This window comes from Bartonella sp. HY038 (assembly GCF_014117425.1).
Classification (GTDB): domain Bacteria; phylum Pseudomonadota; class Alphaproteobacteria; order Rhizobiales; family Rhizobiaceae; genus HY038.
On record NZ_CP059725.1, the window covers coordinates 1,787,814 to 1,903,156 of the forward strand.

Annotated in this window: 113 protein-coding genes and 1 tRNA gene (1 of these 114 only partly in view); 67 read left to right on the top strand and 47 right to left on the bottom strand. The window is 41.9% G+C overall.

The window, feature by feature from the left end:
- The first annotated feature begins 334 nt into the window (after positions 1-334).
- The 3 genes from dxs to H3299_RS07640 are packed head-to-tail and all read left to right on the top strand — an operon-like array spanning position 335 to position 4,296.
- Positions 335-2,254, top strand: a complete 1,920-nt coding sequence (gene dxs, locus H3299_RS07630; RefSeq protein ID WP_182417107.1) for a 1-deoxy-D-xylulose-5-phosphate synthase — start codon at positions 335-337, stop codon at positions 2,252-2,254.
- Between the two features lie 6 nt (positions 2,255-2,260).
- Positions 2,261-3,046, top strand: coding sequence for a TlyA family RNA methyltransferase (locus H3299_RS07635; protein ID WP_246708040.1), 786 nt, complete (start codon positions 2,261-2,263; stop codon positions 3,044-3,046).
- Positions 3,043-4,296 (top strand): class I SAM-dependent RNA methyltransferase, encoded by a 1,254-nt coding sequence (locus H3299_RS07640; protein ID WP_182417108.1) that lies wholly within the window; start codon positions 3,043-3,045, stop codon positions 4,294-4,296. The genes H3299_RS07635 and H3299_RS07640 overlap by 4 nt, the downstream gene beginning before the upstream one ends.
- 105 nt (positions 4,297-4,401) lie before the next feature.
- Here H3299_RS07640 and H3299_RS07645 read toward each other — a convergent pair whose 3' ends face one another.
- From H3299_RS07645 to ilvA, 10 genes are all read right to left on the bottom strand, one after another.
- Complete coding sequence (locus tag H3299_RS07645; protein WP_182417109.1) at positions 4,402-5,049, bottom strand: hypothetical protein; 648 nt, start codon at positions 5,047-5,049, stop codon at positions 4,402-4,404.
- 459 nt (positions 5,050-5,508) lie between these two features.
- The gene (rplQ, locus tag H3299_RS07650) at positions 5,509-5,937 is read right to left on the bottom strand and encodes a 50S ribosomal protein L17 (RefSeq protein WP_182417110.1); all 429 of its coding nucleotides are present in this window, start codon (positions 5,935-5,937) and stop codon (positions 5,509-5,511) included.
- Positions 5,938-5,961: 24 nt separating this feature from the next.
- A complete protein-coding gene (locus H3299_RS07655; RefSeq protein WP_182417111.1) occupies positions 5,962-6,975 on the bottom strand; it encodes a DNA-directed RNA polymerase subunit alpha in 1,014 nt (337 codons plus the stop codon).
- A gap of 93 nt (positions 6,976-7,068) precedes the next feature.
- Positions 7,069-7,458, bottom strand: a complete 390-nt coding sequence (rpsK, locus tag H3299_RS07660; RefSeq protein ID WP_182417112.1) for a 30S ribosomal protein S11 — start codon at positions 7,456-7,458, stop codon at positions 7,069-7,071.
- Positions 7,459-7,601: 143 nt separating this feature from the next.
- The gene (gene rpsM, locus H3299_RS07665) at positions 7,602-7,970 is read right to left on the bottom strand and encodes a 30S ribosomal protein S13 (protein WP_182417113.1); all 369 of its coding nucleotides are present in this window, start codon (positions 7,968-7,970) and stop codon (positions 7,602-7,604) included.
- A gap of 177 nt (positions 7,971-8,147) precedes the next feature.
- On the bottom strand, positions 8,148-8,726 hold the full coding sequence (locus H3299_RS07670; protein WP_182417114.1) for an adenylate kinase: 579 nt from the start codon (positions 8,724-8,726) through the stop codon (positions 8,148-8,150).
- On the bottom strand, positions 8,723-10,054 hold the full coding sequence (secY, locus tag H3299_RS07675; RefSeq protein WP_182417115.1) for a preprotein translocase subunit SecY: 1,332 nt from the start codon (positions 10,052-10,054) through the stop codon (positions 8,723-8,725). Before secY ends, H3299_RS07670 begins: the two co-directional genes overlap by 4 nt.
- A 511-nt stretch (positions 10,055-10,565) precedes the next feature.
- Positions 10,566-12,116, bottom strand: coding sequence for a DEAD/DEAH box helicase (locus tag H3299_RS07680; RefSeq protein ID WP_246708041.1), 1,551 nt, complete (start codon positions 12,114-12,116; stop codon positions 10,566-10,568).
- 517 nt (positions 12,117-12,633) lie between these two features.
- Positions 12,634-13,164, bottom strand: a complete 531-nt coding sequence (locus H3299_RS07685) for a hypothetical protein (RefSeq protein WP_182417116.1) — start codon at positions 13,162-13,164, stop codon at positions 12,634-12,636.
- Between the two features lie 220 nt (positions 13,165-13,384).
- Positions 13,385-14,641 (bottom strand): threonine ammonia-lyase IlvA, encoded by a 1,257-nt coding sequence (gene ilvA, locus H3299_RS07690; RefSeq protein WP_182417117.1) that lies wholly within the window; start codon positions 14,639-14,641, stop codon positions 13,385-13,387.
- 411 nt (positions 14,642-15,052) lie between these two features.
- On the opposite strand from ilvA, the gene H3299_RS07695 reads away from it, so the two are divergent.
- Positions 15,053-15,139, top strand: a tRNA-Leu gene (locus tag H3299_RS07695).
- 99 nt (positions 15,140-15,238) lie between these two features.
- Positions 15,239-16,621 carry a tyrosine-type recombinase/integrase gene (locus H3299_RS07700; RefSeq protein WP_182417118.1) on the top strand — a complete coding sequence of 461 codons (1,383 nt, stop codon included), beginning with the start codon at positions 15,239-15,241 and terminating at the stop codon, positions 16,619-16,621.
- Here the strand turns inward: H3299_RS07700 and H3299_RS07705 are convergent.
- The 7 genes from H3299_RS07705 to H3299_RS07735 all read right to left on the bottom strand — a co-directional run bounded on the left by H3299_RS07705 (position 16,581) and on the right by H3299_RS07735 (position 20,918).
- Complete coding sequence (locus H3299_RS07705; RefSeq protein WP_182417119.1) at positions 16,581-16,835, bottom strand: hypothetical protein; 255 nt, start codon at positions 16,833-16,835, stop codon at positions 16,581-16,583. The genes H3299_RS07700 and H3299_RS07705 overlap by 41 nt on opposite strands.
- Before the next feature lie 20 nt (positions 16,836-16,855).
- Complete coding sequence (locus H3299_RS07710; RefSeq protein ID WP_182417120.1) at positions 16,856-17,293, bottom strand: hypothetical protein; 438 nt, start codon at positions 17,291-17,293, stop codon at positions 16,856-16,858.
- Between the two features lie 34 nt (positions 17,294-17,327).
- Entirely contained in the window at positions 17,328-17,549 is a 222-nt protein-coding gene (locus H3299_RS07715) for a hypothetical protein (protein WP_182417121.1), read from the bottom strand.
- A 4-nt stretch (positions 17,550-17,553) separates the two neighbouring features.
- On the bottom strand, positions 17,554-18,078 hold the full coding sequence (locus H3299_RS07720; RefSeq protein ID WP_182417122.1) for a hypothetical protein: 525 nt from the start codon (positions 18,076-18,078) through the stop codon (positions 17,554-17,556).
- Between the two features lie 125 nt (positions 18,079-18,203).
- Positions 18,204-19,208: a hypothetical protein gene (locus H3299_RS07725; protein WP_182417123.1), complete on the bottom strand. Its 1,005-nt coding sequence runs from the start codon at positions 19,206-19,208 to the stop codon at positions 18,204-18,206.
- A gap of 26 nt (positions 19,209-19,234) precedes the next feature.
- Positions 19,235-20,197 carry a DUF2971 domain-containing protein gene (locus tag H3299_RS07730; protein ID WP_182417124.1) on the bottom strand — a complete coding sequence of 321 codons (963 nt, stop codon included), beginning with the start codon at positions 20,195-20,197 and terminating at the stop codon, positions 19,235-19,237.
- A 7-nt stretch (positions 20,198-20,204) separates the two neighbouring features.
- On the bottom strand, positions 20,205-20,918 hold the full coding sequence (locus H3299_RS07735; protein ID WP_182417125.1) for an XRE family transcriptional regulator: 714 nt from the start codon (positions 20,916-20,918) through the stop codon (positions 20,205-20,207).
- Between the two features lie 80 nt (positions 20,919-20,998).
- Between H3299_RS07735 and H3299_RS07740 the strand changes: the two genes are divergently transcribed.
- The 6 genes from H3299_RS07740 to H3299_RS07765 all read left to right on the top strand — a co-directional run bounded on the left by H3299_RS07740 (position 20,999) and on the right by H3299_RS07765 (position 23,373).
- Positions 20,999-21,274: a hypothetical protein gene (locus tag H3299_RS07740; RefSeq protein ID WP_246708042.1), complete on the top strand. Its 276-nt coding sequence runs from the start codon at positions 20,999-21,001 to the stop codon at positions 21,272-21,274.
- Positions 21,275-21,542: 268 nt separating this feature from the next.
- Positions 21,543-22,031, top strand: coding sequence for a phage regulatory CII family protein (locus H3299_RS07745; RefSeq protein ID WP_182417126.1), 489 nt, complete (start codon positions 21,543-21,545; stop codon positions 22,029-22,031).
- Entirely contained in the window at positions 22,031-22,507 is a 477-nt protein-coding gene (locus H3299_RS07750; protein ID WP_182417127.1) for a hypothetical protein, read from the top strand. The genes H3299_RS07745 and H3299_RS07750 overlap by 1 nt, the downstream gene beginning before the upstream one ends.
- The gene (locus H3299_RS07755; RefSeq protein WP_182417128.1) at positions 22,504-22,824 is read left to right on the top strand and encodes a helix-turn-helix transcriptional regulator; all 321 of its coding nucleotides are present in this window, start codon (positions 22,504-22,506) and stop codon (positions 22,822-22,824) included. Before H3299_RS07750 ends, H3299_RS07755 begins: the two co-directional genes overlap by 4 nt.
- Positions 22,821-23,027, top strand: a complete 207-nt coding sequence (locus H3299_RS07760) for a hypothetical protein (RefSeq protein ID WP_182417129.1) — start codon at positions 22,821-22,823, stop codon at positions 23,025-23,027. Before H3299_RS07755 ends, H3299_RS07760 begins: the two co-directional genes overlap by 4 nt.
- 1 nt (position 23,028) lies before the next feature.
- Positions 23,029-23,373 carry a dATP/dGTP diphosphohydrolase domain-containing protein gene (locus H3299_RS07765; RefSeq protein ID WP_182417130.1) on the top strand — a complete coding sequence of 115 codons (345 nt, stop codon included), beginning with the start codon at positions 23,029-23,031 and terminating at the stop codon, positions 23,371-23,373.
- A gap of 8 nt (positions 23,374-23,381) precedes the next feature.
- On the opposite strand, the gene H3299_RS07770 is transcribed toward H3299_RS07765, so the two are convergent.
- The gene (locus tag H3299_RS07770; RefSeq protein ID WP_182417131.1) at positions 23,382-24,434 is read right to left on the bottom strand and encodes a hypothetical protein; all 1,053 of its coding nucleotides are present in this window, start codon (positions 24,432-24,434) and stop codon (positions 23,382-23,384) included.
- 38 nt (positions 24,435-24,472) lie between these two features.
- On the opposite strand from H3299_RS07770, the gene H3299_RS07775 reads away from it, so the two are divergent.
- From H3299_RS07775 to H3299_RS07935, 33 genes are all read left to right on the top strand, one after another.
- Complete coding sequence (locus tag H3299_RS07775) at positions 24,473-25,723, top strand: primase-helicase zinc-binding domain-containing protein (protein WP_182417132.1); 1,251 nt, start codon at positions 24,473-24,475, stop codon at positions 25,721-25,723.
- The gene (locus tag H3299_RS07780; RefSeq protein ID WP_182417133.1) at positions 25,713-27,518 is read left to right on the top strand and encodes a phage/plasmid primase, P4 family; all 1,806 of its coding nucleotides are present in this window, start codon (positions 25,713-25,715) and stop codon (positions 27,516-27,518) included. Before H3299_RS07775 ends, H3299_RS07780 begins: the two co-directional genes overlap by 11 nt.
- 413 nt (positions 27,519-27,931) lie before the next feature.
- Positions 27,932-28,723: a hypothetical protein gene (locus H3299_RS07785; protein ID WP_182417134.1), complete on the top strand. Its 792-nt coding sequence runs from the start codon at positions 27,932-27,934 to the stop codon at positions 28,721-28,723.
- Positions 28,724-28,864: 141 nt separating this feature from the next.
- A complete protein-coding gene (locus H3299_RS07790; RefSeq protein ID WP_182417135.1) occupies positions 28,865-29,434 on the top strand; it encodes a hypothetical protein in 570 nt (189 codons plus the stop codon).
- 179 nt (positions 29,435-29,613) lie between these two features.
- Complete coding sequence (locus H3299_RS07795; protein WP_182417136.1) at positions 29,614-30,177, top strand: hypothetical protein; 564 nt, start codon at positions 29,614-29,616, stop codon at positions 30,175-30,177.
- Positions 30,149-32,263 carry a terminase gpA endonuclease subunit gene (locus tag H3299_RS07800; RefSeq protein WP_182417137.1) on the top strand — a complete coding sequence of 705 codons (2,115 nt, stop codon included), beginning with the start codon at positions 30,149-30,151 and terminating at the stop codon, positions 32,261-32,263. Before H3299_RS07795 ends, H3299_RS07800 begins: the two co-directional genes overlap by 29 nt.
- Positions 32,264-32,275: 12 nt before the next feature.
- Entirely contained in the window at positions 32,276-33,856 is a 1,581-nt protein-coding gene (locus H3299_RS07805; RefSeq protein ID WP_182417138.1) for a phage portal protein, read from the top strand.
- A gap of 3 nt (positions 33,857-33,859) precedes the next feature.
- Positions 33,860-34,114: a gpW family head-tail joining protein gene (gene gpW / locus H3299_RS07810; protein WP_182417139.1), complete on the top strand. Its 255-nt coding sequence runs from the start codon at positions 33,860-33,862 to the stop codon at positions 34,112-34,114.
- 9 nt (positions 34,115-34,123) lie between these two features.
- Positions 34,124-35,443 (top strand): S49 family peptidase, encoded by a 1,320-nt coding sequence (locus tag H3299_RS07815; protein WP_182417140.1) that lies wholly within the window; start codon positions 34,124-34,126, stop codon positions 35,441-35,443.
- Entirely contained in the window at positions 35,436-35,786 is a 351-nt protein-coding gene (locus tag H3299_RS07820; protein WP_182417141.1) for a hypothetical protein, read from the top strand. The genes H3299_RS07815 and H3299_RS07820 overlap by 8 nt, the downstream gene beginning before the upstream one ends.
- Positions 35,787-35,797: 11 nt before the next feature.
- Positions 35,798-36,850, top strand: coding sequence for a major capsid protein (locus H3299_RS07825; RefSeq protein WP_182417142.1), 1,053 nt, complete (start codon positions 35,798-35,800; stop codon positions 36,848-36,850).
- 27 nt (positions 36,851-36,877) lie between these two features.
- Entirely contained in the window at positions 36,878-37,093 is a 216-nt protein-coding gene (locus tag H3299_RS07830) for a hypothetical protein (protein ID WP_182417143.1), read from the top strand.
- A gap of 23 nt (positions 37,094-37,116) precedes the next feature.
- Complete coding sequence (locus H3299_RS07835; RefSeq protein ID WP_182417144.1) at positions 37,117-37,485, top strand: hypothetical protein; 369 nt, start codon at positions 37,117-37,119, stop codon at positions 37,483-37,485.
- Complete coding sequence (locus H3299_RS07840) at positions 37,482-38,192, top strand: hypothetical protein (RefSeq protein WP_182417145.1); 711 nt, start codon at positions 37,482-37,484, stop codon at positions 38,190-38,192. Before H3299_RS07835 ends, H3299_RS07840 begins: the two co-directional genes overlap by 4 nt.
- Positions 38,193-38,202: 10 nt before the next feature.
- Positions 38,203-38,832, top strand: a complete 630-nt coding sequence (locus tag H3299_RS07845) for a phage baseplate assembly protein V (protein WP_182417146.1) — start codon at positions 38,203-38,205, stop codon at positions 38,830-38,832.
- Positions 38,833-38,856: 24 nt separating this feature from the next.
- The gene (locus H3299_RS07850) at positions 38,857-39,039 is read left to right on the top strand and encodes a hypothetical protein (protein WP_182417147.1); all 183 of its coding nucleotides are present in this window, start codon (positions 38,857-38,859) and stop codon (positions 39,037-39,039) included.
- A 3-nt stretch (positions 39,040-39,042) separates the two neighbouring features.
- The gene (locus H3299_RS07855; protein ID WP_182417148.1) at positions 39,043-39,423 is read left to right on the top strand and encodes a GPW/gp25 family protein; all 381 of its coding nucleotides are present in this window, start codon (positions 39,043-39,045) and stop codon (positions 39,421-39,423) included.
- Positions 39,420-40,478: a baseplate J/gp47 family protein gene (locus H3299_RS07860; protein ID WP_182417149.1), complete on the top strand. Its 1,059-nt coding sequence runs from the start codon at positions 39,420-39,422 to the stop codon at positions 40,476-40,478. The genes H3299_RS07855 and H3299_RS07860 overlap by 4 nt, the downstream gene beginning before the upstream one ends.
- Entirely contained in the window at positions 40,468-41,127 is a 660-nt protein-coding gene (locus tag H3299_RS07865) for a phage tail protein I (protein ID WP_182417150.1), read from the top strand. Before H3299_RS07860 ends, H3299_RS07865 begins: the two co-directional genes overlap by 11 nt.
- A 16-nt stretch (positions 41,128-41,143) precedes the next feature.
- Positions 41,144-42,844, top strand: coding sequence for a phage tail protein (locus tag H3299_RS07870; protein ID WP_182417151.1), 1,701 nt, complete (start codon positions 41,144-41,146; stop codon positions 42,842-42,844).
- Between the two features lie 8 nt (positions 42,845-42,852).
- Entirely contained in the window at positions 42,853-43,425 is a 573-nt protein-coding gene (locus H3299_RS07875) for a hypothetical protein (RefSeq protein WP_182417152.1), read from the top strand.
- Positions 43,426-43,503: 78 nt separating this feature from the next.
- On the top strand, positions 43,504-44,937 hold the full coding sequence (locus H3299_RS07880; protein ID WP_182417153.1) for a phage tail sheath subtilisin-like domain-containing protein: 1,434 nt from the start codon (positions 43,504-43,506) through the stop codon (positions 44,935-44,937).
- Positions 44,938-44,980: 43 nt separating this feature from the next.
- Positions 44,981-45,487, top strand: a complete 507-nt coding sequence (locus H3299_RS07885; RefSeq protein ID WP_182417154.1) for a phage major tail tube protein — start codon at positions 44,981-44,983, stop codon at positions 45,485-45,487.
- 54 nt (positions 45,488-45,541) lie between these two features.
- Entirely contained in the window at positions 45,542-45,880 is a 339-nt protein-coding gene (locus H3299_RS07890; protein WP_182417155.1) for a phage tail assembly protein, read from the top strand.
- Between the two features lie 120 nt (positions 45,881-46,000).
- On the top strand, positions 46,001-48,892 hold the full coding sequence (locus H3299_RS07895) for a phage tail tape measure protein (RefSeq protein ID WP_182417156.1): 2,892 nt from the start codon (positions 46,001-46,003) through the stop codon (positions 48,890-48,892).
- On the top strand, positions 48,893-49,318 hold the full coding sequence (locus H3299_RS07900) for a phage tail protein (protein WP_182417157.1): 426 nt from the start codon (positions 48,893-48,895) through the stop codon (positions 49,316-49,318).
- Between the two features lie 18 nt (positions 49,319-49,336).
- Complete coding sequence (locus H3299_RS07905; RefSeq protein WP_182417158.1) at positions 49,337-49,543, top strand: tail protein X; 207 nt, start codon at positions 49,337-49,339, stop codon at positions 49,541-49,543.
- A gap of 3 nt (positions 49,544-49,546) precedes the next feature.
- Positions 49,547-50,659, top strand: coding sequence for a phage late control D family protein (locus H3299_RS07910; protein ID WP_182417159.1), 1,113 nt, complete (start codon positions 49,547-49,549; stop codon positions 50,657-50,659).
- Between the two features lie 39 nt (positions 50,660-50,698).
- Positions 50,699-51,403, top strand: a complete 705-nt coding sequence (locus tag H3299_RS07915; protein WP_182417160.1) for a hypothetical protein — start codon at positions 50,699-50,701, stop codon at positions 51,401-51,403.
- A gap of 79 nt (positions 51,404-51,482) precedes the next feature.
- On the top strand, positions 51,483-52,424 hold the full coding sequence (locus H3299_RS07920) for a glycoside hydrolase family 19 protein (RefSeq protein ID WP_182417161.1): 942 nt from the start codon (positions 51,483-51,485) through the stop codon (positions 52,422-52,424).
- A gap of 761 nt (positions 52,425-53,185) precedes the next feature.
- On the top strand, positions 53,186-53,341 hold the full coding sequence (locus H3299_RS07925; RefSeq protein WP_182417162.1) for a hypothetical protein: 156 nt from the start codon (positions 53,186-53,188) through the stop codon (positions 53,339-53,341).
- 138 nt (positions 53,342-53,479) lie between these two features.
- Positions 53,480-53,782, top strand: coding sequence for a hypothetical protein (locus H3299_RS07930; RefSeq protein ID WP_182417163.1), 303 nt, complete (start codon positions 53,480-53,482; stop codon positions 53,780-53,782).
- Entirely contained in the window at positions 53,779-54,255 is a 477-nt protein-coding gene (locus H3299_RS07935) for a hypothetical protein (protein ID WP_182417164.1), read from the top strand. The genes H3299_RS07930 and H3299_RS07935 overlap by 4 nt, the downstream gene beginning before the upstream one ends.
- Here H3299_RS07935 and H3299_RS07940 read toward each other — a convergent pair.
- Positions 54,249-54,824 (bottom strand): WYL domain-containing protein, encoded by a 576-nt coding sequence (locus tag H3299_RS07940; protein WP_182417165.1) that lies wholly within the window; start codon positions 54,822-54,824, stop codon positions 54,249-54,251. The two genes, H3299_RS07935 and H3299_RS07940, sit on opposite strands and share 7 nt — an antisense overlap.
- Positions 54,825-55,156: 332 nt before the next feature.
- On the opposite strand from H3299_RS07940, the gene H3299_RS07945 reads away from it, so the two are divergent.
- From H3299_RS07945 to H3299_RS07965, 5 genes are all read left to right on the top strand, one after another.
- Positions 55,157-55,507, top strand: coding sequence for a hypothetical protein (locus tag H3299_RS07945; protein WP_182419792.1), 351 nt, complete (start codon positions 55,157-55,159; stop codon positions 55,505-55,507).
- Positions 55,504-56,247, top strand: a complete 744-nt coding sequence (locus H3299_RS07950) for a Bro-N domain-containing protein (RefSeq protein WP_182417166.1) — start codon at positions 55,504-55,506, stop codon at positions 56,245-56,247. Before H3299_RS07945 ends, H3299_RS07950 begins: the two co-directional genes overlap by 4 nt.
- Before the next feature lie 77 nt (positions 56,248-56,324).
- Positions 56,325-56,612, top strand: coding sequence for a hypothetical protein (locus H3299_RS07955; RefSeq protein ID WP_182417167.1), 288 nt, complete (start codon positions 56,325-56,327; stop codon positions 56,610-56,612).
- Positions 56,613-56,669: 57 nt separating this feature from the next.
- Positions 56,670-57,938, top strand: coding sequence for a type VI secretion protein ImpB (locus H3299_RS07960; protein WP_182417168.1), 1,269 nt, complete (start codon positions 56,670-56,672; stop codon positions 57,936-57,938).
- Between the two features lie 5 nt (positions 57,939-57,943).
- On the top strand, positions 57,944-58,195 hold the full coding sequence (locus H3299_RS07965) for a hypothetical protein (protein WP_182417169.1): 252 nt from the start codon (positions 57,944-57,946) through the stop codon (positions 58,193-58,195).
- An 85-nt stretch (positions 58,196-58,280) separates the two neighbouring features.
- On the opposite strand, the gene H3299_RS07970 is transcribed toward H3299_RS07965, so the two are convergent.
- A complete protein-coding gene (locus H3299_RS07970) occupies positions 58,281-58,466 on the bottom strand; it encodes a hypothetical protein (RefSeq protein ID WP_182417170.1) in 186 nt (61 codons plus the stop codon).
- Between the two features lie 494 nt (positions 58,467-58,960).
- Between H3299_RS07970 and bla the strand changes: the two genes are divergently transcribed.
- Positions 58,961-59,839 carry a class A beta-lactamase gene (gene bla / locus H3299_RS07975; protein ID WP_182417171.1) on the top strand — a complete coding sequence of 293 codons (879 nt, stop codon included), beginning with the start codon at positions 58,961-58,963 and terminating at the stop codon, positions 59,837-59,839.
- A gap of 62 nt (positions 59,840-59,901) precedes the next feature.
- Here the strand turns inward: bla and H3299_RS07980 are convergent, their stop codons facing one another.
- Complete coding sequence (locus H3299_RS07980; RefSeq protein ID WP_182417172.1) at positions 59,902-60,924, bottom strand: hypothetical protein; 1,023 nt, start codon at positions 60,922-60,924, stop codon at positions 59,902-59,904.
- On the opposite strand from H3299_RS07980, the gene H3299_RS07985 reads away from it, so the two are divergent.
- Positions 60,924-61,172 (top strand): hypothetical protein, encoded by a 249-nt coding sequence (locus H3299_RS07985; RefSeq protein ID WP_182417173.1) that lies wholly within the window; start codon positions 60,924-60,926, stop codon positions 61,170-61,172. The two genes, H3299_RS07980 and H3299_RS07985, sit on opposite strands and share 1 nt — an antisense overlap.
- Before the next feature lie 857 nt (positions 61,173-62,029).
- On the opposite strand, the gene H3299_RS07990 is transcribed toward H3299_RS07985, so the two are convergent.
- Together H3299_RS07990 and H3299_RS07995 are read right to left on the bottom strand one after the other, a co-directional pair.
- Positions 62,030-62,341: a hypothetical protein gene (locus tag H3299_RS07990; RefSeq protein ID WP_182417174.1), complete on the bottom strand. Its 312-nt coding sequence runs from the start codon at positions 62,339-62,341 to the stop codon at positions 62,030-62,032.
- On the bottom strand, positions 62,338-64,896 hold the full coding sequence (locus H3299_RS07995) for a mechanosensitive ion channel family protein (protein WP_182417175.1): 2,559 nt from the start codon (positions 64,894-64,896) through the stop codon (positions 62,338-62,340). The genes H3299_RS07990 and H3299_RS07995 overlap by 4 nt, the downstream gene beginning before the upstream one ends.
- A gap of 509 nt (positions 64,897-65,405) precedes the next feature.
- On the opposite strand from H3299_RS07995, the gene H3299_RS08000 reads away from it, so the two are divergent.
- From H3299_RS08000 to H3299_RS08015, 4 genes are all read left to right on the top strand, one after another.
- The gene (locus tag H3299_RS08000; RefSeq protein WP_182417176.1) at positions 65,406-65,837 is read left to right on the top strand and encodes a hypothetical protein; all 432 of its coding nucleotides are present in this window, start codon (positions 65,406-65,408) and stop codon (positions 65,835-65,837) included.
- Positions 65,838-66,139: 302 nt separating this feature from the next.
- Positions 66,140-68,677 (top strand): protein translocase subunit SecD, encoded by a 2,538-nt coding sequence (secD, locus tag H3299_RS08005; RefSeq protein WP_182417177.1) that lies wholly within the window; start codon positions 66,140-66,142, stop codon positions 68,675-68,677.
- Positions 68,678-68,958: 281 nt separating this feature from the next.
- Complete coding sequence (ybaL, locus tag H3299_RS08010; protein WP_182417178.1) at positions 68,959-70,731, top strand: YbaL family putative K(+) efflux transporter; 1,773 nt, start codon at positions 68,959-68,961, stop codon at positions 70,729-70,731.
- A 2-nt stretch (positions 70,732-70,733) separates the two neighbouring features.
- Entirely contained in the window at positions 70,734-71,720 is a 987-nt protein-coding gene (locus tag H3299_RS08015) for a YbhN family protein (RefSeq protein ID WP_371739372.1), read from the top strand.
- Between the two features lie 187 nt (positions 71,721-71,907).
- Here the strand turns inward: H3299_RS08015 and H3299_RS08020 are convergent, their stop codons facing one another.
- The 7 genes from H3299_RS08020 to H3299_RS08050 form a co-directional block, all read right to left on the bottom strand.
- A complete protein-coding gene (locus H3299_RS08020) occupies positions 71,908-72,951 on the bottom strand; it encodes a dihydroneopterin aldolase (protein WP_182417180.1) in 1,044 nt (347 codons plus the stop codon).
- 108 nt (positions 72,952-73,059) lie between these two features.
- Positions 73,060-74,475, bottom strand: coding sequence for an MFS transporter (locus H3299_RS08025; protein ID WP_182417181.1), 1,416 nt, complete (start codon positions 74,473-74,475; stop codon positions 73,060-73,062).
- Between the two features lie 317 nt (positions 74,476-74,792).
- Positions 74,793-75,305 (bottom strand): MerR family transcriptional regulator, encoded by a 513-nt coding sequence (locus H3299_RS08030; protein ID WP_182417182.1) that lies wholly within the window; start codon positions 75,303-75,305, stop codon positions 74,793-74,795.
- Between the two features lie 291 nt (positions 75,306-75,596).
- Positions 75,597-75,905, bottom strand: a complete 309-nt coding sequence (locus H3299_RS08035) for an integration host factor subunit alpha (RefSeq protein WP_182417183.1) — start codon at positions 75,903-75,905, stop codon at positions 75,597-75,599.
- A 104-nt stretch (positions 75,906-76,009) separates the two neighbouring features.
- Positions 76,010-76,981 (bottom strand): beta-ketoacyl-ACP synthase III, encoded by a 972-nt coding sequence (locus tag H3299_RS08040; RefSeq protein ID WP_182417184.1) that lies wholly within the window; start codon positions 76,979-76,981, stop codon positions 76,010-76,012.
- A gap of 57 nt (positions 76,982-77,038) precedes the next feature.
- Positions 77,039-78,094 carry a phosphate acyltransferase PlsX gene (gene plsX, locus H3299_RS08045; RefSeq protein WP_182417185.1) on the bottom strand — a complete coding sequence of 352 codons (1,056 nt, stop codon included), beginning with the start codon at positions 78,092-78,094 and terminating at the stop codon, positions 77,039-77,041.
- 125 nt (positions 78,095-78,219) lie between these two features.
- Positions 78,220-78,789 carry a DUF177 domain-containing protein gene (locus H3299_RS08050; protein WP_182417186.1) on the bottom strand — a complete coding sequence of 190 codons (570 nt, stop codon included), beginning with the start codon at positions 78,787-78,789 and terminating at the stop codon, positions 78,220-78,222.
- A 425-nt stretch (positions 78,790-79,214) separates the two neighbouring features.
- On the opposite strand from H3299_RS08050, the gene H3299_RS08055 reads away from it, so the two are divergent.
- A complete protein-coding gene (locus H3299_RS08055; protein WP_182417187.1) occupies positions 79,215-79,724 on the top strand; it encodes an outer membrane protein assembly factor BamE in 510 nt (169 codons plus the stop codon).
- 187 nt (positions 79,725-79,911) lie between these two features.
- Here the strand turns inward: H3299_RS08055 and H3299_RS08060 are convergent, their stop codons facing one another.
- A complete protein-coding gene (locus H3299_RS08060) occupies positions 79,912-80,226 on the bottom strand; it encodes an AzlD domain-containing protein (protein ID WP_182417188.1) in 315 nt (104 codons plus the stop codon).
- Entirely contained in the window at positions 80,216-80,980 is a 765-nt protein-coding gene (locus H3299_RS08065; RefSeq protein WP_182417189.1) for an AzlC family ABC transporter permease, read from the bottom strand. Before H3299_RS08065 ends, H3299_RS08060 begins: the two co-directional genes overlap by 11 nt.
- 279 nt (positions 80,981-81,259) lie before the next feature.
- Here H3299_RS08065 and H3299_RS08070 point away from each other — a divergent pair, with 279 nt between their 5' ends.
- The gene (locus tag H3299_RS08070) at positions 81,260-81,553 is read left to right on the top strand and encodes a succinate dehydrogenase assembly factor 2 (RefSeq protein ID WP_182417190.1); all 294 of its coding nucleotides are present in this window, start codon (positions 81,260-81,262) and stop codon (positions 81,551-81,553) included.
- Between the two features lie 261 nt (positions 81,554-81,814).
- A complete protein-coding gene (gene mfd, locus H3299_RS08075) occupies positions 81,815-85,309 on the top strand; it encodes a transcription-repair coupling factor (protein WP_182417191.1) in 3,495 nt (1,164 codons plus the stop codon).
- A 72-nt stretch (positions 85,310-85,381) separates the two neighbouring features.
- Here the strand turns inward: mfd and H3299_RS08080 are convergent, their stop codons facing one another.
- On the bottom strand, positions 85,382-86,662 hold the full coding sequence (locus H3299_RS08080) for an MFS transporter (RefSeq protein ID WP_182417192.1): 1,281 nt from the start codon (positions 86,660-86,662) through the stop codon (positions 85,382-85,384).
- A 188-nt stretch (positions 86,663-86,850) separates the two neighbouring features.
- Entirely contained in the window at positions 86,851-87,450 is a 600-nt protein-coding gene (locus tag H3299_RS08085; RefSeq protein ID WP_182417193.1) for an invasion associated locus B family protein, read from the bottom strand.
- Positions 87,451-88,260: 810 nt separating this feature from the next.
- Between H3299_RS08085 and mgtE the strand changes: the two genes are divergently transcribed.
- Together mgtE and H3299_RS15725 are read left to right on the top strand one after the other, a co-directional pair.
- Complete coding sequence (mgtE, locus tag H3299_RS08090; protein WP_182417194.1) at positions 88,261-89,673, top strand: magnesium transporter; 1,413 nt, start codon at positions 88,261-88,263, stop codon at positions 89,671-89,673.
- Positions 89,674-89,722: 49 nt separating this feature from the next.
- Positions 89,723-90,112: a MerR family transcriptional regulator gene (locus tag H3299_RS15725; protein ID WP_182417195.1), complete on the top strand. Its 390-nt coding sequence runs from the start codon at positions 89,723-89,725 to the stop codon at positions 90,110-90,112.
- Between the two features lie 32 nt (positions 90,113-90,144).
- On the opposite strand, the gene H3299_RS08100 is transcribed toward H3299_RS15725, so the two are convergent.
- Positions 90,145-91,143, bottom strand: coding sequence for a DUF1624 domain-containing protein (locus tag H3299_RS08100; protein WP_182417196.1), 999 nt, complete (start codon positions 91,141-91,143; stop codon positions 90,145-90,147).
- 577 nt (positions 91,144-91,720) lie between these two features.
- Between H3299_RS08100 and H3299_RS08105 the strand changes: the two genes are divergently transcribed.
- Together H3299_RS08105 and H3299_RS08110 are read left to right on the top strand one after the other, a co-directional pair.
- The gene (locus H3299_RS08105) at positions 91,721-92,317 is read left to right on the top strand and encodes a superoxide dismutase (RefSeq protein ID WP_182417197.1); all 597 of its coding nucleotides are present in this window, start codon (positions 91,721-91,723) and stop codon (positions 92,315-92,317) included.
- Between the two features lie 503 nt (positions 92,318-92,820).
- Positions 92,821-93,168 carry a hypothetical protein gene (locus H3299_RS08110; protein ID WP_182417198.1) on the top strand — a complete coding sequence of 116 codons (348 nt, stop codon included), beginning with the start codon at positions 92,821-92,823 and terminating at the stop codon, positions 93,166-93,168.
- Positions 93,169-93,338: 170 nt separating this feature from the next.
- On the opposite strand, the gene H3299_RS08115 is transcribed toward H3299_RS08110, so the two are convergent.
- The 5 genes from H3299_RS08115 to H3299_RS08135 form a co-directional block, all read right to left on the bottom strand.
- Positions 93,339-96,062 (bottom strand): valine--tRNA ligase, encoded by a 2,724-nt coding sequence (locus H3299_RS08115; protein ID WP_182417199.1) that lies wholly within the window; start codon positions 96,060-96,062, stop codon positions 93,339-93,341.
- 91 nt (positions 96,063-96,153) lie between these two features.
- The gene (gene pssA, locus H3299_RS08120; protein WP_182417200.1) at positions 96,154-96,993 is read right to left on the bottom strand and encodes a CDP-diacylglycerol--serine O-phosphatidyltransferase; all 840 of its coding nucleotides are present in this window, start codon (positions 96,991-96,993) and stop codon (positions 96,154-96,156) included.
- A 4-nt stretch (positions 96,994-96,997) separates the two neighbouring features.
- A complete protein-coding gene (locus H3299_RS08125) occupies positions 96,998-97,696 on the bottom strand; it encodes a phosphatidylserine decarboxylase (RefSeq protein WP_182417201.1) in 699 nt (232 codons plus the stop codon).
- A 294-nt stretch (positions 97,697-97,990) separates the two neighbouring features.
- Positions 97,991-99,898 carry an ABC transporter ATP-binding protein/permease gene (locus H3299_RS08130; protein WP_182417202.1) on the bottom strand — a complete coding sequence of 636 codons (1,908 nt, stop codon included), beginning with the start codon at positions 99,896-99,898 and terminating at the stop codon, positions 97,991-97,993.
- A 36-nt stretch (positions 99,899-99,934) separates the two neighbouring features.
- Positions 99,935-100,813 (bottom strand): LysM peptidoglycan-binding domain-containing protein, encoded by an 879-nt coding sequence (locus H3299_RS08135; protein ID WP_182417203.1) that lies wholly within the window; start codon positions 100,811-100,813, stop codon positions 99,935-99,937.
- Between the two features lie 452 nt (positions 100,814-101,265).
- Here H3299_RS08135 and H3299_RS08140 point away from each other — a divergent pair, with 452 nt between their 5' ends.
- Together H3299_RS08140 and H3299_RS08145 are read left to right on the top strand one after the other, a co-directional pair.
- On the top strand, positions 101,266-101,826 hold the full coding sequence (locus H3299_RS08140) for a TIGR00730 family Rossman fold protein (RefSeq protein ID WP_182417204.1): 561 nt from the start codon (positions 101,266-101,268) through the stop codon (positions 101,824-101,826).
- Between the two features lie 73 nt (positions 101,827-101,899).
- Positions 101,900-102,577 (top strand): DUF421 domain-containing protein, encoded by a 678-nt coding sequence (locus tag H3299_RS08145; protein WP_182417205.1) that lies wholly within the window; start codon positions 101,900-101,902, stop codon positions 102,575-102,577.
- Positions 102,578-102,754: 177 nt separating this feature from the next.
- Here H3299_RS08145 and fabF read toward each other — a convergent pair whose 3' ends face one another.
- The 6 genes from fabF to H3299_RS08175 form a co-directional block, all read right to left on the bottom strand.
- Positions 102,755-104,017, bottom strand: a complete 1,263-nt coding sequence (gene fabF, locus H3299_RS08150; protein WP_182419706.1) for a beta-ketoacyl-ACP synthase II — start codon at positions 104,015-104,017, stop codon at positions 102,755-102,757.
- A 223-nt stretch (positions 104,018-104,240) separates the two neighbouring features.
- Positions 104,241-104,477 (bottom strand): acyl carrier protein, encoded by a 237-nt coding sequence (locus tag H3299_RS08155; protein WP_182417206.1) that lies wholly within the window; start codon positions 104,475-104,477, stop codon positions 104,241-104,243.
- Positions 104,478-104,953: 476 nt separating this feature from the next.
- Entirely contained in the window at positions 104,954-105,691 is a 738-nt protein-coding gene (gene fabG, locus H3299_RS08160; RefSeq protein ID WP_182417207.1) for a 3-oxoacyl-[acyl-carrier-protein] reductase, read from the bottom strand.
- A gap of 115 nt (positions 105,692-105,806) precedes the next feature.
- Positions 105,807-106,751 carry an ACP S-malonyltransferase gene (fabD, locus tag H3299_RS08165; protein ID WP_182417208.1) on the bottom strand — a complete coding sequence of 315 codons (945 nt, stop codon included), beginning with the start codon at positions 106,749-106,751 and terminating at the stop codon, positions 105,807-105,809.
- A 99-nt stretch (positions 106,752-106,850) separates the two neighbouring features.
- Positions 106,851-109,523, bottom strand: a complete 2,673-nt coding sequence (alaS, locus tag H3299_RS08170) for an alanine--tRNA ligase (protein WP_182417209.1) — start codon at positions 109,521-109,523, stop codon at positions 106,851-106,853.
- Positions 109,524-109,795: 272 nt separating this feature from the next.
- Entirely contained in the window at positions 109,796-111,130 is a 1,335-nt protein-coding gene (locus H3299_RS08175; RefSeq protein WP_182417210.1) for a dihydroorotase, read from the bottom strand.
- Between the two features lie 65 nt (positions 111,131-111,195).
- Here H3299_RS08175 and H3299_RS08180 point away from each other — a divergent pair, with 65 nt between their 5' ends.
- The 3 genes from H3299_RS08180 (at position 111,196) to H3299_RS08190 (ending at position 113,815) form a co-directional block, all read left to right on the top strand.
- The gene (locus H3299_RS08180) at positions 111,196-112,092 is read left to right on the top strand and encodes a folate-binding protein YgfZ (RefSeq protein ID WP_246708043.1); all 897 of its coding nucleotides are present in this window, start codon (positions 111,196-111,198) and stop codon (positions 112,090-112,092) included.
- 180 nt (positions 112,093-112,272) lie between these two features.
- Positions 112,273-112,902 carry an HD family hydrolase gene (locus tag H3299_RS08185; protein WP_182417212.1) on the top strand — a complete coding sequence of 210 codons (630 nt, stop codon included), beginning with the start codon at positions 112,273-112,275 and terminating at the stop codon, positions 112,900-112,902.
- A 331-nt stretch (positions 112,903-113,233) separates the two neighbouring features.
- Positions 113,234-113,815, top strand: coding sequence for a tyrosine phosphatase family protein (locus tag H3299_RS08190; RefSeq protein WP_182417213.1), 582 nt, complete (start codon positions 113,234-113,236; stop codon positions 113,813-113,815).
- Positions 113,816-114,030: 215 nt separating this feature from the next.
- On the opposite strand, the gene H3299_RS08195 is transcribed toward H3299_RS08190, so the two are convergent.
- Positions 114,031-115,343, bottom strand: the 3' end of a protein-coding gene (locus H3299_RS08195) for an autotransporter outer membrane beta-barrel domain-containing protein (RefSeq protein ID WP_210276089.1). It continues 2,362 nt past the right edge of the window; only the last 1,313 of its 3,675 coding nucleotides appear in the window; its start codon lies beyond the right edge, outside the window — the gene reads right to left on this strand; its stop codon occupies positions 114,031-114,033.

Sequence of the window (115,343 nt, forward strand, 5' to 3'; positions counted from 1 at the left end):
ATTAACATCGTCAAAAAAAGACAATACCATGCGATTTTCATGCTTTTAGCTATTTTTTAAATTAAAACAAATTTAATAGCTGTTATTGAAAAAAGACTATTTTTTAGCATATTATAAGAGTAAAGTGACTTTGTTTAAGAGCCATTTTGCTTTGCTCAAGTGCTTAAATTATTCACACTATGAGCAATTTTTACAAACCATCATAAATGATGAAGCGAAATCCCTTAGGATATTAAAATAAATTATATCATTTTTCTGTAATTTGCGTTAAGGCAGCTATTTTAGAAAAATAGAAATATTTTAAAAGACCAAGTTGCAGCAACGGAGTTTTATATTGTCACGTCCTACGACACCGCTACTAGATAAGGTTCAATTCCCAGCTGATATGCGCAAAATGTCAGAAGCTGACTTGCCGCAATTGGCTGAAGAACTACGTAGCGAAACGATTGATGCAGTTTCGGTCACGGGCGGTCATTTGGGTGCGGGACTTGGTGTTGTTGAACTAACCGTTGCGCTGCATTATGTTTTTGACACACCCCACGACCGCATTATTTGGGACGTAGGCCATCAAGCTTACCCACATAAAATCTTAACTGGACGACGCGATACTATCCGAACATTGCGCCAAGAAAATGGGCTTTCAGGTTTTACCAAACGTAGCGAAAGTGATTATGATGCTTTTGGTGCGGGGCATTCTTCAACCTCGATCTCAGCAGGCCTCGGCATGGCCGTTGCCGCCGAACTTAATGATGAAAAGCGCAATGTGATTGCCGTTATTGGTGATGGATCAATGTCAGCCGGCATGGCTTATGAAGCAATGAATAATGCAGGCGCTATGGATGCCCGCCTCATTATCATTTTAAACGATAATGATATGTCCATTGCGCCATCGACAGGGTCAATGAGCGCTTATCTTGCACGCCTTGTTTCTAATCCCGGCTTTAGAACTTTGCGCGAACGCGCCAAAGAACTTACAAAAAAATTGCCAAAATTCTTTTGGGATAGAATGCGCCGCTCTGAAGGCTATGCACGCGGCATGTTAACCGGCGGCACATTGTTTGAAGAGTTGGGTCTTTATTATGTTGGCCCAATTGATGGCCATAATCTCGACCATCTATTACCTGTGCTAAAAAATGTTCGTGAAAATCCCTTTGGTCCTGTCCTCATTCATGTGGTCACCAAAAAAGGTAAAGGTTATCCACCAGCAGAGGCCGCAAGCGACAAATATCACGGCGTTAACAAATTTGACGTTATCACTGGTAAGCAAGCAAAAGCACCAAGCAATACGCCAAGCTATACCAAGGTTTTCTCATCAAGCCTTATTGAAGAAGCGCGCCATGATGATAAAATTGTGGCCATTACAGCCGCAATGCCAGGTGGCACTGGACTTGACCAATTCGGGCTTGAATTTCCAAAGCGCATCTTTGACGTAGGTATTGCCGAGCAACATGCTGTAACCTTTGCAGCCGGACTTGCGGCTGAAGGTTTCAAACCGTTTACTGCCATTTATTCAACCTTTTTACAACGTGGCTATGATCAAATTGTCCATGATGTATCGATACAAAATTTGCCTGTTCGTTTTGCCATTGACCGCGCTGGCTTTGTTGGCGCCGATGGCGCAACCCATGCAGGTAGCTTTGACACAGGATTTTTAACCGCCCTACCGGGTTTTGTAGTTATGGCACCGTCGGATAATCTTGAATTGATGCATATGGTGCGCACTGCTGCAGCTTATGACCAAGGGCCTATTTCCTTCCGTTATCCACGTGGTGAAGGCGCCGGCCTTGAATTACCGCAACGCGGTGAAATCATTGAAATTGGCAAGGGCAGAATTATACGTGAAGGCACAAAAATAGCGCTTTTATCCTTTGGCACGCGCCTTGGTGAAGCTATGCTGGCTGCAGATGAGCTAGCTGCCGCAGGTCTTTCGACCACTGTTGCAGATGCGCGTTTTGCAAAGCCGCTAGACGAAGACTTAATCGCACGCCTTGCTAAAGAGCATGAAGTGTTAATAACCATTGAAGAAGGCGCAATGAACGGCTTTGGCGCACAGGTATTACAACTTTTGGCGCAAAAAGGCCTACTTGAACATGGCTTAAAAATCCGCACACTGACACTACCTGACAGCTACCTTGCCCATGGCAATCAAGATAAAGTACTTGCACGTATTGGCCTTGGTCATGACGGTATTGTTGAAGCAGTATTTAATGCGCTTGGACGAGATCTCGCCAAGCAGCCACAAATTAGGGCTTAAAATAAAGTGCCAAAAGAGGATGATCAACAGCCTGATCAAATAGGTGTTAACACACGGCTACGACTTGACCAATTATTGGTTGAACGCAAGTTTTTTTCATCGAGATCAAGGGCACGCGATGCAATTGAACGCGGTACAGTTAAAGTTGGCAATACAGTAATAACCAAAGCTGGCGCTTTAACGCCTTTTGACGCAAATATTGAGGTTGACGATCCTGCCAAGGCCTATGTGTCACGCGCAGCTCTAAAGTTGATTGGTGCGCTTGATCATTTTAAGATTGATGTAAAGAATAGTCATTGCATAGATGTTGGCGCTTCCACTGGTGGCTTTAGCCAAGTACTTTTAGAACGTGGTGCAAGCCATGTAACTGCTATTGATGTTGGGCATGGGCAATTTCACCCATCTTTGCAAGGTGATCCGCGAATTACCCTGCATGAAGGTTTGAATGCCCGTAATTTACAAAAAATACACCTTGGCGGTGAAAGGCTAAGTCTTGTGGTTTCAGATGTTAGTTTTATATCTCTAACCCTTGCACTGCCACCAGCACTCGAACTTGCTGATAATAATGCTAAAGCGATTTTATTGCTAAAGCCTCAATTCGAAGTTGGGCGTGAAGCCATTGGCAAAGGCGGTCTTGTTAAAGACAAAAAGGCAGTAGAACGCGTTAAGGCATCGCTTTTTGAGTGGTTGGATAATTTACCACAATGGCGCGCTATTGATCTTATTGCCTCGCCCATTGAAGGCGGAGATGGCAATCAGGAATTCTTACTTTATGGAGTGAAAGACAAGTGACGAAAGATGTTATAATAAGCGCCGTTGGAGCTGGTGGCGATGGTATTGCCAAAGGCTCATCGGGCAATATTTACGTCCCTTTCACCCTGCCAGGCGAAAAGGCTAATGTTGCAACCGAGAGTGATAAAGGCACGCTCATTGCGCTTACAAGCAAATCTAATGAGCGTATTGAACCTACTTGCGTCTATTTTGAAGATTGCGGTGGTTGCTCGTTACAACATTGGAACCGTGAAAATTATGAAGCTTGGAAACGTGACCTTGTTGTTCATGCATTAGAAGCGCGTGGTTTGAAGACTGAAGTTGCACCACTCATTTCCTGTGAGCCACAAACGAGACGGCGTATCGTCTTAACCGCTAAAGCAACACCAAAAGGTTTAGTACTTGGATTTAACCGCTACCAAAGCAACGAAATTGTTGAGATTCATGAATGTCCTGTTACCGTTGAGGCTATAACATCACGCTTTGATGATATTCATGCCATTGCAGCAGTTTTGCAAGATAATGCCCGTAGTTTTCATGTGACGGTGACGGCTGCTAATAACGGTCTAGACATCATGATTTCTGGTGTTGAAAATATCGAAGATCGCCACCGCCAGCGTCTTACAACCCTTGCTATCAAACTAAACATCGCAAGAATTGCCATTGACGATGAAATCATTATTGAAGTTGCAAAACCCTTAATTGATTTTGATGGCGTCGAAGTTATCCTGCCACCGGGTGGTTTTTTACAAGCTACCAAGGAAGCAGAAATTGCAATGACGGGCACTGCAGTTAATTGGCTAAAAAAGACAAAAAATGCAGTTGATCTGTTTTCAGGATCAGGCACATTTACTTTCCCAATGGCAAAAAAAATGAACGTCAAAGCCGTTGAGAATACTTCAGCTGCATTACAAGCCTTGGATCGCGCTAGTCGTTACGCAACGGGGTTAAAGACAGTTGTCCACGAGGAACGCGATTTGTTCCGCCGACCATTAAACGCCAAGGAACTTGCACAATTTGATGGCCTTGTTTTTGATCCACCGCGCGCCGGCGCTGAAGAACAAGCTAAGGAAATAGCCAATGCTATTATTAGCCGCGTGGTTGCTGTTTCATGTAATCCTGTGACATTGGCACGTGATTTATCAATCCTTGTTAAAGGCGGTTATAAGCTTGAAAAAGTGATACCAGTTGACCAGTTCTTATGGTCACCCCATGTGGAGGCTGTCGCCCTTTTAAGCAAAAGAAATCCAAAACCTGGTTGGAAGCTGTAAAGTTGAAAAGATCCTGTTTTCTTTACATTAAGTGATATAAATAATTAGCAATAACTCACGCAATATTCAAATCATGTATAGCAGCTGTTGATTAATATCCGGATATTAATCAACAGTAATAACATAATGATTATCTTGAGAAAATTCGTCTTTAGTACCAAAATTTAATTTATATTCTCCAGGCACAGAAAATTTCAATAGAACCCAATAACCATCTGATGCATAGATATAGCTATCATTTGGTATTTTGAAACAACTTTTTGTTGAAACACGTGTAATTTGGTTTTTAGATAATGAACTATCACTCAGATCAACATAGATCCCACTGGCAGTATCCATTATATCCTTAACCTCGCGGCTTACTTCGCTACAAATAGCAGACCGAGGGTTTTCGCCAATAATAAAATTAACTACTGGAAAAAAAATATATTTATGTTTTGGTATATTACAATGCCTAGTGACTGGCATGCCATCATAAGTACCTGCTAAAAACCAAACATGATCCTTATTGCCCAAATAGCATAGATGGCCATCCTCATCATCAATAGGATCATCCGATGTATTTTCAAAGCTACTAGCCCACATCCACCATTGCTTAGATAATTCTTCTAGAGTCGTCCCATCTTCTAATTGCAATGAAATTTCATAGCCATCTTTGGCATTAACCTGAGTTGTTAATAACAACGATATTATCCATAACAAAAATAATCTAGAAACTAATTTATAGTTAAAGTTGGACGCTATAAATTGCATAAATCTTCCCTCAATAAAAATTATAATTAAAAAGTAGTTCAGCAATATTAGGCTCAATTTTTAAATTTTAAAATGCAGCAAAATATAAAATATAGCCGAAGTTGCTGGGTCAAAATTAAGCAACAGCTTCATGAACTGACTATGGAGTCCCCATCTCATTGCAAACTAATAATTTCTTATCGAATTTTTTTTGAACTGATAAAGACAATTTTCATCTGCTTTTAAAATACTATTATATCAACAAACAATAATGTTCATAGCTTTTTGGCAAAATAAAAAACACTTGTATTTTGCTAATGCGCAAAGATGCAAAAATTACAGCTGCTATTGCTTCTAAAGCATTTGAGCATACCTTAAATACATCCCATACCTTTCATATATTATATGATGATTATAGAAACAAAAAAGCCCGCTTTGTTTCCAAAGCGGGCTTTTTCAATACTAAACGGGCTTAAATAATTAAGCAGCGCTTGCTTCTTCTTTTGCAGCAGCTTCAGTGCGAGCACGATCAGCTGCGCCTTTTGCATTAACATCGCGTTCAACAAACTCGATTACAGCTAAAGGTGCATTATCACCAGCACGGAAACCGGCTTTCATAATACGCAAGTAGCCACCATTACGAGTAGCATAACGAGGTGCAAGTGTATCAAACAACTTAGCAACAAGTTTGGCATCGCGAATAGCTGAAATGGCTTGACGACGAGCGTGTAAACCGCCGCGCTTACCTAGAGTTACTAGCTTTTCTACGATTGGACGAATTTCTTTAGCTTTTGGCAGCGTAGTCACGATCTGCTCGTGTTCGATTAACGATGCCGCCATATTGGCGAACATTGCTTTACGATGACTTGCAGTCCGGTTCAGCTTGCGGCCTGAATTACCATGGCGCATGAGCTTTCTCCTTCAATTAATGGCTCAATATTGATCTTCATAGCGCTTTGCAAGATCATCGATATTCTCTGGCGGCCAAGCTGGTATTTCCATACCAAGATGTAGACCCATGCCAGCGAGAACTTCTTTAATCTCGTTAAGCGATTTACGGCCAAAATTCGGTGTCCGCAACATTTCGGATTCCGTCTTCTGGATAAGGTCGCCAATATAAACGATATTATCGTTTTTAAGGCAATTGGCTGAACGAACAGAAAGCTCCAGCTCGTCCACTTTCTTAAGAAGTGCAGGATTGAATGCAAGTTCAGAAACTTGCTCTTGCGGAGCTTCTTTTTGTGGTTCTTCAAAATTAACAAAAACAGAAAGTTGGTCTTGCAAGATACGAGCTGCAAAAGCCACTGCATCTTCACCACTAACTGCACCATTGGTTTCAATGGTTAAAGTCAACTTATCATAATCAAGAACTTGTCCTTCACGGGTATTTTCTACCTTGTAGGATACTTTGCGAACCGGTGAGAAAAGGCTATCAACTGGAATAAGACCAATTGGTGCATCTTCAGCGCGATTACGATCGGAAGGCACATAGCCTTTACCATTATTAACGGTAAACTCCATGCGGATTTCCGCACCTTCATCAAGTGTACAAATAACAAGATCAGGATTGAGAATTTCACTATCGCCAACGGTTTGAATATCACCAGCGGTAACAACACCAGGTCCTTCTTTACGAACAACCATGCGCTTTGGACCATCACCATCCATACGGATAGCAATTTCCTTGATATTCAAAATAATATCCGTCACATCTTCGCGAACACCTGGGATTGATGAGAATTCATGAAGAACACCATCAATCTGCACAGCAGTAACAGCCGCACCACGAAGAGATGAAAGAAGAACGCGTCTTAGCGCGTTACCGATAGTCAAACCAAAACCACGTTCAAGAGGCTCAGCTACCAAAGTGGCTTTCGTAAAAGAAGCATCACTTTGAAACTCAACCTTACTAGGCTTGATTAGTTCCTGCCAGTTTTTTTGGATCATGATTAAATTCCTGTCCTTAGCTTTTGTCACCATCCATTCGTGACAATGAGCATGAACGCTAAAGGGGCCCCTTTAGCTAATAAAACAGCCAAATTAAACGCGGCGCTTTTTACGTGGACGACAGCCATTATGTGGAATTGGCGTCACATCGCGAATAGAAGTAATCACAAAACCAGCAGCTTGCAACGCACGAAGTGCAGATTCACGGCCAGAACCTGGACCGCAAACTTCAACTTCCAATGAGCGCATGCCATGCTCTTGAGCTTTTTTCGCACAATCTTCTGCGGCAACCTGTGCTGCAAATGGAGTGGATTTACGTGAACCCTTGAACCCCTGCGCACCGGCTGAAGACCATGCAATTGCATTGCCTTGAGCATCGGTAATTGTAATCATTGTGTTGTTGAATGTTGAATTAACATGCGCAACACCTGATGAAATATTTTTACGTTCGCGCCGGCGAACACGTGTGGCTTCCTTTGCCATATTCTACCTTTCAATCGATCTCTACACTGCCGTAACTTCAGCAGCTCCACCCATTCCTATTTTTGACTTATCAATTTAACAAGCCGCAAGAAAGGGACAGCAAATCTTAAAATAGACACCCAGAGCAATCTGGCTAGCTATGATTATTTCTTTTTACCAGCAATTGCCTTTGCAGGGCCCTTACGAGTACGCGCATTAGTATGTGTACGTTGACCACGAACAGGCAATGAACGACGATGACGAAGACCGCGATAGCAACCAAGATCCATCAAACGCTTGATGTTCATGGAAACTTCACGACGAAGATCACCTTCAACCTGATAGTCACGATCAATAGTTTCGCGAATCTGCAAAACTTCAGCATCAGTGAGCTGATTAACGCGACGTTCAGCAGGAATACCTACTTTTTCGCAGATCTCTTGAGCAAATTTTGGTCCAATCCCGTGAATATACTGAAGCGCAATTACTACGCGCTTATTAGTCGGGATGTTGACGCCAGCAATACGAGCCACGCCTTTTCTCCTTGGTTCTGGTTAACAACTGCAAATACCGCATATATTTACAGTGAAAAAATAGCCCTTAACAGAAAACCATCAGGGCTATAACATTTTAAAAATGAATTTGCTGTCTTAATCCTATTTTAACGAAAAAGTCAAGCAAATTTATATAGAACTGAAATAATACCTAGTTTATTGTAATAGGCTTTGAATTTCAGCTGTTACGGCATGAACTTGCGCCATACCATCAACCTCTTTTAACTGGCCATTCTGTCGATAAAAATCCGACAATGGCGCAGTTTTTTCTCTATATTCTACTAAACGCTTGGCAAATGTTTCTGGATTGTCATCCGAACGAATACTACCACCAGCTTCCTGCGTTTCTCTTATCCGACTTTCGAGTCGGCTAATCAAAGCATTCTCATCAACCTTCAGCTCAATGACGGCGTCAAGATGCGTATTGCGAGCTTTAAGAATTTCTTCAAGAGCTGTAGCTTGAGCTGCAGTTCGAGGATAACCGTCAAGAATAAAGCCGTTTACGCAATCAGCCTCACTAATTCTGTCAGCAACGATTTGATTGACTATCTCATCAGAAACGAATTGACCAGCTGCCATAACTTCCTTAGCGCGCTTACCAACTTCAGTTTCAGCAGCAACAGCTGCACGTAACATATCACCAGTTGATAGTTGTGGAATATTATATTTTTCAGTCAAAATCTTAGCCTGAGTGCCTTTTCCAGCACCGGGTGGTCCTAATAAAATAAGTTTCATCGTGTTTTCTTACCTCCCCTAAGTTTCGACTTTTTAATTAGGCCTTCATATTGATGCGCAACGAGATGACCTTGAACCTGTGAAATTGTATCGAGTGTTACCGTTACGATAATAAGAAGCGATGTACCGCCAAGCTGCATACCAATTCCGGTCGACGAAATAAAGAATTCTGGCAACATACAAACACCAACAATATAAATCGCACCAAGGACAGTGATACGCGTCAATACATAATCAATATATTCCGCTGTACGTTCACCAGGACGGTAACCTGGGATGAAGCCGCCATGTTTTTTTAATTGATCTGCAGTTTCCTTGGGGTTGAATACGATTGCAGTATAGAAAAAGCAGAAGAACACCATCAAAGCAGCGTATAGCGCCATATATACAGGATGACCATGTTGAAGCACAACTATAATTGGTTGAGCCCAACTTGGTGGATTTTGCGTAAATGCACCGAGCGTAGATGGCATCAATAATAAAGAAGACGCAAAGATAGGCGGAATAACGCCAGCTGTATTGATCTTCAATGGAAGGTTTGAAGTATCACCTTCAAACATGCGATTACCGACTTGTCGCTTAGGATAACGCACCATTAACCGGCGCTGCGCACGTTCAACAAAAACAACAACAGCAATAAGTGCAATAACAAGAACGATAACAGCAAAAACAATAAATGCAGAAAGCTGACCATCTCTATTAAGCTGTAGCATTTGAGCAACAGCACCAGGTAACGTTGCAACGATACCTACATAGATGATCAATGAAATACCATTACCCACGCCGCGTGATGTAATCTGCTCACCAAGCCACATCATAAACATAGTACCACCAACTAGGGTAATAACTGCAGACAGACGGAAAGCCCAACCCGGATCAACCACAAGATTACTTGCTTCAAGCCCTATAGCAATACCATAAGCCTGAACAATAGCCAAAAGCACAGTACCATAGCGTGTATATTGGCTAATAATCTTACGCCCAGACTCGCCCTCTTTCTTCAAAGCTTCAAGAGAAGGAATAACTGCAGTCATCAATTGGATGATAATAGATGCCGAAATATAAGGCATAATACCCAATGCAAAGATAGCCATACGGCTAACAGCACCACCGGAAAACATATTAAACAAACCAAGAACACCGCCAGCATGATTGGTAAATGCATCTTCCAAAGCTTGTGTATCTATGCCAGGCATAGCAATATAGGTCCCTAATCGGTAAACCAATAAAGCAGCCAATGTAAACCATATACGTTGTTTTAATTCGCTAGCGCGCGAAAATGCTGAAAAATTCAGATTTGACGCCAATTGTTCTGCGGCTGAAGCCATATATTTTCTCCGGTATGTCGCCAATCGGGTACTACCCGGAACTGACACTGAAAAAACAGTAATCAATCCAAATTTAGAATCAGTTACTAATAGCAACCAACTACTATCATAAGCCATAAGTTAAGGATGTTTTTACAAAAAACACCGTAACTAATTATTTTTATTAATTAATTATGAAGGCAACAAAGCACCCTCAATGATACATCTTTAATGATACCTTTAATTATTAAAGGCAATCAATAGCAAACGCATAATAAGTGTCGCAACGATACACATTAATGCAGCTTGCTCAAGCATTTTTTGTCAAAACCATCAATATTATTCAATTAGCGCATGTAATTTGATAATCGGTTCACACAAATTTTGTCCCACACAATAATGGGCCAATATTGTATTAATACTTTAACCAAAATAAAGGCCCATCAAATGACGGGCCTTTATCTATGATACTAAGGGATATACCCTATAAGAACCATCCTGCCGCAATGATAATTTGCACCAGAAAAATTAATTAGGCTGCATAAGACTCGCGATTTGGGCGACGTGAACCACGCCCACCTTGGAAACCGCTTTTCTTTTTCGCTGAAGCATTAGCATTTGAGCCACGTCTTTCACCTTGCCCGCCATTACGCTTTTTGCCCTCGTAGCTTTGGCGTTCGCCAGCTGATGAACGCTCTTTACGATCACCATCAAAAGAAGAATCTTCACGTTTACGGCCGGCACCTTGGAATGACCTATCATTACGACCGCCTGAACGGCTGCCTCTTGAACCTGTATCTTCTCCGCCACGTTTACGTTCGGCACGCCCCTTGGCAAAACGCGAAGTATTTGGCTTGCCTTTACCATTACGACCACGTGAAGGACGCTCGTCCTCCTCTGGAGGTAATTCAACTGGCACAGGCTTGCGCTTCATTACTTCATCGCTTAACGGCTCAACTGCAAATTTTTTGCGCGTTACACGCTGCACACCGCGCAATCTTACTGTTTCAGTCTCTGCATCAAACAAGGTGATTGCCTCGCCCGAAGCACCATTACGACCGGTACGACCAATACGATGGACATAGCTTTCAGCTTCATCAGGCAAATCATAATTGATAACATGACTGATACCAGGCACATCAATACCGCGTGCCACAATATCGGTTGCGACAAGAACCCGTAAAGCACCACTACGGAAACCATTCAATGCTTTTTGACGCGCATTTTGGGTTTTATTACCATGAATAACGCCAGATAAAACACCAGCACGATCAAGATCACGCTTAATCGCATCCGCACCATGCTTGGTGCGAGAGAAAACAATAACAGAACGCAAAGCGTCATCTGCCAATAGACCTAAAAGACCATCTTTTTTATTGCGGCGATGAACACCATAAACAATCTGATTAATATCAGCTGCTGTCGTGCCTTGTGGAGCTGTCTCAACTCTTACCGGATCATTCAACAAGCTTGCAGCAAGCGCGCTAATTTCCTTTGGCATCGTTGCAGAGAACAATGCGGTCTGACGATCTTTACGCAATAATGACGCAATTTTACGCACATCGTTAATAAAGCCCATATCAAGCATACGATCTGCTTCATCAAGCACTAAATATTGGGTTTGTGATAGATCAATTTCCTTATCACGAACGAGATCCATCAAGCGACCGGGAGTTGCAATCAAAATATCGACACCCGGCCCCACACGCTTGATTTGCTTTAAGCGCGACACACCGCCTAGGACAAGACCTAATGACAAATGCATATCTTTCGTCATTGCGCTGATAGCATCAAGAATTTGCTGCGCAAGTTCACGTGTTGGCGCAAGAATAAGCGCGCGTGCGCTTTTGGGGCGGCGCTTATCACCTTTTTTGATAATTTGGGCAATAATCGGCAAACTGAAAGCCAAGGTTTTACCAGAACCTGTCTGAGCAATACCTAAAAGATCTTTTCCATCGAGCATAACAGGCAAAGCTTCTTCTTGAATAGGCTTTGGTGATACCATACCGGCGCGATCTAAATTTTTAAGCAATAGCTCAGGCAATCCGAAATCAGCGAAGCCGGATGAATTAGAATTTGTCAATTTAAAATACTTTCTTAAGTTCAAAAATTTTGGGACAGTCTATGTTTCATTTATGTTTAAAACATTCCGTGCCTTCTTCGAAATATGAAGACCGCGTGTCCCTAAATGTATAAAACAATGTTAAAAACCCAAATATGCAGCTAATAACTGCCTTGCAATGGGCACAGCCTTCAAAAGCTGTTAAATTCCGTTGGATTTTATGTCATCGGAAAATACAAAGTTGGCATTTAAAATGCCATACTTAACTTTAATATTATATCAGTTCTCAAATGATAAACAAATAATGTTGCACAATTTTTATCATGCACTTTTTAGCAATGGATTGCTTGGTGCTCTATAAGCCTATTTTAGTCAAAAAGCAATATGCTTTTACTATTTAAATTTCAGCACTTCAAAACATATATCTTGATATTATGACTGGATCGGGAATGATCTATCGTAACTTAAAATAAAAGCAAGGCATCGAAAAACCCCGCCGTCGTTCTAAGCAAAAGTCACCCAGTTGTCCATAACAACATTATTTAGCAATAGCTTTACCAACTGGAACACTTACATTTTGAAAAGAAGGGTAGATTTCTAAGAAAACTGGATTTTGTACAGTTTTTTGCCCCCCCAAAACAATATGCCATTTAGTATTATCAAAAATAGCCAAGGTTTGCGACTCAATTACCGCCTGTGACGTTTCGAAACGCGTTGGAATCAGAGCATAGAATGTGCCATCGGCTGTTTCCTTATATTCTATTTTATCACCATCTAGCTGATAACCACCTTCAATGGCATTGCTAAATTGTTGCGTAATTTGCTTTTTAAAATCTTCACGCAATACAACCTCGGTTGTATACATTTTAATCGCCATTTCTTTATAAAGGCGCTCAGGCATTGAGTTGACAAGAATTGAAAAATCTTTTTTTTCTACCGCGTCATTAATATTTTTTACTAATAAAACCAATTCGCGTTGTTCAAGTCCGCTAGGCTGACGAGCATTGGCATTTATAGCCAAGGCTAAAAGCATGAATACACCAATAATAATGCTTGATATTTTCGCCATAATTATTTTCCAATTCCTATCACTTTAAATTCAACTTAAAGCCTTTTACTCAAATAGCAAATTAGATAATTGCTATAATACATAAACTTTATAGATATTTTGCATAAAATATTTTTTACGATCATAAGACCAATATTGGCAGCCGATGCTTATCCTAGCAATTATCCAATTACTTGACCTAGCCTTATACAGTCCGCCAACATTATTATCCATACTTAAGTTAAATAACAAAATCGAATAGAACCGGATCAAGAGTTACATCACTATAGGCCCAACCAGATTCATCAAATTTTTTATTAAGCAAAACAAAATTTTCTTTATGCTTGGTTTCAATAGCAATCAAAACCGAGCCGAAATTACGCGCAGATTTTTTCAAATACTCAAAACGCGCCACATCATCATCAGGCCCTAACAAATCGAGAAAGGCGCGCAATGCACCAGGGCGCTGTGGAAAGCGGAAGATATAATATTTTTTCAAACCTTCAAACCGCAATGCGCGTTCCTTAACGTCAGGCAGCCGTTCAAAATCAAAATTACCACCCGATACAACAAGAACAATGCGCTTGCCACGCAATTCATTAGCTCCCATATCTTTTAGAGCATCAATAGCCAAAGCACCTGCCGGCTCGACCACAATACCTTCGATATTAAGCATTTCAATCATAGTTGCACATAGACGATTTTCGGGGATGCGAATAACATCACGCGGCGCAAAGCGTTTTAATATATCAAAATTCATCCCACCGATAAGCGCAACAGCAGCACCATCAACAAATGTATCCATTTTATCGAGTTTAACGCGCTCGCCAGCTTGTAAAGTTTTAAATAAACTAGAAGCACCTTCTGGCTCGGCAAACCGCATTGCGGTAGCCCAGCCACTATCTTTTACAAAGGTTGAAACGCCGCTAGCAAGCCCCCCACCACCGACGGGTACTACAATCAAATCTGGCGGAGTTTCATACATCCATTGCTGTGAAATTTCATAAGCAACAGTAGCTTGCCCTGTTATAATCCCCATATCATCAAACGGAGGAGCCATGACACCGCCGCCATTAGCCACAAAATCTTGCGCAGCCGCATAACATTGATCAAAAGTATCACCGATCAAGCGAATCTCTACAAATTCACGCCCAAATGCGCGCGTTTTGTCAATTTTTTGTTGTGGCGTTGTCACCGGCATAAAAATTACGGCGTTGCGGCCAAAATATTGACAAACAAACGCAAGCCCTTGCGCATGATTGCCTGCCGAAGCACAAACAAATGCTTGAGCGGGTGAAACTTGATCTAACATCGAGGAAACAAAATTAAAGGCGCCGCGAATCTTATAGGAACGCACCGGCGTCAAATCTTCACGCTTTAAATAAATTTCCGCTCCATAACGCTCTGACAAAAATTCATTTTTTTGTAATGGCGTTTCTGGGAACAATCCCCTCAATGTTTCAGCTGCATGCTGAACATTTTCCAAAAAAGCAGTCATTTTATTGTCCTTATTATTTTAACAGCAAGAAAACCTGACAATTATCACCTACTATAACAATGAGAGATTGAAAACCTTTTGTCGCAATTGTGATAAGATATGCACTGAGGATTGTATATTTACAAACTAATCCTTTTAAACAACCACATTTGTTATATTTGGGTAAAAATATTACGAAAAAACGCCAGTGACCATCGATTAAGACTAGGGCGTTTTGAACAAAAATATTCTTTTCCTTATAAAAATTCAAAAAACTCAACTCTAAGAAATATATTTTACAAAAATACAAGATTTTGTTTTCATTGGACTATTCTATAAAATTTCAAAAGTTATCCCAAGATCAAAAAAAAAATGAAAAAATTTAAAATTTTCGCTTCACATTGGCGAATTGTTTGCATATAAGAACCTTGCGCGGACGTGGCGGAATTGGTAGACGCAAGGGACTTAAAATCCCTCGATCCAACGATCGTGCGGGTTCGATTCCCGCCGTCCGCACCACACAAAAATCATAACCCTTTGATTTTATTGGTGTTTTAATTTTTTAAATTTTCCTATCTTGATATTTACTCTGTTTTGCCACACATTATGACATACTAAATGTCACACAATATGTTTGAAAAGAGTATGACCGTGGGGGCAAAGGCTACAAATCAAGATCGTTATCTCATGCTGCGCAATGGCAATTATGTCTATAAAAGACGGGTGCCAAAAACCATTATTGATCTAGATAAACGCAGCCCAATTATCCAAACAGCGCTTCATACCAGGGACCTTATTATTGCCCGCGCCAAGCGTGATATTCATGAAAAAGCTGACAATGCTTTATGGGCAGCCTTAATGCTTGGCACCGATAACCTGCAAGCAATGGAACAATATAACGTGGCCGTAAGACAGGCTGAGGCTTTTGGCTTCGCTTATAAAACAGCTGGTGATCTTGCCAAGGCATCATTGGAAGAAATTATTAGCCGTTTTTCAGCTTTAACTGAAAAGCCAATGCCTACACAAATTGCACAAAGTTTGCTTGGCAAATACGCAGCGCCGCAAAATTCGCTGCAAGCAGCTGAAAAATTATATTTTTCAGATATCGTCCCCCATACATTGACTGGCAAAAGCCAAGGGCAAAAAGAGCGTTGGCTAAAAGAGCGCCGCGCCACCCTTCGCTTATTCCGCGATGCAATTGGTGATAAAGAAATCAGCCAGGTCACACGCGACGATGCTTTATTATTTTATAGAAAACTTTCAGAATCAGTAGTGCCTAAAGATCGCAAACCATCGCACTCTGCATCCTGGGGCAACCGGCAAATTGGCAATGCCCGCGTTTTTTTAAGCTCATATTTTTCTCATCTTGGCCAACAAGACTATAATAACCCCTTGGCTAACCTATCCTTTAAAGAAGTAAAAAAATCACGCCCACCTTTTTCAATTAATTGGATTAAAAGCAAGATTTACCAACCAAGTGCATTGGCAAAGCTAAATGACGAAGCACGTCATGTGGTTTTTATTTTAGCAGATACTGGTGCGCGCCTTGGCGAGATTTGCAATCTTGGCTCGCAAAATATCCACCTTGATGGTGAAGTACCCTTTATTGCTATAGCACCGCGAATAGACCCCGCAGATCCACGCGAGATAAAAACAAGCTCCAGCGTTAGGCGCATTCCGCTTATTGGCGTGGCTTTAGAGGCTATAAGACTGCATCGTAACGGCTTTAAACGATATCGCGACAAGGAAACAACCTTATCCAACACGCTTAATAAGTTTTTCAGGGAAAATGGCCTATTTGAAAATGAGAATCAAGTGATCTACTCATTTAGGCATGCTTTTGAAGATAGAATGAAAGAGGCCGATGTCGATCATGAATTGCGTATGGCATTGATGGGGCACGCTAATAGCCGCCCACGTTATGGTTCTGGTGGCGGTTTATTGTGGCAGTGGGAACAGCTCAATCGGATTGCCTTGCCGTTTGATCCTTCGATTCTTTAATCTTGGGTTGTTGTGCTTTTAACTTATTAGCCCGGGCATAAACAGCCGCAAGCCGCTTTTCACGATTTTTTAAAATTTCAATTTCGGCCTCTAAGCGTTCATAAATTGGCAAGCACTCATCAAATTCTGGCGCATGCTCCACCATTAGGTTGGCAAGATAATCCAAATAGGATTCGAGCAAGGCAACAGTAATAGGTGGAATGCGCGCGGCCATAACCTTAACCTCGTTACACTTTAAAACTTGTCTACAATTTGCGTTTGATATTCTTGTGGAAGAAGCCGCACAGTGCCGCCCATATTGGCGGCTTTTTTATAAGCTACCGCTAGTCTTGTATATAAGTCAGCTTGTACGGCAAGGTGGCCTTCAAATTGCGCAGGATTAGCAATAAACTCAACTGCTTTTTCTTGGCTATCGAAAGCAACATAAACTCCTTTTTCTAACCCCTGCCCCTGTTTTGGCGGGTCTTTTATAAAACCGCATTGCTCGGTAAAAATATCAAGGGCAAGGTTAAGCGCTTTTAGCCATTCATCATGGTCAAAAACATTGGCAAAACCTGCCTTTAAGCTTTCAACGCCTGCTTTAATAGCTTTTTGTCGTGCTTCATCTTGGGTCATTGTAGAAACCTTGTTAAAAGACAATAGAACTCCACTGCAAACGCTGTCGCGTTGCATGAGGTACTCCTAAAAATGTGGGTTGGGTTATGGCTTAGTTGGCCAAAGGTGCTTTGGCTTTTCTACCTTCTTCTTCCGCTTCAATAATGCGGATAAAAGCAATGATTATTTCGTCTTTGCTCATATTAAGCGTATTGCAAACCGCCTTAAAGGTCATTGCTAAGACTTGTTGTGCCAATTCGTCATTATCTATTGGTAAAATATCAACAATCTTGGCAATAGTTTCAATGGCTTGTGGTGCGATGGGTTTTTGCATGAGCCTACACCTTTTGACAAAGAGGAATGGCCCGCAAATGCGCTTCCACTTGGCGGATAATGGCGGCGCGGCTTGCTTGGCCAATGTTAACCGCCGCTAAATATTGCGCAAGCATGGCAATGCAGCGCTCACGCAAGGGGTGCCATGGGTGCAGTTTAAACGCAGCAACACAAGCGCAATAATTGCGCCAAAGGTTGGCTAGCTTGTCATTATTGATGATATTATCAAATTGCGGTGGCGTAGCTTCACTTGCCGCAATGATAAGCGGTATTTGCGGCAAGCTCTGCTTGGGTTTGCACACCGCTTTAACCGCAAAGCTTTGTGCAAGGCTTACGGCCTTATTGCCATAGGTGGCAATTTCATCATCACCAAAGCCAGCATTTTTTAAATCAGCAACATCGACATTGCCCTTTGCTGCCGCAATATCTTGCATGGCAAGCATCATAGCATGGCAGCGTGTGGGAATTGGGCTCGGTGAAAAATTGTTGGAAGCAGCAGCACTGCGCTGCAAAGTCATGGAATGTGGCATAATGCCCTCCTAATCATAGTGATTAGAAGCAATATAACGCGGAATTTTGACCGCGTCAATACATTAAGGACATTTGACCGCATAAATGTGAATATTTATATTAGTAATCAAAAATTTCTATTCACCTAATCCTTTTTTGTACAAACTTTTAATGTAGGTATAATTGCATTTATTGCTTTAATATTTTCTGAAAAACCTTTTAAATCAAATAGTGTCAAATATTCAAAACAATCAGCATTTGCACTTCGACTAAGTAGGTCAATATCTTTTAATAAATTAATAACATCGCCATAAGCTTTTTTATTATATTCTATTTCTGCTAAAAGCCTTTTTCGATTTTCATATAAAATTTTCTTCAACTGATATATATTTGTATTAAAGCATTCAAATATATATTCTAAGCTTTCATTTTGAATACTTATAAAGTCAATATGTTCAGAATGATAATAAAGGGGTCTGTATCCTCTAGGGTAATTTTTGTATTTTATATTGGCCTCTGCTATATCCAACGCTTGCATAATATTTTCGCCATCAATATTTTTATCTAAAAATCTTTTTGGGCGCTTCCCTCTTAGTGGATAAATTTTAACTTGGACATTTAAACAATCCAATTTACCTACCAAATACTTTATATTTGTGAGCTTTAATTTTATGAGTTCACTTACTTCCTTTTTCTTAATATCCCTATATTGTGCATCTAAAATTTTTGTTTGCGCCTCTGTGGCTTCAATTTGTTTTTCCATTAAAATTTGGGTTTCGTTCATCTCTTCACGCTGCTCGCGCAATTCAAGCTGTTGACTGCGCAATTGATTGGATTGCACATAAACCGCCGCCGCAAGCCATAGGAACGCTAAGGGAGCAAACAACCCAGCCAAAGCATCCCCTAAGCCATTTAAGCCTAAACTGCCAAGACTTTGAATCGAATTCCAAACTTTACTGAAATAATTATCTACGTCATTACTATTACCGACAATAGGAGCATCAACTGCAAAAGGCATAAAAAAAGCGAAATAAATCAATACGTATACTATGGAAAATCTCCGAATCCATTTTACAAGACGTTTACTTCGTTCATAAGGTTCATCAATTTCGGCATTGGTTACCTTTTGCTTTGAACACTCGTTCTTCATTCCACCTCACAATTTTTATTTCTCGATTAATCTTTACGAAGCGGGATACCCGAAATCCTAATTTGATTATCATCTAGTTTTAAGCCGCATTCGTTAGCCTTTGCTAATATCGCTTCTTTGGCTATGGCAGGATTATCGCAAGGACCGATTATTATGTGATCAAGAGAGCTTTCTAAATTACCTGCGACTTGACTAGGAAATAAGTAATTTAATGGTTGATCAAGAATGATTTGTGGCACACCATTTTTCACAATAGTCTTTTTATTCTGTAAAGATAAATTAACCAACCTCCACTCGTTTTCCTCATGAAAACCGGGGTGCTTAACAAGAAAAGACTTGAAGAATAACGCATGGAAAAAGTCTCCTATGAAATTTTCTAAAATTCTAGGGCTCTCCTTCAAATATATCTCTTCAAGAAGATCCCATTCACTTAAAATTTCTTCAAGCAAATTATTTAAGTATTTAAAAGCAAAATCTATCTCTAAATATTCCACCTTGAATAATGGAGGGCGCCTTAACTGCGAAGAGTGACCTTTAAAGACAATTGCAACCCCATAGCTTCCCTTGCCATAAGCTCTCCACATAGATAATCTACCTAAATCACCCTCTTTATGTTCAGTAAAGCAAGTAATAAACGTAGATTTAATGGCATATCTATTGTTTTGATCTTCCATAATAGCGAGAAAGCGCCAAACAGGTATAGGATTGCCACTTCTGTCGTTAATTTTTTGGCATATCTTTTCAAGCTTTTCCATGATCAATGGATTACGGATTGCATCAACTAGCGCTTGATTGGCATAGCTAAACTCTGATGCGTCGTTCATAAGTTTTATATTACGCATCCACATTGACTTATTGGTTATAATACTAAAAAGTGTTTCTGTATTTGTGTAATATGCAAATTTAATGTGAGGATCTGAGCGCAAAATGTCGCTTGATTTTTCGAGATCACTAGCAAATATCGCCCGCCTAAGAGGATTATCAAACATAACCGAATTACACTCCCAACAAATCATTTAAACTTAAAATACGATGAATTGCGATCACGTTATCTGCGTCAAAATTGAGAATATTTTGCGGATTTAGCTTTTCAATTTCAATTTTTGAACCGCTACGCTTATGCAATATGCCGATGATCGCTTCTTGATAGTCTGTCTCACCGCGTTTGAATTGCACCACAACTGAATCGCCAATGCGTGGTGGGCGATGCGGGTGGGCAATAATGAGATCGCCTGCATAATAGCGCGGCTCCATTGAATCACCCTCAACATAAACAGCATAAGCATCTTTTACAGCCTCCACCCCCGGTGGGCGGCGGACATATTCAATAATATTGGCTTCAAGAGACAAAACACCATTTGTGTGGCTTCCCGCTGCTGTACCAAGCACCGGTAAATCCTTATGCATGTTAGATTGACTTGGAACAGATATACTAGCAGGAGCCACTTCGAGATTATGAGATTGCTCAGCCTGAGCAACCTTTCTCTTAATTTTTGCCTCAGGCAAATCTGCTTCAGCAAGAAGATCTTCTACTGTTAATTCTAACGCACTCGCAATTTTTGCCATTGTATCAACCCGCGGCGAAGCACCACGATCAAAAAGCCTGCGGAGGTAACTGCGGTCAAGCCCAGCCTTTTTGGACACAGCCTCTGGCGCCATACCCAATTCTTCCATTCTTAGTTTGATTCGATCTAACACTGTTGTTTTCATTTGCGGATTATCGCCCTCATTATTATTTTTGTTAAGGCGGTCAATTTGTACTTGACAATGAGGTATAATGACCGCATTTTATGTTTATGAATTTACGCGAGCAACTCATCACTGTTTCTGATCTTTACGGCAAGGCGCGTGGCATTGGTCGCATGCGTGTATCAACGATCGTGCTTAACCAAGGTTCCAAATTAGATGCAATTGCTTGCGGTAAATCTGATGTAACCACCAAGACTTTTGAAAAAGCCATGGTGTTTTATTCACAAAACTGGCCGGACGGGGTTGTGTGGCCAGAAGGTATTTTGCGCCCTGCTATTATAAGCGGTTTGCAAGATGCCGATGTTGAAAAGGTTTAAGGATTTGGAGCACCACGAAGATTCTGCGCTTTTGACACCCCCCTCGCCCAAAAGCGCAATATTTGAAGCCCGCAACTTGTGTGACAGCGTATTTGCAAACAGTGGTTTTAAAATTTGTTTCATCAAATGTGCCTTTCGCCTTTGGTGCGGTTTTAAGTGTCTTTGGTAGCGCTATTAAAACCATAAAAAATCTATTCCCACTATGGGAAAGTTTTGCGGAATTTCCCGCCACGGGAAAGCTTTGCTTAAATTTAAGGGGTTGTTTAAAATGGCAATAGTTAACGAAGCTTGGTTCCACCGCTTAAAGGCGGCGCAGCGCGATTTAATCAAGACATGCGGCGGCATTGAGCGCTGTGTTGAGATTACCTCGCTTTCTAAAAGTCAGGTTGGCCGTTGGAACAATGCCACCGACCCCGATTTAATGCCCACCAATGCTATTTACATGTTGGAAAATGAGTGCGGCTTGCCGCTTGTGACCACTGCCCTTGCCGCGCTTAATGGCTACCGCCTGATTGCCCCTGATGAAGAGGGTAAAAGCATGGGCTCAGTCTTAGCCAAGTTTTCAGACCTTGTGGCAGCATCGGGCGATGTGATGGCAACAGGCAGCCGCGCCTTTGCTGATGGCAAGCTAACCCCTGCCGAGGCTGCCGACATTGACCGCGCATGCAGTGCCATGGAAATTAAAATGCTTGAGCTGCGCCAGCAATTAGCCCGCGCCAAGGTTTCCACCCTGCATGTGGTTGGTGGAGATTACTAATGAGCAGCACCGCCCCTTTAAAAGCCTTTTGGACAAAAGAGCGCTTGGCAGAAGCTGCTTTTATGTGGAAGCGCGGCAAAAGCGGCGGTGAGATTGCACATGCCTTGGGCTGCAAGCCACAGCGCGTCCATGAAGCGATTTACAACCATTATCCGCAGCATTTCCCGCGCCGTGTCAAATCGCAAATGTTGCTTAATTTGCAAAAGCAGCGTGAAGGCACATGGGAGCAGCCCCATAAACCCAATTTAGGCGTCAACTTTAAGCAATTACGGCAACAACCCTTCATTGTGGTGCCAATGAGTTATGAGCGCGCCTTGCGTGAAGACCGCTGTTTGTTTTTTGCAGCAAGCCCAATGAGTGAGGCAGGGCCATTAATGCCTGTTTGTGGTTGCAAACGCGCTAGCAAACATGGCCGCCCCTACTGCGCCCACCATTTACGCGCGAGCCTTAGCCAAAATGAAAATGAGGGCGAATGATGATGTGTACAATTACCCAACATAGCAAGCAAGTTAAAACGTCAAGTTTAAAGACACAGCGCGCCCAATTGATTGATTGGGGTGTTTTTGGCCTGATGATAGAGCGGCGGCGCGTTTTTATAAACCTTAGCCAACAACAGCTTGCGCAAAAAATTGGTTTGCCACACCCAAGCATTGTTGCGGCAGAAAAAGGCACGCCCTTATGCACAAATAGCTTTTTAAAACTATGCGCTTGGTACGGCATAGAGCCAAAGATGTTTCATGCTGCCGCGCTGCAAATAAAACGCGCTGCTTTCATGCAAAGCGAGGCCGTATGATGCCGCCCTTTGGATTTGAAAATTGTGTTGATGTAAAACGGCTGCGCTTTATGCCGCTAGTGGAGCAAAAGCAGGGCATTTTGCTGCTGCAGCAAATGGGCTTTAACAAGCGCAAAATCATGCAAATGACATGGCTATATAGCGAAGAATATGATGCCGCGCTAAATGCCCCGCCTTTTGCCCTTAGCTATAGGGATTATTAAGATGATAGAAACGCAAGCCAATAGTGCAACAAAGCATGATAGCGGTAAACCACGCCTTGACCTGTTGCCTGTGGAGCCTTTGCTGCAAATAGCTAAGGTTTTAGCCTTTGGTGCGCAAAAATATGGCGACCATAATTGGCGCAGCCAAACAGATGGTGGGCTTGTTTGGGGGCGGCTTTACGCTGCCACCCTGCGGCATCTATTTGCTTTTTGGAATGGTGAGAATTTGGACGCGGAATCCGGTCTGCCCCACCTTGCCCACGCCGCCTGCAATATCATCTTTTTGCTTGAGTTTATGAACAATAGCGGCGGCGTTGATGACCGTGTGAAAAAGGGGAGCGTGTGATGGTGGGGTTAGGTTGTTTGCGGGCCAACTTTCAGCCGTTCTTCTGCTGTGAGGCTGCTGAGAGGCTTGATGTGATAGTGCATAAGTTCACCCCTAATGCGACTATCGATTATAAATTCATCATTATAATAACACGTCTCATCAGCTTGGGGAGGCGCAGCACTCCAAATATTATCAGCATGTTGAAATGTTGTATCAGATTTACTTCCATTGTCGAAAACACAATGACTAATTCTCGACGCCATATCCGTAGTGGCTTTATAAACCCCATCAGGGTCAAAATGCTCATCATCAACGCTTTCAAAGTCGGGATATGCACTCAAACGATAAGGGCTATCAATTCTACAATAATTAAAACTACAAGATCGAACAGACAGCGAAGCTACATTTTTGTTAAAGTCAATATTTTCAAAATTAAATCCCTTATATGTAATGTGCTCAATATTAAGCCACAAAACATCACTTTTTCTACCATACCCCCATTCAATGATGCAGCCATAGACTGGGAAAAAATCATCAATAGACTCATAAAAAGAATTCAAAACACCCAAAGCTTGAAAGAAAACTTTATCCGTACCCACAATAATTCCGTGAGGTTTTTTAGCAACAGTTTCTGTTACTATAGTCCCAAGTACTGCTGCAGCTTGTTTATTAAATTTGCTTTGCCCTTCAATGATATTAGCCAAACAAGCTATGCCAGCTATTTTTTCAGCTTCAGATGTACGATCTCCAAGCAATTTAGCACCTTCAAGCAACATTTGCTGAGTATCTCGATCGTCATCGTTTTGTGGTTGAGCACGTTCATCTTGAATGTCTGTATTCTTGTTAAAAAATTTTTCTTTCCAAGTAATCCACGCTGTAGGTATACCAAAAATCATAGCTATACTGGTTATTATTATTCCGCCATTCCAAGGCAGCGGCTCCTCCAACTTGAGAAGCTCCGAAGCATATACTCGGCAAGTATAATACACCCACAAAAACAGAATGCAGATCAAAAAACACCCGGCATAGATAAAAATAAATTTGTACCATTTTTTTATTGGTTTGATGTCACAGCGCATGCTTATCCCTCGCGTTTCACACAAGGGAGATTGTTAGCATGAGTGGTTCAATAATCAATCTTTTTATTGATGAAGCAGGTAGTGTAAAAATTGCCGATTGTGTGGCTGATCTTGGTTTGCCTACAATTTCCCGCAATGGTGAATATGCTGGCCCCTGCCCGCAATGTGGTGGCAAGGATCGCTTTTCTTACAATATTCGTAAAGATGTTTGGAATTGCCGTGGCTGCTCCAAGGGTGGGCATCATGCCTTATCGCTTGCTGCCCATGTTTTGGGGCTGGATTTGCATGTGCGAGCGGATTTAATCAAAGCTTCTGAAACCGTGCTTGGCCGCGCTGCGCCGCAAAATGAAATGAGCGAGGAAGAGCGTTTAAAAGCCAAGTGGCTTTTTGAGCAAAGGCAAAAAAAGGCATCGGCGTCACGGGCGAAAGCGGATGCGGCAGCCCGATTTTACCGCGAAAAAGAGCAAAAAGCGGCAAAGCAAAAGTGGCAAGCGGGGCGGTTGCTGCAAGACAGCCCCTTTAATGCCTATTTAGCAAAGCGCTGCGGCGGGGCGATTTCTAGCTTTCCACTGCGTTTACTATCGAACGAGCCTTATTATTTTAACAATGGTGGCAGCTCTAAGATCATTTATAGAGGGCCAGCCATGGTTGCGCCTTTTATCAATGTTGATGGGCTGATTATTGGCTGCCATTTAACTTGGCTTGATTTGAATAACCCGCTGAAATATCGCCCCTTAATCACCGAGCCACAATCGGGTGAGGTTTTGCCAACCAAGAAAATGCGCGGCAGTAAAAAAGGCGGGCTCATTCCGCTAAGCGGTTTTGTGTTTAATCGGGATGGCTATTTCAAGCCGCGTTTTGAATGCAAGCGCATGGTGGTGGGTGAAGGCATTGAAACTGTGCTTGCTTTACGCCTTGCGGAAGGCTTGCGCAATGACACAATCTATGCAGCTGCAGGCGACCTTGGCAATTTATGCGGCCCTGCTGATCCTGCAAGCCGCTTTACCCACCCAAGCCAAACCATGACCGACAGTAAGGGGCGTGAGCGGCGTGTTTTTGTAGCAGGTGACAAGCCATTAATGAGCGATGCGGCAAATTGCATTTTTGTGCCTGATTGGATTAGCGAACTGGTTTTAATTGCTGATGGTGATAGCGAGCGGGTAATGACTGCCGCCGCCATGACCCGCGCCAAGGTGCGCTTTAGCAAGCCTAACCGCCGCATCATTGTGGTGTGGCCGCCACGGGGGCGCGATGTGGCAGATATGATGGCGGTTGAAGATGAGCGATAAAGAAAACAAAAACAATAATATACCAGAATCTGTCAAAGCAATGCTTGATGCTGCCAATGCGCAAGAGGCGGCAGCCCTTGGACAAAGCACGCCCACGCAAAACCCACACCCTTTAGCGAGGGATAACACCGCAAGCGTTGAAAGCAACCCACAAGAATTATTATCCGATTGCATGGGTGAGCCTGAGACGGACATCGGTAATGGGCGGCGTTTTTTGCACCGTTATGGCGATACGGTTTTGCATGTGGCGCGTATTGGTTGGCATGGTTTTGACGGCAAACGCTGGAAAGAAGATGATGATGGCTCAGTTGTGCGGCCATTGGCGCAAAACACGGCGGAACTTATCGACAATGAAGCACATCTATTAACCGCAACGGAAGATGAGCAAAAGATACTAGACGAAGGCCGCGCCGCCAAGATTGAACAAAAGAAAATGGGCTATCCCAAAAAAGACTGGGATAGTGACAAGCTTGGTCGCTATATGGAATTGGACGATATTTTAGAAAAGGCGGAAGACACCAAAAAGCTAGTCAATGGCCGCAAATCATCACGCCACCGCCATGCCAAAAGCTCGGCTGGTACCAGCAAATTAAACAATATGCTCACCGAAGCCCTGCCCCATGTGGCTAAGGTCGTCACCGACATGAATGCCGACCTTTATGCTTTCAACACGAGTAGCGGCACGTTGCGTTTTTATCGCGAAGATATTGGCACTGACAATGAGCCAAAGCATTATTGGAATTATCGCCTTGACCCGCACCGCCCTGAAGATCTCATATCCAAACTTGCGCCAACCCAATTTGAAAAAGACTGTGAAGCGCCAAATTTCCTTAAGTTTTTAACCACGGTTTTGCCTGATGCTGACATTCGGCTCTTTTTACAGCGCTTTATGGGCTATTGTCTGCTTGGGTCAACGGCAGAGCAATGTTTGTTGTTTTTCTATGGTGCTGGGCGCAACGGTAAATCCACCTTTATAGATGCTTTATCACATGTGATTGGTGATTATGCGGTGACTTTATCAATCGACTCTTTTGCCGGTGACACAAGGCGCGGCGGTGCGGAAGCAACGCCCGACCTTGCGCGGTTACCCGGTGCGCGGCTTGTTGCGGCGAGCGAGCCTGAAATGGGCGTTAAACTAAAAGACGCTTTGATCAAGACCTTAACCGGCGGCGAAGTTATCCCAGTGCGGCGCTTGCATGAAGATTTTTTTGAAGTGCACCCGCAATTTAAGATTATCCTTTCAGGCAACCATAAGCCGCGCATTGACGACACATCTGACGGTATTTGGCGGCGTGTATTCTTAGTACCGTGGGAGGTTCAAATCCCCAAAGAAGATGTTGACCGTGCTTTGCCTGATAAGTTGCGCCATGAAGCATCAGGCATATTTGCATGGATGGTAAGTGGGGCATTGGACTATTTAAACTATGGCCTTAACCCGCCTGAAAAGGTGCTGCTTGCCACTAATGAATATCGCGAGGAAAGCGACCCGATTGGTGCATTTATCCGTGCGGCCTGCATTGTGACCGGCAAGGAAGAGGACACATCGTCCCCCGGTGACCTTTATATTGGCTATTGCAATTTTGCTAGCAAAGAGGGCGCGGCGGAATTTAAGCAAAACACCTTTTCGCGCCGCTTTCCTGATTATACACGCCTTAGCTTTAAAGCGCCTGATGGTCAAATGCGACAATTTTGGAAGGCAAAAAGCGGCACCACGGTTTACAAGGGCATTCGCGTTAAAGACAGTTTTGTAACGCCTGATAATGGGCGCGAGAGTTTTGCAGAAATGAGAGGCTAAATGATGTGTATTTTTACAAAACCCTGTCCCCTTTTTTACGTTGCGCCGTTTGCCGCTGTTTTGCCCTTTATTCGCATTTTGGCTTGGCATAGCCGCTTATTTTTTAAAATTCGGGTGGCTAGGGGCGCAAATTTTCATAATGCAAGGCTTGCACCCCTAAAAAGGGTTCGGGAAATCAAAGGCTTATGACGCTAGGGGCGCAAGGGGCGATAAATTTTGCGTCACACATGAATAAAGACCATTGTTTTAAAAGTTTTATTTTTCTTCATGTAGTGGCGGTGATTTTGCTGCCCTTGCGCCCCTTTCCACCCTGTTCTTATGTTTTTTCTTTTAAAAACAATCGAATAGAAAAATATAAAATGGGCAGCAAAATTTAAATCTGGGTAGCAACAGCAATTTAAGGGACGATAGACATGAAAACGCTTAATTTACAAAAATTATTGCATTGGGCATTTGTTGATGAATTGGTCAAAGGCGGTGGTGAAGATGGCTTAAATAGCCCTCTATCAGCTTGGGGTGCGTTTGATGCCATTGCGCAGCTTGGCGTTAGGATTGATCGCGATCGTGGCTCTTGCGATTTGCCCATGCAATTAGAGCAAGGTGAGCCCCACGCTGATGCGGTATTGGTTGCGCAAGCGGTGCGCAATGTTACAGCCATTGCCTATAAGATTGCTCCTTTGGACGAGTTGTTAAGCGATTGGCCAGTGGCTGAGCGTTGGCTTGCCACCCCGTTTTATGAGGAAGTGATCAAACGCTTGCAAAGCCGCACACAAAAGCAAATCGCCCAATCGGTTATTGCGCAAATTGTAACCCATGCAGTTTTATGCAAAACGCCATGCTTTAGCGCCCCCGTGCCAAAGGTTGATTTTGTCAAACAAAACGGCAAACCCTTATGGTTTATCAAGCAAACGGTGCTTAACGAGCTTGGCCGCGAGGTTGAAATGGAAATGGACGGTTATAATAAAAAATCTGGCCGCCCATTTACCAGCGCATACCGCAAATATGTTTTAAGTGATAATCCGCAAAGTGATATCATGGCACGCATTGAATATCAGTTTTGGGTAACGGCTTTAAACCACATTTTTTTAACATTAAACGGCAATATGCAAGATCACCGTTTAAGCCCGTTTTCGGTTAAATTAACGCCTTGGCTGCAAAAAAATTTCACGAATAAAAACAAAATGATAGATGCTATTTCAGCATGATTTTAAAAATTAATTTTGACCTACGGCAGTCACTTGACGTATAAAAGAAGAATGAAAAAAGGTTTATTACCCCGTGCAGCAATGTAGCGGGGTTTTTTATTGGCTAACTACGAGGTTCGCATATGTAAAGGGAACATAAAAATGGCAGGCGTCTTATCCATTGGTTGGTCTAATAAAGATGCCATAAAGAAGTTTGCAGGTGCAGTTCATGCCGTTGGCGACAAATTGCCAATAGCCGCAATGCGTGCCGCAAATCACACTGGGCAAAAAGCCAAGACAAAAGTTGTAAGGGCATTATCCCTGCAAGCGGGGCTAAAACGCAAAACAATTGTTAAAGCAGTTAAGCCCTATAAGGCTAACCCCACCCACATGATGTATGAAATGCATGCCAAGGGTGGCGATATTGCTTTAAAATATTTTGCGCCAAAAGAGACAAGAGCAGGTGTATCAGCCAATCCCTTTGGCAAACGGCAAGTCTTTGCGGGTAAGTTTATTAAAGGTGGGCGTTTCCCTAACCGATCAAACCCTATTGCTGGCGGTCATGTCTTTGCTCGCCAAGGTAGCGAGAGATTGCCGATTGATAAAATCAAATCCGGCGTCATCATCCCTGACGAAATGATTAAGGGTGAAACGAAAGAAGCTTTTGAGAGCACTGTGCGACAAGAGCTTGCACCACGTCTCTATCATGAGCTCAAGCGCTTGATGCCATAGGCACACTGGCCGCACCAAGCATTGCATAAACATATGCTTGCTAAAATAAATTTTAGGTACCTTACTGCAAATATCTTTTTGGCTACGGGCGCGATGCTCCTGAAATTTCACTAGTAGATGGGTTTGAAAGCGGTGCACGGATGCACGAATAAAAACGTGCATTGCACGGATGGGCAAAAATGGAAGAATGGCTTTCAATTTCAGATGCCGCACGGCGCTTAACCGATGCTGGCGATAGTGTAACGCGCTCTAGCCTTTCTCGCTATTTAGACCAACATGCTGAAGCATTAGCTACAAAAATTGACGGCAAGAAACGCTTGGTTGAGTATGGCCAGCTTTTAAACCACCGCCGTGAAAATATTCGCATTATCGCGCAGCCTGCTGCAAAACAAGCCAAGCAATTAACTGGAACTCAAGCTGATGGCGCAGCGCGCAAAGTGCAAGCAGAGGCGACCATTCGTGAATTGGACTTGGCAGAGCGGTTAAAACTTATAACCCGCACAACAGAAGTTGATCGCGCTGGCCGCGATGCCGTTGCCCTTATGCGATCAAGCTTTGAGCGCTTGCTAGAACCGCAGGCCGCTGATCTATCAATAAAATATGGATGGGATGAACGCACTGTACGACTGGCACTTAAGTCTTTTGCCCATGCGGGAGTTGATATTTTTAACTCTATTATGCTTGAGCATTTAGATGCATTGCGGGGTGAAAAGAATGGAGATAGCTCACCAATTGAGCCCTAGCTTGTTTTTAAATGATTTGAATTTGCGTAATGGCAGAGAAGTTTTATTTTCTGCCTTTGAAGCTGCAAGCCGAAAGGTTGAAGACCTATCCATTTCGGAATATTCTGACCGCTATCGCATGGTAAGCGCCGAATCTGGTTCACCGTGGCCAGGTAAATTCAAAACAGCGCGCGTGCCGTATTTGCGCGAGCCACAAGATTGCTTGCATCCAGACCACCCTGCACGGCGCGTAACCGCCCGAATGGCTGCGCAGCTTGGCAAGTCAACGGTGATTGAAAACTGGTTTTGCTATATTGTTGATAGAGCCCCCGGCTCCATGATGATTGTTTTACCAACATTGGATGAAAGCACCAAATTTAACCGTGTTAAATTGGGACCGACCATTGATGCAACACCGCAGATTGCCCATAAGGTATTGCCAGTTAATAGCCGCGATGAGCAAGGTTCGACAACAGCGTTTAAACGTTATGCTGGTGGCTTTTGCCAAATAGTCAATGCGGGTTCTTCCAAGGGCTTGCAGATGGTGTCTATTAAATATTTAGCGATGGACGAGGTTACCGGCTATCCTTTAGATGTTGATGGACGTGGTAGCCCACGCGATCAAGCAAGAGCGCGCCAAAAGATGTACGGCGATATGGCAAAGGAATGGGAAGGTTCAACACCCGGCATTGTTGGCGAATGTGCCATTTCTGATGATTTTGAAAAAGGCGACCAACGCTTTTACTATGTGCCTTGTCCGCATTGTCAATGTTATCAAGCCTTAGAATTTGACCAATTGCAAGCGCCAGATGATAAAACACCTGCGCATTTTTTATGCAGCAACTGCAACGAAAAGATATTGGATGGACATAAGGGTGACCTCTTGGCCAATGGCCGTTGGATAGCAAGGCGCGTTACTGAAGGGCAAAAGCCAATACCACGCCTTATCACATCGAAAGATATTGAAAAATATAGCTGCCCACCGTGTGAAGGGCGCTGCAGACGCTGGCAACCAAGCTACCACCTTTGGGCAGCCTATGCACCGCGTGAAAAATTTAACGATATTTGGGCAAGATGGGAAGCCGCACAAGAAAACACGCAAAAAATGCGCGTGTTTTACCAACAGGACTTAGCCCTGCCTTATGATCCTGGTGGTGCGGCTGTTGAATGGGAAAAAATTGTTGAAGCTGCACAGCGCAGTGATATTCCCTCTCGCGTCATACCTTTAAATGCTGGACTGCTTGTATCAGCCGCAGATATTCAAGGCTATGGCATTAAATGGGCGGTTTATGCAATTGGCCCACGCGGTCAAAGATGGCTAATTGATCGCGAGGTCTTTGAAGGATCACCTGAGCAATCCGATGATCCGTGGATAGAATTAAGTGACGCACAAGCCCGCCAATACCCAACAGCAAGCGGCTTGATGAAAGGCATTGATCTATCAGGCATTGACTCAGGCTTTGCCACTGACCGCGTTTATCGCTATTGCGCAAGCCGCGCCAATGTTTATGCCCTTGATGGACGCGCTCCCAAAGGTCTGCCTTGGCTTGGCACACCCGTAAAGCGTGATGTGAGAGATCATAATCGGCGGCTCATTGCCAAAGTCCAGCTTTATCCTGTTGGCAATTATGACGTTAAAACGGAAGTTGTCGCATCGCTGGCAAATTTTATGCAAGGACAGGATAGCAAAGGCGCATGGCCACGCAATGTGCTGCATTTGCCGCCAGACCTATGTGATGAAGGCTTTGCGCAGGAAATTACCGCTGAACGCTTGGTGGATCCTGATGAAGAAGCGCGTGCATCAGTCAATCGCTGCTCACGTAAATTGATAAGCTCGCGCGCGCCGCGAGAATGGAAAAAGATTGTCGGGCGCAAAAATGACTGGTTTGACATAACTGTTTACGGCTTTGCCCTTGGTTGGCATTTAGAGCATAAATTGCGCCTTACGCAAGAACGCTGGGCAGATTTGCTATTGCAAGTGCATGGCAAGCCTGCAGAGCCCGATTTATTCAATAAACCGATTGATGGGCCATTTGCCAAACAAGGTATGAAGAAAAAGAAACAACGCAGTTCTTGGGCTGAAAAATCTGCAGCTTTAAACAAATAGTTAGTGGGTAAAATGCAACAAGAAAAGCCAAGAATCCGTGTTAAAGCAGGCTCACAAAAGCTTGACTTAGAAAAAAGAAACACGCCAAAGGCGGGCTATTTGCGCGGTGAACCCGGCTTTGCCCAGTCAATTGGTTTATTTAAAGGCACACCTGCCTTGCGTGATCGCGCTGATGATATTTCAGTTGCTTGGTATGCAGCCAATGCACGCGCTAATGATGCGACAATGAATAGCGGCTGGATTGCTGGTGTTGTGGAACAAATCGTTACATCAATGATTGGCTCCGGCTTGCGCTTAAATGCCAAGCCAGACCTTACATTTTTAAAATGGAACGAAAAAGAAGCGTCTGACTGGGCACGACTTGTTGAAACCAGATGGGAAATATGGGCTTCGCAACCTTATGAGTGTGACCTTGCTGGCCGCTATACCATGGCGCAGTTGGAAGCCGCTGCTATCAGGCAGTGGATCGCCACGGGTGAAATATTAGCCCAAGTCAAAGAAGTAAACCGCGAAGGCGCGCAAAGCCTCACCAAAGTACGACTTATGCCAAGCCATTGGCTATCGCAAAAAAATAGTGCCAGTCAAGACTTACAAGATGGTGTTTATACAAACAAAGACGGCCTGCCCATTGCCTATGCTTTTAAAGTAAAAGATGGCTATGGCGTGGAGCGTGAGGAACGTCGTGAAGCGCGTGATCAATATGGCCGCCCGCGCATTATCCATATTTTTGATGGTTCTGCAGGGCAGTTACGCGGTATTACACCATTGGCGCCAGCCTTAAAGATTGTTCGCCAATATGACCAACTGGCTGATGCAACCTTAACCGCCGCCATGATCCATGCAATTTTTGCCGCAACAATTGAAAGTGATTATCCCACCAATGAAGTCATGCAGGCACTGCAAGGCGAAAGTGAAATTATAGAGGGCGGCGAAGATGCTTTAGACGTGCTGCTTGATAAAAAAATGGCGTGGTATCAAAATGTTAATATTGATCTAGGCCGCCACGGCAAGATTGCTCATCTTTTAACTGGTGAAAAATTAAAGCTGCATGCAAGTGAACATCCAAACTCAACCTATGAAGCTTTTTCAAATTTTCTATTGCGTGAAGTTGCAGCTTGCCTTGGTGTTATGCCGTCCGATTTAACTGGTGACTTTCGTGGTGACACCTATTCATCGGTGCGCATGGGTATCGCCAAAAAATGGCCGTTAATGGAATATCGCCGCCGCCATTTACCTGGTCGTTTTGCACAAACCGTTTATAGCGCATGGCTAGAGGAAGAAATTGACGCAGGGCGCATTCCATTGCCGGGCGGCATTGATACATTTGTTAAAAACCGCACCGCTTTAACACGCAGCGATTGGCGCGGCCCACCAAAGCCGCAAGCCGATGATTATAAGGCCGCCCGTGCCCATGAGACTTGGTACAAAATGGGCGTTATCAGCCAAGAAATGATTTGTAATGATCTTGGGGTGGACCATGAAGATGTGCATGAGCAACTGGCACGCGAAAAAGCAAGCCGTATCAATAAGGGCTTAAGTGAGCCTTTAGCCAACAATACAGCGCCAAGCTTAGTTGACGAAATAGAGGATTAAAATATGGCATCACTTTTTGATGGCATTGATATGTCTGACCCCTGCTCAGTTTGGCCAAAAATGCAAAATGCGCTTGACCGCTTACTGGTTGGTGAAAAAGTCGTACGCAGCCGCTTTGGTGAAGATGAAGTGCAATTTACGGCGATTAATATCGCTTCCCTCAAAGCGCGGATCGCTGAGCTAAAAGCAGAATGTATGGCAAAGCAAACACGCCGCCCACGTCGTCATGCTATTAGCACCGGTTGGCGCTCTTATTAGGATTGTTTGATGACACAATTTTTACATATTGCTGAGCGCATTTTAAATCGACCGCTATTGCTCACCCCAGATAAAGCGCAAGTTATTTTATCAGTAATAACAAATCGATCAAGCCTACCTGTAGCAAGCAGATTTGACGGAGAGCCAATTGCGCGTGACGAGGAAGGGGGCGTCATTGGTAAACCCTATAGCGTTACGCAAAACGGTATAGCTATTATTTCCATTTTAGGCTCACTGGTTAATCGCGGTGCATGGATTGGTGCTCAATCTGGACTTATTTCTTATGAAGGATTAGCGCACCAAATTAAAACCGCTATGAATGATGACAAGGTGCAATCTGTTGTGCTTGATATTCAATCGCCCGGTGGTGAAGCAGTCGGCTGTTTTGAGCTTGTTTCACAAGTAAGGCAGTTGTCACTTAAAAAGAAAGTCATTGCTGTTGTCAATGGCATGGCTTGTTCTGCCGCTTATGCTATCGCCTCCGCTGCAAGTGAAATTGTCACTACAGAAACGGGTGTCTGTGGCTCAATTGGTGTTGTGTTACTCCATACCGATTTTAGCCGGCAGCTTGATTTAAACGGCATAACGCCAACACTTATCCATGCAGGAGAGCATAAGGCAGACGGTAATTCGCTTGAGCCGCTAACCGATACGGTAAAAGCTGACCTGCAAGCTGAAGTTGATATGCTTTATGGGCTGTTTTTGAAGCATGTTGCCAAAGGTCGTGGCAGCCGCCTTACCATTTCCGCCGCTAAACGAACTGAAGCGCGCACCTTTATTGGTGAAGCCGCTATTGAAGCGGGGCTTGCTGATCGTCTTGGCACTTTTGACACCGTTATAGACGAATTATCACGTATTAAAACAGTGAACCCAGCCAAAGCACATCAAGTCCAAAAAGGGAGAAATCTAATGGACGATCAAACCAACCCCACCTTGAGCAGTGGCGCACAAGCTGATAATCAAATGTCGCTTGAGGCGCATAATCAAGCGCTCGCAAAAGCTCGTCAAGAAGGCGAAGCAATGGGCGAGAAAAAAGTCATGAGCCGCATTGAAGTAATTACCTCAGCCGATGGCATTAAAGGCAATGCAAAGCGTCTTGTTGCCGCCCTTGAGCTTGCTTGCCAATCACCAACTATGGAAGCAAGCTCGGTCGTCAATTTTGTTGCAAACAATATTGGGATGGAGGCATCATCTGCCGCCCTCGCCAATCGCCAAAACAATGATAGTACTAGCGATAAAATATTTAACGCTACAGCTGCAACATCGGCTGCAAGCTCTGCGCCACTCACTGCAATTGCACAGCAAATAAATGGAGGCAAGCATGCCTGATTCAAATATTACAGTCGCTAGCTTTAAGCCTGAAAATTTGATTGAAGGCAATGAGCAAACCCAGCCTGTTACCTTAGCTGTGGGTGAATATAAACGCGGTGAAGTTTTGGGCCGTGTTGGCAATATTTACGGTAAGCTATCAACTACAAATAGTGTTGCCGCAGCGATCATGCCCTTCACTGTCAATGTCACCACGCAAACCACAATGGCGGTCTATGTTGGCGGCTCATTTAATCAAGATGCTATTTTTCTAGACGGCAAAGAGCTTGAAGATGTCAAGACAGCTTTGCGCGATTGCGGCATTTTAATTCGTCAATGGGGCGCTGCCCCTGATATTGCTTAAGGAGCACATATATGGATCCGCTTTTTAATACGGCTGACCTTTGCGGTGTGGTAGCAACTGTGCGGGTAGCACCAAGTTTCTTTCTTGACCGTTATTTTCGCAGCGCGCCTAAATTCTCAACCCAAGAAAACATCATCTTTGATGAAATATTGGAAGGCTTGCCAGTGATGGCGCCCTTTGTGTCGCCACTTGTTGCAGCTAAGCCGCAACAGCGCGCTGGCTTCACTGTGAAATCCTTTAAACCTGCTTATGTGAAGCCAAAGCATCAAATCAAGCCAAGTGATTTTGTGAGCCGCTTACCCGGTGAAGCTTTGACCGGTGAATTATCGATAGAAGAGCGCCGCAACCGAGAAATTGTCCGCCTTATCGCTGAGCAAAAGCGCCAGATTTATGCGCGTTGGGAATGGATGGCGGCACAAGCAATTATCAATGGTAAGGTTGAAGTCTCAGGTGAAGACTATCCAGCTCAAATTGTTGATTTCGGCCGTGATAAAAATAATGAAATCATTATTTCAGCGGATGCCCAAAAATGGATAAATGAAAATGTTGACATTGATGGCTTGCTAGAAGATTGGTCGCTGCAGCTTTTGACCAAAAGTGGATATGCGGGCACCGATCTCATCATGTCACCAGAAGTGTGGAAATCCTTCCGCAAAAATAAGGGCGTTTTGCGCAATGCTGATTTGCGCCGTGGCATTACCTCCATGCCTGATTTACAGCCAAAGATTGCGCAGGATAGCGTGCGCTATGTAGGGCAATATGGTGAATTTAGCCTTTACGTCTATGCTGGTCGTTTCCGCGATCAAGATGGCAATGAGACCCGTGCGTTACTAGCCGGCGAAGTGATTTTAACTGCTGCCCCTAATGATGACGGCCAAGGTGGTGCGCATGGGGTTAAAGTGTTTGGTGCGATCCAAGATGTGCAAGCAGGTCTTGTTGCCACTGATATTTTCCCAAAATCTTGGATCCAACAGGATCCATCGGCTGAATATATCATGTCGCAGTCGGCTCCCTTGATGGTACCGGGCCGTCCTAATGCAACGCTGAAAGCAACGGTGTTGTGATTTTCGCTTTAACAAAGGTAATTTAATATGGATTATAAAGCTAAAGTGCAAATACTGTCTTCCAAAGGCACGATTGCGGTAGGTGATATCTTGCCGACACTGCCTGCTAAAGAGCTTGCGGCGCTTAAAGCATCTAAACTGGTTGTAGCAACTGTCGTCGACAAAGATGAAGCAGGACAGCAAACATCACAGGCCCAAACAGCGCAGCAAAGTGGCGGCGTTGATAAGAATAGCCTCGTCTAAAGCAATATTATAAGGCTACATGAATGCTGCAAGACATCAAAAATCAGACATTGACCATTAATGATGATTTGTGGGGCGAACAGCTATTGCTATGCTGCATGAAAAACAACATTGTTGATAACGGGCGTAAAGAGGTAGAAATAAGAGGTATTTTGCGGGTGAGCGATGAAAGCTCGCAAAAAGCCAATGGTGGTAAATCTAACAGTTGGCATGTTGGTTTTGCTGGCACATCGTCAGTGCTTTTTATCAATCGTGCGGCTTGGCCAGATATTATCATAAAAAAGGGTGATAAGATCAGAGCCTTTGAACGCCATGGCAGCCCTTGGTTTATTGTAATCAGTGTCAATGATCGCGATCATCGTCGTTTAAAAGTTGAATTGAATGAAGCATGAGCCTTGCAAGACTTGCACTTCGCCTTAGCGCTATTGAAGCATTAAAAGACAAAACATCTGTTAAACAAAATGTCGTTGATAGCCAAATCGGTGCGATTGATATTGCAGCCGATGGAAGCCTACGTACCGACCAAGATGCCCCCTTTATTGCCGTTTATACGGAAGGCAGCAAGGTGCGTGATGATAATGGCCGGCAGTTGCGGCAAAATGGCGATACCGATATTGTTTTTGAATTTGGTATTTCTAGCGCCATGAGCGAAACCAACGATAAGGGTGAAAGTCAAATCGTTGGTTTCGGCATTCCTGTCACCGATGGGGCAATGGAATTTGTCCTTGATTGTATTGGTCATGATATTGCAATGGCCTTGCATGATGAGCGCAACCCTTGGGCTGAAATTTGGCGTTCCTTTAGCACTGGCATAGTCGAAATTGAACGCAAGCGAGTGGGCAGTGAAAATAACAGCCTAACCCTAGCCGCCCATCAATTGCGAGTGCGTGTTTCATTATTGCCAGACCAGCCTTTTGGCACGGTATTAAGTGAAGCAACGCCTTGGCGAAAAATGCTAAAATTAATGAAAGACCAAAGTCACCCTGCTTTTGCCTTTTTTAATAGCCAGTTAAATCCTAATATTGTCGATGGTGACAATCCGCAACGCCGTTATGGTTTGACCTTTGAAGAAACAAAAGCGCTTTTCAACTTAAAGTAAAGAGGCTTAAATGGCATCTGGAATAGCGGCAAGAATCCAGCAGATGGAAAACCGCATTGCTGAAATGGAAAGACGCGACCGTAATCGTAAACGCACAGGTACCATAAGCGAAGTTGATACAAAAAAAGGCTTAGCACGGGTGGAATTGACAGGCGGTGATAAACCATTCTTAACCGACTGGGTACCGTGGAAAGAAATTGCAGCTGGTACCACATCAACCCATATCCCACCAGTTAAAGGCCAGCAAGTCGATGTTTTATCAGAAAGCGGTGATTTAACCGATGGCGTTATCGAATTTGCCATCCACTCCAACAAAAATCCACGCCCCCATGATGGCCCGCAAGCGGTTATTCAGCATGGGGAAAGTCGCATCACCCTTGATGAAAGCACTATCAATATAGAAACTGCGTCAAATATCACGGTAAAATGCGCCTCTGAAATAACCTTAGACACTGATCTTGTACATATAACCAATAATTTAAAGGTTGACGGCAGCTTTAATGTTGCAGGCAATACCACAGTTTCAGGTGAAGTTCATTTCAAAGGTCCATCTGTCCGCCATAATGATAAAAACATTGGCGACACACACAAGCACCTTGGTGTGCAAAAAGGTGGATCAACAACTGATGTTCCCGAATAATTCAAATTGAAAAATGAGATTGATATGAAAGTAATTGTGAAACAATCTGGCTTTTATGGTGGTGATTGGTTTGATGCAAGTGAGCAGGCCATTGATATGCAAGATGGCATTGCAAAGCAATATTTGCCGCCATTTGGTGATACATTACAACACCCAAAGAATGAAAAAGTAACGCTACAAGCAACTAAAACACAACCCAAAGAGTAAATTATGGTTGGGCTTGGCTTTGGCCGCAACCGGATTGAAACCTTGGATGGTTTTGACCACGTTCGGCAATCACTAGCAATTTTATTTTCAACTCCATTAAATAGCCGTGTGATGCGCCGTGATTTTGGTTGTGAACTGCAAGATTTGATTGATCGCCCACTTTCAGATCAAATCATATTGGCCGCCTATAGCGCGATTGTCACAGCATGTGCTCTTTGGGAGCCGCGCTATCAAATCAGCAATTGTTCAATCACGAATAGCAATGAGGCTGGGCAAGTCGCAATTTTACTTAAAGGTGATTATTACCCACGTGGTCATTTGGGTGATTTTAGCATTGTACATAAAAATATGCCCGTTGATATCCCGTTTGGAATAATAAGATGAGCCGATTTATAGCCCCTAACCTTGCCGATCTTGGTGATGTTCCGCAGACCGTACCAATCGACTTTGAAGAGATCAAGCAAAGCCGCGATGACTATCTGAAAGCTGCCTTAAAAGCATCCGGCATTGACTATGATGTTACCAATCTTGAAACCGACCCTTTGGTGATTGCCTATAGTGAAGGCGGCGGCTATCAGGAAATGAAATTTCGCCAAAGAGTAAATGAGGCAATCCGTGGGCTTTCGCTTGCAACAGCGCTTGGTGGCGATCTTGATCACATTGGTGTAACCTATGCAGGTGGCATTAGCCGCCTTGTATATAGCAACGCAAAAGACAATCCGCCACTTGATGCCATTTGGAATGAAGACAAACAAAAATGGGTTGAAAATGACAGCTCATTTCGCGCTCGCATCATGCTGGCTTATGAAGCATTTTCAACTGCCGGACCTGAAGGGGCATATATTTTCCATGCGCTTGAACTTGATGGCGTGCGCGACATTGCAGATGCTGCGGTTTATTCTGAGGAAGATGGCGCCACTTATTCGGTCGGGTTATTTGCCGACGCTTATAGCGCAAATTGGCGGGCTACGCCGTTTAAAAGCCGTCATGAAAATGCACCAGTACTTGCGCCTGAAGCGTTAATTGTGGTTATGCCAACGCTTGAATATGGCGAGGTTAACCAAGCCTTACTGGATCGTGCCTTTCAAGCGGTTACATCAAAAGATGTGCGACCAATTGGCGATAATGTGCGTATTGAGCCTGCAAAAAAGATAAGTTACGACATTGAAGTTGTTTTATCTTATGCGCCCGGTGCCGATGTCGAAACTTTACGTGAAGCAGCATTATACCGTTTGACAGAATACGCTAAAGCGCGTCGCCGCATTGGCCTTGCTATCCAGCGTGAGGTTATTGGTGGCCGTGCAGCCATTGATAATGGTGTAACCGTTGAAGTAGTCAGCCCACCGCACGATATTTTGCCCGGTTCTAAGGGTTATGGTGAAGTTGGGAACATCATTGTACGAACACTACAAACACGAGGCTCATGGCGTGACGATTGATGAAAAAATCAAGGCTATGCAGCCTATTGCAAGCGCCATATTGCCGCCGAACGCAAAAGCGATAGAGCGTGCTATATTAACGGCAGAACTTGCCCGTATTGCAAGTGTCTCGCCTGAAATTATTCTAACCATCTGGAACCCATGGAATTGCCCAGTAGCACTGCTGCCTTTTTTGGCGCAGGCTGTATCGGTTGATGTTTGGTCCAATAAATGGTCAGAAAGCCAAAAACGGCGAGTAATAGCAGCCTCCCCCAAAATACACCGCTTAAAGGGCACGCGAGGTGCTGTTGAAACAGCCCTATCAGCTTTCGATTTAGATGCAAGACTGATTGAGTGGTGGGAAGAAGATGAGCGTCATGGCACTTTTAGAGTGGAAATCGGCTATTACAATGGCAGCCCTATTTTTGACGCAGATTTGCAAAAGGCTGCACTTGAGGCAGTGATTGCCGCTAAGCCTAAAACGCGCGTTTTTACATCGCGAGCAGTTATCAAGGCGAGAGCCGAGCTTTATCTTAGTGCGGTTAGTAAAGGCAGCTTTTTAGCCATTGCCCACCCATTTCAATTTTCAGGCGCAACTGTACTAAGTGACATTTTTATCGGCGCTACACCTGCTTTGCTGTTTGCGGCAACAGCTCACCCTAAAATATAGGTTCAAGGGATAGATTATGGCACAACAAACATTTGCTTTAATGACAACTAAAGGACGCGCTAAAGAAGCTGCAGCCTTAGCAAGTAGCAAAAGCATCAATATTAGCCACATTGCAATTGGCTCTGGTGAAACCGTGCCATCAGGCGGTGAAACCAAGCTTTACCGAGAAGTGTTACGCAAAGCAATTAGTGGTAATGGGTTGGTGGCAGGCAGTGAAAATACCGCCTATTTCGATATATTTTTAAGCGCAACCGAGGGACCGTTTACCATTCGTGAAGCGGGCCTTTTAGATGATGAAGGCGATTTAATTGCCATTGCTTATTATGACCCGCCTATTAACAAGCCAGTGCCGACTTCAGGCCAAACCGTCGAGGGCATCATTCGCATTGAAGTAGCCTTTTCAAATATTGCCAATATCACAATTAAAGTTGACCCTTCCTTAAATGTACCTTTGCAACGCTTAACAACCACGCCTTGGGTCCCAGTTAAAGCGATTGACCTTGCTACGCCCCCAACCAACCCTAATATTGGTGATAGCTATATTATTGGCAGCAATTCAACTGGAGTTTGGGCGGCACAAGCAGGGAAACTAACCGAATTTACTCAAGCGGGTTGGGCTATCATTGCAACGCCAGATGGCCACGGTGTTGGCCTACCTGACGGGCGTGTTTTTACGAAAGTAAATGGCCAATATATAGAGCTTTTAGCAAGCCAAAATTATGTTGCTAACTACCGTATACCATCAAGACAATTGTTAAATCCGCCATTTGTGGCGGTGAAGGCAATTGATATATCAGCGCCACCCGTTCAGCTTGCTATTGGTGACACTTATCTTGTTCCCACCAATGCCACGGGATTATGGTCTGGTAAAGGTGGGCAATTGGCTGAATGGGTTGGCGCAAACTGGATTTTTACCCTTACACCAAATGGTCACAGCATTGGCTTACCAGATGGGCGGGTTTTTATAAAAGTTAACGGCCAATACATTGAAAAAATTGCCCTTGATAGCCAAAGTTGCAAATGGAATTATGCCGAGGCACAAGGCACAGCAAATGAGTTAACTGCAACACTTAATCCAGCCCCCGCCAGGTATTATGATGGCATGATGGTTGTTATAACGCCCAAATCCACTACTTCCTCGAAAACGCCCTCAATCAATTTAAACGAGCTAGGAGCGCGCAACATAGTTAACCCAGACGGCTCTGTATTGGCAGTGGGTGCTTTAAAAGCCAATACGAAAATTTTATTGGTCTTTGATGCCAAACTAAATAGCTTTTGTGTTTTAACCTCTGAAAAACAACCCGGGCAAGCGATTGCATTTGCGGCAAGCGGGTATCGCTGGACGTCCGCAGCACAAAATGTTCTGACCAAGGCAATAGTTGGGACGACTAAACGCTTTGACACCCACGATGCGTATAACGCCTCTACGGGAATTTTTACTTGTCCATTTGAAGCAGTTTATACATTTAATTTTAGCTGGTGGTTTGAAGATATAAACCACGGCACATGGGTTTATATAGCCGTTAACGGGGAAATGATTGCTGAAAGCAGCTCTAATTCACGCGGACGTGTTTTATCAGTCTCAATCACAACCCGATTAAAAAAGGGGGATACGGTTGAAACCTATATTCGTCAGGGCGCGACGGGCGCAATGAATTGGATAGAAAACCCCGGCGTTTATTACACCACCCTAAGCGGCGTGGCTATAGGCATTTAGGAGACGTTATGCAAACAATTAATATGGACGTGGCGGACGTTAGCTTATTAACCACAATTTTAGACCTATCCACTGCCCGGTATAATTCCTTGACTAAAGAATTAACGTTGTCAGACGATATCGCAAAAAAAATTAACGAGATTATGGTTGATAAAAATTGGCAAAAAAAACAACAACAAAATGTGCTTGCATCTGCGAAAATTAACCTGAAAAGGCAGATAGATATTGATGCCGAGGCTGAACGCTTAAAATATATAACGCCCGGCGTTGGCCAATCTATGACTTATCAAGAAAAGGTCAACCAAGCGGCAAACTATTCCAAAGCTTTAGCCGCCCATTTAAAAGACCCAGATAACTTGAAAGCCCCTAATGAAAATGAGTATTTGCTGCTAAAATCTAGCCTTGGCATTGATGGTGAAACTTTGGCGGAAGTCGCGGAAAACATCACTTGGGCTTACGCGCTTTGGGAACAAGTGGGCGCGGCTATTGAAACTATCCGCTTACAGACAAAGGCTGCCATTGATACCGCAACAACGGTAGAGGAAGCGCAAGGCATCTTTGATGCCGTGAAATGGCCTTAAATCAAACCATCGATATAAAATCACCTTAAATCACACCGCCATTTGGCGGTTTTTTTATTTTACCCAAGGAGAACTGAAGTGGCAGCTGTATCTTTTCACCACGGCACCCGCGTTTTTGAATCTGCTGAAACACCCTTGTTGGTGCGCCTTGCACAAACGGCTGTCATTGGCATTATTGGCACTGCGCCCGATGCTGACCCGCAAGCCTTTCCATTAAATAAACCCGTGCAGATATTAAAGCCACAAGATGCGGCTCTGCTTGGCAAAACTGGCACATTGGCAAAGGCACTCGATTCCGTTTATGACACTGTTATTTGTCCAGTCATCATCGTGCGCATCCAAGACGCGGAAACAGCGCCAGCCTTATGGGCAAACGCAATCGGCGACCAGATTTCTTTTACCGGCGTTCATGCCTTTCGTCGCAGCCGCGCCCTTGGATTATATCAACCCAAATTGCTTATTGCCCCAAGCCTTACTCAAAGCGCGGCAAGTGACGGCATCGCATCAATCAATGTAACTATTGCAGGAACTGGCTATAAGGCCGACAGTACTTTTGTTAGCATTACTGGTACAGGCAAAGGCGTTGAAGCTGAAGCAATTATTGATGATGGTGGAGCAATTAGTGCCATCATTATTAAAAAGCCAGGCTATGGCTTTACTGGCATACCTATTGTAACAATTAGCGGTGATGGTAATGGCGCAACAGCAACAGCCAATATTGGCGCAACCATGAACCCAGTTGTTGCAGAACTCATGGGTGTTACCGATAAAATGCGCGCGGTTGCCTATGTTGATGCCCCAGATACTACCGACCAAGCAGCCGTGCAATATCGCGGCCTAATCAATTCAGGACGCATTATTGTATGTGATCCAAAAGTGCTAAAATTTGACACCGATAAGCAGTATAATGTGCCAGAGCCTTCATCTGCAATCTTTGCTGCATTGCAAGCCAAAATGGATCTTGAACAAGGCTTCTGGTGGGCAGGCTCTAATATGCCGATTGCCGGTATTGTTGGCATCAACCGCCCGATTGAATATGGTGCCCAATCCAATTACCTTAACGAAAACCGCGTTAATACCATTGTCAATATTGACAATGAAGGCTTTCGTGCATGGGGCGTTTGGACGTGCGACAGTGATTTAATGTGGCAATTTATACCCGTGCGCCGCACTGCCGATGCCATAAATGAAGGTGTTGAAAAAGCCTATTTGAAATTTGTCGATAAGCCATTTTCTGTGGCCAATCTCAAATTCATGGTTGAAGGAGCACGCACATTTTTCCGAACGATGGAGCTTGAAGGCGCAATCTTGCCCGGTTGGGATGTCTGGCTCTTAGAAAGCAACACCGATGGTGAGATGGCACAAGGCATCATTAAACTAGGCGTCCAGTTTGAGCCACCTGCCCCAATGGTTGATATTCGCATAACGGCCCACCGCAATATTGCCAGCTATACATTGTTGCTGAACAAAGTTGCGCAGGAAATCAATTCAGGCTCGCTCGCCGCAAATTGATTTAAGTAAATTCATCAATAAGTTAGTATAAAGGTCTAATGCAATGTCTGATTTGCCGCGTTATATTTTACGCAATTGCACTATTTTTGTTGATCAGGTCTCCCAGATTGGTCAAGCAAAATCTGTTAATTTACCCGTGCCTACCGAAAAAATGGAAGAGCTGCGCAATGCAGGCATGGTTATGCCGATTGATGTGCCCATGGGTTATGAAAAGGCTGAAGCCTCATTCAAGCTAACTAGTTTTGACCCGCAGGTTATCTCTCTATTTGGCTTAAAAGTCGGTGCAGAGCGTGAGTTTATGATTACTGGTGCTTTGGCCCATGAAACAGGTGATACGGTAAGTGCTGTTGGCTATATTCGCGGTCGGTTAATGAAGCATGATGCTGGCGACTGGTCGCCCGGTGAAATGAGTGAAAATGATTACACAATCTCGGTTCGCTATTACCGATTAGAAGTTGCTGGCCGCGTTATCATCGAAATGGATCCCTTTAATGTATCGGTTGGTGGTGTTTCGCAGACCAGTAGCATTCGCCAAGCGCTATTAGCGTAAAACTAAATCGCCTCCCGATTAAAACATATATTACGTAAATATAAGAGGTTTATAATGGCTGAAAAATTAGCCCCAGTTACAATCACACTTGAGGACAGCATAACTTATAACAACAAGAATTATGGCAGCATTACTTTTAGCCGTAAAATGATTGGTGAAGATATGCTAGCCAGCGATGCCGTGCAAGGCAAACAGCGTAAAGAATTTGCCACCATTGCCTCTATGGCAAGCGTGCCACTACCAGTGATCACTGGGCTTTCTGTTGATGACTTAACCAATGTGCTGGAGGCTGCAGTTCCCTTTATGGGAAAGCGAGCACAGCAAATGGTGGAGAAAGCGCAACAAGCACAGGAAGCGAAAATGGCGCAAATAGCGGAAAATTCATTGACGTAATTGCCCTTTGCGCCCACCAGCTATGCACACCTGTTAGTGAATTTTTAGCCATGGATATAGACCGCATTTTTGCATTTGCAGAGGCAGCGATAAAACTTACCCCTAAAAGTGGAAAATAAAATGAGCAGCTATACATCAAGCTTGATTATTAAATTAATTGATCAAGCCTCAGCTCCTGCTCGCGTTATTGGTGCCACATTGGGTCGGCTACAAGCGTCGCAGCAAAGAACAAGCGCGGCCCTTACCGCCTCGCAAGGTGCAATGCTAGGCGCGGCGGCGGCAGGCTTTGGGCTTTACCAAGCTCTATCCAAACCCACTCAAGCTGCCATTGCTTTTGAGGGTGCATTGGAAGATATTGCGCAAAAGGTTGATGTGCCAATTTCGCAATTGCAAGAGCTTGGCAAGGAAGTGCGAGCAGTGGCACGCGCCACAACCCTATCGGCGCAAGAAGCTGCATCTGGTATTGACGTTTTGGCTGGCATGGGCGCTAGCCGTGAAGATGCCATGAAGCTGATGAACCCTATTGGTAAAGCGGCCACCGCCTATAATGCCGAAGTTTCAGATCTTGCACAAGCTGGGTATGCGGCGTTAAGCAATTTGAAAGTGCCAGCCGATCAATTTGCCAAAGCATTGGATGCCATGGCACAGGCTGGTAAAGCCGGCGCCTTTGAACTGAAGGACATGGCGCAATATTTCCCAACCCTTGGCGCAGCATACCAAGGCTTAGGGCAAACAGGTGTACCAGCTGTGGCCGACCTATCGGCAGCCCTTCAAATTGTGCGCAAAGGCACGGGCGATAGTGCGAGTGCTGCTACCAATCTAGCCAACATCATGCAAAAGATGCAAGCGCCGCAAACGGTTAAAGCCTTCAGAAAAATGGGGGTTAACCTAGAAAAGGAATTAAAGGTTGCAGCAAAAAAAGGCATGACGCCAATTGAAGCCATTGCTGAGATTACAAATCGCACTTTAAAGGGCGATATGTCAAAGCTAGGTTACCTTTTTTCTGATGCACAGGTGCAGCAAGGTTTACGGCCACTTTTACAAAATATTGATGAATATCGCAAAATTCGTAAAGAAGCGATGGAAGCGCAAGGCGTTGTTGAAGAAGATTATCAAAGGCGGCTAAAAACCGGTGCGGCTGCCGCCAAACGCTTTGGCCTTGCCTTTGAAAGTATTAGCATCACTATCGGCAATATTTTATTGCCCGTTTTAGCCGACCTTGCCGATAAATTAGTGCCAATTATCAATTCCATAGCTGATTTTGCTGAAGCTAATCCTGAATTAACCCGCAATGTTATTTTAGCAACCTCGGCTTTTGTTGCATTTCGTGTTGCGGCAACGGATGCCCGCTTTGCGCTTTTATGGACCAAAGGTGGATTACTTTCAGCGGCAATAAGCGGCATGAGTGGTCTTGGCCAAGCAACCCTTGGTGCTTCAAAAGGCTTTAGCCTGCTACGCGGTGGTGCAACCATTGGCTCGCTTTTTGGTACAATTTTTAGCGGAGGCATTTTTGCAAGCCTCGTTTCTGCGCTTGGTTCGGTAGTTGGTGTCATTGGCGGAGTATTGGCAAGCATTGGTGCAGCTCTTGCAAGCATTACTGCGCCAATATCATTAATTATTGCGCTCGTTATTGGTTTTGCACTCACAGTCTATAATTATTGGGTACCAATATCGCGCTTTATTGTTGGTTTTGCCTCCGTTATTGGGGAAGCACTCGGCGGCATAATAAATTCGATTACTGGTTTTATCAGCGCTGCGGCAAGTTTTGCGGGTCAAAAAATATTTGACCTTATGGCATGGCTTGGTATTGATCCTGAAAAAGTTATGAATGCTGTTGCTAGTGTTTGGAATGTTATAACCGATTTTACCTCTGGTATTGTTAGTTGGTTTAAAGGCCTACCAGAAGCAATTGGCAATTGGTTCTCTGATATCTTCACCATGAATGAATATAGCGACAGTGAAGCTGATGGCTTTGAGGAAATGGGGCGCAATATTGCCCAAAAAATATTAAACGGCCTTAAAAACCTACCATCAACTATTTTAAGCCTCATCGCGTCTATTCCTTCTGGATTGTCGTCACTAGCGGGTAGCTATGCGCGTTTAAGCATGGATTGGGGTGCAAAACTACTTAGCGGCTTGCAAGCTTGCGTCGCGGCTATTTTGCCGATGATTGCGGCCCTTCCATCACAGCTAAGAGGACTTATTGGCAATCTAGCAACAATAGGGCTTGCTTGGGGGCAAAGCTTTGCTAATGCATGTTGGCAAGGAATAACTACTATTGGCACAATGTTGACTGGTCTGCCATCAAAGATCGTTTCAACCGTGGGAGATCTTGCAACCATTGGTATGCAATGGGGGCAAGGCATTGCTGCCGCAATGTGGAGCAACGTAACCGCATTAGTTCCGCAAATGGCGACACTACCAACTCAATTAACCGCTGCAATTACGGCAAACGCTGCGGCCTTTGTGGAAGCAGGCCAGCACTTAATGTACGCGCTGATGGATGGCATCAAGCAAGTGATGAGTGAAATTGTTAGCTATATCCAATCAAGCATATCAAATGCTGCTTCAAATGCGGCAGGTTCTCTGCGCGGCATGTTGCCTGAATGGATGGGCGGCACGCCAAGCGCTCCTGCAACGGCTGCCATCGATGGTGCAAGGGCACTAGGCGGACCAGTGGCGCGCGGCGGTACTTATCTTGTCGGTGAGCAAGGGCCAGAACTGTTTTCACCTGGTACCAGTGGTCTCATCCACCCTGCAAGCGATACTGCGGCACATTTAAGCAGCATCGCCAGTATGCGCAGTCCCAGTCTTACTACGGCACTACCAAGTGGCGGTAATGCATCTGGCGGCGCAAACAAACAAACAAGCGTCAATCTTGGCGGCGTTACAATTAATGTCCACGCAAGCCCCAATATGGACGTTAATGCTCTCACCGATACGATTATGCGTAAATTAGCAGCTGAAGTTGATGCCTTAGGGCGCAGCGCCTTTTCTGATGGAGTATATTAAATGCCGATACCAATGTGCTTGGGCCCCTATATGTTCCACTCCACCCGCTTTGGCTATAACCGCTTAGGGCGCAGTTTAAGTACAACTTGGGCAGAGTTAAGCGTGGTTGGCGGACTTAATGTGGCGCAATGGATGGGCGGCCAAACAGACAAGGTTCGGCTTGAAGGTGTGCTTTTTCCTGAAGAGTTTGGCGGTCTTATTGTTATGGAAGCTTTGCGTATAGCAGCAAAAGGCGGCCTTATCTTTCCACTTATTGCCATGACGGGGCAGTATTTTGGCAATTACCGCATTGAAGGAGTGGAGGAAGACCAGTCTTATCACACCCGTTACGGCCTTGCGCGGAAGAATGTATATTCAATCGCCTTAACTTTTCATATTGGCCCACCATCGGCAGGTGTGTCAATTGTTGAAACTTTATTTGGATAAAGCAGGTTTGGATAAGTTATGGCGCATTATAAAACCATCCAAGGCGAAATGCTTGACCGCATTTGCCGCAAAATCTATGGCGATGAAAGCGGCTATGTTGAAGCCGTATTAGAAGCCAATCCGGGTCTTGCCAAAAAAGGCGAGCCCCTACCCTTTGGCACGCTCATTATGTTGCCAGAAGTTGAAAAGAATAACGAGCTTAACCTTGTCTATTTATGGGATTAAACGATGAGCGAGGCAAAAACACCGCATGCCGTCATCAAGGTGAATGGCAAAACCATTGCCGATGGCTTTAATGGCCGTCTAATCTCCGTTCAAATATCAGACAAACGCGGCATTACATCCGACACCATCACGCTTGAATTGCGCGATGGTGATCCATTTTTGGCAATACCAGAAAAAAGTGATGTTATCGAAGCTTGGCTTGGTTATCTTGAAACAGGGGTCGCTTATTTTGGCAAATATACCATTGATGATCCTGAAATTAAAATGAAGCCCTATACCTTGTCAATTAATGGCAAAGGTGCCGATATGCGTGATGGGCTAAAAGCGCAAAAAGGCCGCCATTTTGATAATAAAAGCATTCATGAAATTGTAAGTGAAATTGCCGGCGAGCATGGTCTTTCACCAATGGTGGATCCAGAAGTTGGCTCCTATGTTTATAAATGGGTTGGGCAGCAAGATGAAAGTGACATTCACTTTATTGAGCGGCTTGCGAAACGCCATGGCGCAATTTTCACTGTAAAAGATGGCAAAATGATCTTTGCCAAAAAAGGCAGTGAAAAATCGGCAAGTGGCAAAAAACTCTTGGCTTTTACGGCCACACCGCAAAATACCATCGAGGGCAGTGCCCGCGTTGTTTTTTCCCATCGCTCCAAATTCAAATCGGTTAAAGCCCATAAGCAAAACCGCGAGACGGCAGAGCGCGATTTATTTAGCGAAGAAAGCGATGTGGACGGCACCGCAGATTTTGAAATAGCCGAACCTTTTGGCGATGAGGAAGAAGCAAAAATTGCCGCAAAAGCTAAAGGTGAGGAGTTAAAGTCAAAAACCATAACCACATCTTGCCAAATTGTCGGTGACCCGCGTATACGGGCAGGCTCGCCTTTCACCTACCAAGATATGCGCCCACAAATTGACGGCATTGCCTTTAATATTGAAATTGCAACGCACGCCATCTCAAAATCTGGCTATACAACAAGCATTGATGCCGATTTAAACCCGCAAAAAGATAATGAAGCCAAAAAGCAAAAAAAGAAAAAAGCAAGAAAGGCTAAAAAAGGCAAAGGCGAAACACCAATGCGCGACCTTGATTGGAGTGACCTTGATAATAAGGTGTAATAATTGTAATGAGCGTTTAGGTTATTAGAAAGATAAAAAATGTACTTCATCGCCTTACTTTTATATATTGCCTGTCCTGTAACGCTTGTTGCTGGGATTATTATGCTAATTTTTAAGAACAAACGCAAAGTCGGCATTATAATAGTGGTAAGTAGTTGTATTATCTGGGCTGCCAGTGCCTTTTATCTAAAGGATAGCAGTCGTGGGATAGTCTTCCCAACCGGTTTTGTAAGTTATGACGATTACCTTGCCGCTAGGAAAGAAAATATAACGGACCCTGAGAAGTGGAAAGAATTTAAAAAACTCCAAGAGTTTAAAACTACTCTATATATTGACCCTCGTAGTTTGGAAATGCTGACGGACAAAAAGTTTAGAAATCAAGAATTGCAAGAAAAATTAGATTATCTTGAAGCATTAACCAAAACTGAGCAGGGAAAAGCATGTTTAGACAGTGCACAGTGTGTGGGCCATAAGTTCTTACAAAATGCTGAAATCGCTTGTAGCAAATCTATAGAACAGTTAGCCACTTACGGAGTTGAATGGACGAGCGATACTACTACCCCCAAATTTACGCGTTTTAATTGGAAGAATAGTCGCCTGCACATAATTTCGTATATAGGTGACTCTGTGAAATTTCAAACTTTCGCTGGATCATGGCAATATCAGACTTATCAATGCGATTATGATTTTTTAGTTGATCATGTCATTGATGTTAAGGCAACGACAGGACGCCTCTCTGATTAACTTGTCATAGCCAGTCTAAATTATTCAAAGGGCAGCTTTTAGCTGCCTTTTTTATTGCCCATTTAAAAAAGGATATCTCATGAAGCTGACAGCAAAAATGCTGCGTCAGATTGCTGGCGCACGCGCAAAAGAACATAATATCCAATCCGTAATTGATGCTTATAATCGCTATGGCACGCGCTATGGCCTTGATTTACCGCATCGCTTGGCACAATTTCTTGCCCAAATCCTGCATGAATCGGATGGGCTATTTTACAACCAAGAAATATGGGGCCCAACCAAGGCGCAACACCGCTATGATATCCGCACCGACCTTGGCAATACCCCGACACGTGATGGCGATGGCAAAAAATATAAAGGCTGGGGATTAATCCAAATTACCGGCAAGGCCAACATCACTGCCTTTTATAATTGGTGCCTTAATGAAAAAATGTCGCCGCCTAATTTTATTGAGCAGCCAGAACAAATCGCCAAAGCCCCTTGGTCTGCCCTTTGCGCCTTTTGGTATTGGAATACCAACCGCATTAACCGCTATGCTGATCGCGGCGATATTGAAATGGTAACCAAATGCATTAATGGCGGGCTTAATGGCTATGCCGACCGCTTGCAATGGTATGATAAGGCAAGCCTTGTCTTACTTGGTTTTGATACAATTAAAGACTTTCAAAAAACTGCCAATATCATGGTGGACGGCATTTCAGGCCCACGCACGAGAGCAGAAATGCATAAGGCCTTAGTAAAACTATCAGATAAAGCAGCTTTGCCAAAAATCATCACTGATGCCCCAGTAGTGGAGGTAAAAATTCCAAAGCAATTGGATAAGCCATTGCACAAAACCGCACCATTTTGGGAGCGTATCACCTCTATTGCTGGTCTTGCAGGGATTAGTGGCGCCAGTTGGCTTGGCGATTGGCGTGTTATCACCGCGCTTGCGGCGGCGCTGATTTTTGTTTCAATCTTTGGGCTTATTTTCCAAGACCGCATTACTAAAGCAATTCGCTCGATGAAAGCACAAATGTAAAAAGCGCCCCAAAAGGGCGCTTTCCAAACGTTTAACCAAAAATCATATGGCATAGATCAACACATTTAATCAGCAGCCAAACACTATGTATGGCTAACTGTATTAATAACGCCACGGGCATGTTTGTCGCAGACAAATGGGATTTCAAAGTTTTACTATTTTTTTTGATTGAAATTTCAAACGAAAATTCCAAATTCATATACACTTCCTTTCGAAGGATTATTGAAAGTAGAATTAAAGCTGTTTAGTACAACTTATAACTCTAAGCTTTCAGCAATCCCTAAAAGGCTAGCTTAGGATTTTTTGTTGACCAGCACGCATTTGCGTGGTACGAACAGGTTGTTGTAATACCTATGCTAGCTCATTGGGTTAACATTTAACAGAGCATTAGCTGCAACTTTTGCTCTGTTCATTATTTGCTTTTTCAAGCATTTATCTATATCTACTACAAAAAATTTTCTGTCAATATATGTGGTTGAGTAGTTAGGTAATTATTGTTTTCCTATTATTTGATAATTTTGCTAAATTCTAACCAACAAATTGTTTTTGTTGGCTATTTTCTATTGTTGAAAAATTCAATAAAAAACAAAAATCTATATTTGGTACGTCAAGCGACCAATTACACCATACATCTAGTTAAATCGCAATTGAAATACGAATCACATGCCCCCTTTTTATAAAATTGGCATTATTGCCCTAATCGTCATAGCCGCTTTTTCAAGCGGCTTTTTTATGGCCGCGAGTTTGAGCGGGCAACCACCTTGAAAAACGCCGCTAATGCCTATCAATCCGCTAGCGAGATCCAAAATGAAGTTAATCACCTTTCTGATTATGCCCTTTGCATTGCTCTTGGTGGGGTGTCAGACGAATGCCAAGTTTTCCTGCGCGGGTTGGACCAAGCCACCCTTAATCAATGAGCCTGCGCAATTGGTCAAAACCGAGCCGCAACTCACCAAATGGCTCATTGCAACCAACCGCTTTGGAACAAAACAAAAGTGCTGGAAATAATACACCACTTCAACCCACCACTAAAAATAACGCCAAGGACAACAATAATGAATGATTTTAAGGATCAACTTGGCTTTATATTCGCAATTCTTGGCGGGCTTTTGGTGTCCATGCTTACATCAACACGCCATTCTTTTTGGCTTGCCCTCACCCGTATTTCTGCCGGCTTGTTTTGCGCCTTTTTCTTTACTGAGCCGATGATGCATTGGATGGAATTAAATCCCGCCACCTATCGCAATAGTGTTGCAGGGCTTTTAGCTATGGCGGGCTACGCGGCAGTGCGCTTTATCAGCGACCTTAATAAAGAAGACCTTTTTCGCATATTACAAATTTTACGAGGTGGAAAATGAAACTTCCCCATATTGAGTTAAGCAAAAATTGGTATGGCGCTATTATTGTGCTAGCTTTCATCGCCTTACTTTTTATAAAACCAATCACCCGCTTTATTGATGATGCTACCTCGCCGCAACCTTGGTTTACCGCAGGCTTTGATGTGCCAAATTTTGAAAAAGGACAAGATCCTGAAATCGCCTATCATTTAAGGGTAAACCGCCCAGTGCGTGGGCAATGGTTTACCAGTATTTATGCCCAAGAAGATCAAGGCCAACTTAGCTTAAGCTGTTCTGGTGGTGGTTATGCCTATTATCAGCTTGATACCAATGGCACCACCTTAATGCCATTAAGCCGCTTTATCGGCAGCCACTGCAATTTACGTGCCGGAAGCTACCGCATTTGCACCAATTACGACCTAGAGGACGAAAACGACAACACCCGCACCTTCGGCCCCTTCTGCGACGTGTTTAGGGTAAAAAAAGCTCAATAATATTGTGCTTTTAATAAGTATTTGCCAAGTTCTTTGATTTCACGATTAGTGTCCAGATTGCGTGCAGATATGATATTATCACTTCTAAATGTTCGATCTTCTTTGCGTGAATGACAAAAGGCTGAAATATAATAGACCTTCTGTTGTGGCTGATAGCATATTTCTTTTGGGGTAATGATGCGCTCACTTACAACACCTTCAAAATCGGTATATTCAATTTGAAAATTTGCATCAACAAGGACAGGGCGACAGTTTTCATTAAACCAATTTTGAAACTTGCTATTTGTTTTGCCTTCAAGCCGCCTTATTGTGCGTTCCATTTCAGCAATACGGTCTTGGTTCAGCTGTTCAACCACCTCAATTTTAGCTTCAACTGGCTTTGCTTCAATCGCAGCTATTGCAGTCTGTGGTAAAACTGCAATATCTTCTTCAAGTGGGGGAATAACAGAGCTACGGAACAAATGGGCAATTTGCTTATCTTTTATATCCAACTGGCCACGCAATTTTTTTGCCTTGCGCCAATGATAAATCCAACCAATTAAAAATATAAATGCAAGTAAGAACCCCATAACGCATCCCACCCTTTAAAGAATTTTAAAATTAGCACAGATTTTCTGTTTATCAAATACAGCTTGACATTTATTCGCTTATGCGGCAGATTTTTCCATGGTGCTGAACACACCACCAACAGCGGAAGTGCAACCGATATTGCAATTTCCTTATACGATTATCGCAATGGCAACGCTTTTCAGCGCTTTGCTTGCTATGGTCGGGTGTCCATAGTTATACAAAACCAGTAATGGGAAGGCTATGGGCGGACTGTTGGCCGTGTTCAACCACCCGACTTTATTTTGCTCCCTTGAACAGGAGTACTTTGAACCGATACCAACAGGAGGCCGTTATGGCTGTTACTTCCATTCCCCAACTAACGGATGAATCCGTCTTAGCCCAAAAACTAGCCTATGAAATTTATCATAAAAAGCGGCTTTTAGTCGAAGCTATTATTGAAAACCTAATTAATCTTTTAGATCAAATCGACGGCGATGCTGATTTTGAACCTGATGAAAGTGATTTTGAAGAAGACGGCGATTTTGAACCCAAATATGGTTGGTCTTCCTATTTTAATCAAGATTGCAAAAGCTTTCACAAGGGCGAACCTTATCGGCTGGTCAATGATAAGCATCCAGCAACTGCTATGCGCAGTCTTTTCGAGATACCCGCGATGGATAGATATAAGGGGATTTATATATGAATCCCTTAACCACCTTTGATTTTGAAGACCATGTTGTGCGCTCAATGCTAATTGACGGCGAGCCTTGGTTTGTTGGCAAAGATATTTGTCTATGCCTAAGCATTGAAAATAATCGGGATGCCTTAGCTACTCTGTGCGATGACGAAAAGGGTGTCGGTAATACCGACACCCTTGGTGGCAACCAACAAATGACGATTATAAATGAAGCGGGTTTATACCGCCTTGTCTTTCGCTCACGCAAAGCAGAGGCAGAGCGCTTCAAGCGGTGGCTTGCCCATGAGGTTTTGCCCTCTATCCGCAAAACGGGGCAATATCGCACTGCGTCAATTGACCTTGATAATATTGACGAAAAATTGCGACTGGTGGCAGAGTCTCGCCGCATCTTTGGACGTAAGGCCGCACAAATATTATGGGATGATATTGGCCTACCACCTGTCGCGCAAGAAGACGATAAACCAGTAATCAACCACAATAACCAACTATTAGATTATTTACGCGAATTTATCGACCAATGCTTGATTGAAGACCCAACAGGCCGCATCAGTGCCGATGAAGCTTATAAAACCTATTGTGCATGGGCTGCCAAAGCCCACGCCCCTTATTTTACTAAAATGCACTTTTCGCGACTTATGGTCAAAGGCATTTATATCCGCCGCGTCAAATCTGGCACAAGCTACTATTGCGGATATAGGATTAACGAGGAAATCTTGCTTAATGACCACAAAACAATTTCACATTAACAATTATTAGCATTTTAAAACCAGATATTTGTAATATTTGCCCTTGTTATTTTATATCGCATTCTACTTATAGATGAATGACATATAAACCACTTCTAAAATGGGAAAGAGCGTGGGATAAAGCCCCTCGTGATTTCGTCGCCCTTCATCCAAAAGAAGATTTTCCAGTCGTTAAGATTAGCTACAATGAGGAGCAATCAAATGAAGAACCTTGGGAGTGGCTAGTTGTTGATCCAACAATAACTCCACGCGATTTATTAGACCGTGAAAGTGGAAGCACAAAGCATCAAGTTGATGCAATTGCTGCTGCAGAAAGGGCTTGGTTTACTCTAAGTGATCAAAATTCAAAATTATTTGAAGATTGACAACCGGTGAGAATGAGAACAAAATAAGAACATTCTAATTTAGTGAGTCTTATTTTGATGCGCAAACCAACTGAAATTGAACGTCTATATCTGGATTTTGATGGCTTTTTTGCTTCTGTTGAGCAACAAGCGGATAAAAACTTGCGTGGCAAACCAGTTGGCATTGTTCCTTTTGAGGGAACGGATAGAACGAGTATAATTGCGTGTTCACGCGAGGCAAAGTTGTCTGGCGTAAAGAATGTGATGGGCATTAAGGAAGCACGAGCAATTTGTCCCGATTTAGTTATAGTCCCTCAAAAGCCTGATTTGTATCGTCGGGCACATAACGCAATTATCAATACAATTGAAACCATAATTCCCATTGATGCGGTAAAAAGCATTGATGAGTTGACATGTAAAATTGAGCCTAAATATCGTTCTACACCAGAGGCGCTAGCTCATAATATAAAATCAAAATTATACAATGATATTGGGCAGTTTATTACCTGCTCTATCGGTATGGCTGCTAATCGACAGCTTGCAAAAATTGCGTGTAAGGCAGGCAAGAAAAATGATGGTCAGCAATATGGTGATGGACTAGCAGTTTGGCACCCGCAAATTATGCCAGAACCTTTACTAAAAATTCCGATGGAAGATATTCCGGGGATTGGTAATCGTATGAAATTTCGGTTGCTTAAAGCCAATATATTCAACACTGAAATCCTGCTTAATTTACAACCAAAACACATGCGGAAATTGTGGCGTTCAGTCACTGGCGAGCGCCTATGGTATGCCCTTCATGGCTATGAGATAGAAGCCGGTGAATCTGAGCGCGGTATGTTTGGTCATGGCCGTGTTTTGCCACCCGATAGCCGATCGCTACCAAAAGCACATGCAATTGCACGATTGCTAATTACAAAAGCTGCAAGGCGATTGCGGCGTGAAAATTTTTATTGTGCGGGCATATATTTATCGCTTTCAATCCAAAATGATTATTGGTCACATTATTCTAGACTGCCAGTTGTCAATGACGATCAAGCTATCTTATCTGGGCTTGGCGATTTGTGGCGGATTGCCGAAAACCAATTATCAAAAAATGAAAAGATATTCAAAGTCTCAGTTAGTTTGTGCAATCTATCAAAAGCGGACCAACGCCAGCTAGATATGTTGTTGGATGACGATTCAAAACGCAAAAAGTGGGAAGCAGTGAATGAAGCGGTGGATAGTTTAAATAGTAAATATTCAGGAACGATCATTAGCTTGGGCGATTGGAAGCCCCCCAAAGGCGGACATACTGGAGGAAAAATATCTTATACACGAATACCCACAGCAGAAGATTTTTGGTGAATTAAATGAGTTGGAAAACAGAATTACAAATACAAGACCTAGAGCCTGATACAAAATTGGAAATGTCATGTAAAAAATGCGGGCATATCTATTTTTTAAAGCCAAGTGACATCATGGCTAATGCTGATAATCGTTTTTTATATCTTGATGAAGTGGAAAACAAAGCAAAATGCAAATCACGGGGTTGCACAGGTGAAATCAGAATGATGCTTGTTGGAACAAGGAAAGCAAGTCCATTTCAAGGTGGTTTAGCTTAATAATATGCATTTAAAATAAGTATTAGGAACACACTTTGCATGGGTGATTAAGGCCCATGCAATTTACAGATAATCTATATTAAATTTATTCAACAGGAACTTCTGGCTTCCAACCGCGAACAAAACCAGACGACATGGCATTGGCCGACATCTGCACTTGATAAATAAGCTGCTCGCGCTCTAGCAATAATTGGTTAAGCAAGGCTTTTACGTCCCCACCCCATGCTTCAATAAGCAGGTCAAGTTCATCCTTTTGCTGTGCTGTATTCATAACCGAATCCTTTTATTTTGTTCACCTATTGTTCTATTTTTATTTACAGGAGTCAATCCTTATTTAGGGTTTTATAAATCGTATTGATTCGTTCACACCGTTTAAATATATGGTGCGTAACGTCACACAAAACGAAACACTAAAAATACAACATTTCGACTAAAAATCACAAAAAAACAGAATAAAAACAATAATTAAAATTGATAATTGGCTCCCGCCGTCCGCACCACAATTTTTAGCATTGAAATAAAAAATTGATGGCGCCGATTAGAATTATCCTTAGCCTTAATATGCTATTATAATTTGATTTTTTTGGATTTCGCCTAGAGGTCCAACACATAAACTGGCCTTTTTAGATTTACTAGATTACCAAGTTCACCCTTATTTTCGTTGATTTGCGTTTGTCTTTAATTGTTTAATTATAGTTTGTATTAAAGATCATAGGCATTGCAATTTAAGCTAATTTCAATTTAGGAACAATTTGAAAGATCACCATGAATCTGTGGCATCGCTTATCATTATGTTTATTGTTCATCTTTATTTTGAACTCCCCTGCCCATGCTATTGATAACAAGGCATTAATAAAGATTGTTCAAGATGAAGAGCATAGATTAAATGCGCAAATAGGCGTTGCCATTTTCGACACTCAAACAAACCAAACAGTGAGCTATAAAGGAAATGAACTTTTTCCTCTCAATAGCACACACAAGACACTTATATGCGCCGCATTGCTTAAGAGTTTTGATAATAAACAAATAGATATTACGGAAAAAGTACAATTTAGTAAAACAGACATAATCGAATATTCGCCGATCACTAAAAACCAAACCAAGTCCAAATCAATGAATTGGCTAGACTTATGTAGTGCAGCCGTAAGCTATAGTGATAATACGGCTGCCAATTTAATACATAAAAAGGTTGGTGGCCCCCAAGCCATGAATCACTTTTTTAAGCAATTAAAAGATCACACCACGCGCCTTGATCGCTTTGAGCCAGAATTAAACAGTGCAATTAATGGCGATTTAAGAGATACAACCAGCCCAAATGCAATTGCTTACACTCTTAAAGAGCTTTTGTTTTCAAATTTTTTAAGCCCTTCATCACGCAAGCAACTGATACAATGGATGATAGACGACAAAGTGGCCGACGCATTATTGCGCTCTAAACTTCCAAATGGCTGGAAGATTGCCGACAAAACTGGAGCCGGCGGTTTCGGCTCGCGCGGCATTATAGCAGCGGTTTGGCCAAAGACAGATAAACCAATAATAATAGCAATATACATAAAAAATACTAAAGCAAATATGGAAGAAAGAAATTCTAGTATAGCCATTATCGGAAAACATATATTTGATAGCTATCAAAAGAAGAAATAAATCTTTATTATTAAGAATTATCAAAGCGCCGCATTTTTTGAAGCGCTTTGACAAAAAAAAGATTAAACTGCCATATCTTTTCTGCTTCGCAAACCAATCATCCCAGCAAAGGCCGCAATTATTGCACCCAATATACTTCCAATAAACGCCATCCAACTTCCACGAGCAATTGCATCACTAGCTGTATCAGCCTTGGCCTGAGCCTCGTCAGCAAGCTGTTTCATATAAGTTTGCGTTTCGGCAATTGTTTGACGCATAGTGTTGATTTGATTTTGAATAATTTCACTGCGGTTATTATAAAGGTTAATAGCATTATTAGCCGCAGTTTGCGCCTCAGCTGGCGTCATGCCATTATTTTCTAATGCTGTAATAACATCTTGCTTATTAATATTGGCAGTTAATCCCTTTGCACGTTCCTCAATGCTACTCATCAAATTATCAATGATATTTTGGTAATTTGAAGGATTATATCGAATAGCATTAACGGCGTTTCTTACATCTTGACGCGTAGCATCTAAAGCAGAACGAAGATTTTCAGGTTGCAGTTGTGGTATATTTGTATTTTTTAAAATCTGGTCAAGTTTCTGACGGATATCGTCGCTATTAACATCACTATTTTGATCCCCAACTAAATCATGTAATGATGAGCCAAACGACTGAGCAATATTATCCGAAAGAGATACAGTATTACCAGCAACACTGCCGATCGCCGAAGACGTATTTGAAACCGCAGATGCCCCTATCCGTGCGGCTCCTGCAAGACTCATAGTGGTAATAATTGCACCAACTAATAAAACTGCACACCAGGTTAAAAATCCATGGATTGCACCGTTTGCACCAGCAAGACGACCGGCAATAAAACCACCAATAATAAGGGCGATAATAAGCCCTATAACTGAAGATATTCCAACCGCCATGCCGATACCAGCAAATGGATTGTTACCATAAGGATTTAATGTTTGAAATCCTAAAGCAGTGCTTAAAAACGAAAATAGGATTAATATTGCTAATGTCGAAACGACACCTGCAAAAATAGCAGACCAAGATGTTGTCTTTTTATGTTCTAAATAAGGGGAGCTACTCATTGTCAAGCCTTTCAAATGGCATTGATGTGCAAAAAAATATGCAAATAGGTAAAACCTTATACTTGTTGCAACTGCCAAGTGGTCAAAAGCTTGTGCATCAAATATCTGGCTTTCTAAAAGCAATATTGGAGATAGGAGTTTTGCTACAAAACAAATCTCAGGCAAATTTTTCACAAATTTTAAATTTGTCGCCAAAATTTAGCCGTATTGAATTAAGTAAGGCGATGTTGAAAATAAGAAAGGCTTAATACTAATTTTATTATTGCTTATAAAAAATCGAATGAAATAAGTTCGCTCGTTCAACACCCTTTCAACATTAATATGAATTTCAACGTTTAAAAATAAATATTTATCAATGGAGTTTTATTAGAGAATTGAGAAAATTTAGCAGTATAGGAATGAGAAAGAACCGATTATCGAAAATTAAGCAAGATCGATTGATAGAGCATTAAAAATCGGGAGGTATGCTATCTATGGATATGGAACCGTACCAGTCACATTGTTCTGGCCTTTTATTTTATTGTCATACAAAATCATATCGAATGTAATTGGAAAAACTCACCCTTTTTTCCAACCATGAATATTTTTCCAACATATAATTATCAGCGGCTTCTCATCCCAACTAGTTGAAATGAAATATGCGGAAATATCGTGCTTTCTATCATGCACTATGGTAAAAAAGTTACATATGCACCTCAATCTGTTTTGATTTTTGCAGCATCTTCATATAAGCGCAAAATTTTCGTTCCTCGCTCAAGCTCTCCTATTGTCATATCAATCATTAAACCAATAATACTCGAATGATCGGCACTATAAGCAAGATTAAAGGGTGATATAATAGCTTATATTATTAAAAGGAAAATATCGAAATAGCTTAACTGCTAGGCTTTAAATGCAAAATTTAATAAATTTACTTTGCATCCCACTATCCTATCCTCATTCCCACCTACTTTTGAAATCTTTCCTGTTTAATACTAACATAAAAAAAAAAGACTAAGCGGATCATCGCGTCAACAATACATCTACCAACTCTAATAGTTTGAATTGGCCATTTCGCGCCTCACCCAGCATTATCATTCAGCGTAAAAAAATTTTGTTGCTTAACTTAATGGAAGCTAATACGATTTCCCGATATTTCGATGACTTCACTACCATTAAGTGCATATCGATCACCATTAGCAAGGGTAATAAAGCACCCCTTTAAGCAAAAAGAAATTTGCTTTTGTGGATCAACCGAATAATCACGGCGGGTTGCACCTTCCGCAACAATAATAATTGCGGCTTTATCACCGCTATTTTGAATTGTTGCTGCTGCCGCACCGAAAGAAAAAATGGACACAACAATAAAATTTATAGCAAGCGCAAAGGAAAATGATTTGAGCACTTTATTGTTTTTAACTTCTAATTTATGTGTCATTTTTCAACTTTCTGCTTTGGCAGCTTAGAGTTTTCGGGTGTGGAATTGTCTTTTAGAAGCTCATGATTATCTTTATGTTCACCTTCATCCGCCTCAGATACAGCAACATCGTTATATTGCGGGAAATTACGTTGCTCCCAAGCCTGAACCGCTTTCGACCAATCCGCATAAAATGCATTAAACACCCCCATACGAATAGTATTTTTAATTGCAGTGGTTGACGTAATATCAGGCACGTAAACATAAAGGGTAAAAACAAGCCCTAAATCATCAAAAGACACAAATTCCACTGATGGCTCAGGCTTTCGCATGATTGCTTCAACAGAATTGGCAATAGCTAATAGTTTTTCAGGCACTTCTTCTGGCTTAAAAGCGAGCGGAATCGTAAAGGTTAAATCAATACGGCCAATTTTATTTCGCAAAGTCCAATTACCGACATTGCCATTAATAAGAGTGGAATTTGGAACAATAATGGTGTTTCGCTGTCCAGTTTCAATTTCAGTCGCACGAACATTAATGCGGCGCACAGTACCCTGCACAGTTCCTGCCTCTACATAATCCCCCACCTTAAATGGTCGCTCGGCAAGCAGAATCAAACCAGATACAAAGTTTTGGACAATATTTTGCAAGCCAAAGCCAATACCAAGTGATAGACCGCCCGCAATCAGTGCAAGGCTGGAAAGATTAAGCCCTGCGGCGGACATACCTATCATACCCGCAAGCGCAACAGCCCCATAACCAGCAATCGTTTTAACTGAATTTCGAATACCTGCATCAACATGGCCACGAGCCAAAATTACATTATCAAAGCAACGAATAAACCAACGGAAAAGAGCGTAAAAACCGACAAAAAAGCCGATCCCAATGGCAATACCAGTTATAGAAACATAAACATTTCCAATTTGGAAACCGGTCAATATTTGGTTTAGGGTGCCAAAAATTTCATCACCGGACAACCCAAATTGCATCAAAATAGGCGGCAAACACAAAATTAAGACCAAAACAGCCGTTAACACACCGGCCAACAAACCAAGCTGATCGAGAGTAGCTGGGCCAGCCTTAAAATACTTGCCTATGGTTTGGCCTACTCGCGTTTGTGCGAATGCCCCTTCGCCAGTTAGTGTGCGACTAACACTTAAACCCAAATATATCAAAATTAAAAAGGCAAAACCAACAACAATTTGTTGGATAATAAAACGCCCCATCCCTACATATCCAAAGATTGCACATAAAATGGGAGTCACACCACCAATAATTATAAGATAACGTATGAAACGTGGGAATGGAACAAAACTGCATGCTGGCTCTTTTTTTCCAGGCTTAACAAAGGCAATCAAAACGATTAAGATACCAATAACAACAATACCAAAAAAGTCCTTGGCGATTGACAAAGACAAAGCAGCCGAAACAACTTGATAAGCATCATCAAAAAACCAATTAATGCCAAACACTAATGCAATCGTACAAAGAATAATATTTAACTTACGCGCAGCTATTGGTGTAATATCCACCAAAGCTAAATCTTTAGCACTTGGACGAAACAATGCGCGTGCGATTGAAGCTATCAAAACAACGAGGAAGCAAAGGCGGTCAAAAGCATCGAACATCACCTCAATATCAGTTGGAAACTTGTAGTTATAAGTAAAAATATAGGCAAAAGTTTCAAAGAAAAATATTTCTGCAATGGTAGCTGTTAAACAGGTTAAAAGTGCAATTAAAACAAGCCTTAAATAACTAATACCACTTTCATCATCATAAACCGTTTTCTTCACCCTATGCGACAAATGACGACCAATAAATACAATCGAAGCGCCTACAAAACATGCGCCAAGTAAAGCAAGTCCCAAATATAATAATCTATTATTTACGACCCAATGAGCATAATTCGATAGAATTTGGGAAACGGCATATCCACTGTCTTTGCGCGCAGTATTCACTTGCGTAAAAAAAGCTTCATTAAAAACAACCCGCCGCGTTAACGAGCTGCTAAAAAGCTCACGCCGTTTTTCAACTATACTAATTGTCAGCTGATTTGCCGATATATAGGTTGCCTCAAGATCAGTTACCTGCTTATTAATTTGCGATTTTTGATCCAGCATTCGCTTGCGATCATCAACTTTTTCTTTTGGCTCTTCACCGCTAGCTGGTGCCGCCCCAAGCTGATCCAACTTCAAATTAACATCAATTAAGGGTTGGCGCAAAAGTAAAGCTTGTTGCACTGTATCAGTAGCCAGACTTTGTAATTTAGCCCTTATATCAATCAAGGCAGCATCGTCATTTTGCTTATCTTGAAAATTGTTTTTCAACTGGGTTAAATTATCTTGCAATCCTTGTAGTGTTACCTGTTGGTTTTTCAAGAGATCATCAACATTGATAATATCAGTAACAGGTACGACAGTCGAGGCATCCGCGTTTTGTACCCCAGAGCCAGATATATTGCTAGTTTGAGCATAAGCCGCAAAAGCACCTAAAGCACCAATAAGCGAGATACAGGCAATCAAACCGCAAAAAATTTTGAAGGCACATTGCAATAGTCTTTTAAGATAAATCAACACGTTTAAACCGCAAAATCAGGTTAGAATTACTAGGATTAAGAACTAAGATTTTAAATAGATTAAATCTATCGGATTGTAAGCCCTTCAATATAAAGGAGCGCAAAATTTTTAAAAGCTGAAAATTGAATATATATCATGAACAATTTGTTATTAGTTCAAACGATCTCAATATTTAGCAAAAAGAGTAAAGACTTAATATCAATTAATGGGCCTTAAAAGCCAACCTACCAATATTTAAGAATGCCATTTTTAAAATCAAATTTTGGTCGCACATAATAACCATTGAAGATCAAGCCCAGCAATAAATTATCAGCTGAGATTTGAAATGATTGTTAGGTATCTTTTTCAATACCAAAATAAGACAGTTTTATCACATTTGTTGATATTATAGCTTTACAGTTGCGGTTTAAACTGCCACAAAAGTGCTATATTGAACAAACTTAAAAGAATATTGAAAGCTCTTACAAATTATTAAGATTACAAAAAATAAAGAGAACCTTTAATCGCCGATGCTTTTAACCTTGCCGAAATTCCACAATATACGATATGGAATAACAACAATTCCTCTGTGGATTATTGGTGGTCTTTTTCTTTATATTTTTACTTTTATTAATTTACACGATGAGGCTATTCTGCCTAGCATAGCAATCAAATCCGCAGCAGACATTTCCAATATTGAAAAGAGATTACCCCGCCATAATGCATTAAGTTTTTTAAAGCAGCCTTTATTTACAGCAAAAACTTATAGCGTATCATTTAAATTCGATAATTTAGATAATGGAAAAAATATTAACTTAGTGCGTGTTAGCAGTTTGTTATTGACGTTTAACGTCCAAAGGTCGGCAGAAAAAAACAATAAAAATGGCTTTATTCAACATATCTTTACCGCCACACAACGCGCACCTCCATCTTTTATAGACCCATATGATTTGGTTATCTGAGCCTAATGATAAAGTAATTTCCTTCGATGGCCATTAACCAGCTATCTTTGTGCTTTTAAATAATACATCGACAGCTATAAACTTTTACATATTTATCGAACCTAATTATCATTTAACAAACGAAAAGCTGCAAATGGTTTTTAATAACCCAATTGCGATCTTAGTTAAATAATGATTGTCGATATTTTGGTAATTATGCGAAGAATGCAACCTTGAAAATTGCATTTTATAGCTTTTTACGTTAGTTGTGGCACAAATTATTTTTTAGCTAATCTTTTCCTTTTACATTCTGGATAAAATTAATGCGTACACCTCCTTGGCTTGTTTATCTCTACAGCTTTATTTTGCTGGTAGGCGTTGTCATTGCGCTCCCCAACATGTTTTCTGAAAAAACATGGGAAGAAAAATTCCCGTGGCTTCCTGATACCCGCGTAACACTCGGTCTGGACCTTAAGGGTGGTTCCTACTTAGTTCTACAAGTTGATGAAGCAGCAATGAAACGCGAGCGGCTTCGAAATCTGCTTGATAGTGCTCGTGAAAAACTTCGTGCCGAAAAAATCCCAGTTCAATCAACACGTATGCAAAACGGTGGCATTATTGCAATTGTTGATGATGCAACCCAAAGGCAGCGTGCTGTTACGGCATTAACAGAACTTATTAATCCTATTTCTACAGGTGCTTTCGGCGTTCCGGTGAATGATCTTGACATTACTGAAAATGGCAATCAAGTTCGCGTTGCGATTACTGATGAGGCAATGACCTATCATATCTCTAATGCAGTTGAACAAAGCCTTGAAATTGTACGCAAACGTGTTGATGAGGTTGGTGTTGCAGAACCTTCCATTCAACGGGTTGGGCCAAACCGCATTATGGTGCAATTACCCGGCTTGCAAGATCCAAGCCATTTGCGTAATTTGCTTGGTTCAACAGCTAAGATGACCTTTCACCTTGTTCGAACTGACGTTGATCGAAGCAATTTACCAGCTGGTGTCAGCATGTTACCTGATAAAGACGATCCCAATACTCTTTATCCTGTTGAAGACAAGGTTGCACTTGATGGCGCCGTATTAACTGATGCCCGTGCCGCGTTTGATCCCCAAACTGGCAAACCAATGATTTCATTTAAATTGAATTCTGAAGGTGCGAGTAAATTTGGCGATATCACAAAAAATAATATTGGCCGCCCTTTTGCTATTGTCCTTGACGGCAAGGTATTGACCGCACCAACCATCCAATCAGCTATTCTTGGCGGTAGCGGCGTTATCACAGGTAGATTTACCAGTGCTGAAACCTCAACAACGTCAGCGTTACTGCGTGCAGGTGCACTACCAGCCCCACTTACGGTTGAAGAAGAACGTACTGTCGGGCCAGACCTTGGTGCTGATGCAATTAAGATGGGTATTTATACCGGTGTAGGTGGATTTATCCTTGTAGCGATCTTTATTATTTTACTTTATGGCTATTGGGGTCTTATCGCCAATATTGCCCTTGCGCTTCACACGGTATTGACCTTCTCTGCTTTGAGTCTGCTTGGCGCGACGCTGACACTTCCCGGTATCGCTGGTATCATTCTTGGTATCGGTATCGCGGTTGACGCTAATATTTTGATCAATGAACGTATTAGAGAAGAAAGCCGAAAAGGTGTTGGCGCGTTAGCAGCCCTTGATCGCGGCTTCAAACATGCTTTCCATACCATTGTTGATGCCAATATCACCTCAATTTTCGCAATGGTACTTTTAGCGTGGCAGGGTTCAGGACCGGTTCGCGGTTTTGCAATTACCATGATTTTAGGTATCGTTATTTCTATGTTTACCGATGTCACCATTGTGCGCATCATGATGAGTGCTGTTGTTCGCCGCTTCAAAATCAAGAATTTACGGATTACCCCTTTCTTGAGCTTTATTCCGCAGCATACCAATTTTCACTTCATGAATGCTCGGTTTTGGGGCATCGGTATTTCTATTGTACTATCAATCGCCTCCATTTTCCTATTTTACAAACCGGGTCTTAATTATGGCATCGATTTTACCGGTGGTAGCCAAGTGGAAATGCAGCGCAGCAGTGGAACAGTTGATTTGGTGCAATTACGCCCACGCCTTGAAGAATTGAATCTAGGCGAAGTAACATTGCAAATGGTCGGCACTGACAATAATAGCGTGTTGATACGCCTCCAACAACAAGAAGGTGGCGCTGACATTCAAAATGCTGCCCTTGATAAAGTGAAACAGGCAACCATTGCTCTTTATCCTGATGCCACTGACCAAGGTAGCGCGGTCGTTGGACCTAAAGTATCAGGTGAATTGGCAAAAAGCGGCTTGATAGCAGTGATCTGTGCGGCTCTTGCCATGACCATTTATATTTGGTTCCGCTTTGAGTGGTTCTTTGCGGTTGGTGCCATTATTACTCTTGTTTTGGATACAACCAAAATGGTCGGTATTTTTGCACTTTTCCAATTTGACTTCAACCTTACAGCCATTGCCGCATTGCTTACCATTGTCGGCTATTCGATCAATGATAAGGTTGTGGTTTACGACCGTATGCGAGAAAATTTGCGACTTTATAAGAAAACCTCCTTGCGCGAAGTTATCGATATGTCAATCAACCAAGTATTGGTTCGTTGTATATTTACCTCGCTAACCACCATTCTTGCCATGTTGCCAATGGCAATATGGGGCGGCAGTGCGGTCCATAATTTTGCTGTACCAATGGTTATTGGTGTTGTTGTAGCAACCTCGTCATCCATGTTTATTGCCGCGCCAATTCTTCTTTTCTTGGGTAATTGGTGGGAAAGAAAAGGCCATAATACACGCGGTGAAGACGTCGCTGTTCCTGCAAAATAAAAACAAAGCCGGATGTGCATTCACATCCGGCTTTTTCTTTAGGATTAGTTTTTTATTGCATCACTTTAATACGATACCATCAATGCCTATATTCAACTATGAAACATGCTTATATCGATTTAAAATTTTGTTTTAAAGGACGTTGACGAGTTACAAAATGGATTATCTGAAACCTTTACCCCATTTCATTTGTGTATAACAAAAAATACCTGTTTTTTAATGATTACCATCTCTTATAAAGATAGAACCGATCAAAATTAGCTGCTGGAAAAAAATGTAAGATGGCTCATGCGACTCCCTTAATTACCACGCTTGTTTCTGGTCTTTGTCTTGCATTTATTTTTGGTGCAATCGCCAATAGATTACGTATTTCCCCACTAGTTGGTTATTTGCTCGCCGGTGTTATCGCAGGCCCCCATACACCCGGTTTCCATGCTGATGTCGCTCTTGCCAATGAACTTGCTGAAATTGGCGTGATCCTTTTAATGTTTGGTGTCGGCCTACATTTTTCGATGAAAGATCTGTTATCAGTCAAAGCTATTGCACTTCCTGGTGCAATAGCCCAAATGGCGGTTGCCACCCTACTTGGAATGGGGCTTGGCTTTGTCATGGGATGGAGCCTTGGCACCAGTATTGTTTTTGGACTTGCTCTATCAACTGCAAGTACCGTGGTTTTGTTACGCGCGATGCAGCAACGCCGATTAATCGAAACCGAGCGCGGACGCATTGCTGTTGGATGGCTTATCGTTGAAGATTTAGCCATGGTGCTCGCCCTTGTTTTATTACCCGCCCTTGCCGGTATTCTTGGCGGTGAAGTTCAAACTAGCTCTGATCCATTGATTGCTTGGCTTAATCCTAATATTTGGGGCATTATCGGTCTTACCTTCGCCAAGGTTGGGCTATTCGTTCTTCTTATGATGGTTGTTGGTCGCCGAGTTATTCCATGGGCGCTTAAAATCAGCGCCCAAACTGGGTCGCGTGAATTGTTTAGACTAGCAGTGCTTGCAATAGCACTAGGTGTTGCTTTTGGTGCCGCTCAATTATTTGGTGTGTCTCTAGCTCTTGGTGCATTTTTCGCTGGAATGATCATGAGCGAATCTGAACTTAGTCATCGCGCAGCGGAAGAAACTTTACCTTTGCGCGATGCGTTTGCCGTGTTGTTTTTTGTCTCTGTCGGCATGCTATTTGACCCATTAAAGCTGCTTGATGATTTTATCCCACTTTTTGCAACTTTATTTATTATCATTATTGGTAAATCACTAGCAGCGTATTTTATTGTCCGCCTCTTTCGACGCCCAAATGGAACCGCGCTTACTATTTCAGCAAGTCTGGCGCAGATCGGTGAATTTTCATTCATCCTTGCAGCACTTGGAAAAAACTTAGGATTAATAAATGAAAATGTCCGCGATCTTATTTTAGGTGGCGCAATTATTTCCATTTTAGTTAATCCATTGATTTTTATCCTAGCAGAAAAAATAAAACATCGTCTTGATAAAACAACCAACAGCGAAGTTACCGAGATAGCAGAAAAAAAAGACATTGATGAGCCAATAAAAAGCGATAAAAGTGACCATTTGGTCCTTATCGGTTACGGTGATGTAGGGCAACGAGTTGCAAATGCTCTTCAAAATCAAAATAAGCAAGTCATTATCATTGAAGATGCAATTCGCTTAGCTGAAAAAGCTCGTAGCAATATGTTTGAAACTTTTATCGGTAATGGTGTAGATAAAGAAGTGCTTGATTCTGCTAATATTGAAGCAGCTAGAGAACTTATCCTTGCTATGCATAATACGTTTGAAGCTGGGCAAATTATTACCAATGCCCAATCACTCAATAAAAATTTATTTATTATTGCCCATGCATTATCTGATGCTGAAGCACAATATTTAAAAGATTTAGGAGCCAATATTGTTGTGACAGATGCCGAAGAAATTGCTAATGGGATTATTACGCATCTATTAAAAGATGGTGTAGATGATTCATCAATGGTTACAAACGTTTCCGATGATGAAAATAGGATATATGAAATGAATTTTGAAAGACCAAAGGCGTGAAGATGAAGCAATTCAAAAAATATCTTTGGCCACTTCTAGGCATCATAGTAATGCTCGTTTCATTTCGCATTCTCTATGTCAAACTCAAAGGAATGGAATGGGCACAGGTTTTTGATCGGCTTGGCAGCCTAGATTTACATCATTGGTTGTTGGCTATTTTCTTCGCAATTGCCTCTTATGCTGCACTTGCAGGTTATGATCGCATTGCTCTCAAACATCTTGGCAAAAAGAATATTTCTTGGCTTTTTATAACCATTTGCTCTTTTACCACTTACGCTTTGTCTCATAATATAGGCGCATCAGTTTTTTCAGGCGCAGTTGTGCGTTATCGTGCTTATAGCAAAAAGGGCCTAAGCGGGCCGGAAATTGCCGTTCTTGTTGGATTTTGTTCCTTTACATTTGCACTTGGTACAATTGTCCTATCAGGCTTGGTGCTAGTTTTGCGCCCAGAGCTCATTCAATTGTTTCATGTCGATATACCAAACTGGGTTGCGCTAACCATCGGCTTTGTTTTGCTTGGCCTTGTTGGGCTTTATATTCTAGGCAGCATCTTGCAATTTAAGCCATTAAAAATTGGCAAAAAATTTCAATTGACCTATCCACGTTTTAACATTGTTGTACAACAACTTATTATTGGCCCACTTGAATTATTAGGTGCAGCGGGCATTATATATGCTGTATTGCCTGATGCAGGCAACCCAGGTTTTATCACGGTGCTTGGTGTATTTCTTGCCTCATTCTCGGTTACCTTATTATCAACTGCACCTGCTGGTGGCTTAGGTGTACTTGAAACAATATTTATCGCAGGCATGCCCAATATGGTCGACTCTGATGTCATTGCCGCCCTCATCGTCTTTCGCTTGCTCTACCTTATCATACCGTTATTTTTATCGCTTATTTTTATTGCTGTTTTTGAGTTTAGCCAGTTGGGTAAGAAGCTTAATAATGGTAATGAAAATGCCACAAAAGATGTAAGCCCACCTAGCTAAAATTCTTTAACCTGTTTTAAGTGCAGCGCAAGAAGATCGCGTGAGTACAACCATAAGTTTGATAAAAGACTATTTCATACGCAATTTAAAGTGTTGCTATAAATGTATAACAACACTTATAAAAAGCCAAAGAAATCTACCCTAATAATAAAGCTTTAGGGAACCTTTTAACATGTTATATCTGAGATCAATGGGACTTTTTCACGCGCTCTATCTCAATGCCGACAGATTCTGGTTCAAGCTCCAATTTTTCAACCCTTACAATAACCCGTTGCACACGCGGATAGCTAAGAATAAAAGCAGCAATACGTTCTGCTAAGGTCTCAACCAAATCCACATGGCCTAAAAGAACCAAGCGCTTAATGCCGTCAATGATAAGGTCATAGGAAAAAATATGACGCATGTCTTCTGGATTAACCGATAAGCGTAAAACATCTGCCTTAACTGAAAACCTAACTTTTTGCAGCCGGTTACGCTCATGATTATAGGCACCTATGGCCATAGGCAATACGAAATTATTCACTAAAATACGGTCTGTTCCCAATGCATCACTACAGACAACATCTTCTTTTTCGCGTGGAATAAGCGAACGTATAAGGTCACTTTGCTGTTTGTCCAACCCAGTATTTGTCTTAAATTGTGCTTCATCAAAGCAAAAAATATCGGGTACAAAAGGTAGAAGTCTTGGAATATCTGGTGCCTCGATGCCACCAGTTAAACAGCCTTTCAAACCATTTTTATGGGCTTGCTCAATGAAAATGCCCATATCGACAATTGAAAACTGTCCACTTAGTTTATTTTGATGATGACTTGGCGCGAGCATTACCCCATAGACTCCACAAGAAGCCAAACGCGGTAATAGAGCTAGCAAATCTGGCAATCTTTCAAAATCATCGATTTGTATGATAAGCTGCTTTTTTCGCGCTAATTTCTCGATGTGATCGAAAGTTTCATCCAAGGAAAAAAAAGATATCTCTAGCTTTATAAAGTCATAAGTATTCAAAACTTTTTCTTGTGCAGCAGTATCTTTTATAAAATCGTTTATAAACTCATCCATAGTCATGGATAGTAAAAACGCCGGGCTAGTCTGCCCGTGAGATGTCCAAACAGATGCCCAATGAGCTATTTGCGATTGCTTATGCATATTATAAGAAAAACTAGCAATATCACATGCAAGGTCGATGACATTGCTATTACAGTCGGAATCGAAATTAACAAGCATCTTGGTCATGCAGTTTCCTTAAATTTTGATGGTTAACTTTTAAAATAATTTTAAATAATTGGAAAGTGCTTTTAAAAACAATGCTAGCATAGCGGCTAATTAATCTAAACAACTACTTCAATTTGCATCGTCATTTTTGATATGATGGCTAATGCGCCAAGCATAAGGCATGCCACATAACATTAATATAATTAAGAATACAAATAGTGCTTGCGCAGCAATTATTGTGCCACCTATGCCGCCGGGATTGGTAAGGCCAGCAAAATTGACAATGGTCCCGCTCATTGCTGCACTTAATGCAGTTGAAAAAAGCTGCACAGATGTAAGCGAAGCACTTGCAAGATCAGCATCCTCTTCCTTAGCACTTTGCAAAACTCTGGTCAAAAGATGAGGCCAGATTGTACCTGCGCCAACCCCGATGATAAATAAAGCGAAAGACACCACAATTAAATGAACTGTTGATGTTTCCATTGTTGGCACGAGCCAACATAGGGCTAGCATACCGATGATACATAAAAATGGCGTTGATTTAATAAGTGTTGGCAAATGCTGTGCCCTTACCGTTGCACTAGGCAATGTCCCTGCCGTCCAACCTATACTCATTAATGCCGCCATATAACCGGCAGGCAATGGACTTAGACCATGTAAAACCTGTAAAAATAAAGGGAGATATAATTCTGCACCATTAACTGCAATAGAAAGCGCTAGCATCAAAACATAAATGGCGAACAACTGAGAAGAGGGTGAAAAAGCCCCATCAGGCAACAAGCGATATTTGGCACGCTTATCAACAATTGCCAAAACAAAAAATGCCGCAAGACCTAAAATAAGGCCGCCAATTTTCGCTAAATTGCTTTCCATGGCGCTGCCAGCAGAAATAACAAGAACAAGACCAGTTAACAAGGACAGCTGTAAAATGGGAATAGAATTGCCACGATGGTTTTGCGAGCGTTGCGGCAAAACCGCATAAGCTAAAAACGTAAAAAGAAAAGCTAAAATACTGACCAACCAAAATGCCCAACGCCAACTTTCATACTCTGCAAAAATACCACCAATCGCAGGCCCCAATAAAGTAGATACGCCCCAAACACCCGATATTAAACCCATTGCCAACGGCCATAGGGGGCGCTCAAAAACAATGCGCACCATACTATAGGTCAGAGATAGCAATATACCACCGCCAAAACCTTGAATAACACGGAAACAAAGAAAAATTGGCATGGTAGGTGAAAAACCACAGCCTAATGTACCAATCGCAAAAATCAGGGCAGCAATAATATAAGCCGTTCTTGGTCCAATTAGTGCTAATAATTTTGAAACAAGTGCCGCCCCAATTAAAGATGCAGTTACAAAAAGCGTGGCAGCCCATGAATAATAACGCTCTCCACCAATATCTTGAACAAGAGAAGGTAAAATCGTTACAACAATATAGACATTTATCGCATGAAGCGCCACACCACCAACTAATGTGATTGAGCGAATACCGTTCTTTCCGCCTAAAAGCTGCCCCCAACTTGGTTGCGCCTGTGCCATTGTTTTCACCTATTAAAATGCAGAAGCAATTTTTAAATTTATTTTGAATAATGGTTATTGGTGTATCCCACTTTAAGATCAAGCAACAGCAGGACTGCGCAACACTTGAAGTATTTTGCAGCGATATGATTAATAACCATTATTATGACATTTAGATAAGTTTACTTCTTTGCTAAACTCACGATTAATTTATAAAATCAAATCTTGCAGCCAATTAAACAACAAAAGACTTATACATATAGCAATGGCTTTTTCCTTAATATTTAAATAAAGGAAAAAGCCATTGCTATATGTAGAATTGTCACTCAAAAATTTGTCTATTGGGTGCGGGCGCGATCAAGCAAACGCTTACATTCAATAAGTTCAAATAAAGCTTCTTGCAAGAGGGTTGAGCTATCCTTAGATAATTTGGGCTTACGTGCCCCTAAAGCCTCATCATCTTTAACAAGCCCAAAGAACTTACGCCCGCTTTTATTGTCAGGAATAATATCATCAGGAAATAAATCTTCTGATTGCTCCTGCTGTTTCTTTCTGGCAATTTCCTCAGCTGCATCAATATTGCCCTGACCAATTGCAGAAACAAAGGCTACACCATTTTCTTTTAAAAGCTTTTGTACACCTTTAATCGTATAACCTTCATCATAAAGAAGCCGCTTAATACCAGTAATAAGATCAACATCATTAGGACGGTAAAAACGCCGCCCCCCTGCCCGCTTCATCGGCTTTACTTGAGGAAAGCGCGTTTCCCAAAATCGCAAAACATGCTGCGGAATTCCAAGCATATCGGCAACTTCGCTAATAGTACGAAATGCTTCAGGACTTTTTTCCATAACATAGTCTCCTCGATGAAAAATTCATCATTATTTGGGGCATGCGCAATATACGAACCACTAATAAAATTGCTTTATCAATGACTGATTTGCTATTAAAAATCAACAAAGCAGAAATTAGGCATTTTTGATTACGAAAATAAACAATTTTAATATTTCAATTTGGTGAGAAATAAAAAGCGTTTAAAACGAAAATGATCGGACAAGCCGATCATTTTATCACTATAAATATCAAAAATGCTTCATAGCACAATGACAGCATAGTTATCAAAACATATTTAGCAACAAAACTTATTTGCCAACTGAATGACCATCAATAACGCGCTTTTTTAGCACATTAGATGCCTTAAAGGTCATAACCCGGCGTGGACAAATTGGCACTTCCTCACCAGTTTTAGGATTACGGCCAATACGTTCATTTTTATCACGTACTTGAAATGTTGCAAAAGAAGACAATTTCACTGTCTCACCTTTAACAATCGCGTTACAGACTTCATCAATGATCATTTCAACCAAAGCTGCAGACTCTGTCCGTGATAATCCGACTTCCCTGCAGACAGCATCAGCTAAATCTGCACGTGTTACGGTTTTACCTGCCATAACTCGCAATCCTTCAAATTTTAATTACTTACTTAATTTGTTTATACTTTTTCTATTCAAACGGTCAAGGCTCTTTTGCAAGCAAACGCTGAATAAATGCATTTTTACCAGCGTAATAAGATCGCACCCCAAGTAAAGCCGCCGCCCATAGCTTCAAGTAATACAAGATCACCTTTTTTTATACGTCCGTCTTTAACGGCAGCTTCAAGCGCCAGTGGAACCGAAGCTGCGGATGTATTGCCATGCTCATTGACGGTAACAACCACTTTACTATCGGGAATATTCATCTTTTTAGCAGATGCATCAATAATTCTTTTATTTGCCTGATGGGGAACAAACCAATCAAGATCATCAACATTAACCTTTGCAATAGCAAAGCAATCTTCGATCACATCGGTGATCATACCTACAGCATGTTTGAAGACTTCACGCCCCTGCATGCGTAAATGACCTGTTGTTTGCGTTGTCGATGGCCCACCATCAACAAAGAGCTTCTCCATATGCGAGCCGTCAGAACGCAATTTTGCAGCTAAAATACCACGATCATTTGTCGTGCCTTTTTCCTCTATCGCCTCAACGATAACTGCGCCAGCCCCATCACCAAACAGAACACATGTTGTACGGTCCTGCCAATCAAGAATACGAGAAAAGGTTTCAGCACCAATAACCAAAACACGCTTAGCCATTTGGCTGCGCACATAATTATCGGCTGTTGTAAGTGCAAAAACAAAGCCAGAGCAAACCGCCTGAATATCAAATGCAAAACCATGCTTCATACCAAGCGCATGTTGAATTTCAGTCGCCGACGAAGGAAAAGTATGATTAGGTGTTGCCGTTGCCAAAATGATAAGATCAATATCATCAATGGTTAAATTGGCATTTGCTAGGGCAGCTTGCGCCGCTTTTACACCTAAAGAAACCGTCGTTTCATCAGGATCGGCAATATATCTTTGCTCAATACCAGTACGTTGGACAATCCAAGCATCTGAGGTTTCAACAATATTTTCAAGCTCAGAGTTTTTCACAACCCGGCGCGGCAAAGCAGCACCAATACCGCAAATCACAGATCGTATCATTCTATAAACCTCAATTGCCCGCTTTTCGCGGTTTTATAATATCTTTATTCAAAACAATCATTCGCCGTTTTCCTCGTCCGACAATGATAGTTTGCTCTTATGCTCGCGAAAATATGCAAGATCAACTGCAATTTTTTCAAGAAGCTCATTTCGTACCATTTCATGCCCAACACGTAAAGCAGAAGCGAAGCCTTCTGCGTCGGTTCCGCCATGACTTTTTATAACAACACCATTAAGACCAAGCAAAACACCGCCATTAACGCGGCTTGGATCTAACTTTTCACGCAAGGTTTTAAAAGCGCTTTTTGAAAAAAGATAGCCAATTTTCGTCCAGATTGAGCGTTGCATAGCCTGTTTTAAAATTTCAGCAATTTGTCTTGCGGTTCCCTCAGCAGCCTTTAAAGCAATATTGCCGGTAAATCCTTCGGTAACAACAACGTCGACAGTGCCTTTTCCTATATCGTTTCCTTCAACAAACCCCTTATATTCAAGCCCTTCAAGCTCAACTTGCTTTAAAATTTGCCCCGCTTTTTTGATTTCATCAAGGCCTTTAACCTCCTCAACTCCAACATTCAACAGACCAACGGTTGGACGTTTTATTCCATAAAGAGCACGGCACATGCCCGCGCCCATAACTGCAAGATCAATCAACTGATTCGCATCAGCGCCAATCGTTGCGCCAATGTCCAACACAATGCCTTCACCGCGTAGATTTGGCCAAATGCCAGCAATGCCAGGACGCTCAGCTTCTGCAAGCATTCGTAAAGAAAAATAAGACATAGCCATTAACGCGCCAGTATTGCCCGCTGAGACACAAGCATCTGCCTCACCTTTTTTAACGGCTTCAACAGCGAACCACATCGACGATTTATTTCGCCCATTGCGTAAGGCTTGACTTGGCTTTTCATCCATACCTGTTGCAGTTTCGGTTGCAACAAAGGTTGAAACAGCTTTTAGCTGTGGATATTTAGCCAGTACTGGCTCTACCTGATCAGCCAAACCATAAAAAATTAATTCCATATCGGGATAGTGTTTGATCGCGATCGCGGCACCGGCTATTGTCACTTCTGGGCCGATATCGCCCCCCATCGCATCGACAGCAATTTTGATCACAAGTATTGTCCCTGATTCATAGATAAAGATATCTGTAATAAGTTTTAAGATATTTAAGCCAATTTAAAGCGGCAAAATAACGTTTTTCTTGCCACAAACAACAATTAATTTAATTTTTTTTTCGATTATTTCTGCTTTAAACCACTTAAAACTGCGAAAGGCGAAGGCTTCTTTTCATTGCTAGCATCTGTTTTTGCAAATTCCACCCCTTCAAACTCTACCCCTGAGGCGCGAGGATAAGAATCAATTGCCAATTCAAAAAACTCCTCAACAATAGCCCCAACATCAATTTCAGTTCCTTTAAAACTATCGGGTACGTCTGGCCCATCAGGATCTAAAAACAATTCATGGGCATTATTTTGGACAATTTCCGATAAACGGCTACCTTCTGGAACCAATATTAATTCAATATCTTCTTCAATAACGCTATCAACAGGCTGAGCACTAATTATACATTCTTGAATTATTTTTGCATGTAATTTGCCGCTGAGCTTTACACCTTGCCGTTTCCATGGGTTGATATGTATTGTCGCCTCGAAAAACGTGACGTCAAGCAGATTATGATTTTTAGCCAGTGCCTGCCGTTCCTTTTCATCCGTTTTTAAAGTTAAATCAACTCCCTTGGGGGGCAATGAACGGATATTGACAGGAAATGCCAAAGCAAATGCCATAAGAGTGTTCGCATTGTTTGACATAATAAATCCTTTCAATTGTTCAATAGGCTACACCTTGCAGCTAAAAAAATTATAGCGTTTTTCAACCTAAATCCAAGATATAAAATTAATTCCAGTAAAAACTTAAGCACATAAAATCAACAGCCATACATTTTTTAAAATAGATCTATAATAAATGGGGGATAATTATGCAAATTAAATAAAAAAATTGCATTTTTGTCGTATTTTCTACAAATTCGCCTTGCTGATGCCAAGATCTCGTTATTAACGTCAAGACGATTATTTATTTTGAAATGGTCAAAATTATCAAAGATTTTGTGGTTTTTGTCTGGATTGGTAAGACTTTTGCGCATATCTATGGTTGCAAATGTATTAAAGCTAGTTTACCTCATAGACAGCTTTATATAACCAAACGGGGCCAGCCCTAAACCATGCCATAAAAGGAGATGTCCTTGTCGCGCATAAATTTTGCCCGAAAGCGTTTTAAAAACGGAATAACCATTGCATTGCTTGCTGGTGTTGCCTTTGCAACAACTGCGTGCAATACAACTGATCTTCTAAAAACAAGCCAGACTTATGTTGAAGGTTATGTAGTTGATCAAGAAGCTCTTGATTCAATTCCGGTTGGATCAAGCCGTGATCAAGTATTGCTTGCTCTTGGAACTCCTTCAACAACAGCAATATTTGACAATGAGGTATTTTATTATATTTCGCAAACGCGTTATCGCGGTGCGCAATTCATGAAAGCTAAAATTATCGATCGCAAAATTTTGGCTATCTATTTTGATGGACAAGGTATCGTCAAAAAAATTGCAAATTATGGCTTACAAGACGGTCGTCTGTTTGATTTTGCTTCTAACACCACACCAACAGGTGGTCGTGATCAATCATTCCTCAACCAGTTAATTACTGGTACATCAGCAGCACCTGCTGGCATTCCAACAACAGGTCGTTAAGTAAAGATATTAAATGCATGCGCTTGATTAATTTTCAAAGCGCATGCACAGTTATAAATTAAGGTATTTTGTTGCAACACAGCAATTGCATAATTTAATGCTTCATATTTTTAGTTATACGAATTAAAACCATCAGTAAATCTAAATGCTAAAGCATTTTCTTCATCATACAGCTATAAATTAAAAGCTATATATTTTGAAACAGTAAAAAGCCTAGAATACTTGCTATTACAGCTACAAACAAGCTTCGCGTTGCAAAACCAGCAATAAATGATGCAAGTGTTGCAAGCAATGCCACTGACATCCCAAAAGAAGTAACTTCCTGCTTACCCATTACCTCAACCGTTATGATAGCGGTTAAAATAGCCGTTGGCACAAATGATAGCCAATTGCGTATAATGACAGGAAAAGGGCGATGAGCCAAAACCATAATTGGAAAAACACGAATAATAAACGTAACCAATGCTGATGCTGCAATTGCAGCCAAAATATTAGCGGTCATTATTTTTTCCTTTCGTCTTCTTTGGCCGCCACATTAAAACAATGGTTGCAATAGTTGCGGCAATGATCGTTGCTATAAGAGTGGAAAGGTTTTCCAATATCTTGTCTGTAGAAAACAGATCATGAGTTAAAACAATTACTGCAACAGCAATAACCATGACAATAATATCAAGAATACGAGTTCTGCTGGCAAACCAACCAAGCAATAACAGGCCAACGAACATGCCAACAAGACTAAAAGACAAACTATCACGCAACCAAAGCGGCAAAAGTGAAGCAAAAAAACTTCCTACCAAATTGGCAAAAATCCAGCTTAACCACGCGGTTACATTTAGACCAAGAAGCCAATAAAATGGTAATTGATTGTTATTTTTCAATGCATATTGCGATGCAACGCCAAAAGTTTCATCGGTAATCAACGCTCCAGCCACCAATTTTTCCCACCAAGAAGACTTTGAAAAAAATTGCGACATATAGGTGTTAATCAGCAAATAGCGTAAATTTATAAACCCAATAGCCAATGCAATAGCAATCACCCCTGCCCCAGCTGCAGCAAATTGATAAAACAAAAATTGCGCAGATCCTGCATAAATAAATACACTCATCATAACAATTTCAAAAGTTGAAAAGCCAGTTACATTTCCAACCGCCCCACAGGCAAAGCCAATAGCCCAATAACCAAGCAGTGTTGGAATACAGGCTAAAAACCCAGCATATAGGTGCTTAATTTTGGTTATTTCACATTTGTTTTGCATCTTAAATCTTATTTTTAATTAGCATATTTAAAAGCTATAATTGCACCTTATAAATTGCCAAAATAATTGATTAAACATTTTTTGATCTCTATCAATTCACAAAAAATACATTAAAGTTTATGTAAATCTTTAGGCCCTGTGGCTTCAACACCTTCTAATCAATTTAAGCTCGTTTAGATAGCCTAAATACCTTGGAAGCATTCTTATATGTGCAAAAAAGCTTCACAGCATGAAAAAACTCATTTATAGATCAAAAAACATTAAAAAGGAGAACTGCCAATGACTGGCTCCAAAGCCGTCACTACCGATCTTGATGCACGAAGACGCAAAATAATTTTTCGCGCGTGGCATCGCGGGATTCGTGAAATGGATCTTATCCTTGGTCAATATGTTGATGCCCATATAGCACAAATGACAGATCTTGGCCTTGATGAACTTGAACATATTATGTCATTTGAAGATCGCGATCTTCTGACATGGGCAACAGGAGAAATTCCTGTACCTGCAGATGTTGATTCTCCTTTATTTCGAGACATATTAGATTATCGCACTAGGATGGATTTTCCAGCCTAAATGCTTATATACCCATACAAATCATATGCATTTACTATTTGGTAGATGCTAAAACCATTTACCAAACTGATATTGAGAATTAAAATCGCCTGCCTAACCATTATAAGTGACGACTATTTAACGCGTAATATCTGCTTTAAGTTTAAGTCGTTAAATCTTTATTTTAGACTTTTCTATTGATTAAAATTCACGATTGCAAAACTGACACGAATAATTGCTACTTTGCAATTAATTTCCTTTACCTATCTAAATGATTGAGACATGGCTGTATTTTCAAAATTTTTACTTTCGCAAATCTCTGCCCCTCATGTCATCATTGACAATGTGCTAGAAGGTTATCAACCTTTTGCACTTTCAAAATTGGTGGAGGAATCTGGCGGTCCTATTTTGTTTATTGGCCGCGATGGTCAAAAGCTTGATGATATTGAAAGCGCAATCAAATTCATCAATCCAGATTTGCCAATTTTGCAATTTCCAGCTTGGGACTGCCTTCCCTATGATCGTGTTTCACCAAGTCAGGTTATTTCAGCGCGTCGCCTCGCAGCTCTTGGTGCCATGGCAGCATTACGGGAAAAGCCGCATCAAGCACTTATTTTAACCACTGCCAATGCGGTATTACAAAGACTTCCCCCACGTAAAGCCTTGCAAGATGAACTTATTCATGCGCGGCCTGGTCAAAGCTTTGCTATGGATAAATTGCTTGAACATCTTAGCAAAAATGGTTTTGAGCGGGTTACGACTGTACGCGATATTGGCGAATATGCCGTACGCGGTGGTATTGTGGATCTTTTTGCGCCAGGCGACAGCGAGCCGGTTCGACTTGATTTTTTTGGCGATACGCTTGAAACTATTCGCGCCTTTGATCCTGCAAGCCAGCGCACAACTACCACGCGCAAAAGCTTTTCCTTGCAACCAATGAGCGAGATCACGCTTTCAAAAGAGCGGATAAGCCATTTTAGAAAAGCTTATATCCAGCGTTTTGGCGCCCCGCAACCGGGTGACGCGCTTTATGAAGCAATTTCTGAAGGCCGTCGTTTTGCTGGTATGGAACATTGGTTGCCATTATTCTTTGACGAGATGGACACGATTTTTGATCATTGTGGCGCAATGCCAGTTATCTTTGATCATTTGGCCGCAGAGGCGATGGATGAGCGCCATGCGCTCATTTGCGAATATTACGAATCGCGCCGAGAAGGCGAACTTATCAAAGGCACGGCGCAGGCAACTCCTTATCATCCGCTAGTACCTGATTTACTGTACCTTTCTCCAGTAAAGCTATTTGCCGCACAAAAGCAAAGTGGTCAACGCATTGACTTTACGCCATTTTCAATGCCTGATGTTGGAACGGCCCGTCTTATCCACGCTAAAACAAGCAGCGTGCGTGACTTCGCGCCTGAACGCAATGATGATAATATCAATCTTTTCAGCGCAGTTGTTGACTATCTTGCAATGTTACGGGCAGAGGGTAAAAAAATATTACTTGCTGGTTGGAGCGAAGGATCGCTTGATCGGCTTTGTCAGATATTAGATGAGCATGGCTTGAAAAAGGTCGAAAAAGCCTCATCGCTTGCAATTGTTAAAGCAACACCGCGTGATCGCATTACTGCCGGTATTGTAACCATTGAGCATGGTTTTGTTGCTGAAGACTTAATCGTCATTGCCGAACAAGATATTCTTGGCGACCGACTTATCCGCCAAGCCAAAAGACGCAAGAAAAATGCCAATTTCATTAGCGAATCAACCTCGCTTAATAGTGGCGATATTGTTGTGCATGTCGATCATGGTATTGGACGGTTTATTGGCCTTAAAACTATTACCGCGGCAGGCGCCCCTCATGACTGCCTTGAACTTCACTATGCTGGCGATGATCGACTATTTTTGCCGGTTGAAAACATTGAGTTGCTATCACGCTTTGGTGGTGAGGCAAGCGAAGCGATGCTTGATAAATTGGGCGGTGTTGCCTGGCAAGCCCGCAAAGCCAAGCTCAAAAAACGCCTGCTTGAAATGGCTGGTCAACTCATTAAAATTGCAGCTGAACGGCAAATGCGCCATGCGCCCGCGCTCATTCCACCCGCAGGGCTTTATGACGAATTTATTGCCCGCTTTCCTTATGATGAAACCGAAGACCAGCAAAATGCTATTGATGCAGTGGTTGATGATTTGGGCCTTGGACGCCCGATGGATCGCCTTATTTGCGGTGATGTAGGCTTTGGTAAAACTGAAGTTGCTATTCGTGCGGCCTTTGTTGCCGCTCTTAATGGTTATCAAGTGGCGGTCGTTGTACCCACCACGCTTCTTTCACGCCAACATTATAAAACTTTCGTCCAACGTTTCCAAGGCTTGCCGATTAATATTGGTCACGCATCGCGCCTTGTCACATCAAAAGAACTAACTGCTACTAAAAAAGGTATTGCTGAAGGCACGGTTGATATTGTTGTTGGTACTCATGCTTTGCTTGGCAAAACCATAGATTTTGCTAATTTAGGCATGCTTATCATCGATGAAGAACAGCATTTTGGTGTTAAGCATAAGGAGCGGTTAAAAGAGCTAAAAAGTGATATTCATGTTTTAACTCTTTCTGCAACGCCTATTCCGCGCACATTACAACTTGCTTTAACTGGCGTTCGTGAATTATCACTTATTGCAACGCCACCAGTTGATCGTATGGCAGTGCGCACCTTTATCTCGCCTTTTGATCCTTTGATTTTGCGTGAAACCTTATTGCGCGAGCATTATCGCGGTGGACAAAGTTTTTATGTTTGCCCTAGAATCTCAGACCTTGATGAAGTGAAAGAATTTTTAAGCAGCCATGTACCTGAACTAAAGGTTGCAACCGCTCATGGTCAAATGGCACCAGGCCAGCTTGACGATATCATGAATGCCTTTTATGATGGGCAATATGATGTGTTGCTTTCAACGTCCATTGTTGAATCAGGACTTGATATTCCAACTGCCAATACACTTATCGTCCACAGAGCAGACATGTTTGGCCTTGCAGCGCTTTATCAATTACGTGGCCGTGTTGGTCGCTCGAAACAACGGGCTTATGCTTTGTTTACTTTGCCTGCTTCACGCATCCTCACTCCACAAGCAGAACGGCGCTTAAAAGTATTACAATCGCTTGATACTCTCGGCGCAGGTTTCCAACTCGCGAGCCACGACATGGATATTCGTGGTGCAGGCAATCTTCTTGGTGATGAGCAATCAGGTCATATTAAAGAAGTTGGTTTTGAACTTTATCAACAAATGTTGGAAGAGGCCGTTGCTGAAATGAAGGGCACAGGCGAAGTTGAAGACAACCAATGGTCACCGCAAATTGCTATTGGTACGGCAGTGATGATTCCTGAGAATTATGTACCAGATTTGCAACTACGCCTTGGGCTCTATCGCCGTCTATCAGACCTTGAAAACGCGCAAGAAATTGATGCATTTGGCGCGGAACTTATCGATCGCTTTGGCGCAATGCCGCTAGAAGTGCAACATCTATTAAAGATAGTTTACATTAAAGCCCTTTGTCGTAAGGCTAATGTTGAAAAAGTTGATGCAGGCCCTAAAGGTGTGGTTATTCAATTCCGCAATGGCACATTTGCTAATGGGGTGGGCTTGGTTAAATATATTGCTGAGCAGGGTTCCATGGCAAAAATCCGCCCAGATCAAAGCATTGTCTTTATTAGAGATTGGCAAAGTGCTGAAAAGCGGCTTAATGGCACTGCGCTCGTCATGACACAACTTTCTAAACTTGCTGAAAGTGCATAATCAAAATGCGCTGGCTTAAATCAATTAGCCAACGCATTATTTTGTATTATAGATCAAATAGATAAGCTATTCTTAGCTTTTTGATATTTTAGGCTCAATAAAAAACAATGTCGCCACAATACACATAATATTGGTGATGATAAGATAATAAGCAGGTGATAGCGGATTTTCACTATATTGAAGTATAAAAGTGAAAATCGGCTGCGCTGTTCCGCCAAAAATAGTAATTCCAAAAGCGTAGGTCATCGAAAAACCACTTGCCCTTATATATTGCGGAAAACTCTCGCAAAGCAGTACCACCAACCCAGCACCACTTATATTTTGCAAGGCGGTAAAGACAATAATCACCGCATAGAATACAAAAACATTGCTATAAAGGTTTGCAACATAAAGCCCCGGAAACAGCAAAAACAACAAAATAATGCGCGGAATAATAATGGTTTTTTTGCGCCCAAAGCGGTCGGCGCATAGACCGCCAATCAAACCAAAACATACCATAGCAATACCCATGATAAGAGTAGAAATCATGGCATAGTCGGCAGTTAATTTAAGCTCAGTTAAAGCATAAGTGGTCATGTAATTTAAGAAATATTGGGTGATTGTTGCACCAGATAAGACAAGCATGCCTAAAATTATCATCCGCCGATATTTTACCCACGCATTAATAACAAGTTCATGCGATGACATTGCGGCTAAAGATTTTGGAGCATGATAGGTTTCTTTTAAATGACGCCGCATGAATAGACCAAGCGGCAAAATCATCAAACCAACAGCGAAGGGAATACGCCACCCCCAACTCGCCAACTGTTCAGGACTTAAATATTTGGCAAGGAAAAAACCAAATAAACCAGCAGTAATTGCTGCGCAGCCTTGCGCCACAATTTGCCAACTGGTAAAAAACGCCCGCTTATTGGCTGGTGCGGCCTCCATCATAAAAGTAATTGAAGGTCCAGCCTCACCACCCCAAGCAAGCCCTTGAAGCAAACGGATAATAATCAATAAGATAGGGGCTAAAATGCCAAGTGTTGCAAAGCTAGGTAATACAACCATGCCACCAGTACCAATAGCCATAAGCACCATGGTCAGCAGCATAGCGGCTTTACGGCCGGCTTTATCTGCATATTGACCGATAAAAATAGCTCCTAAGGGGCGCGCAACAAAACCAACAGAAAAGGTCATAACCGAGCCAAGCAAACTGGTTAGCTCATTTTGGGAAGGAAAAAAAGCTTTGGCGATGATAACCGCAAATGCTGCGTATAAAGTAAAATCAAAAAACTCGATAGCATTGCCAAGCACAACCGCTGCGACGTCTCGCTTTGGAATAGAATGTTGTTGATCTTTTTGTTGGTCCATAACAATTCCATCTTTTGATCATTTGGTTTGAATACTATTTCATGGACAAATTAAAATTATTCACTAAAGCAACTTCACAAGGGTAGAAGGTGCTATTCCAATAAAAAAGATAAAGTCAAGCATTCAAAAAAAATCCCATTCGTGGTTTCCATGAATGGGATTTTATTATTTAAAACGGGTTTTAAATATTAATTCTTGCTTGCTTGCAATCTTTCAAGGGCTTTCGTCATGCCTTTAAGTGAGAACTCCACATCAGCAACTTGATTATTCATGACCATAAAGCGCGCCTTACCTTCATTACCCTTTTTAAAGGTGGCAAGGGTTTTTTCATCCAAAAGCACCTGCGCCCAGCAACCTTGCTGGTTGCAATAACGGAACGGCAACTGCATGACATTTTGCTTTTCAACTGTGAAAAGGATGCCTTCAAGTAAGAAGACATTAAGCGGTACAACGGTCGTCAACATAAGCACTGGCTTATCGCCTGGCTTTTCGCCATTTACCTGAGCAATAGCCATGATCAAAACATTGGCCGTACGGTCGCCTTGTTTTGCTTGGCGAATTTGTAAAACTTCACAATTTTTTGTAAATTGATCACTAACCTTAACATCTGTACAACGATAGACCCAATCACCAAACGTTTCAGTTTGAACATTTGCCGGAGCACCGCCATTATCTCCTGCTGCTGGCTGATTGCGAACGAGGCCTTGATTTGCATCTTGTGCAATCGCAGGCACAGCAAACATGGCAACACAAATTGCACTAATAGCGCTGAGGATATTAAACTTCATTTACTTGCTCCAATTAGATGACTAGCTACTATTGTCTAGATTGGACAATATCATCAATAAAACCAGCCAAATATTTTTAAACTTATATATTCTAGCATAGCCAACAGGTTTTTAAACATTCGCTATAAGCCATTTTCATGTATTATACATAAATTAATAGAACTTAAAATAATAGAGCAAACATCATCAAACATTGTTGCATCACTTAAAACTTACCTGACAAATAATTATGCTTATAAAATGACAAACCATAATTTTTTGTTTTTTAAACACAATACTATCAATTCAACAAACATAAGCACATCATTGCGGTTTCAAAAAATTTTGCATTACGTTCAATATCGCCTTTTAAAGCAAATTGCGATACAATTTCTTGTTAATCTTGCGTTTAAACCCAACAAAATTCAATTTTACTAATATTTTTAACAATGATCTACCATACATGAAGTTAATTAAGTTAAAAGGATAATATTTCAAGGATTTTGTCATAAGCAATAAGCATTTCCCAAAAAAATAAAGAGCCATGGGAAATTGCTTTTCTCAAGGGTACCCATAAAGATAACTCAACCTAAAAGATTCTTGAATTAAACATTAGATCAACATACAAAACGCCTAAAAACCTAAAAAATTGGCTGTAGATAAATGAGCAAAAGACCACTATCCTGTTGATTGCGTACACAGCCATACATCGCGCCTTGTTTACAAGCCCTTCCAAAAAATAGTTTAATTCCAAAATTAATGCATATTTTGTCATTAATATGTTTTAACAATGAAACCACTTTAAAACCGCTAACACAAGAATCAATATCTATGAGCGAAGCAAATCCAAACAAAGCAGACAATCGCGAATTTCCAGCGGTTGATATTTATAATGAAGACGGCGTTATTTCAGGACAATTTCTGGAAGCGGTTGAAAATGCAGTTTTAGAAAATAATGCACTCTTTTTGGATGAAAATGTCGCCTCACTTCATCCCTCAGAACTTGGTCACCTTATTGATGCGTTAGAGCCGGAGCAACGCCCTGAGCTTATCATGCAACTTGGTGAGAGTTTCGACTTTACAGCCCTTACCGAAGTAGATGAGGCTGTGCGCCTTGAAATTATGGACGCGCTACCAACGCAGCAAATTGTCGAAGGTGTGCAAGATATTGATTCCGATGATGCGGTTTATCTGCTTGAAGATCTTGATGATGACGACCGACAAGAAATCCTTGCTAAACTTCCCTTTACGGAACAAGTTCGCCTTCGCCGTTCGCTCGATTTTCCAGAAGAAAGCGCTGGCCGCCGCATGCAAACAGAATTTGTTGCAGTGCCACCATTCTGGACCATTGGTCAAGTTATTGATTATATGCGGGAGGAGCAAAATTTACCGGATCATTTTTCGCAAATATTTGTCATTGATGCGACATTTAGGCTTATGGGTAGCCTCGATCTTGACCGTTTATTACGCACTCAAAGACCGGTACGTGTTGATGAGGTAATGCATGAAGCACGCCATGTCATTCCAGCGACGATGGATCAGGAAGAAGCTGCGCAAATTTTTGGCCAATATGACTTGCTATCCGCTGCAGTTGTAGATGAAAATGATCGCTTGCTTGGTGTTTTAACCATTGATGACGTGGTTGATGTTATCCAGCAGGAAGCTGAAGAAGATTTGATGCGCATGGGCGGTGTTGGCGATGAAGAACTCTCGGACAGTGTTTTATCAACCGCTAAATCGCGCTTACCTTGGCTATCAGTCAATTTGCTTACAGCTCTCGCATCAGCCTCTATTATTAGTATTTTTGACGGTACTATTAAAGAAATGGTGGCACTTGCTGCCCTTATGCCTATTGTTGCCTCTATGGGCGGTAATGCTGCCACCCAAACTATGACGGTAACGGTACGCGCCGTTGCGACAAAAGACATTGATATCTACAACGCTGCCCGCGTTATTCGCCGCGAATTGACGATAGGACTGTTAAACGGCACGCTTTTTGCTTTACTTATTGGCACAGCTGCTGGTTTGCATTACTGGTCAGCAGACCTTGGCTGTATTATAGCGGCTGCAATGGTGATCAATATGCTTGCTGCGGCATTAGGCGGTATTTTAACTCCGCTATTGTTAAACCGCTTTGGCGCAGATCCTGCCATTGCATCATCAGTATTTGTCACTATGATTACTGATGTTGTAGGTTTTTTTTCATTCCTCGGACTGGCGGCTTGGTGGTTTGGTCTTTGGTAAAGCCACAAGCCCAATAAAGCAACAAAGACTCTTACGGGGTTAGAATGATATGATACGCGAATTTTACACCATAAAAGACCTTACCAAGGAATTTAACATTACCCCAAGAACACTGCGTTATTATGAGGATGAAGGCCTTATTCAACCCATAAGACAAGGCCGCATGCGCCTTTATTCTCAATTAGATCATAATAGAATTACTGCAATTTTGCGTGCAAGACGACTTAATTTTTCGTTAGACGAAATTCAACAATTATTACACATAAACGATCATGCCTCGCAAGATGGTCAAACTTTGCGTCATATTCTTGACCACATCAATACGCAGCGCCAGAAGCTTAAACAAATGCGCCAAGATATAAATGATCAATTAGATGATCTTGAGCGCCTTGAAGATCGCTCATTTGAACGTTTGGCCGAACTTGGCGTAATGCGGTAATAAGCTTAATTTAGTGTTTTTAAAATACGCAGTTAATTTGCATTCTGCGCAGGAGTTTCCAATACATCATCGCCAACAAGACAAGTTGAACGAATATGATCAACACGATCATCAGTTAGATCTATAAGCCCATGTAAAAAATCGGCTAAAAGACCTTGTTTGTCCAACTCATCAAAAGCACAGGCGCAAAATTTCGTGCTTTCATCATCTCCCAATCCAGCAAATTTACGACATTCATTTTCCGCAGTAACCCTTATTTCAGCAATTGTTGGCTCACGTGGCGGAATTATACTAGAATATACAAAAAATCCCGCCATTAAAATTGGCTGATGAATAAGATAGATAAGAAGCGTATGGCGACCAAACCATTGTAACATTCGGTTTAAAAAATTTGGTTTGATACCAGCCTGCAAAAGCGACAAAACATTTAACTTATCCATTAACTGCGCAAGGGTTAAGCCTAGCAGACCTGCGGAAAACCATGGGAAGAATGGTACATAATCAAAAGTTGATGGTGGCGCCGGATTTAATCCTAGCCATAAAAATATATTTCCATAAACAGGGGGTAAAAAATTTGGTGCATAAAACACGGCTGCAGCAACAATGACATTAATTAGCCAAGGCATACGCAAAAACAACAAGCCAACAAAACTAGTTAAGGCGATTTCATGTAGAATACCAAAATAAATGAAATTATCAGGCAGAATATAAAAGGTCGCTAAGCTTACCAAACCGGCTGCAAAAATGATAGCAATAAATCGCCGCGTAAATGCATGCCAGTTTATTCCATTGCTATGCGCAAGATAAAGGCTAAAGCCACTTAAAAACAAAAAGCTACTGGCGACAATATGGGCCAAATCCGTCAGCCAACCATTAGCTATTGTATCAGCCGAAATATAGCGAAAATAAGCAAGATCCCAGCTAAAATGGAATACCACCATGCCAATTAACGCAATAGCACGCAATATATCAAGCTTTTGCAACCGCAATCGCTTTTGTGGGGTATTATTGACCGCGCTTGTCTTTATCATAAAATCTACAACCCCACGAATTTCAATATGCAGTAATATTGCAGCTATAAACTAAATAAATAGAATATTTCAAGTTCAGCATGATCAATAATTTTTCACCCAACCGTCAATAACATTATTTGATAGCTGCGCCAATCATGGCAGATTTTGCGAATATATTTATATTATCACCAAGAAGCATAATTATCACCTATTATTGAAGAGAAAAGCAGCGCAAAAAACAAACTAAAATTTTGCAGCTATATTTATCACCATTTAGATTAAAGCCAGTTTCATAAAGTCAAAAGCTATTGCTTTTATTAAGCATTTTTAAAGATACATCCTTAAGGCGAAAAATAACTTTAAAAAAATTTTAATGAAATCTAGGCTTAGATCATCATGTTTTTCAAAGCCTCCGCGATTATCTCATGAACAAATCAGGATATGGGCTTGTCTTTTTCCTGTCATCACACCACATTATCCTATAAGAATCGGAAAAATTATTGCTTGCAATGACCACTCATAAATGGTCGACTGCTAGCCAATAAATGAATAATTCCGTTTTTGAGTTATAAAATCATTTAAGGAGATAGATGAGATGGCTTTTGAATTACCCGAGCTTCCATATGCCTATGATGCATTAGGGCCATATATGTCACGTGAGACTTTAGAATATCACCACGACAAGCATCATCTTGCTTATGTCACAGCAGGTAACAACCTTATCAAGGATTCTGGCTTTGAAGGTAAAAGCCTTGAAGAGGTGGTTAAAGGTAGCTATGGCAAAAACCAACCATTATTCAATAATGCCGGCCAGCATTATAACCACACATTGTTCTGGCAATGGATGAAAAAAAATGGCGGCGGCAATAAATTGCCAGAAAAGCTAGCAAAAGCAATTGAAAGCGATTTAGGCGGTTTTGATAAATTCCGCGCCGATTTTATTGCCGCAGGCGTCGGTCAATTCGGCTCTGGTTGGGCTTGGGTTGCTGTTAAAGATGGCAAGCTTGAAATCATGAAAACACCAAATGGTGAAAACCCACTCGTGCATGGTGCAACACCAATTCTTGGTGTCGATGTTTGGGAACATTCCTATTATATCGATTACCGCAATGCTCGTCCTAAATATCTTGAAGCATTTATCGACAATCTCATCAATTGGGATTTCGTGCTTGAGCTTTACGAAAAAGCATAAGTTTACTCGTTAAGCTGAATAGATTTATAAATGAAAAATCCAGATTATTGTTACAATAATCTGGATTTTTTATTTTAACATCATCATTTAAACTGGCATCAATATTGTACAATAACCTTTTAGAGTTATGTATATTCACCCACGATATTTTATTGATTTACAAAAATCGCCGAATTATTTTAAATTAAGACAGCAAAAAAACTTGCGTTAAAAGTAGCATAAAGCCAAAATAAATAGATTATCAATTTTAATTAACGGATAGGCATTAGCCTTTTATCTTTTCTATTTCGTATATTTATACTTGATCTTTCATAGTAAATATTTTCATATGACACACATTAAATGTATATGATTTATATTGAGTACCATTATTTTTAAATGCAGATAAAAAATATTGAATAATGCAAATACTCAAACTGTTAGTTATGCCAAAAGTTCAAGAATTTGGTAATTTAAATGAAAATACCAAGTACTACAGCTAATAGAAAAGGGAGTTTAACATAATGGCGACGATTGATGTAGATTTTAATAGTATGAAATACGAAGATAATTATATTTATATTGCCGCTTCTATTAGCTATCCGATTGAACAATATGGCTCTGTATCATTTCAAAATAATTTGCCAACAACAAGTGATGAACCAAATGGAGTTGTTAAATTTCAATTGGGACTAACAAAAGGGGTATTTTTCTTTAAAAATGTTGAATATGTTGTCTTTGTTGATAATTCTCTTATTTTTAAATTGAAAGATCGTCAAGAAAACTTCCTTTTAATAAAAAATATCCCTTATGAAGAATATGAAAAATCGCGAGAGGCATTTCGCTCTTGGGGAATAGAAGTTCGAAATTAATTTTGTTTTATAGTGGCACTCTTGATTTTTTGCAAAAGTTAAATGATTAAGAGCAGCGGTTATAAATGATGACTCACTTCAACCTTTTGGATTTTTAAGTACTAGCTGCAGTGAGCACGCCCATTTATGACTGACGCAATTAAATAGACGCACTCTAAAGCCAGTTTATTTTACCCAAGGCGAGCAAGTGCCTTTTCCAGCTTTTCACGCTCTTGCGAACATTCTTCCAAACGAGCGCGCTCAGTTTCCACTACATCAGGACGCGCATTGGCAACAAATTTTTCATTATTGAGTTTTGAAGATAGTTTGCCAATCTCAATATCGATTTTACCAATGCTTTTATTAAGGCGGGCACGCTCGGCATCAAAATCAATCAAGCTGCCAAGCGGAAGCGAGAAAGTAACGCCGCCGAGCACGGTTTGCGCTGCTTGCTCTGGTGCAACATTGGCAAGGGTGATGCTTTCCAAACGGGCAAGGCGTTTTAAAGCGACTTCATGACGCTCTAACCGATCTTTAGTCAGCTGATCGGCTTCAAGCACAACCAAGGGTGCCATAGCACCGGCAGAAACGTTCATTTCTACCCGTAGCGAGCGAATACCAGATACAACATCAATCAACCAATTAATATCATCAGCAGCTTCTTTATCCTGATAATCAATGCTTGGCCACTTCGTCACAACCAGCATTGCATCGCGGCTTTGCCCCTCACCTGCGGTATGGGCCCATAATTCTTCCGTGATAAATGGCATAAATGGGTGCAACAGCTTATAAATCTCATCCAAGCACCAAGCAACGCAAGCTCGTGTTTCTTGCTTTTGCATTTCATCATCGCCGAGAAATACTGGCTTAATAAGCTCCAAATACCAATCACAGAAGAAATTCCAGACAAAACGATATAAGCTTGCTGCTGCGTCATTAAAGCGGTAGCTTTCAATACCGCTCGTCACTTCAGCAACTGTGCGGCTCAATTCTGTCAAAATCCAGCGATTAAGCGATAGGTTAACATTTTCTGGCTTAAAATTGTGGTCATGAGCTGCACCATTCATTTCAGCAAAGCGTGTTGCGTTCCACAATTTGGTAGCAAAATTGCGATAACCGGCAATACGGGTTGGGTCAAGCTTAACATCCCTGCCCTGCGCTGCCATAATAGCCAAGGTAAAGCGCAAAGCATCTGCACCATATTCATCCATCAGTTCTAAAGGATTAATTACATTACCTTTAGCCTTAGACATTTTAGCACCATCTTTATCACGCACCAACGCATGCATATAAATGGTATCAAAAGGCACTTCATCCATGAAATGAATGCCCATCATCATCATACGAGCAATCCAAAAGAACAAAATATCAAAACCAGTAACCACCACACTGGTTGGATAATAGGTCGCAAGCTCTGCAGTCTTTTCCGGCCAACCCATGGTGGAAAAAGGCCAAAGTGCGGATGAAAACCATGTATCGAGTACATCTTCATCGCGCTTTAACTCAACCACTTCTCCATAATGCTTTTGGGCTGCTTCAAACGCTTCTGCTTCGCTTTTTTCTACAAAAATATGACCATCAGGGCCATACCAAGCTGGAATTTGATGTCCCCACCATAATTGGCGTGAAATGCACCATGGCTCAATATTTTCCATCCAATGATAATAAGTTTTATCCCAATTAGCTGGAATAATTGCGGTGCGACCACTGCGAACGGCTTCAATAGCAGGCTTTGCCAATTCTCCTGCATTAACATACCATTGGTCGGTCAATAAAGGTTCAATCGGCACGCCACCACGGTCCCCATGGGGAACCTTATGAAGATGCGCTTCAATCTTGGCAAGATAACCAGCTTCTTCCATCATCTCAATAATAAGCTTGCGCGCGGCAAAACGATCCATGCCGTCAAGCTGATCTAAAAGCTGATTAAGCGTATCAACCTGCTGCAATCCTTCCATAAAACCTTCATTACCGCGCAAGGTAATTTTAGCGTCTGGCGTCATGATGTTAATAGCACGTAAATTATTGCGCTTACCAACTTCAAAATCGTTAAAATCATGGGCAGGGGTAATTTTCACCGCGCCAGAACCTGCCTCAGGGTCTGCATAATCATCGCCAACAATTTTTAACTTACGACCAACAAACGGCAAAATCGCATATGTACCAATTAAAGCCTTATAGCGTGGGTCTTCAGGATTAACCGCAATACCACTATCGCCAAGCATAGTTTCTGGACGAGTGGTTGCAACCACGATAAAGCTTTTTTCATCTTCAACATTAAAGGTCTTGCCTTCAAGTGGATAACGGAAATGCCATAAATTGCCATTAACCTCGCGCGGCTCCACCTCAAGATCCGAAATGGCAGTATTAAGCTTTGGATCCCAATTAACAAGACGCTTATCTTTATAAATAAGACCTTGGCGATGCAAAGTTACAAAAACTTCTAATACCGCTTTAGAAAGCCCCTCATCCATTGTAAAGCGTTCACGCGACCAGTCACAAGATGCACCAAGACGGCGTAATTGATTGGCAATCATACCACCTGATTCATCCCGCCATTGCCAAATGCGCTCGACAAATTTTGTCCGCCCCATATCTCTGCGGCCTGGCTCCTTGCGCTCTGCCAATTGGCGCTCCACCACCATTTGGGTTGCAATACCAGCATGATCCATACCTGGTTGCCAAAGCACATTTTTGCCGCGCATTCGTTCAAAACGAACCAAAATATCTTGAATGGTATTATTGAGCGCATGGCCCATATGCAGCGAGCCAGTAACATTTGGCGGAGGAATAACGATTGCAAAAGCTTCAGCACCTGGTTTTGAACCTGCACCTGCTTTAAAAGAACCTTTATCTTCCCACTCTTTAGCAATACGTGGCTCGATGGCTTGTGAATCATAATTTTTTTCAAGCATTTTTTATCCGATTCGATTCTACTAATTGAGCATCGGCCAATATGGCCAGCAATTTGCTCATTGCATTTTAATTAAATTTGCAGCTCATATTTTATGACGGCGCAATATCTTTGTCAAAATTACGCAGTTTTTCTTTTTGTTCTTGGCGATGATAAGTGAAAACACTGATCGGCAAAAAAATAAGATATAAAAAGGCCGATATAGTAAGTGTAAGCCATGTATAGCTCACCAATAAAACAACATAGGCAACGATCACCAACATAAGCGGCACAACAATATCACGACGCACACCTTTACCGATAGATTTGCCATTATAAACCGGTAATTTTGATACCATCAAAAAGGCAATAGCTAAGGTGTAAATGCTGAAAATAACGCCTGTGACATGATTAACCGGCAAATCAAAAGCACCAAGATAAATGGGTAGAACCAACAGGCAACCACCTGCAGGGGCTGGAATGCCTACAAAATAGTGCTTTTGCCAATCTGGCGTATCGTGACGCTCCAATGCGACATTGAAGCGGGCAAGGCGTAAACAACAAGCAACACAATAGACAACCGCAGCCATCCAACCAAAATTACGTGCTTGATCTAGAATATAGATATAACAGATAATTGCCGGCGCAACGCCAAAATTTATCGCATCAGCTAGCGAATCCATCTGTTCACCAAAAGGCGAAGAGCCGTTCATCAAGCGCGCAATACGACCATCAATGCCATCAAGAACCGCAGCAATAAGCATCATGAAGATTGCACTTTCAAAACGGTGCTCAATCGCCATACGAATGCTGCTTAAACCCGCAACAATGGCTAAAACGGTAATAACATTGGGAACAAGATAGCGCATAGCAATCGGCGCACGGCGCTTATGATGCTCGCTTTCACTATTATTATCTGGTTCAAAAGGAGGAAATGGCGATGCACTTTTCATGTCGTCAATCCATTCTAAAATCAGTTAGGCTTTCGCCATTATCGAACATTGCCAAAACCGTTTCACCGGCAACCGCCGTTTGACCAACCCCAACACGTATATTGGCATTTTTAGGCAAATAAACATCAAGACGCGATCCAAAACGAATAAGACCAAAACGCTTACCAGTTTCAAGCTCTGCACCATCATGAACCCACCACACAATACGCCTTGCTACAAGGCCAGCCACTTGCACAACGCCAATATCGCCATGCTTCGTTTCAAGCACAACACAATTGCGCTCATTGGTTTCACTCGCCTTATCAAGTTCGGCATTAGCAAATTTACCAGGACGATAAACCATAGATTTAATTTTACCATCTATTGGAATACGGTTAACATGGCAGGAAAATACATTCATAAACACCGAAATACGAATAACTGGTTCATCGCCAAGATTAAGTTCTTTAGGCGCTATCATTTCACCAACAAAAGAAATTTTACCATCTGCTGGGCTAACAACTAATCCCTCAGCAACTGGCGTAAAACGCTCTGGATCGCGAAAGAAATAAATACACCAAATTGTCAGTACCAAACCTACCCAAAAAAGTGGAGCCCATGCCCAACCAAGGAGCAGTGAAACCACAAAAAACACCGCAATAAATGGATAGCCTTCTTTATGAATAGGCACAAAATTATTGCCTATGGAACGCATGATACTCATTGATAATCCTGTCTTCTTTAAAATCTGGCGGATTAAGCAATCTTAAAACCAGATCCAATATTATAATTATCTTTCAATTAGCAGACTATGAAAGCATGCGCAAAAAGATAAATGATTTATGTTGGTTTTGTGCGGTCTACATAAGGTAAAATGCACATTTTTTTGGTAATAAACAGTATTTTTTGCCTAAATGAAACAATCAAAAGCAAAAAGGCCAATTCAAGTTACTGAAATGACCTTTTCACAATATTAGATTGCATAACCTTTTAAACAAGCTGCGTCGATAATATCAACCTATAAGGCAGGTTCGCCGCGATCAATTACGCCGAGATCATCATTTTCACGCATTTCACGCAATTTTTGCTCAACCTCAGTCGCCTCTCGTTGGCGTTTCCACATTGATGCATAAAGGCCATTTTCATCAAGCAGCTCTTGATGTCTGCCGCGCTCAACAATTTTGCCACTTTTTAAAACCAATATTTCATCGGCATTAATAATTGTCGATAGGCGGTGGGCGATCACAAGGGTTGTACGATTCTTACTCACCAATTCAAGCGCTTGCTGAATATCCTGTTCGGTTGCCGTATCAAGCGCGGAGGTTGCTTCATCTAAAATGAGAATCGGCGGCGCTTTTAAAATCGTACGAGCAATAGCGATACGCTGTTTTTCGCCGCCCGATAATTTCAAACCGCGCTCCCCAACCATAGCATTATAGCCTTGCGGCAAATTTTCGATAAAATCTGAAATTTGGGCAAGTTCTGCCGCCCGCCTCACTTCTTCAAAACTCGCGTCGGGCCGACCATAGCGAATATTATAGGCAATAGTGTCATTAAAAAGCACTGTATCTTGCGGCACCATTCCAATAGCATGGCGAAGACTTTGCTGAGTTACATTGCGGACATCTTGTCCATCGATGGTAACGGAACCAGATTGAACATCATAAAACCGAAATAAAAGCCGCGAAATAGTAGATTTACCGGCCCCCGATGGTCCAACAATTGCCACGGTTTTGCCGCTTGGCACTTCAAAGCTTATACCTTTTAAAATGGCTCTATCTTCATCATATGCAAATTTGACCTCATCAAAACGAATTGTTCCCCCCTCAACCTTCAAGGGCTTTGCATCCGCTTTGTCAGTAATTTCTTGCGGAACATCTAAAAGATCAAACATCTGCTCAATATCGGTTAGGCCTTGGCGCACTTCTCGATAAATAAAGCCAATAAAATTCATTGGAATGGAAAGCTGGATCATGAGCGTATTAATGAAAACGAAATCACCAATCGTTTGGGTACCATTGGCAATTTCACGCACGGAAAGCACCATCATCATCATTAAGCCAGCACCAAAAATTAACGCTTGGCCAAAATTAAGCCAGCCAAGTGATATCCACGTCTTGACGGCGGCTATTTCATAGCGCTCCATCGATGCGTCAAAACGCTTTGCTTCCATATCCTCATTGCCAAAATATTTCACCGTTTCAAAATTCAACAATGAATCGATAGCACGAGTATTAGCTTCGGTGTCTGAATCATTCATTTGTCTTCGAATAGCAATGCGCCAATCGCTGGCTTTGATGGTAAACCACGTATAGGCAACCACCGTCACAACAACGACAACAACATATTCAAAACCACAGGAAATCCATAAAACAAAGGCTGTTAGCGCAAATTCAAGTAAAGTTGGTGCAGTATTTAAAATGGTAAAGCGAACAATCGCTTCGATCCCCTTGGTTCCACGCTCAATTACCCGAGATAACCCACCTGTGCGCCGCTCCAAATGAAAGCGCAGTGATAATTGATGCATATGAATAAAGGTTTGATAGGCAAGTTTACGCACCGCATGCTGACCAACGGCGGCAAAAAGCGCATCACGCAATTGATTTAAACCTGCTTGAATGATGCGGGCAACATTATAAGCAGCAACCAACATTAATGGCGTAACAAGTGCTGGCATCACCCAGTTAGGCGCAACAAATCTGCCACCTAAGGCTTCGGTTGCATATTTGAAAAAATATGGCACCAAAATAAGCACAAGTTTTGAGGCTACAAGATAAAACAATGCCCATAAAACCCGGCGTTTTAACTTCGGCTGATCTGATGGCCACATATAAGGCCAAAGATTATAAAGCGTTTTAAAAGTTGCGCCAGAATCAGCCGAAACCGTCTTACTGCCGTTATTTTTTCCGGCCGAACTATCACTCATTTTTAAATCTTTTTCTAATGCTTGTGCAAAATTGGTTTATTGCTTTGATGGCAATGCTAATCTTTGCCCAGCTTGAACATTGTGAGGATTTTCCAACACATGTCGGTTCAATTGATATATTTTATCAGCAAAATTATAATCACCATAGAGGCGTTGTGCAATCTGGGAAAGCGTTTCACCTGGGCGAACAACCACGGTTTCAACCGGCTTATTGGCAATATAATATTGTTCATTACTTTTATTTAAATTGGAGATTGTAAAAGGCAAAGTAACATTTGCAAATATTTGCCCCTTTTCATCTAATAATTGCGCCTTTAAAGCATAATCACCTTCTGCAAGCCTGTTGGTGCGCTCGATACAAAAACGCCCCGTTTCTTTAATAAACTCAGAACCTAATATAAGATCAAGATTGTGGATTGCAACCCGCCGATTTGCCGGCGCATGACCACAGACGATAAAGTGCCCATTTTCGTAAGCAATATATTCAACCAAAAAGCCAACCTGCTCTGAAGCGCCGTCATCACCAGATACATTACTTAACGGATAGACAATTCTCTGTGTGCCATTTGGTTCATCAATAATGGCGGTTATCGGAGCGTTGCGATCATTATTGATCGTAAGAATTAAAGTTTGAGTGGACGTTGCAGATTGACCATTTTTATCAGTTGAACGCAAAACACAGCGGTATTCGCCGGTTCCCGGTTTTTTTATAAGGCCAATTTCAAAATTACCTTTTTCCTCAGCTTTCGACTGCCCTAATAATTTGGCACCACATACAAGATCAATTTCACTCAAAGGATCAGCTTTACCAGCAATAATAATCCTACCACGCGCATCAACCAAGAAAGAACCAAAAACTGGTGCTGTAACCAATGTTGGAAATGCAACAATAGGTTGGGCAACAGCAAAATGCATGTGCCTAGCAGATACTGATAACAAAAAGCTTAGTAGCAATATTATAAAAGCTCTAGCGAAAAATTTAACATCTAATATTTGCAAAGGGTTCTCTTGATAGCTATTATTTAAACGCTTCGATTTGAAGCATTATCCAAAATAGCACAAATATACCTTGAAGGCACCCGCTTCAAGAAAAATGCTCGAATAAATTGAGGATTACTATCGTTTATTGGTAAAAACTCAAAAGCTAATAAAATACAGTCGATTTTGCGGCATTTGAAAATCTAAGAAAATATCCTTATTATAAAGGCCAGACCTTATTATAAATGAAAGACATTTAATTTTAATGAAGCTATGCTCTTGGTTTAAGTTTAGATCACTTCAATCATTGAGGTAAATTTTAGCGTTAAAAAAGCAGACTATAGAATAAAGCAAAACTAATATCACTTAATCCGGAAAAGGAATAAAACATGCCAAAAATTGATTATATTTGTGTTTATTGTGGTTCTAGCGCGGGCGAAAATCCTATCTATATCAAAGCTGCTGAAATTTTTGGCGAAGCCTTAGCTAAGGCGAATATTGGTCTTGTTTATGGCGGTGGTAGTCGTGGCATAATGGGGGCTGTTGCCCAAAGTGTAAAAGCTCATGGTGGCAATGTCATTGGTATTATTCCAGAATTTTTATTAAGCAAAGAGGCACCCGATGCCGCAGTCATAGACCTTGATGAGTTAATCATTGTTGATACTATGCATCGGCGCAAAACATTAATGTTTGAAAAAGCGGATGCTTTTGTTACCTTTCCAGGTGGCATAGGCACTTTGGAAGAATTAATTGAAATGATGACATGGGCGCAATTGGGGCATCATAATAAGCCAATGGTTTTTGCCAATATTAATGATTACTGGAACCCCTTAGCAGACCTTTTGCGCCACATGGCCGACGAAGGGTTCTTTCATAGCGCCAGTAAAGTTAAACCGCTTTTTATAAATAATGTTGACGATATTATTCCATTAATAAATAATATTTCTTAAATTGCCGCCTTTTAAATTAATGGCGCGGCTCTAAATAATATTTGTGAATTAGAAAATTAAAAAGAGACGCGTCATGCACGATTACTTTGCAAACTATTCCGATGTTACTTTGAAATTAATTGTCGGGCTTGCGGTATTTTTGTTGGTATTGCGCACAACTGGGCGTGGCAGCCTTAGCCAAATGACACCGATTGACCTTGTAAGCAACTTTGTTATGGGTGGCATTATAGGTGGCGTTATTTACAATCCTGCAACTGGAATTCTGCATTTTTTAGGAGTTTTGTTTATTTGGGAAGCATTGGTGATTTTAGTTAACTATTCTCGTAAACATTTCCCACTTATTCGCGATATTGTTGCAGGTGGTGATTTACCACTAGTTATTGACGGCAAATACCAAATTAAAAATTTCAAACGCATCGGCTTAGATGTAAATGATTTTGTAACTATGCTGCGCATTAAAGGTGCAGCACCCCATGAGGTTGCTTTTGCCAATTTTGAATCGAATGGCTCATTATCGGTTATCAAAAAAGAAGAAGATCGTGTCTCAGTAATTTTAATTAAAAATGGTGAAATCATCAAAGATAATCTTGAGCTTGCTCATAAAACTGAACAATGGGTCCAAGACCAAGTCAAAAAACAAAAAGTCGATCTTGAAAATATTTATCTGGCTGAATGGTTTGAGGAAAAAACACCCACAGGCAGAGAAAGGAATGGTTTATTTATTGTTCCTATACCCAAAGATAGTGACTAAATTCCTCAAAGAATTACAATTTACTAAACTGAGATGACTTTTATCTCATTAAGCCAAAAATTATTTAGGTTAAATCGCAAAATACCAACAATTACATTAATGAAAAAGTTAAAAACCTATCAAACAATAAAAAAGGTGCCCGAAAGGACACCTTTAAAAGGCAAAAAATCTCAAAAACTAATCTTTAAAACGCCGGATAACCAATGACGCATTAGTACCACCAAAACCAAAAGAGTTGGTAAGAACTGTATCAATTTTACGTTCTCTTGCCTTATGCGGCACAAGATCAATTTTGGTTTCAACCGATGGGTTATCAAGATTTAATGTTGGCGGTGCGATATTATCACGAATAGCCAAAGTACAGAAAATAGCTTCAGCAGCACCAGCAGCACCTAGCAAGTGGCCAATAGACGATTTGGTTGATGACATTGACACTTTATCAGCAGCATCGCCCAAAACGCGCTCAACAGCTGCAAGCTCAATTGTATCTGCCATGGTTGAAGTACCATGAGCATTAATATAATCGATATCGGATGGCTCAATACCTGCACGTTTAATCGCCGAACGCATGCAGCGTTCTGCCCCCTCGCCTGTTTCGCTTGGTGCAGTAATATGATGAGCATCGCCGCTCAAACCATAACCTACCACTTCAGCATAAATTTTGGCTCCACGTTTTTGGGCGTGCTCTAGTTCTTCAAGAACGAGAATAGCCGATCCCTCACCCATTACAAAACCATCACGATCCTTGTCATAAGGGCGTGACGCACGGGTTGGATCATTATTATAGCTAGTTGATAGCGCCTTACAGGCAGCAAAACCAGCAAGCGAGATGCGATTAACTGGCGATTCTGTACCACCCGCTACCATCACATCAGCGTCACCAAGCGCAATCAAACGAGCAGCATCACCAATAGCATGAGAGCCGGTTGAACAAGCGGTCACGACTGAATGATTTGGCCCACGTAATTTATGCTTAATAGAAACATAACCGGACGCAAGATTAATGATACGCCCTGGAATAAAAAATGGGGAAATACGTCTTGGACCGCGATCGCGAAGTGTATAACCCGCTTCGACTATGCCTTCAACGCCGCCAATACCTGCACCGATCATTACGCCGGTTGCAATTTGATCCTCATCGCTTTCTGGATGCCAATTAGCATCTTCTAGCGCTTCGGTTGCGGCCGATACCGCATAAACAATAAATGGATCAACCTTACGTTGTTCCTTTTGTTCCATAAATAAGTCAGGATTATATGTGCCGTTTGTGCCATCACCTAAAGGAATACGGCAAGCAATCTGACATGGCAGATCATCGACCTCAAATTCGCTGACACGACGGGCGCCACTATCCCCATTTAACAATCTCGTCCAACTATGCTCTACATTGCCGGCAAGCGGAGAAACCAGCCCTAGGCCGGTAATGACAACACGCCTCATCATCACATCCTGATCTAACATTCTTTAATTAGAATTTTTTTCAATTTAAATCACAAATTCTCAGACTATTGAGCATTTGGTATTTATTTTGGGGTATTCATTTTTGTATTCATTCGCCTTTATAGCAACGAATTAACACACTATAAATGAAAGAAAAGCACCTTTTAAAAGGCGCTTTTTTTCTAAATTTATCAAAACAGCAAAATGCTATTTATGACGAAAATTACGCCAAAGCCTTGTCGATGAACTTAACTGCATCACCAACGGTTAGGATGGTTTCTGCTGCATCATCAGGAATTTCAACGCCGAACTCTTCTTCAAATGCCATAACAAGCTCGACTGTATCAAGGCTGTCTGCACCGAGATCATCAATGAAGCTTGCGCCTTCTGTTACCTTGTCAGCTTCTACTCCAAGATGTTCTTCAACAATCTTTTTTACGCGTTCTGCTGTATCACTCATGTCGGAACCTCGACCTCAGTTGTCCCAGCCTTGAATGGCTTGGGGTATTCAAATAAAGCTAATAGGTGCAAATCAGCATTTTGCTATTTCTTGCACCCTGTGGATATCCCTATTGGGATAAACAGCAGATATCTGCTGCTAGAAATAATCAAAATCATTTACCGAGTTAAAAAGCAAATTATTTTGATCGAAAAAGATAGATCACTAAAAAAAATGATCGACCTCAGATTATCTAAATAGATGCGATAGACCAATTATTAAAAAAATTCAATCGCCATCATCAATAGTTTAAAGCATTTACCATGCAAATAGCACATATAAACGCCCATTTTTTATTTTTTTCACAATTATTTCTAGAAAGCCAACCATTTTTCGCTCTAGAAACATTATAAATAAAATCATAAAAAAGTGATTCAACGGCACTTTTGCAAAGACTTTTAAATCATCAATGCAAATTACCATGTTAAAATCACTTATCAGATCATTGCCATACCACCATTAACATGAATGGTTTGCCCCGTTACATAGCTTGCTTCATCACTAGCAAGATAAACTGCAGCTTTTGCCACTTCTTGGGCTGATCCCATACGCTTCATAGGAATAGCGCTCATGATTGCATCTTTTTGCTTATCATTAAGCTTATCGGTCATGGCTGATTCAATAAAACCAGGAGCAATGCAGTTAACGGTTACGTTACGGCTAGCAATTTCTTGCGCCAATGATTTTGAAAAACCAATGATACCGGCCTTGGTAGCGCAATAATTGGCTTGGCCAGGATTACCAGTAACCCCAACCACTGATGTAATATTGATAATACGGCCAAAGCGACGGCGCATCATTGGATGGGTTAACTCTTTGGTCAAGTTAAACACTGCGGTAAGATTAACGGCAAGAACTGCATCCCAATCTTCATCACTCATGCGAACAAAAAGGCCATCACGTGTAATGCCAGCATTATTGACGAGAATATCAACGCCGCCCATTTCTTCTTCAACGCGCGTACCAAGTGCTTTTACTGCTTCACGATCGGATAAATTGGCAGGGAACACAAAAACGCGTTCACCAAGCTCAGCTGCTAATTCATCCAATTTTTCTTTGCGTGTGCCATGAAGACCAACAATCGCACCCTGCGCATGTAAATTACGCGCAATAGCTTCACCAATACCGCCAGTTGCGCCGGTTACAAGCGCCTTGCGCCCATTAAGTTCAAACATACTTGATCCTCACTGATCATTTTCAAGTCTCTATCATCATGAATTTAGAAATCATAATGGCAATATCAAGAAGCCATTACTTTAGAATGAGCCTCTGTCAAAAGGAATTTTAAAACTAAACACCTAATTCTTTAAGTGCTTCTTCGATTTCTGCACCCGTATTTACTGGACGGCCAATAATATCCTTATTAATACGTCGGGCAAGCCCTGTTAGCACTTTGCCGGTCCCCACTTCATAAAGGGTATCAACATCATTATTGCCAAACCACTCAATAGTTTCACGCCAACGCACTTGACCCGTAACTTGGGCAACCAATAAATCGGCAATCAGTTTTTCATCGCGCACAGGTTCTGCCGTAACATTGGCAACCAAAGCAATAACCGGTTGGTGTTTTTTAACTTCAGCCAAAGCTTCAGCCATAGCATCGCCGGCAGGCTGCATAAGCACTGAATGGAAAGGCGCGGATACAGGTAACATAAGCGCCCGCTTTGCGCCTTTTTCACTTGCCAAGCTTGCGGCTTTTTCAACGGCTGCCAAAACACCCGAAATTACTAATTGGCCGCCGCCATTATCATTGGCTATCTGGCAAGCACCAAGACTTGACGCTTCAGCGCAAATTGCATTTACATCACTAGCTTCAAGCCCGATAATTGCCGCCATACCACCTTGGCCAACTGGAACCGCCTTTTGCATAGCATTACCACGAATACGCAAAAGCCGCGCCGTATCAGCTAAAGAAAACATGCCAGCGGCACAAAGGGCGGAATATTCGCCCAAAGAGTGCCCTGCAACATATTGCACTTTTTGAGGCAAATTTAATCCAAGCGACTGCATTACTTTAATGATAGCCATAGAAACAGCCATTAAAGCAGGCTGAGCATTAGCGGTTAAAGTTAAAACATCTTCCGGGCCTTCAAACATGGTGCTTGATAGCTTTTCACCCAAAGCTTCGTCAACTTCTTCAAAAACTTGTCTAGCAACAGAAAACTGCTCTGCTAATGCCTTACCCATGCCTACAGACTGGCTGCCTTGCCCTGGAAATGTAAATGCAATTGCCATAAGGATTTGCCTCTTTATTAATATTATACTTATTTTTTGCTAATCGTATAGCAAACAATATAATTAGCTACCCCCATAAATTAGGGTAGCTAAAGCTAATTAAACTGTTTTAGCGATGAGCTCTTTAACTGCAGCAATGGCATCATCAGCCTTATCAGCATCTGGACCACCAGCCTGGGCCATATCGGGACGGCCACCACCACCTTTACCACCAAGCACTTCTGTTGCCACGCGCACAAGATCAACTGCACTTATTTTATCGGTTAAATCATCGGTTACACCAATAACAATGCTGGCTTTACCATCTTCGCCTTTGCCGATAAACACCACAACGCCAGAACCAATTTGCCCCTTACCACTATCAGCAAGCGGCTTTAAATCACGCGGTGAAACGCCAGTGACAACACGCCCCATAAAACCAATGCCATTAACCTTTTCAAGCGGTTCATCACCACCATTATTAGAGCCACCGCCAAGCGCCAATTGGCGACGCGCATCACTTAATTCTTTTTCAAGTTTGCGGCGTTCTTCGCTCAGCAAGCGAACGCGCTCAACCACATCATTAACACCAGTTTTCATCAATCCTGCAAGATCATGCAAACGCTCATCTTGATTTTTAAGATATTGACGAGCACCATCAGCAGTCAGTGCTTCAAGACGGCGAACACCGGCAGCAACAGCACTTTCCGACAAAATACGAATAAGACCTATATCGCCGGTGCGGCGTACATGCGTACCACCACAAAGTTCAATCGACCAAGGGCGATTACGAACGCCATTGCCAGCTTCGGCTTCACCCATGGAGACAACACGTACCTCTTCACCGTATTTTTCACCAAATAGTGCCATCGCACCTTCAGCAATAGCATCATCAACCGCCATAAGCCGTGTTGTGACTGCCGCATTTTGCAAGACAATACGATTAGCAATATCTTCAATCTCATCAAGTTCTTCACGTGAAATTGGCTTTGGATGAGAAAAGTCAAAACGCAAACGATCTGGCGATACTAGCGAGCCTTTTTGCGCAACATGGGTACCAAGAACCTGACGCAAAGCTTCATGCAATAAGTGGGTTGCGGAATGGTTAGCGCGAATTTTACTGCGGCGTTGATGATCTACGGTTAATTCAGCCGCTTCACCAACTTTAATTGTACCACTGCGCACTTTACCAATATGAACAAAGACGCCCTCGCCTTTTTTCTGGGTATCAGTGACATCAAAGATAAAATCATCGCCAATGATTGTACCGCTATCACCAACCTGACCACCTGATTCGCCATAGAACGAAGTTTGATTGACGACCAACTGACATTCATCGCCGCTAGCGACACTATCAACCATGACACCATCTTTAACCAAGGCGGTAATAACTGCTTCAAGCTTTTCAGTATCATAACCCAAAAACTCGGTTGAACCAACCTTATCGCGTACTGCAAACCAAACGGTTTCAGTTGCAGCTTCTCCAGAACCAGACCAATGGGCACGGGCTTCTGCTTTTTGACGCGCCATTGCGGTATCAAAACCATCCGTATCAACCGAGATATCACGGCGGCGCAGTGCATCTTGAGTTAAATCGAGCGGGAAACCATAAGTATCATATAGTTTGAATGCAACCTCACCATCAAGCTTACCGCCAGCAGTTAAATCAGCACTTGCCTCATTTAACAAGCCAAGGCCACGTTCCAAGGTTTTACGAAAACGCGTTTCTTCCAGTTTCAAGGTTTCTGATATTAAGGATTCAGCTCGCAACAATTCAGGATAGGCCTGCCCCATTTCACGCGTTAGCACTGGCAATAGCTTAAACAATAACGGATCTTTAGAACCTAATAATTGCGCATGGCGCATAGCGCGGCGCATGATGCGGCGAAGAACATAGCCACGCCCTTCATTTGATGGCAATACACCATCAGCAATCAAAAATGCGGATGAGCGCAAATGATCGGCAATAACGCGGTGACTTGCGGTGAATTCGCCTGCAGCTTTAACGCCAGTAGCTTCTTCTGAAGCTCTAATTAATGTGCGGAAAAGATCAATGTCATAATTATCATGCACGCCTTGCAATACAGCAGCAACACGTTCAAGCCCCATGCCTGTATCAATAGATGGGCGCGGCAAATCCTTGCGTTCATCAAGGCTTACTTGCTCATACTGCATGAACACAAGATTCCAAATCTCGATAAAGCGGTCGCCATCTTCATCTGCGCTACCAGGAGGGCCGCCCCAGATCTTATCGCCATGATCGTAGAAAATTTCCGAACAAGGACCGCAAGGCCCTGTATCACCCATTGCCCAAAAATTATCATTGGTGGCAATGCGAATAATCCGATCATCGGTAAGGTCAGCAATTTTCTTCCAAAAATTGGCAGCATCCTCATCGGTGTGATAAACGGTTACCAATAATTTATCTTTTGCCAAACCAAATTCTTTGGTTAGCAAATTCCATGCAAAGCTAATGGCTTCTTCTTTGAAATAATCACCAAAGGAAAAATTGCCTAGCATTTCAAAAAATGTATGATGGCGAGCGGTATAACCAACATTATCAAGATCATTATGTTTACCACCAGCGCGAACACATTTTTGTGCTGTTGTCGCACGATTATAGGGGCGCGTCTCAAGGCCGGTAAAAACATTTTTAAACTGCACCATACCGGCATTGGTAAACATCAATGTTGGATCATTACGCGGCACCAATGGGCTAGATGAAACTATCTCATGCCCATTGCGATGAAAAAAATCCAAAAATGTTGATCTTATCTCATTAACGCTATTCATAAATCCACCTTGCTGTTACGCACTTTCCCATCATAATCGGGCACATATAATTGTTCGGTTTATAACAATAATGCCATAATATAAAAGAGCTAAGTTATATTTTTTATATTTTTCAACCAAATGACAGCGAAAAAGCATAAAAAATACGCCTTTCTTTTGGTATAACACATAAAATCACACGTCATTTGACCTAAAAACTACAGCTAACAATCAAAAGGCAGCCATGAGCTGCCTTTTTTAATAAATCCCCCACCACTTGAGCTATCAAGCCCCTAAAGCTTGGGAAGAGCTTCAACAAAGCGCACAGTCTGCCCAAGAGACGGCGCTACAATTTCGCCCTCCCACATAACACGATTACCACGAATAACCGTACCGACTGGCCAACCAGTTACCTGCTCACCATCATAAGGTGTCCAGCCAGCGCGTGAACCAACTTGTTCATTGCGAATGGTTTCCTTGCGTTTTAAATCCACAATCGTTAAATCACAATCATAACCAACGGCAATACGCCCCTTTTGAGAAATGCCAAAAATACGCGCTGGCCCATGCGATGTCATATCAACAAGACGTTCTAGCGACAAACGCCCCTTATTCACATGATCAAGCATCAATGGCATAATGGTTTGCACACCGGTCATACCCGATGGTGACTGTGGATAAGGTTTATTCTTTTCTTCCAACAAATGCGGTGCATGATCAGAACCAATCACGTCAATAATGCTTTGTTGTAAGCCATACCATAATTTTTCACGATGGCGCTTTTCACGCACTGGTGGGTTCATCTGAATAAGCGTACCAAGCCTTGCATAATCATCAGCCGATAAAGTCAAATGGTGCGGCGTTACCTCTAGGGTTGCAACATCTTTATGCTCTTGCAAAAAATCAATCTCTTCTGCGGTGGAAATATGCAACACATGAATACGTGCACCAGTCTCATGGGCAATACGCACCAAACGTTGTGTGCATTGTAATGCTGCAATCTCATCACGCCAAATAGGATGAGAAGATGGATCACCCTCAACACGCAAATCTTTGCGTGCATTAAGCCGAGCTTCATCTTCTGAATGGAACGCCGCACGACGGCGCGTATTTTTTAAAATAGAACGCACACCCTCATCATCATCGACCAAAAGATCACCGGTAGAAGACCCCATAAAAACCTTAATGCCAGCTGCACCGGGCAAACGTTCTAATTCTGCTACTTCATGGGCGTTTTCGCGCGTACCGCCTACCCAAAAAGCAAAATCACAATGCATGCGATTTGTTGCCCTTTTCACCTTATCAGCAAGGGCAGCTTCAGTAGTCGTTAACGGCTTGGTATTTGGCATCTCAAAAACAGCCGTCACACCGCCAAGCACTGCTGAGCGAGATCCGGTTTCCAAGTCCTCCTTATGCTCAAGCCCTGGCTCGCGAAAATGCACCTGACTATCAATGACACCGGGTAAGATATGCAAGCCTGTGCAATCAATCACTTCATCAGCACTATTTTCCGACAAGGAACCTATTTGCGCTATTTTGCTACCGATGACACCAATATCACGAATGGCAATGCCATCATGGTTTACAACAGTTGCATTTTTGAAAATTTTATCAAATGTGCGGGACATCACGTTTGCTCCTTGCAGGTTGGCCTTACCCGAATTACGTATTTAATAAAGGAAAGGCAAGGATTATGACAGAGAATCATCCACTAGCAACAGTTTGTGATCGTATATTGATAAAAATTGATGGCGAGGATAGCCAGCATTTCTTGCATAACCTCATCACCACCGATGTTGAAAAGCTTGAAAATGATACAATGCTGCCTGGCGCTTTATTAACACCACAAGGAAAAATTGCCTTTGATTTTCTAATCGGTAAAAAAGGCGAATCGTTTTTTATTGACATTGATAGTGAAATTGCACCGCAATTTATCAAACGCTTATCAATGTATAAATTACGCTCAAAAGTCAATTTAACCCAAGAAAATCAATATATTGTTGAAATATTCAACCAAGAAAACAATGATACTTTAGTTAAAGAATTAAAAAAAGAAAATAATTTACTGTTTTTTAACGATAAAAGATTCTTGTTAAACCAAAACATAATCCGCAACTATAAACTTAACAATAATGAGCAATGCCTTGATAAGAATATAGAAAATTATATATCCTTAAGAATAGCAAATGCTGTGGCAGAAAGCGGCAAGGATTATCAACTTAATGACGCATTCCCCCATGATGTAAACCTTGACCAGCTTAGCGGAGTTTCCTTTAAAAAGGGTTGCTATATTGGACAAGAAGTGGTGTCTCGCATGCATCATCGCAAAACAGCGCGGCGGCGTATCTTGATTGCCAAAAGTAGCTCCCCCCTCCCCCAATCGGGCACCACCATTGAAGCCGACGGCAAACCAGTTGGTACAATTGGCAGCGTTAATAGTGTTGATGGCTTAGCTATGGTGCGCATTGACCGCGTTAAACAAGCAATAGATAAAGCGATCCCCCTAACCGCCAACGGCATTGAACTTACCCTTGAAATTCCATCAATGGTGAATTTTACTTTTCCAGAAAATCTCGACAAAGGCGACTAAAAGACAAAGCGACAAAAACGATAAGTTGACCAAAAAAACAAAGAAAGCGGATTAAATATTAAAATATTGGGTGTAAAACTTTTGAATGGATTGAAATTTGTTCACTATTTGTTTTAATTTAAGCCCTATGCTAAGTTTACTATTCTAAGCTCTTATCATGCAATTCAAAGGTTAGACTCTATGGCCAAAGCCGATAATATTGATGGACAACCACGCGCTTGGCAAAGAATGCTTTCCGGCAGACGGTTAGATCTCCTTGATCCATCGCCTCTTGATGTTGAAATTATTGACATTGCCCACGGACTTGCCCGCGTTGCCCGCTGGAATGGTCAAACACGCGGCGAATATGCTTATTCAGTGGCGCAGCATTCTATGTTGGTTGAACAAATTTTTGTAAGACTGTTTCCTGATTCTACTCCGACCGAACGTATATTAGCACTACTACATGATGCGCCAGAATATGTTATTGGTGATATGATATCACCGTTTAAAGCAGTACTTGGCGGCCAATATGAACTCGTGGAAGATCGCTTGGAAAAAGCCATTAATATTCGTTTTTCTTTACCGGTAAAGCCGTTAAAAAAACTAAAGAAAAACATAAAAAAAGCCGATCGTATTGCCGCTTTTTTTGAAGCAACAAAACTCGCCGGCTTTTCATTGGCTGAGGCCGAACGCTATTTTAGCAAGCCACAAAATGTTAGTCCGGATGGATTAGACCTTATCCCACGCGCAACCCAGCATGTCGAAGGCGGTTTTCTTTCACGCTTCAATGAGCTTGAACAATTACGAGCAAAGCCACCCTTACCTTAGGGTCAGGACCTATTAATTTAAATGAAATGGCACAATAAACAGCAAAAATATACAAGGAGGAAAGCGAAAAGTGGGTGGTATACCCAGTTAAGCTTTACGACGCAGTAGATTACAGCTGTTTTTGTGTCCTTTCAGGATATGAGAAATTTTCGCGATAACTTTGTCGAAGCCCCTTGAAAATATTTATATTTCCTGCGGTTCTTCTCCTTGCTCTCACAAAAATTTCCTCATACCATTTCGTTCAAATTAATAGGTCCTGACCCTAAGCAAAATCATCAATAAAATTAAACTTGCTTAGTCATAATTTTAATAAGCTGAAAGAAGCTATTACATGAATGATAATAATCCAAATAGCTTAGATGTTAACTCAACCAACACACTTATTATCACTCCGCTATCACGGCTAAGATCAATAATAAAGCAGCATAAGCCAAGCCATATGATTACGCTGCTTAGCCCTAATGCTGTTATATTGCGCGATAAAACAATTGCGCCAGAAAACCACCACATATTTTTCTTTAATGATATTAATGAACCGCGCCCTAATTTAATTGCACCGCAAATGCAAGATGTCGTAGCGATCATTGATGCGGCTAGAAATTGGCATTTATCGCAAGGCACATATTCAGGCACAGCTTTATCTCCCCTTCTTATCCATTGCCAAATGGGTATATCACGCTCGACCGCCGCCGCCTATATTATCGCTTGCGCACTGAATGAAAGCATAGACGAAGAATGCCTTGCAATTAGCTTGCGACAATTATCACCGTCCGCAACTCCTAATGCGCGATTGATTGCTTTAGCTGATGAATTTCTAAACCGCGAAGGCAAGATGGTAAGCGCGATTAAGCGCATTGGTCGCGGTGCAGATGCAAGTGAGGGCACCCCCTTCATATTGCCAATTAAGATTTAATTCCATCTATCTTTTTAAATAGAATGTTTTTGATAGCCCCGTACTAATAAAATCATCGGCCGCGTTTAACAACAAGTGCATAATCTTAAAAAATAATTTCTCAAAAACGTTAAGAAAGCCTGTACGTGTGGGGATGTACAGGCTTTCTGCTTCTATAAAAAATTGGTGGGGGTTATAGAAGCAACTCATAAAATACGATTATGACATTATCAATGTTAGAATTGGTATTTAATTTTAATACCGCCACCACCACCTTGCCGCTGACCAACATAGCCTTGAGCATTAACATTAATGTTAAAATATTGATTAGTAGCTATTGGTTGGAAGTTGAAGCCAGCTTCAAATATGCCTGTACTTCCTTGCAATGATGGCTTGTCGAGATTGAACTCATAAGCTCTAGCTGCAATCTCACCATCAAACTCATATTCATAAGCGGCACCAATATAAGGTTTGAACTGCTGATTATATGCATAAGCATAACGTCCACCTATTTGTAGGCGTGAACTTTGGGCGCTATCAAAGCGTAGCTTTTCATTGCTAATTGTGACTGTGTCGCCATCCATATGTACCCATAAATAGCGACTATAGACATCAAGTGATTGTTTTTCATCAAAGTTAAAGACATAACCACCAGCAAGATGACCACCATAATAGCGGCTTTTACTATCATAGGAACCATGATAATCACCCTCTATCCGGTCAATCATATTATTGCCAACATCAAACCTACTGCTAGCACGCCCTGCACGTATTGATGCTTCAAGATAAACGCCATCAGCTTGATCAACGGCTAAATTGCTTACCCGTCCAAGACCAGTATTTGCAAAGTCTATGCGTCCAAAAAGTCCACCGCCTTTATAATCAGTAGAACCATCGCCATGAACAGAAGCAAAATTGGTAAAGCTATTATAGGTATCATAGGTACCGCGGCCATATTCAAAGAAGGCACCGACTGTTGCCTTATGTCCGACGCTAAAATCAAAACCTGTTGCAATACCAAGTGCCATGTTAAAGCCCTTAATATCGACATGGCTACCAGTATTATAACGCTGTGATGAGCCATTGGCGATCATGAAAGGAATAAAGGCTGGTCGGTTAACATCATCATCATTGGCGCGCACCATAATGCGTATATTATCAATACCTGCGGTTGAAATTAGATCATTTGCCTGATTAAGAAAGCCAAGAGCCGCTGCCCGTCCTTCTGAATAAGATTTAGACTGTGGGTTGACTTGAGCCGCTGAACCAGTGTCTGGATCAGGAGCAACAGGTGTGGGCCGTATCGCAGGATCTACTGGTGTAGGTGTAGGTTCTGGTGTAGGTTCTGGTGTAGGGGGTGTCGTATCCGCTTTTTGGCCAATAGTCAGTACAAATGCTTGATCGCTGCCATTTGGTTTTTGTGACAAGGTTGCTTCATAAATGATAAATTGACCCTGTTTGATTGTATAAGGGCTGGCTGACCATGTACCAGTTGTTTTAGTGATAAAAGTAATCTCATCGCCGTTTTTAAGACGGTTGCCGCTAGCGT

Bases quoted from the DNA above. Each gene is read 5' to 3' on its own strand.
- H3299_RS07935 (WP_182417164.1), top strand. From the start codon at position 53,779: ATGAAACTTCCCCATATTGAGTTAAGCAAAAATTGGTATGGCGCTATT.
- H3299_RS08000 (WP_182417176.1), top strand. From the start codon at position 65,406: ATGCTTTTAACCTTGCCGAAATTCCACAATATACGATATGGAATAACA.
- H3299_RS07790 (WP_182417135.1), top strand. From the start codon at position 28,865: ATGGCAGGCGTCTTATCCATTGGTTGGTCTAATAAAGATGCCATAAAG.
- H3299_RS08190 (WP_182417213.1), top strand. From the start codon at position 113,234: ATGAATGATAATAATCCAAATAGCTTAGATGTTAACTCAACCAACACA.
- H3299_RS08035 (WP_182417183.1), bottom strand. From the start codon at position 75,905: ATGGCAGGTAAAACCGTAACACGTGCAGATTTAGCTGATGCTGTCTGC.
- H3299_RS07930 (WP_182417163.1), top strand. From the start codon at position 53,480: ATGAATGATTTTAAGGATCAACTTGGCTTTATATTCGCAATTCTTGGC.
- H3299_RS07730 (WP_182417124.1), bottom strand. From the start codon at position 20,197: ATGTTTGATAATCCTCTTAGGCGGGCGATATTTGCTAGTGATCTCGAA.
- mfd (WP_182417191.1), top strand. From the start codon at position 81,815: ATGGCTGTATTTTCAAAATTTTTACTTTCGCAAATCTCTGCCCCTCAT.
- H3299_RS07915 (WP_182417160.1), top strand. From the start codon at position 50,699: ATGTACTTCATCGCCTTACTTTTATATATTGCCTGTCCTGTAACGCTT.
- H3299_RS07965 (WP_182417169.1), top strand. From the start codon at position 57,944: ATGAGTTGGAAAACAGAATTACAAATACAAGACCTAGAGCCTGATACA.
- H3299_RS07720 (WP_182417122.1), bottom strand. From the start codon at position 18,078: ATGCCACATTCCATGACTTTGCAGCGCAGTGCTGCTGCTTCCAACAAT.
- H3299_RS08015 (WP_371739372.1), top strand. From the start codon at position 70,734: ATGAAGCAATTCAAAAAATATCTTTGGCCACTTCTAGGCATCATAGTA.
- ilvA (WP_182417117.1), bottom strand. From the start codon at position 14,641: ATGACTGCTTTTTTGGAAAATGTTCAGCATGCAGCTGAAACATTGAGG.
- H3299_RS15725 (WP_182417195.1), top strand. From the start codon at position 89,723: ATGATACGCGAATTTTACACCATAAAAGACCTTACCAAGGAATTTAAC.
- H3299_RS07870 (WP_182417151.1), top strand. From the start codon at position 41,144: ATGGCACAACAAACATTTGCTTTAATGACAACTAAAGGACGCGCTAAA.
- H3299_RS07850 (WP_182417147.1), top strand. From the start codon at position 38,857: ATGAAAGTAATTGTGAAACAATCTGGCTTTTATGGTGGTGATTGGTTT.
- H3299_RS08130 (WP_182417202.1), bottom strand. From the start codon at position 99,898: ATGAGTGATAGTTCGGCCGGAAAAAATAACGGCAGTAAGACGGTTTCG.
- bla (WP_182417171.1), top strand. From the start codon at position 58,961: ATGAATCTGTGGCATCGCTTATCATTATGTTTATTGTTCATCTTTATT.
- H3299_RS07905 (WP_182417158.1), top strand. From the start codon at position 49,337: ATGGCGCATTATAAAACCATCCAAGGCGAAATGCTTGACCGCATTTGC.
- H3299_RS08110 (WP_182417198.1), top strand. From the start codon at position 92,821: ATGGCGACGATTGATGTAGATTTTAATAGTATGAAATACGAAGATAAT.
- H3299_RS07910 (WP_182417159.1), top strand. From the start codon at position 49,547: ATGAGCGAGGCAAAAACACCGCATGCCGTCATCAAGGTGAATGGCAAA.
- fabD (WP_182417208.1), bottom strand. From the start codon at position 106,751: ATGGCAATTGCATTTACATTTCCAGGGCAAGGCAGCCAGTCTGTAGGC.
- H3299_RS07750 (WP_182417127.1), top strand. From the start codon at position 22,031: ATGAGCAGCACCGCCCCTTTAAAAGCCTTTTGGACAAAAGAGCGCTTG.
- H3299_RS08065 (WP_182417189.1), bottom strand. From the start codon at position 80,980: ATGCAAAACAAATGTGAAATAACCAAAATTAAGCACCTATATGCTGGG.
- H3299_RS07960 (WP_182417168.1), top strand. From the start codon at position 56,670: ATGCGCAAACCAACTGAAATTGAACGTCTATATCTGGATTTTGATGGC.
- H3299_RS07970 (WP_182417170.1), bottom strand. From the start codon at position 58,466: ATGAATACAGCACAGCAAAAGGATGAACTTGACCTGCTTATTGAAGCA.
- H3299_RS07725 (WP_182417123.1), bottom strand. From the start codon at position 19,208: ATGAAGAACGAGTGTTCAAAGCAAAAGGTAACCAATGCCGAAATTGAT.
- H3299_RS07645 (WP_182417109.1), bottom strand. From the start codon at position 5,049: ATGCAATTTATAGCGTCCAACTTTAACTATAAATTAGTTTCTAGATTA.
- H3299_RS07780 (WP_182417133.1), top strand. From the start codon at position 25,713: ATGAGCGATAAAGAAAACAAAAACAATAATATACCAGAATCTGTCAAA.
- H3299_RS07980 (WP_182417172.1), bottom strand. From the start codon at position 60,924: ATGAGTAGCTCCCCTTATTTAGAACATAAAAAGACAACATCTTGGTCT.
- H3299_RS07745 (WP_182417126.1), top strand. From the start codon at position 21,543: ATGGCAATAGTTAACGAAGCTTGGTTCCACCGCTTAAAGGCGGCGCAG.
- secD (WP_182417177.1), top strand. From the start codon at position 66,140: ATGCGTACACCTCCTTGGCTTGTTTATCTCTACAGCTTTATTTTGCTG.
- H3299_RS07955 (WP_182417167.1), top strand. From the start codon at position 56,325: ATGACATATAAACCACTTCTAAAATGGGAAAGAGCGTGGGATAAAGCC.
- H3299_RS07655 (WP_182417111.1), bottom strand. From the start codon at position 6,975: ATGATCCAAAAAAACTGGCAGGAACTAATCAAGCCTAGTAAGGTTGAG.
- H3299_RS08135 (WP_182417203.1), bottom strand. From the start codon at position 100,813: ATGCATTTTGCTGTTGCCCAACCTATTGTTGCATTTCCAACATTGGTT.
- H3299_RS07990 (WP_182417174.1), bottom strand. From the start codon at position 62,341: ATGACACATAAATTAGAAGTTAAAAACAATAAAGTGCTCAAATCATTT.
- gpW (WP_182417139.1), top strand. From the start codon at position 33,860: ATGGCATCACTTTTTGATGGCATTGATATGTCTGACCCCTGCTCAGTT.
- H3299_RS07770 (WP_182417131.1), bottom strand. From the start codon at position 24,434: ATGCGCTGTGACATCAAACCAATAAAAAAATGGTACAAATTTATTTTT.
- H3299_RS07685 (WP_182417116.1), bottom strand. From the start codon at position 13,164: ATGGCGAAAATATCAAGCATTATTATTGGTGTATTCATGCTTTTAGCC.
- ybaL (WP_182417178.1), top strand. From the start codon at position 68,959: ATGGCTCATGCGACTCCCTTAATTACCACGCTTGTTTCTGGTCTTTGT.
- H3299_RS07890 (WP_182417155.1), top strand. From the start codon at position 45,542: ATGGCTGAAAAATTAGCCCCAGTTACAATCACACTTGAGGACAGCATA.
- H3299_RS07945 (WP_182419792.1), top strand. From the start codon at position 55,157: ATGGCTGTTACTTCCATTCCCCAACTAACGGATGAATCCGTCTTAGCC.
- H3299_RS07795 (WP_182417136.1), top strand. From the start codon at position 29,614: ATGGAAGAATGGCTTTCAATTTCAGATGCCGCACGGCGCTTAACCGAT.
- H3299_RS07670 (WP_182417114.1), bottom strand. From the start codon at position 8,726: ATGAAACTTATTTTATTAGGACCACCCGGTGCTGGAAAAGGCACTCAG.
- H3299_RS08030 (WP_182417182.1), bottom strand. From the start codon at position 75,305: ATGGAAAAAAGTCCTGAAGCATTTCGTACTATTAGCGAAGTTGCCGAT.
- H3299_RS07830 (WP_182417143.1), top strand. From the start codon at position 36,878: ATGGATTATAAAGCTAAAGTGCAAATACTGTCTTCCAAAGGCACGATT.
- H3299_RS08145 (WP_182417205.1), top strand. From the start codon at position 101,900: ATGCACGATTACTTTGCAAACTATTCCGATGTTACTTTGAAATTAATT.
- H3299_RS08050 (WP_182417186.1), bottom strand. From the start codon at position 78,789: ATGTCAAACAATGCGAACACTCTTATGGCATTTGCTTTGGCATTTCCT.
- H3299_RS08055 (WP_182417187.1), top strand. From the start codon at position 79,215: ATGTCCTTGTCGCGCATAAATTTTGCCCGAAAGCGTTTTAAAAACGGA.
- H3299_RS07805 (WP_182417138.1), top strand. From the start codon at position 32,276: ATGCAACAAGAAAAGCCAAGAATCCGTGTTAAAGCAGGCTCACAAAAG.
- H3299_RS07800 (WP_182417137.1), top strand. From the start codon at position 30,149: ATGGAGATAGCTCACCAATTGAGCCCTAGCTTGTTTTTAAATGATTTG.
- alaS (WP_182417209.1), bottom strand. From the start codon at position 109,523: ATGAATAGCGTTAATGAGATAAGATCAACATTTTTGGATTTTTTTCAT.
- H3299_RS07775 (WP_182417132.1), top strand. From the start codon at position 24,473: ATGAGTGGTTCAATAATCAATCTTTTTATTGATGAAGCAGGTAGTGTA.
- H3299_RS08125 (WP_182417201.1), bottom strand. From the start codon at position 97,696: ATGAGTATCATGCGTTCCATAGGCAATAATTTTGTGCCTATTCATAAA.
- H3299_RS07740 (WP_246708042.1), top strand. From the start codon at position 20,999: ATGTTTATGAATTTACGCGAGCAACTCATCACTGTTTCTGATCTTTAC.
- pssA (WP_182417200.1), bottom strand. From the start codon at position 96,993: ATGAAAAGTGCATCGCCATTTCCTCCTTTTGAACCAGATAATAATAGT.
- H3299_RS07785 (WP_182417134.1), top strand. From the start codon at position 27,932: ATGAAAACGCTTAATTTACAAAAATTATTGCATTGGGCATTTGTTGAT.
- H3299_RS08020 (WP_182417180.1), bottom strand. From the start codon at position 72,951: ATGACCAAGATGCTTGTTAATTTCGATTCCGACTGTAATAGCAATGTC.
- H3299_RS08060 (WP_182417188.1), bottom strand. From the start codon at position 80,226: ATGACCGCTAATATTTTGGCTGCAATTGCAGCATCAGCATTGGTTACG.
- H3299_RS07820 (WP_182417141.1), top strand. From the start codon at position 35,436: ATGCCTGATTCAAATATTACAGTCGCTAGCTTTAAGCCTGAAAATTTG.
- H3299_RS07760 (WP_182417129.1), top strand. From the start codon at position 22,821: ATGATGCCGCCCTTTGGATTTGAAAATTGTGTTGATGTAAAACGGCTG.
- H3299_RS07885 (WP_182417154.1), top strand. From the start codon at position 44,981: ATGTCTGATTTGCCGCGTTATATTTTACGCAATTGCACTATTTTTGTT.
- H3299_RS08155 (WP_182417206.1), bottom strand. From the start codon at position 104,477: ATGAGTGATACAGCAGAACGCGTAAAAAAGATTGTTGAAGAACATCTT.
- H3299_RS07895 (WP_182417156.1), top strand. From the start codon at position 46,001: ATGAGCAGCTATACATCAAGCTTGATTATTAAATTAATTGATCAAGCC.
- H3299_RS08175 (WP_182417210.1), bottom strand. From the start codon at position 111,130: ATGTCCCGCACATTTGATAAAATTTTCAAAAATGCAACTGTTGTAAAC.
- secY (WP_182417115.1), bottom strand. From the start codon at position 10,054: ATGGCTTCAGCCGCAGAACAATTGGCGTCAAATCTGAATTTTTCAGCA.
- H3299_RS08185 (WP_182417212.1), top strand. From the start codon at position 112,273: ATGGCCAAAGCCGATAATATTGATGGACAACCACGCGCTTGGCAAAGA.
- mgtE (WP_182417194.1), top strand. From the start codon at position 88,261: ATGAGCGAAGCAAATCCAAACAAAGCAGACAATCGCGAATTTCCAGCG.
- H3299_RS08180 (WP_246708043.1), top strand. From the start codon at position 111,196: ATGACAGAGAATCATCCACTAGCAACAGTTTGTGATCGTATATTGATA.
- H3299_RS08140 (WP_182417204.1), top strand. From the start codon at position 101,266: ATGCCAAAAATTGATTATATTTGTGTTTATTGTGGTTCTAGCGCGGGC.
- H3299_RS07715 (WP_182417121.1), bottom strand. From the start codon at position 17,549: ATGCAAAAACCCATCGCACCACAAGCCATTGAAACTATTGCCAAGATT.
- H3299_RS08100 (WP_182417196.1), bottom strand. From the start codon at position 91,143: ATGATAAAGACAAGCGCGGTCAATAATACCCCACAAAAGCGATTGCGG.
- H3299_RS08040 (WP_182417184.1), bottom strand. From the start codon at position 76,981: ATGATACGATCTGTGATTTGCGGTATTGGTGCTGCTTTGCCGCGCCGG.
- H3299_RS07825 (WP_182417142.1), top strand. From the start codon at position 35,798: ATGGATCCGCTTTTTAATACGGCTGACCTTTGCGGTGTGGTAGCAACT.
- H3299_RS07855 (WP_182417148.1), top strand. From the start codon at position 39,043: ATGGTTGGGCTTGGCTTTGGCCGCAACCGGATTGAAACCTTGGATGGT.
- H3299_RS07845 (WP_182417146.1), top strand. From the start codon at position 38,203: ATGGCATCTGGAATAGCGGCAAGAATCCAGCAGATGGAAAACCGCATT.
- H3299_RS07875 (WP_182417152.1), top strand. From the start codon at position 42,853: ATGCAAACAATTAATATGGACGTGGCGGACGTTAGCTTATTAACCACA.
- fabG (WP_182417207.1), bottom strand. From the start codon at position 105,691: ATGTTTGAACTTAATGGGCGCAAGGCGCTTGTAACCGGCGCAACTGGC.
- rpsK (WP_182417112.1), bottom strand. From the start codon at position 7,458: ATGGCAAAGGAAGCCACACGTGTTCGCCGGCGCGAACGTAAAAATATT.
- H3299_RS08105 (WP_182417197.1), top strand. From the start codon at position 91,721: ATGGCTTTTGAATTACCCGAGCTTCCATATGCCTATGATGCATTAGGG.
- H3299_RS07710 (WP_182417120.1), bottom strand. From the start codon at position 17,293: ATGCAACGCGACAGCGTTTGCAGTGGAGTTCTATTGTCTTTTAACAAG.
- H3299_RS08080 (WP_182417192.1), bottom strand. From the start codon at position 86,662: ATGGACCAACAAAAAGATCAACAACATTCTATTCCAAAGCGAGACGTC.
- H3299_RS07815 (WP_182417140.1), top strand. From the start codon at position 34,124: ATGACACAATTTTTACATATTGCTGAGCGCATTTTAAATCGACCGCTA.
- rplQ (WP_182417110.1), bottom strand. From the start codon at position 5,937: ATGCGCCATGGTAATTCAGGCCGCAAGCTGAACCGGACTGCAAGTCAT.
- H3299_RS08115 (WP_182417199.1), bottom strand. From the start codon at position 96,062: ATGCTTGAAAAAAATTATGATTCACAAGCCATCGAGCCACGTATTGCT.
- H3299_RS07940 (WP_182417165.1), bottom strand. From the start codon at position 54,824: ATGGGGTTCTTACTTGCATTTATATTTTTAATTGGTTGGATTTATCAT.
- H3299_RS08070 (WP_182417190.1), top strand. From the start codon at position 81,260: ATGACTGGCTCCAAAGCCGTCACTACCGATCTTGATGCACGAAGACGC.
- H3299_RS07900 (WP_182417157.1), top strand. From the start codon at position 48,893: ATGCCGATACCAATGTGCTTGGGCCCCTATATGTTCCACTCCACCCGC.
- H3299_RS07700 (WP_182417118.1), top strand. From the start codon at position 15,239: ATGTCACACAATATGTTTGAAAAGAGTATGACCGTGGGGGCAAAGGCT.
- H3299_RS07755 (WP_182417128.1), top strand. From the start codon at position 22,504: ATGATGATGTGTACAATTACCCAACATAGCAAGCAAGTTAAAACGTCA.
- H3299_RS07735 (WP_182417125.1), bottom strand. From the start codon at position 20,918: ATGAAAACAACAGTGTTAGATCGAATCAAACTAAGAATGGAAGAATTG.
- H3299_RS07920 (WP_182417161.1), top strand. From the start codon at position 51,483: ATGAAGCTGACAGCAAAAATGCTGCGTCAGATTGCTGGCGCACGCGCA.
- H3299_RS07860 (WP_182417149.1), top strand. From the start codon at position 39,420: ATGAGCCGATTTATAGCCCCTAACCTTGCCGATCTTGGTGATGTTCCG.
- H3299_RS07840 (WP_182417145.1), top strand. From the start codon at position 37,482: ATGAGCCTTGCAAGACTTGCACTTCGCCTTAGCGCTATTGAAGCATTA.
- H3299_RS07950 (WP_182417166.1), top strand. From the start codon at position 55,504: ATGAATCCCTTAACCACCTTTGATTTTGAAGACCATGTTGTGCGCTCA.
- H3299_RS07705 (WP_182417119.1), bottom strand. From the start codon at position 16,835: ATGGCCGCGCGCATTCCACCTATTACTGTTGCCTTGCTCGAATCCTAT.
- H3299_RS07765 (WP_182417130.1), top strand. From the start codon at position 23,029: ATGATAGAAACGCAAGCCAATAGTGCAACAAAGCATGATAGCGGTAAA.
- H3299_RS08025 (WP_182417181.1), bottom strand. From the start codon at position 74,475: ATGGCACAGGCGCAACCAAGTTGGGGGCAGCTTTTAGGCGGAAAGAAC.
- H3299_RS07835 (WP_182417144.1), top strand. From the start codon at position 37,117: ATGCTGCAAGACATCAAAAATCAGACATTGACCATTAATGATGATTTG.
- H3299_RS08085 (WP_182417193.1), bottom strand. From the start codon at position 87,450: ATGAAGTTTAATATCCTCAGCGCTATTAGTGCAATTTGTGTTGCCATG.
- fabF (WP_182419706.1), bottom strand. From the start codon at position 104,017: ATGAGGCGTGTTGTCATTACCGGCCTAGGGCTGGTTTCTCCGCTTGCC.